This window comes from Herminiimonas sp. GW821-FHT09C12, assembly GCF_059416385.1.
On record NZ_JBWKPC010000002.1, the window covers coordinates 364,155 to 472,919 of the forward strand.

The following is a 108,765-nucleotide window of genomic DNA, read 5'->3' on the forward strand; positions in this document are numbered from 1 at the left end:
TGATTACTGTTTCGGATGAGATATCCGGCAATGCATTCAATCCGCAAGGCAAGGAAGTCAAGCAGATGCTTGATGAAGCCGAATCCAAGATTTTTGCGATTGCGGAAGAGGGTGCACGTGGTGCGCAAGGTTTCCAGGAAATCCAGCCTTTGCTGACCCAAGTCGTCGAACGTATCGATGAACTGTATAACCGCGACAGCACCAGCGATATTACTGGCGTACCAACCGGCTTTGCCGATCTGGATCGCATGACCTCTGGCTTGCAGCCAGGCGATTTGATTATTGTGGCTGGTCGTCCTTCGATGGGTAAAACCGCGTTCTCGATCAACATCGGTGAAACAGTCGCGATCGAAAGTGGTTTGCCGGTTGCTGTCTTCTCGATGGAGATGGGCGGCACACAGTTGGCAATGCGTATGCTGGGTTCGGTTGGTCGTCTGGATCAACATCGCTTGCGTACAGGTCGTCTGGCTGATGAAGATTGGCCACGTCTGACGCATGCGATTCAAAAGATGAACGATGCGCAGTTGTACATCGATGAAACGCCGGCGCTGAATTCGATCGAACTGCGTGCACGCTCGCGTCGCCTGTCGCGTCAATGCGGCAAGCTGGGTTTGATCATCATCGATTACTTGCAACTGATGTCGGCGAATACTTCAGGCGAAAACCGCGCGACGGAAATTTCCGAAATCTCGCGTAGCTTGAAAGGTTTGGCCAAGGAATTGAATTGCCCGGTGATTGCGCTCTCGCAGTTGAACCGTTCGCTGGAGCAACGTCCGAACAAACGTCCCGTCATGTCCGATTTGCGCGAATCCGGCGCTATCGAGCAGGATGCCGACGTGATTTTGTTTATTTATCGCGATGAGGTGTATAACCCTGATTCGCCAGATAAAGGTACCGCGGAAATTATTATCGGTAAGCAGCGTAACGGCCCGATTGGCAGCGTACGCCTGACCTTCCTCGGTCAATACACCAAATTTGAGAACTACACCGGCTCGGCCGCCCTGTATCAAGGGGATTGATGTAGTGATTGTTTGCGTATTTTAGAGTTCTCTTCAAAGACCACAGGTCTTTGTAGCTAATCACAGTATTTCAACATTTTCATATTCAAAGAGAGTAATTATGTTTGGACGACTTCTACCGAAAGAAGGCAAGTTTTTCGATCTCTTCAACGAGCATGCCGAGTTTTGCGTCAAAGGCGCGAAGGAAATGGTTGCCTTGATGACCAATTTCGATGACCTGGAAATTCGTGTACATGCGATCGAAGGTATCGAGAAGCAGGCAGACAAGGTAACGCATGCGACGCTGGACGCTTTGCATAAAACCTTTATTACTCCGCTCGATCGTGATGACATCCATCAACTGATCACGCGCATGGACGATATCCTCGATTTGCTCGAGGATGCAGCGCAAACAATCTCTCTGTACGACATCAAGGCGATTACACCTGAAGCCAAGCGTTTGGCTGAGTTGTGCCTGGCTTGTACCGAAAAGGTCAAAGCCGCAGTCGCTCTGTTACACAACATGGACAACTCGCGCGAGATTTTGGCTATTTGTCAGGAAATCGATCGTTTGGAATCAGATGCAGATCACGTGATGCGTGCTGCGATGTCCAAGCTGTTCCGTGAAGAACCAGATGTACGCAATCTGATCAAGCTCAAGGCAATTTACGAATTGCTGGAAACTGTTACGGATCGTTGTGAAGACGTCGCCAATATCATCGAAGGCATCATCGTCGAGAACGCTTGATTCATTGAGCATAACGTTGGTGTGCCTTGCCGTTGTTTTTAATGACGCGCAAGGCTGTCTTGTAAGTTTCGCGGTTGCTGATGTAGTTGTCGGCGACATACGCAGATTGAACTAAGAATAAATATCCATGCAAACTCTCCACATGAGCCTTTATGTCCTGGCCTTTTTGATCATATTGGCTTTGATATTCGATTTCATGAATGGCTTTCATGACGCGGCAAATGCAATTGCGACGGTGGTATCAACCGGCGTATTGAAGCCGCAAACCGCCGTGATGATGGCGGCGTTTTTCAACTTCATCGCAATCGGCGTTTTCCACCTTAAAGTGGCGATGACGATCGGTACAGGCACGATTGATCCCATTGTGATTGATCACTACGTTGTATTCGGTGCCTTGGTAGGTGCGATAGTCTGGAATGTAGTGACTTGGTATTTCGGCTTGCCGTCGTCCTCGTCACATGCATTGATCGGTGGTCTGGTTGGTGCGGCAGTGGCCAAAGCTGGTACCGATGCATTGATTTCCTCCGGTTTGATTAAAATCATCGCTTTCATCGTGTTGTCACCTTTGCTCGGTTTCCTGTTCGGTTCCTTGATGATGGTGTTGGTATCGTGGTTGTTCGTCAGATCAACGCCGCGTAATGTGGATCGTTGGTTTAGAAGGCTGCAATTGTTTTCTGCTGCAATGTACAGCTTGGGTCACGGCGGTAACGATGCACAGAAGACCATGGGGATAATCTGGATGTTGTTGATCGCTGCAGGCGTATCGACAGCAGCCGATCCGTTGCCATGGTGGGTCATCATCAGCTGCTACACCGCGATCAGTCTGGGTACTTTGTTCGGCGGCTGGCGTATCGTCAAAACGATGGGACAAAAGATTACCAAGCTGAAGCCTGTTGGTGGTTTCTGTGCTGAAACCGGTGGTGCGATTACCTTGTTCCTGGCAACTGCCTTGGGCGTGCCAGTATCGACCACGCATACCATTACTGGTGCGATTGTTGGTGTTGGTGCATCGCGCAAGATGTCGGCCGTGCGTTGGGGTGTTGCCGGCAATATCGTCTGGGCGTGGATATTCACCATTCCTGCTGCAGCCTTTATGGCAGCGATTGCATGGTGGGTTGGGACGATGATTTTGTAATGCTGTAATGCTGTAATGCATCGCAATAAAAAAAGCCTGCTGATTCAGCAGGCTTTTTTGTTTCTGGCGAACCAGAGTTGTTACAACACTTCGCTCGCGTGATCTGCCAGACGTGAACGTTCGCCGCGTGCCAGTGTGACGTGACCGCTGTGTCCCCAACCTTTGAAGCGATCAACCACATAGGTCAAACCGCTGGAGCCTTCAGTCAGGTAAGGCGTATCGATCTGCGCGATGTTACCGAGGCAGATGATCTTGGTGCCCGGACCTGCACGAGTGACCAAGGTTTTCATTTGCTTAGGCGTCAAGTTTTGCGCTTCATCGATGATCAGGAACTTGTTGACGAAGGTACGGCCGCGCATGAAGTTGAGCGACTTGATCTTGATGCGTGAACGAATCAGGTCTTGCGTTGCGGCACGGCCCCATTCACCGGCATCGCTGTCGGACTTGTTCAACACTTCAAGGTTATCGTCGAATGCGCCCATCCACGGCGACATCTTCTCTTCCTCGGTACCAGGCAGGAAGCCGATGTCTTCGCCGACAGGAACGGTTACGCGAGTCACGATGATTTCGCTATAGAGCTTGGTTTCCAGTACCTGCGCCAAGCCGGCAGCAAGTGCCAGCAAGGTTTTACCGGTACCGGCTTGACCGAGCAGTGTGACGAAATCGCATTCCGGGTCCATCAACAGGTTCAGTGCGAAGTTCTGCTCGCGATTGCGTGCAGTGACGCCCCATACGCTGTTTTTGTTGTGCGCATAATCACGCAGCGTTTGGAGGACGGCGGTCTTGCCGTTGATTTGTCTTACCTGACCGTAGAACGACGCTTCACCATTCTGCGGTTCCATGTAGACGAACTGATTGACCAGCATCGATGGTACGACCGGGCCGCTCAAGCGATAGAAGGTATAACCGGTGCCGTGCTTGTTTTCTTGCCACGACTCCATACCTTTCGCATGTTTGACCCAGAAGTCATCTGGCAATTGCATGATGCCGGAGTAGAGCAGATCAGTATCTTCCAATACGTGATCGTTGAAATACTCTTCCGCCGGCAAGCCCATGGCGCGTGCCTTGATGCGCATATTGATGTCTTTCGACACCAGCACAATGGAGCGACCTGGATATTGTGCTTCCAGTGCGCGAACCACGCCGAGAATCTGATTGTCAGCCTTGCCCATAGGCAGGCCTTCAGGCAGGGTGACGTTTTGCAGTTTGGTCTGGAAGAACAGGCGTCCTTTGGCGTCCTTATTGCCGAGCTTCGACAGAGGAATGCCTTCATCAATGGCATTTTCTTCAATGCCGTTGACCAGTGCATCCAGCGAACGCGAAACCTGACGGGCGCTGCGAGCAACTTCGGACATGCCTTTCTTGTGATCGTCCAGCTCTTCCAATGTCATCATTGGCAGATAAACATCGTGCTCCTCAAAGCGGAACAGCGAAGTCGGGTCGTGCATCAAGACATTAGTGTCGAGTACGAATAATTTGGTTGGTCCTGACTTGTCCACTGGGCGGCGTGCACCAGACTTGGGTGCCAGCGCAACGGTTTGTGCAGAGGACGAGCGTGGTTTCTCGGATGGCGTCTTGTCGGCGATTTTCGCGCGGACAATGGCAGGCGCCGGCTCGGGGGTCTTGCGTGCTACCGGTTCAATCAGTGTCAACGATTTGACAATCTTGTCCTTATCAGCCTTGGGATAGTCTTGCGGTGACAGCAACGCGGCAGGCTTGGTCGGTAGTTTGGGCAGTGGCATCAGGACCTCGATCTAGAAAGTTTGAGAACATTTACAACAGGTACTAACGGTGGTGCAGACGCGAAAAATCGGGGTTGGAAAGCCGAGAAAAAAGTGGATGAGAGAGAAACATACAAATTAAAAAGTAAAAAAGCCGTTTGGGAAGGCGCATGGCCTAATCCGCAAACGGCTTTCTTCGAGAAAAATTCTTTTGAATTCAATGGGTTCTGCAAACCTAAGCAAGAGCCTTCACAAACTCCAGTACTTCATCGATGTGTCCAGGCACTTTCACTCCACGCCATTCTTTCACCAATTTACCTGACTCGTCAATAATAAAAGTAGAGCGTTCTACGCCGCGTACTTTCTTGCCATACATATTTTTCATCTTCATGACATTGAACATGGTGCACAGCGTTTCGTCAGGGTCAGAAATCAGTTCGAACGGCAAGGCTAGTTTTGCCTTGAAGCCTTCATGCGAACGGATGCTGTCGCGGCTGATGCCGAAGACTTCTGCGTTGGCTTGCTGAAACTGTGGATGCAAGTCACGGAATTGAATCCCTTCAGTAGTGCAGCCTGGCGTATTGTCTTTGGGATAAAAATACAGAACGACTTTTTTGCCTTTGTAATCAGCAAGTTGAAACGTTTGATCGCCAGTCATCGCAGCGGAAAAATCCGGAACGATTTTGTTGAGTGCAGAAGGGCGTTCTTCCACGGGGATATCTTGATCCATTTATCTCACTTTCTCTGCCGATAGTGTCGCGCTGCAGGCGCAGCGCCATGATCTACGATCGATTCGTTACCAGTTCAGCGTGCGCATGTGCAATGCGGCCGAATGTGCAGATGGGGACGAGTTTTTATCCTTCAAGCAATAAATGGAAAACTTGTGTTTTTATTTCCACCATCTTGCTGCATAGCGCTCATTGTTGATTGAGCACTATTGAAAAGACAATAATTTTTAGTGTTGGTTCATCAACATGATGGAAAGCGTTGAAGAATGGGAGTTACGCTTCAAATATCAATGCCAGAGCAACTTTACGGCCTTCTGCCATCAAGATATTGTAGGTGCGGCATGCCGCTTGATTATCCATGCACTCAACGCCGATACGGCGTGCTGTCAGCGATGCCGTCAAGCGCGGATGTACAAAGCGCTGGCGTGCACCGGTACCGAGGATGACAACATCGGGTGCGATGGCGTTGATCTGTTCAAAATTTTCAGCCGTTAATGCATCGAAGGAGGCGACAGGCCACGCTGCTGGTGCAATTTCCGGTAGGACAACCAGGCTGTAGTTGAATGGGATTAAATTGATTTCAATGCCATTTTCATCATAGGCAGTAACAGTCTGGTATTGCTGGGTGGCGGTGTTATGAAGCTTCATGATGGTCGTGATCGGAGTGCGGGCGCGGATTTCCGATAAATGGAAGATAAAGAGCGCTTATTGTAACGTTTTCAGCTTTAAACCAGCCTTTATCGATTGATAAAATCGATCGCTTTCGGCAAAATGGATCTCTTTCGCGGTGCAACATTGCCACCGTCATTTGCGCTTGCCCTTCGACCACCGAAGTTTGGTCGATGCTTTCAAGGACATGCGTTCCCATTAGAACCTCAACAAGTTCTGAAAATCACAAGGAACAGTAGCTGTGCGACCGATTCAAAAATCGAAAAAACTGGATGATGTTTGCTACGATATTCGCGGCCCTGTGCTGGAAAAAGCGCGGCAAATGGAAGAAGACGGTCACAAGATCATCAAGCTGAACATAGGCAACCTCGCCGTCTTCGGCTTTGATGCACCAGATGAAATCGTGCAGGACATGATACGCAATATGTCGAATGCATCGGGTTACACCGATTCAAAAGGCATGTTCGCGCCACGCAAGGCGATCATGCACTATACGCAGCAAAAGAACATCACCGGCGTCACGATAGATGACATCTATCTCGGTAATGGCGCATCGGAATTGATCGTCATGAGCATGAACGCACTGCTCAATACCGGCGATGAAGTGTTGGTGCCATCACCTGATTACCCGTTGTGGACAGCGGCGGTCAGCTTGTCCGGCGGCACACCTGTGCATTATGTATGCGATGAGCAGGCCGGCTGGTTCCCTGATATCGAAGATATCAAGAAAAAAATCAATTCGAATACCAAGGCAATTGTTGTCATCAATCCAAACAATCCAACTGGCGCTTTGTACCCGGTTGAATTGCTGCAGCAGATCGTGGAACTTGCACGCCAGCATCAACTGATTGTTTTTGCCGACGAGATTTACGACAAGGTTTTGTACGACGGTGAGGTACATACTTCGCTCGCTTCATTGGCGGACGATTTGCTGTTCATCACGTTCAACGGTCTGTCGAAGAATTATCGTTCCTGCGGCTATCGTGCCGGCTGGATGGTGGTCTCGGGTGAGAAGCGTTATGCCAAGGATTACATTGAAGGTTTGAACATGCTGGCATCGATGCGTTTGTGCGCAAACGCGCCAGGGCAGTATGCAATTCAAACAGCGCTGGGCGGTTACCAAAGCATCAATGATTTGGTCGGTCCAGGTGGACGCTTGCTGAAACAGCGCGATCTGGCGCACAAGTTGTTGACCGAAATTCCCGGCGTGACTTGCGTCAAGCCGAAGTCGGCGTTATACATGTTCCCTAAACTTGATCCTAAGATGTACCCGATCAAGGATGATCAGGATTTTGCCTATCAGTTGCTGGCAGAAGAAAGCGTGCTGATTGTGCAAGGTACGGGCTTCAATTGCCCGACGACAGATCATTTCAGGGTAGTATTCTTGCCAAATTCTGACGATCTGACGCTTGCGATCGGACGTATTGCACACTTCCTCGAAGGTTATCGCAAGCGGCTGGGTTGATCCCGCTTCTATTTTTGTCACCGCGTTCGCCAGCATGGGAACGTTGTCTTTTATGTGACCTTATTTAATACAAAGATTATGAAATCGATCAAAGTTGGCTTGTTAGGAATCGGCACCGTCGGTGCGGGTACATTCAATGTTCTGAAGCGCAATCAGGAAGAAATTTCTCGCCGCGCTGGTCATGAAATTGAAATCGTGATGGTGGCCGATCTGAATGTCGCACGCGCCAAAGAGCTGGTCGGCGATCAGTGTGCAGTGGTGAACGATGGCAATTTGGTCGTTTCTAATCCAGAGATCGATATTGTTGTTGAGCTGATAGGCGGCTACGGTATTGCCAAAGACTTGGTGCTGAAAGCGATTGCCAATGGCAAGCACGTGGTGACAGCGAACAAGGCTTTATTGGCAATCCACGGCGATGAGATTTTCAAGGCAGCACAAGCCAAGGGCGTGATGGTCGCGTATGAAGCGGCAGTCGCCGGCGGCATTCCTATCATCAAGGCATTGCGCGAAGGTCTGACTGCCAATCGCATCGAATGGATCGCCGGCATCATCAACGGCACCACCAACTTCATCTTGTCAGAAATGCGCGACAAGGGACTGGATTTCGATACCGTTTTGAAAGAAGCACAACGCCTGGGTTATGCCGAGGCTGATCCGACTTTCGATATCGAAGGTGTGGACGCGGCACATAAAGCGACGTTGATGGCGGCGATTGCCTTCGGTATTCCGGTGCAGTTCGATAAAGCTCACGTGGAAGGTATCACCAAGTTGGAAGCTGTCGATATTCGTTATGCAGAGCAACTGGGTTACCGCATCAAATTGCTGGGTATTGCCAAGCGCACGCCGCAAGGTATCGAACTGCGTGTACATCCGACGCTGATCCCATCCAAGCGATTGATCGCGAATGTAGAAGGCGCGATGAATGCTGTGCTGGTACAGGGCGACGCCGTGGGCGCAACCTTGTATTACGGTAAAGGTGCAGGCGCGGAACCAACCGCATCGGCTGTGATTGCCGATCTGGTCGATATCGCACGTTTGGCTGATGCTGATCCTGCACATCGTGTACCGCATTTGGCGTTCCAGCCGAATGCGATGGCAGATACGCCTATCCTGTCGATTTCGGAAGTGACAACCAGTTACTACCTGCGTATGCCGGTGGCGGATGAAGTGGGTGTATTGGCCAAAGTGACAAGCATCTTGGCGGAATCGACCATTTCGATCGATGCAATGTTGCAGAAAGAGCCAGCCTTGGGCGAAACGCAGACCGACATCATCATGCTGACGCATCAGACTCAAGAGAAAAACGTGGAAGCAGCGATCAAGAAGATCGAAGCATTGTCGACGGTGCTGGGCAAAGTGACCAAGATCCGCCTCGAACATTTGAGCTAAATCTTGCTGTCACCAGCGGTGAGGCCGGTTTTGTCCGTGCTTCACCGTTTTGGCTGATTTTCATGAAATAAGCCTTCACTATCCTCACGCCGCGGTTTTGTTCGGCTCAGTCTGCCAGCGAAGCTATAATACGGCTCTATATGTAACGCGTCGCTGTGCCTGAATCATCCTGTTTCCTGAACAAGTCGGCCACCAACTAATTCAATTATTCCTATGCAATACATTTCCACCCGCGGCTTGGCGCCGGCACAATCTTTTTCTGAAATTTTGCTCGGCGGTTTGGCACCTGACGGTGGCTTGTATCTGCCTGAGAGCTATCCGCAAGTGAGTGATGCGGAACTCGATGCATGGCGCACGCTGTCGTATGCCGATCTGGCATTTGAAGTATTGAAAAAATTTGCCACTGATATCCCTGAAGCGGATTTGCATGCACTGGTACACAAGACTTACACCGCCGATGTGTATCGTAATGTACGCCGCGGTGAAGAAGCTGCGCGTATCACGCCCTTGCGTTTGGTCGAAGAAAAAGATGGCACCAAGTTGATGCTGCAAGCACTGTCGAATGGCCCGACGCTGGCATTCAAGGATATGGCGATGCAATTGCTCGGCAATCTGTTCGAGTACACGCTGGCCAAGCAACACGCTGAACTGAATATTTTTGGTGCGACTTCCGGTGATACCGGTAGCGCGGCTGAGTACGCAATGCGCGGCAAGAAGGGCATACGCGTCTTCATGCTGTCGCCGCACAAGAAGATGAGTGCCTTCCAGACTGCGCAAATGTTCAGCCTGCAAGATCCTAATATTTTCAATATCGCAGTTGAAGGCGTGTTCGATGATTGTCAGGACATGGTCAAGGCAGTTTCGAACGATCACGCATTCAAGCAACAGCAAAAAATCGGTACCGTGAATTCGATCAACTGGGCGCGTGTTGTGGCGCAAGTGATTTACTACTTCCGCGGTTACCTGAGCGCGACTACCAGCAACGAGCAAAAAGTATCGTTCACCGTACCATCCGGTAATTTCGGCAATATCTGCGCCGGCCATATCGCGCGCATGATGGGCCTGCCTATCGACAAGCTGGTTGCTGCTACCAATGAAAATGACGTGCTGGATGAGTTCTTCCGTACCGGCGTATATCGCGTGCGTAAATCGGCTGAGACTTATCACACCACCAGCCCGAGTATGGATATCAGCAAGGCCTCCAACTTCGAACGTTTCGTCTATGATTTGCTGAATCGCGATGGTGACCGTGTACGTGCCTTGTTCCAGAAAGTGGAAACACACGGCGGCTTTGATCTGTCCGGCAAGCCGGGCAGCGACGGCGACGAGTTCAAGAAGATTGCGCAGTTCGGTTTTGTCTCCGGCAAATCCACGCACGCAGACCGCGTGGCGACGATACGTGACTTGCAAGCCAAGTACGACCTGATGATAGATACGCACACTGCAGATGGCGTCAAAGTCGCGCGCGAGCATCTGACGCCAGGCGTGACCATGATCGTGCTGGAAACTGCATTGCCAGCCAAGTTCAACGAAACCATACGCGAAGCGCTGGGACGTGATGCTGATCGTCCAGCCGGTTTTGAAAATATCGAAGACTTGCCGCAACGCTTTGAAGTGATGACGGCTGATGTAGAAAAAATGAAAGCCTTCATCGCCAAGCATACCGGCTTGTAATAACAAGATGGCTGCGGCCTGGCCGTAGCTGCCGAATAGGGGCAAGCGGAGCGCGATGATGTGCTTCCGCTTACAATCGTTCCATGACCCATAATCGAGCCAAGCATGACTGAACCCAAACCGTTGTTGAGTGTTGCTGAAGCACTTACCTTCCTTCTTTTCTCCGCGAAAAAAATTACCGAGACAGAAATCCTGCCGACGCTGGAAGCGAACGGTCGCATACTTGCGGTCGCACAGGATTCACAACTGAACGTTCCGCCTGTCGACAATACGTCAATGGATGGTTACGCAGTACGTGCCGCTGATTGCGTCAGCGGTGAAGCTGTATTGCGTGTCAGCCAGCGGATTCCAGCCGGTCATGTAGGCAAGCCTTTGGAAGCTGGTTGTGCTGCTCGCATCTTTACCGGCGCCATGATTCCGCAAGGCGCTGATGCGGTCGTGATGCAGGAAGTCTGCGTCGCGGCTAAGGATGCGGATGGTGATGTGGTGACGGTCAAACACAAACCGGCATCCGGTGAATGGATACGTCGTGCGGGCGAAGATATTCGCTCTGGCAGCACAATACTGACAGTCGGTCAGCGTCTGCGTGCGCAAGAGTTGGGCTTGGCGGCTTCAGTCGGTTTGGCGCAATTGCCAGTGGTTCGTAAATTGCGTGTCGCAGTATTCTTTACCGGTGACGAACTCGCGATGCCGGGTGATGTATTGAAGCCGGGCGCGATCTATAACTCGAATAAATTCACCTTGCGTGGCTTGCTGGAAAATCTCGGTTGCGAGATCAGCGATTACGGCATCGTGCCCGACACGCTAGCCGCGACGCGCGATACCTTGCGCCGTGCCGCTGCCGAGAATGATTTGATCATTACTTCGGGTGGCGTGTCTGTCGGCGAAGAGGACCACATCAAGCCTGCGGTCGAAGCCGAAGGGCATTTGAATATGTGGCAGATCGCGGTCAAGCCGGGCAAGCCACTGGCATTCGGTGAAGTGAATCGCGTTGAGAAATCCGGCACAGCATTTTTCCTCGGTTTGCCTGGTAATCCCGTTTCCAGCTTTGTGACATTCCTGCTGTTTGTGCGTCCGTTTATCTTGCGTCTGCAAGGCGTGGAAAATGTAGCGCCCAAAGCCTACGCGATGCGCGCCGATTTCAATTTGAACAAGGCAGACAAGCGCAATGAATTCCTGCGTGCCAAAATCAATGCAGAAGGTGGCCTCGACTTATTCGCTAACCAGAGCTCCGGCGTATTGACGTCTACCGTTTGGGGCGACGGTTTGATCGATCATCCTCCAGGCAAAACAATAGCCGCAGGTGATACCGTGCGCTTTATTTCATTCAGCGATTTGATGTACTGATTACTTAGATGAATATTCAACTTCGATTTTTTGCCAGCGTGCGTGAAGCGCTGAAGGTGACACAAGAGTCCGTCACAGTGCCTGTACATGTAAAAACGGTTGGCGATGTGCGTGCTTTCCTGCGCGAGCGTGGTGGCGTGTGGGCAGAAGTGCTGGCGGACGGACGTTCGCTGCGTATGGCCTACAATCAGGAAATGACGGAAGCAGATACGCCTATCGAAGAGGGTTCTGAAGTTGCCTTTTTCCCTCCGGTAACCGGCGGCTGATCAGGACGGAGCAGAGCAGATGCCAATTCGTGTTCAAGCCGAAGATTTTGATGTCAGCAAGGAAGTGGCTGATTTGCGTGCGAACAGCCCACAGGTCGGCGCAGTCGTGACCTTTATCGGTACCGTACGCGATATGAACGACGGCTCCAGCGTGGCTGAGATGGAGCTGGAACATTATCCCGGCATGACCGAAAAAGCCCTGCAGAATATTGTCGAGCAAGCCAAGGCGCGCTGGCCTATTTTTGATGCGCTGGTGATTCATCGCATCGGACCTTTGTTGCCGCTGGAACAAATCGTTTTAGTCGCTGTCACATCTGCACATCGCGGTGAGGCATTTTCCGCCTGCGAATTCATCATCGATTACCTGAAAACCGATGCGCCGTTCTGGAAGAAAGAACAGACGCCGCAAGGTGCGCGCTGGGTAGACGCCCGTACGACCGACGATACTGCGCTGGCGAAATGGAAGCTGCCGACAGATAACGCAGGTAAGACAAAATGAGCTGGCTGGCCGTCGGTTTAGGGGCGGCACTTGGCGCATGGTTGCGCTGGGGTTTGGGTATCTGGTTCAACATGATGAATACCCATGTGCCTATCGGAACCTTGGCCGCCAATCTGGTCGGTGGCTATTTGGTTGGTCTCGCGGTTGCATTCTTCACCGGCCATCCCAGCCTGCCACCAGAATGGCGTCTATTCGCCATTACAGGCTTTCTCGGCGGCTTGACTACGTTTTCCACCTTCTCGGCTGAAGCGGTGCTGTTACTGCAACGTGGCGACTATATGTGGGCCTTGGCGCACACAGCACTTCATTTAATAGGTTCCATCGCATTCTGCATTGCCGGATTTGCCACCTATCGCGCACTCGCCGCATAGACTACTATTGACCCAGACGGCGACGATTTCTGCTCGCCGAACTGATGACGAGATTTGCCTGATTTGCACTAGCTGTTATAGGGCTTATGTAGTTAACCCAAAATCCCTCCTTGAAAAGTGGTTACTTGGCCCAATTTTCTTTCCATGAATGAATTTCTTTGGGAGAGTATGCAATGCGTCTCGATAAACTAACAACCAAACTGCAGGAAGCGCTCGCTGATGCGCAAAGCCATGCAGTAGGCAACGACAATCAATATATAGAACCCGTACACGTGTTGGTCGCCCTGTTAAGCCAGGACGACAGCAGCACGCGTTCGCTGCTGCAACGTGCCGGTGCGAATATCAACGGCATGGTGACCTCTCTGAAGAGCGCACTGGATCGTTTGCCCAAGGTATCTGGCAACGGTGGTGAGGTGCAGGTTGGGCGTGAGCTGACCTCATTGTTGAATCTGGCGGACAAGGAAGCCCAGATGCACGGCGATCAGTTCATCGCCACTGAAATGCTATTGCTGGCGCTGACCGAAGACAAATCGGAAGCAGGCAAGATCGCACGCGAAAACGGCTTGACGCGCAAGGCTCTGGAAGCCGCAATCAAAACCATACGCGGCGGCGCGAAAGTCGATTCGGCTGAAGGCGAAGGCCAACGCGAAGCTTTGAAAAAATACACGCTCGATCTGACCGAGCGCGCACGTATCGGCAAGCTCGATCCAGTGATCGGCCGTGACGATGAAATTCGTCGCGCCATCCAGATCTTGCAACGTCGTTCTAAAAACAATCCTGTATTGATAGGCGAACCAGGCGTGGGTAAAACCGCCATCGTCGAAGGTTTGGCGCAACGTATCGTCAACGGCGAAGTACCGGAAAGCCTGAAAGGAAAACGCGTACTGTCGCTCGATATGGCATCGCTACTGGCCGGTGCCAAGTATCGCGGTGAATTCGAAGAGCGCCTGAAAGCTGTGCTGAATGAACTGGCGCAGGATGAAGGTCAAACCATCGTTTTCATCGACGAGATGCATACGCTGGTCGGTGCAGGCAAGGCTGAAGGTGCAATGGATGCGGGCAATATGCTCAAGCCTGCTTTGGCACGTGGCGAGCTGCACTGCGTAGGCGCAACCACGCTGGACGAATACCGGAAATATATCGAGAAAGATGCTGCGCTGGAGCGTCGCTTCCAGAAAATCATCGTTGCTGAACCGACTGTGGAAGCAACGATCGCGATCCTGCGCGGTCTGCAAGAAAAATACGAAGTGCATCACGGTGTAGATATTACCGACCCTGCGATAGTCGCAGCAGCGGAGCTGTCGCATCGCTACATTACTGATCGCTTCTTGCCGGATAAAGCCATCGATCTGATCGATGAAGCCGCATCCAAGATCAAGATAGAACTCGACTCCAAACCGGAAGTGATGGACAAGCTAGATCGTCGCGTCATTCAGTTGAAGATCGAGCGCGAAGCCATCAAGAAAGAGAAAGACGAAGCTTCGCAAAAACGTCTGGCCTTGATTGAGGAAGAGATTGAACGCCTGGGTCGCGAATATGCCGATCTGGAAGAAGTCTGGAAGGCCGAGAAGTCTGCTGCGCAAGGTGGTCAGCACATCAGAGAAGAAATTGAAAAAGTGCGTCTGCAGATGGAAGATGCAACGCGCAAGAGCGATTGGCAACGCGTCTCCGAGCTGCAGTACGGCACTTTGCCGCAGTTGGAAGCACAACTGAAAAATGCAGTGAAAGGCGAAGCTTCTGCAGGCAAACCGAAGCTGGTGAGAACTCAAGTCGGCGCGGAAGAAATTGCTGAAGTCGTCTCGCGTGCAACCGGTATTCCGGTCTCGCGCATGATGACGGGCGAGCGCGAAAAACTGCTGCAGATGGAAGATGCTTTGCACAAGCGCGTGGTTGGTCAGCATGAAGCAATTGTTGCAGTCTCCGATGCGATCCGTCGTTCACGTGCAGGTCTGGGTGACCCTGATAGGCCATATGGTTCCTTCATGTTCCTCGGCCCAACCGGGGTTGGTAAAACCGAGTTATGCAAGGCGCTGGCGTCCTTCATGTTTGACACCGAAGATTCACTGATTCGTATCGACATGAGCGAATTCATGGAGAAGCATTCGGTCGCACGTTTGATTGGTGCGCCTCCAGGTTATGTCGGTTACGAAGAGGGTGGTTATCTGACCGAAGCTGTACGTCGCAAGCCGTACTGCGTGATCCTGCTCGATGAGATCGAGAAGGCGCATCCAGACGTCTTCAATGTATTGCTGCAAGTGTTGGACGATGGTCGCATGACGGATGGACAGGGACGCACTGTCGATTTCAAGAATACGGTGATCGTGATGACATCGAATCTTGGCTCGCACAGGATACAGTCGATGGAAGGTAGCGATCCTGCATTGATCAAGATGGCGGTGATGGCCGAAGTGCAAGGTCATTTCCGTCCAGAGTTCATCAACCGTATCGATGAGATCGTTGTGTTCCATGCGCTGGATGAGAAAAACATCGGCTCGATTGCGAAGATCCAGTTGGCAACACTGGAACAACGTTTGGCACGTATGGATATGTCCATGGATGTATCGGAAGATGCGTTGCAGAAAATCGCAGAAGCCGGTTTCGATCCTGTGTATGGCGCACGTCCTTTGAAACGTGCGATTCAGCAACGGATTGAAAATCCTTTGTCCAAGGCAATTTTGGAAGGAAGGTTTGGGCCTAAGGATGTGATATCAGTTGACGTGAGAGACAGTGAATTGATATTCACCAAAAAGCAGTAAAGTTGTAAGTAGGCCTATAAGTAAAGCCCGCCATGTGATGAACATGGCGGGCTTTTTTATTGGCAGGATTCAGGTACTGATCGTCATTAGGCTGGCATTGCCACCAGCAGCCGTAGTGTTGATGCAGAGTGCACGTTCGGTAACGAGACGCCACAGTGGGATGGCCTGCGGGAAGTTTGTTGTCACGACAGGCACGATGGCACCTTCTCGTGCAGCCAGTGTTGTGCGTAAATCGGTGTGATGTTGCACACGTTCCAGCAGGGTGAGTCTTAACTCTTTGCATTCGTGCTGATATTCGATAATCGTCATGCTGGCGTGTAAACTCGCAGGGAAATCTGTAGGTACGAGCAGTGCAGTGTTTTGCAATAACACGACTTGATTGCCGCTCGCGTAAGCAGCGGCTAATTGATTCAGCAAGGCAGGTGTTGTTTCTGCGACGCATAAGACGAGACCACGCGCACTGAAGTGTAAGGTATTCAGTTCGCCGGTGACGCCATGTAATTGTATGGTCTTTCCAAACAGGCTGGTGCGCGCATAGTCAGCGATCAACTCACTGAGTTCTTGTTGCTTATGCGCTAGGCTCCATGACAGGAATTCTGCTAACGCGGTCTGGATTTGCTGCGTTTCAATCAAATCTTCTTTTGCCGTTTTTTCTATATCCGCAACGTTGGCGCTTTCTTGTTGCAGGCGTTTCAGATATAGCGGTCCACCGGCTTTCGGACCTGTGCCAGACAGGCCTTCGCCGCCGAAAGGCTGTACGCCGACTACAGCGCCGACGATATTTCGGTTCACATAGATATTGCCGACATGCGCATGGCTCACCACGTAGTCTATGGTCTCATCGATGCGTGTATGTATGCCCAGCGTGAGTCCAAAGCCAGTCGCATTGATATCCTTGATCAGTTGTGGCAAGTCGTCGCGGCGATAGCGTAATACATGCAGTACCGGTCCAAAAACTTCACGCTGCAGTTCGATGATGCTGGAAATTTCAATAATGCACGGCGCGACGAAAGTACCGGATGCAGTTGTTGCCTGTAATGGCAGTTGTCTGATCAGCTTGGCTGCGTGTTCTGCTTGCTTGATATAAGCCTGCAGATGCTCTTGTGCATCTGCATCGATCACAGGGCCAATATCCGTAGCTAGGCGATCCGGACTACCTATCTGCAATTCTTCAATTGCACCATTCAGCATGTGCAGCGTTTGTTCGGCGATATCGGTTTGCAGGCATAGCACGCGTAGGGCAGAGCAGCGCTGGCCAGCGCTGTCGAAAGCAGAACTGATGACGTCGCGCACTACTTGTTCACACAATGCTGACGAGTCAACAATCATCGCATTTTGCCCGCCGGTTTCTGCGATCAATGGAATGTCTCTATCCTCATTGATGCTGCGCTGTACCAGTTTGCGATTGATGCTTTGTGCGACTTGTGTCGAGCCGGTAAAGACGACTGCGGCTACGCGCGCATCTGCAACCAGTTGGGCACCTATGGTTTCGCCACGGCCGGGCAGAAACAGTAGCGCGTTTTCCGGCACACCGGCCTGATGCAAGAGCTGCACGGCGCGGAAGGCAATTAATGGCGTTTGCTCTGCCGGTTTCGCGAGTACTACATTACCGGCCGCCAGCGCGGCGCTGAGCTGGCCTGTGAATATCGATAAAGGGAAATTCCACGGACTGATGCACACTACCAGCCCGAGTGGCAGCGCTGTTTCAGATACGATGGCCTGCATACTGTAATAGCGCAAAAAATCAATTGCTTCACGCAACTCGCCTATGGCGTTCGGTAAGGTCTTGCCGGCTTCGCGTATAGCCAGCGCAATCAGTTCGGTCGAATGGTTTTGGAATAAATCTGCGGCGTGTATCAATATAGCAGCGCGTTCTTGCGCTGGCTTTGCTTGCCACGCGCTCGCACCAGATGCCGCATAGTTCAACGCCTGTTCTACATCGCTGGCACTTGCTTGCACTACGGTACCAATTACATCCGTATGATCTGCGGGATTGCGTACATTGCTACGCGATGTGGATACAGCGTGGCCGATCAGCGGCAGCGCATGCCATTTTTTCTTGCCGTATGTGCTTAAAGCCTTACTGAGATCGCGCAATGCATGTTCATCGTTTAAATCTATACCGCTGGAATTGCATCTCTCCGTGCCGTATAAATCGCGTGGCAAAGTGATGGCAGGATGGGGCTGCCCGCCGAACTTTGTCGCGAGCGTGACCGGGTCTTGCAGCAAATCGGCCGTGCTTATCTTCTCGTCGACGATTTGATTAACGAAGGACGAGTTCGCACCATTTTCCAGCAGACGTCGTACCAGATAGGCGAGTAGCGTTTCATGCGAACCGACAGGTGCATAAATGCGGCAAGGTACATTTACATTGTCGTTACCTACGATCTGGTCGTACAGAGTTTCTCCCATGCCATGCAGACATTGGAACTCATAATCTGTCACCTGCATCGCTTGTGCCTGTTGATAAATCGCGGCGAGTGTCAGCGCATTGTGAGTGGCGAATTGCGGATAAATGACATCGTTGGCTGCCAGCAGTTTTTGCGTACAGACAAGGTAGGAAAGATCGGTATAGACCTTGTGTGTATAGACGGGATAACCGGATAAGCCATCAACTTGCGCGCGCTTGATTTCTGTATCCCAGTACGCGCCCTTGACCAGACGCACCATGAATTTTCGATGGCTGCGATGTGCGAGGTCAATCAGATAATCAATGACGTAAGGGCAGCGTTTTTGATATGCCTGCACGACGAAGCCTATGCCGTCGAAATCAGCTAACTCTGGATCGAAGGCGAGTACTTCCATCAAGTCCAGCGACAGTTCGAGTCGATCAGCTTCTTCTGCATCGATGTTGAGACCGATATCGTATTGCTTTGCCAGCAGCGCCAGTTCTTTCAAGCGCGGTATTAATTCCTGTATCACGCGTGTGCGCTGTGCACGTGTATAGCGCGGATGCAAGGCTGATAATTTGACTGAAATACCAGGGCCATTTCTGATGCCGCGTCCATCGCTGGCCTGGCCTATCGCGTGTATGGCTGAGACATAGGACAGATAGTAAGTTTCGGCATCCGCTGCCGTCATCGCCGCTTCGCCCAACATATCGTAGGAGTAGCGATAACCACGTTCTTCATGCTCGCGGCCGTTGTCTAGCGCTTCTTCTATATTGCGCCCGGCGACGAATTGATTACCCAGCATGCGCATGGCGAGATCTACGCCTTTGCGTATCAATGGTTCGCCACCTTTATTGATCAAGCGTGTGAGTGCAGCGCTCAGTCCGTGTTCGCTGGTATGGCTGACCAATTTACCTGTGATGAGCAAGCCCCAGGTTGCCGCATTGACGAATAGCGATGGTGACTCACCCAGATGGCGCTGCCAGTCGCCTTTGCTGATTTTGTCTGCGATTAAACGATCTGCAGTTTGATGATCGGGAATGCGCAACAGCGCTTCAGCCAGACACATTAGCGCAACACCTTCTTCCGACGACAACGAAAATTCATGCATCAATGCATCTACGCCTGAGGAGCGGCTACGTTTGGCACGCACGGTTTCTACCAAACGCTGTGCCAGCGTTTGCGTTGCTATTTGTAATGCGGGATCGACTTTGATCTGCGAGAGCAAGTCCTGCACTGCGTCGACTTCATTGCGGCGGTAGGCGCTGGTGATGGCGTTGCGTAATGGTGATGCCGTGCCGATGATTTCTTCGGCAAAGGCGAGGAATGGCGTGGAGACGTTGAGTGAGGACATTGATGCACCGTGTTTGAGTGAATCATCCGACTCCATCTTACATGCAAGTCATGCAAATGTTGCGACGGCGTTTTCTGCGATTTTGCGTCGTCAAGTTTTACCTCACTCTATCCCCTTATTCTTGTGATGATTGGATTTGTTTCTTTGGAGATTGGGCTGATAAAACGTTAGCCCATGCTGCCGTGATCACTAACTTGGGATCTCAGGTTCGACGAGTGTAGCAAGTTGAAGCAGTGATTCCTGCCAGCCGAGATAGCACATCTCTACTGGGATTACTTCAGGGATTCCTGCTTGTACGATCTTGATTTCGGTTCCGCATAAGACTTTGGTTAAAACCACAGTCACTTGTATTTCACCGGGTAAGTTCGGATCATCGAATTTATCCGTGTAGCGAATTTTTTCGTGTGGAACAAGTTCGAGATACTCACCACCGAAAGAATGTCCGTTACCCGTGTTGAAATTAGAGAATGACATTTTGAATGTTCCACCGACTTTGGATTCCATGTGGTGAACCTTGCATGTAAAACCGTAAGGCGGCAGCCATTTTTCTATTGCGTCGGCATTCAAAAATGCACGATATACACGTTCTGGTGGTGCACGGAGAACACGATGTAGTTGTACGGTACCTGTAGACATAATCAATTCTCTTTTAAGTGAAATATTGATTTAACCTGGATTAGATATTAGCGAAATAAAGCTCTTAACATAATTTTTTAAAAGTTAATCTGCTGTGGACGGCGCTACAGTTTTTCGCACTATGCAAGCTTATGTCGCACTAAGTTCGCAAGTCTCGAAAGCGAACTACTGCATCATCAACGAGCGGTATCAACGCAATAATAAACAAAACTAGCGCGAGTGGCAGCACGGTGCTGTAGCCAATATATTTGAAGCCTACTGCACCCAGAATCCCACCGATAAAAAACATCGCAAGAAGGGCGCTATAAAAGAACATTTTTTCATGTCGTGCGCGTACATAGCCTTCTGCATTTCTGGCATGTCTGTGATTCCAGTAAAGCATTTTTCCGAGTTCGATACCGAGATCGGTGACTACGCCGGTCAGGTGTGTGGCGCGTATGCTGGCATCTGACATCTTGGTCATGACGGCGTTTTGCAGGCCCATAATGAAGCAGAGCAGGATCACAGTGAGCGGCACCGTAATGTCAAGATAGGCGTCGAGGTTGGCACCAAGCAGGCCAAACAGCAGCAGAAGCATGGCTTCTGCAATGAGGACGATGGCATAGGTGCTGTGCAAATTTCGGTGCCGTGCCCAGTTGACCATGATCGCAGTCGCTGCTGCGCCGCTGACAAAAGAGATCATTGATCCTATGCCTGCGATGACCAATATTGCATTCCCTACGATCAGATTATCGGACACTGCGGACATGAAGCCTGTCATGTGCGATGTGTATTGATGTACCGCCAGAAAGCCGCCTGCATTGACAGCTCCTGCAACAAACGCGAGTGCTACGCCAAGTTGTTGATTGGCGCGATGCATTCTATTTTTTCCTGATAATTCTCTGAGAAAGTTCAGCGGTTGCATGTAGTCCTTGACTCCCATCACACTGTCGTTCAGATGTCGGATTGGCGCTGCTCAATGGATCGTGAGCACATTGCATGTCAGTTACTTGATGATCATAGCAACTCCACGCTATCCAGATTCAAATAACAACTCTCTCGCGTTGTTGCTACGAAATCCGCCAGATAAGGTTTTGCCGATGTCTCGGGCAGACATGCTGCATACAGACGGCCGGTCAATCCTTCCGCCGTAATCCGTTTTGCCAGCACGTAATTCCGATTCAGATAATTCTGCGCAGCCCATACCGGCAGCGTTGCAATGCCACGTCGGCTAGCGACCAGTTGCAACATCGCGACCGTTAGCTCGGTGGTGCGGCGTTCAACTTTTACGCCGGCAGGTTTCAATACCTGTCGCACAACGTCCAGCATATCGTCAGGCACAGGGTAGGTAATCAGCGTATCGCCGATGAAATCCTCCGCTGTCAGAAATTCCTTGCCTGCCAGCGGATGGTCGTGCGCGACCAAGGCGACGATTTCAAAACGGAAGAGCGCGTGGTAATCGACTTTTTCGTCAGGGTCGATTTCGGCCACGATGGCGACGTCGGCTTTATGTTCATACAGCAGACCGACCGGATCGGCTTGGAAGCCGGAGACGATGTCGAGCTCGACTTCCGGCCAGCGCCCGCGGAATACATCCATCGCCGGCATCAGCCAGTCGAAGCAGGTATGACACTCGACCGCAATGCGTAACTGACCGGCGACGCCTTGAGCCAGGCGCACCAAGTCGCGTTCGGTTTCGGCAACTTGCGGCAAGACGGTATCTGCCAGTTTTAATAAACGCTCGCCAGCCGGGGTGAAACGCACCGGCGTCGACTTGCGTTCGAATAGCTGAGTACCGTGATGATCTTCCAACTGCTTGATTTGATGGGATAAAGCAGATTGTGTGACATTGAGCAGAGCCGCCGCGCGCAGCAGATTGCCTGCCTCGCGTAGGGCCAGCAAAGTTTTCAGGTGCCGTAGTTCAAGGATGGATTGCATTATGAATTTTGCTCATGATGAATCTGAATATTTATCGTTTGAATCATAGTTCATCTGCGCGCAACATGGCAAGCTTCAAAAATCTACATTGGAGTTGGGCATGGCAAAGGCGCATATCTTGGGTTTTCCCCGCATCGGGGCGCAGCGCGAACTGAAGTTCGCCGTTGAATCATTCTGGCGTGGCGATACCGCACTGGCTGCATTGCAGGAAACCGGCAAGACCTTGCGTCAGCGTCACTGGGCGATCCAGGCGGAAGCCGGGCTGGACTATGTTTCGGTAGGCGATTTTGCCTGGTATGACCAGGTGTTGAACACGCTAGCCTTGCTCGGTGCAGTGCCGACCCGCTTCAAATTCGATCCGAAAAAACTCACGCTGGCCGATTACTTCACGCTGGCACGCGGCAATCCCGAGCATTTTGCGATGGAGATGACCAAGTGGTTTGATACCAACTACCACTATCTGGTACCGGAGTTTACAGCTGATGTCAGCTTCGACGGTGGTGTCGATTGGCTGTTTGAAGAAAATGCAGAAGCTGTTGCGCTCGGTCATAAAACCAAGGTCACGTTGGTCGGTCCATTGAGCCTGCTCTATCTCGGCAAGATCAAGTCTGGTATCGCAAACAAGCTGGATCTGTTGCCTAAAGTCGTTGCCGGTTACCAAAAGGTATTGAAGCGCTTGCAGGATGCAGGTGTCGAGTGGGTGCAGATTGATGAACCAATTTTGGCACTGGAACTGGATGCCGCATGGCGCGATGCATTTGAGCCGACCTACAAAACACTGTCACCTGCAGCGCCTAAATTGTTATTGGCAACTTACTTCGATCAAGTGCGCGAACACAGCGCCTTGTTGCGCAGCTTGCCGGTTGCTGGCGTACATCTGGATCTGGTGCGTGGCGCCGGTCAATTGTCTGAATTCTTGAAAGACTGGCCGCAATACCGCGTGCTGTCGGCTGGTATCGTCGATGGTCGTAATATCTGGCGCGCCGATCTGGATACTGCATTGGCGTTGTTGAAGCCTTTGCAGGCAACGCTGGGTGATCGTTTGTGGGTCAGCGCAAGTTGTTCGCTGTTGCACGTGCCGGTCGATTTGGCGAATGAAAATAAACTGGATGAAGAGCTTAAAGGTTGGCTCGCATTTGCGACGCAAAAAGTGTCGGAGATTACTGTGCTCAAACGTGCATTGAATGGCGAAGAGAAAGAAGTTGAGGCGCAATTCAAATCCGCTGCGTTGGCCGTTGCTGCGCGCAAGATTTCGCCGCGCATTCACAATCCTTTGGTGCAAAAGCGCTTGAGCCAGATCGATACGATTTCTGCCGACCGCAATAACGTCTTTGCCGATCGCATCGTCAAGCAGCAAGCGCGTTTCAACTTGCCTGCTTTCCCGACGACTAACATCGGTTCTTTCCCGCAAACAGCAGATATCCGTCAGGCGCGTGCGCAATACAAACGTGGCGAGATCGGTCATCTGGATTACCTGAATCGCATGCGCGATGAAGTGCGCATGGTCGTGCAGAAGCAGGAAGAAATTGGTCTGGACGTGTTGGTACACGGCGAGCCGGAACGTAACGACATGGTCGAGTACTTCGGTGAACAATTGTGGGGCTATGCCTTTACCGCGAATGGCTGGGTACAAAGCTACGGCTCACGTTGCGTCAAACCGCCATTCATCTACGGCGACGTCTATCGTCCGGAAGCAATGACAGTCGGTTGGAGCGAGTTTGCGCAAAGCCTGACTTCGAAACCGATGAAGGGCATGCTGACTGGTCCGGTCACGATGTTGCAATGGTCTTTCGTACGTGACGATCAACCGCGTGATCAGACTGCCTTGCAAATCGCATTGGCTTTGCGTGATGAAGTCGTGGATCTGGAAAAAGCCGGCATCGGCATGATACAGATCGATGAACCTGCATTCCGCGAAGGCTTGCCCTTGAAAGCTGCTGATTGGGCGCATTACCTGGATTGGGCGGTGAAGGCATTCCGCATCAGCGCATCCGGCGTGCAGGACGATACGCAGATTCATACTCACATGTGCTATTCGGAGTTCAATGACATTCTGCCGTGGATCGCTGCGATGGATGCCGATGTGATCACGATTGAAACTTCGCGCTCGGATATGGAATTGCTCGATGGTTTCGGTAAGTTTGCTTATCCAAATGATATCGGTCCTGGCGTCTACGACATCCATTCGCCGCGTGTCCCGCAAGTTGCTGAAATGCAGCGTCTGCTACGCAAGGCGCGTGGCGTGATTCCTGATCAACGCCTGTGGGTCAATCCGGATTGCGGCCTGAAGACCCGTGGCTGGCCGGAAACCACTGCTGCATTGGAAAATATGGTGCTGGCAGCACGCACTCTGCGTGAGGAAGTGGCGACACAGCAGCAAGCAGCTTAAGCAAAGTTGTTTTACTCATCAGAAACGGGCACAGAGAACAGTCTCTGTGCCCGTTTTGTATTGTTCGGCGTGCTTTTCCTGGACAGGCCGCGCTGGCCGTATACGCGGTAATCGTATGTATTCAAGCCGGTAATTGTTAGAATGGCGCATTATTGAGTCGCGCTGACTTCGCCGCGCGATTTTCCTTCCCTCATTCTTGCCAAGATAGACATCCCTTATGTTGAGTTACCGTCATGCCTTCCACGCAGGCAATCACGCCGATGTACTCAAGCATCTGGTTCAGATTCAGTTGCTTAAATACATGAATCAAAAAGACACGTCGTATATGTACATCGACACCCACGCGGGTGCTGGCGTGTACGCGCTCGATAGTGCTTATGCTGCGAAAAATGCCGAATTCGCAACAGGTATCGCCAAGCTGTGGGATCGCAAGGACTTGCCTGCGCCGCTGGCTGAGTATGTGCAAATCGTCAGAGACTTGAACCCGAGCGGCAAGATGCGCTATTACCCTGGTTCGCCGTATTGTGCGGATAGCGTCATGCGCGAACAAGATCGTTTGCGTCTGTTTGAACTGCATCCAGCCGATAGCAAGCTGCTTGCAGACAATTTCCGCAAACTGGAAGCACATGCCGCAGAGCAGGGCAGACGCCCAACAGTGCGCGGCAAGCGCATCATGATAGATCGTGCCAACGGCTTCCTCGGACTGAAAGCCTTGTTGCCACCGCCATCGCGCCGGGCTTTGGTGCTGATCGATCCGCCGTATGAAGACAAGAGCGATTACCGTAGCGTCGTGCAGACGGTATCTGATGCCTTGACGCGTTTTGCAACCGGTACCTACGCTGTTTGGTACCCAGTGCTTAATCGCCTGGAATCGCGCCAGATGCCAGACAAATTAAAACGTCTGACCGCCAATGGCTGGCTCAATGTCACCTTGTCTGTCACCACACCATCGCCAGATGGATTCGGTCTGCACAGCAGCGGAATGTTTGTACATAACCCGCCATGGACGCTGGAGCCGATGTTGCGCGAGTTGATGCCGTATCTGGTCTCGACTTTGGGTGGCGATTCGGGAGCTGGCTTTACTTTGGAGTCCGGCACAACAGTCGCGCCCTACACCGGAACCCGACGCGTGTAAACAATAGACGCTCGTCTTGTAAATTTTGCACTGAAAAACCACAGCTAAGCAGGCGGAAATCGCATGACGAGCAGAATACTTGCGCGTCAGAAATATTAACGGAATAATGGGCCAAAATTGGTTTGCATCAGTTCCGCTTGGATTAGCTGTGTTTTTATTTCAAGAGGCAAGTTCTGCGGTACCTTGCAAATCCATATTGCACGATCAGGCTAGAGAATAAAAATAAAGATGCCGGTATAGATGCATCGCATGTTGGATCGAACGTGAACATCGCGGTGCTCAGCGCAGCGGTTGTTTTTTCAAGGTGTAACAAAGACGCGTTGGGGTTGATCCATGCGTTCTGTTCAATAAGCAGAGACAACAATCTTGATGATCACCAATCTCAATCAGCACCTGCCTGATGATCAACCTCGTGTGAAGGAGTTCTTCCTCGCGAGACAGCCCATATTGAACAACGATCAGAATCTGGTCGCTTACGAACTTCTGTTTCGTCGCGCCTCATCTGGGCCTGCCAATGTGGTGGATGATCTGGCCGCAACTGCTTCGGTGATCGCGCATGCTTCCGAGCTAGGCATAGATAACGTGATCGGCAACTCCTTAGGTTTCTTCAACGTTGATGCCGCAGTACTCATGTGCGACTTTGTTAATTTCCTTCCGTGTGAAAAAGTAGTGCTGGAAATTCTTGAGACGGTAGAGATTACGCATGATCTGGTCGAGCGTGTATCCGAGTTGGTGGATCAAGGCTTTACGTTTGCGCTGGACGATGTAATTTCCCACTCAGACGCGCTGCAGAAATTACTGCCCTTGGTCAAAATCATCAAGATCGATATCACCGGCATGAGCAAGGGCGAGCTGGCTAAGTTGGCTGAACATTTCCGTCTGGATGGCAAGGTGCTGTTGGCGGAAAAAGTCGAGACAATCGAACAATTCCAGGATTGCATGGAACTTGGTTTTCATTATTTCCAAGGCTATTACTTTGCGCGTCCCGTCATTCTTTCCGGTAAAAAACTCGCGCCGTCTCAACTGGCGATCTTGCAGTTGATGACTTTGGTTGTTGCCGATGCAGATACGTCTGAAATTGAGTGCAACATCAAGAAGGATGCATCGCTAGTGCTGACGCTGCTGCGCTTGGCCAATACGCCAGGTGTAGGTGTCACGCAGCGTATCGATTCCTTGGGGCAGGCATTAACAGTACTTGGCCGTCGCCAATTACAGCGCTGGTTGCAAATCATTCTTTACGCGGAACATAACAAGGGTAGTCACTTCACTTCGCCTCTTTTGCAATTGGCTACCACCCGCGGCAAACTGCTGGAACTGATTACCGAAAAACTCCGTCCTGATCATCGCGCCATGGCAGATACCGCGTTCACGGTCGGCATCATGTCCTTGATGGATACCTTGTTTGGCCAATCGATGGCAGACATTCTGGAGCAGGTGGCGGTAGTAGAAGAAGTCAGTGATGCCTTGCTGTATCGCAAAGGTTTCTATGGCGATTTGCTCAAGCTTGCCGAATATATTGAACAGATAGAAAAGACCGGTGCTTTGCTGATTCCGACATTGCAAAAATTGGGATTGTCGATCGAAGATCTGTATGCGCTACAGTTGTCGGCATTCGAGTGGAGCAATAACGTATCAAGCCGCGTGTGAAGTAACTATCAGGCTTAAGGTCAGGCCTGATTCAATGTAATTCCCTTATTGCAAGATGGAGCACCGCATAGGCGTGACTCATCTTGCATTCTTGTTTGCATATCCCTACAAAATTTTTACATACTCAACTCGAGTGGCCTCAAATAAACAGGATCACCTTAATGTCATGGCTGCATGACGTTAAAATAGGCTTATGACGAATCAAGCAAATACCACTGAAAATGATGACGATGATGGCGAGAATAGCGCGCCAGCCATTCCTGCGGGCACAAAGAATTACATGACGCCGCAAGGTCATCTACGGATGAAAACCGAGCTGCTGAAGTTGATCGATGTCGACAGGCCTGAAGTGGTGCAAATCGTTTCCTGGGCGGCATCGAATGGTGATCGTTCCGAGAATGGTGATTATATTTACGGCAAGCGGCGTTTGCGGCAGATCGATGGGCGGATACGCTTCTTGACCAAGCGTCTGGATCTGGCCGAGATTGTGGATCCAAGTATTCATCACGGCAGCGATCAGATCTTCTTTGGCGCGACGGTGAAGTACGAAACGCAAGCGGGTGAGGAACATACCGTCACGATATTGGGTATCGATGAACTGGATCCGCTCAATGGAAAAATCAGCTGGATATCGCCAGTTGCACGCGCGCTGACCAAGGCACGCGAAGGCGATACCATTACCTTGAAAACACCAGGCGGTGTGGAAGAGTTGCTTATTCTGGAAGTGACTTACCCGGCACCTGCTTAAGGTGCCGGCGAGGCAGGATCAGCCCTTGTCTCGTAGCAAGCGAGTAACGCCAGGAATGGCGCGCAGATTGCGCATGAGGCGAGCGAGATGTACACGGTCTTCAACTTGCACCGTGAAATGCAGATACGTAATCATGTGATCTTTATCTTCATCCATACCGACATGCGTGATGTTGGAATCAGATTCGCTGATCTCGGCCGCGACGCGTGCCAGGATACCTTTTTCATTGCGTGCCAGCAGTGTGATGCTGCAATCGAAGCGGCGATCAATGTCAGAGCCCCAGGTCACGTCTATCCAGCGATCAGGTTCTTTTGAACGCTGTCTTCTTGCTACGTCACAATCGTGCGTGTGTATCGTCAAGCCTTGATCGCGTTTCATCTGGCCGATGATGGCGTCGCCCGGAATAGGCTGACAACATGATGCCAATTGGACAGAAATACCTTCGCTGCCATAAATAACAACAGGATCAATTTTATTCGGCAAGACTTCGCCGTTGGCATCAACTTGCGGCCGTGGCACTAATTGATCGTTCTCGACCATGCCGAGAATATGGCGTGCAACCAATGCAGCCATACGTTTGCCGACACCGATATCTGCATAGAGATCATCCAGCGATTTGGCGCTCGACTCATTTAGCAAACGTTCGGTCACAGGTGTTGGTAATTCGGGATTCAGATTCAGTGTGACTAATGCTTGTGACAACAAGCGGCGACCAAGTTCGATCGATTCAGTTGCATTGATGGTGCGCAGATGATGTCGGATCGCCGAACGTGCCTTGCCGGTACGCACAAAGCCCAACCAATTAGGATTAGGGCGCGAAGTAGGCGAGGTGATGATTTCGACGATATCGCCGTTACGCAGTTCTGTGCGTAGTGGTACTTGTTCCAGGTTGATTTTGACCGCAATCGTCTGATCGCCGATATCGGTATGAATCGTATAAGCGAAATCGAGCGCAGTCGCGCCGCGCGGCAAAGCGATGATCTTCGATTTCGGCGTGAATACATAAACCGAATCGGGAAACAGATCGACCTTGACGTGTTCCAGAAACTCGGCGGAGTCGCCAGTCTGTTTCTGAATGTCGAGCAAGGATTGCAGCCATGCGTGCGTGCGCTGTTGCAGATCGGACAAGCTGCCTTCATCATCCTTGTACAGCCAGTGCGCTGCCACGCCGGATTCGGCCACGCGATGCATGTCTTGTGTACGGATCTGGAATTCGATAGGCGTGCCGTAAGGACCGATCAACGTGGTGTGCAACGATTGATAGCCGTTCAGTTTCGGGATCGCAATGTAATCCTTGAACTTGCCTGGCATTGGTTTGAACAAGGCGTGCAAAGTGCCAAGCGCGACATAACAATTTGCAAAACTGTCGACCACGACGCGGAAGCCGTAGATATCCAGCACTTGCGAGAACGACAGACGCTTGTGCAGCATCTTCGTATAAATGCCGTATAGCGTTTTTTCACGGCCGTAGACTTGCGCAGTGATACCGGTGGCATCCAGCGTATTGTTGACCGATTCCAGAATCTTGCTGACCACTTCGCGACGATTGCCGCGCGCAGCCTTGACTGCTTTGCCCAGCGTTTTGTAACGCATCGGATACAGATGCGAGAAGGCGAGATCCTGCAGTTCACGATAGATATTGTTCAGGCCAAGTCGGTGTGCAATCGGCACATAGACTTCCATCGTTTCGCGGGCGATACGGCGCTTCTTGACCGGTGCCATCGAGCCGAGTGTGCGCATATTGTGCAGGCGGTCGGCCAGCTTGATGAGGATGACGCGCACATCGCGTGCCATCGCCAGCAGCATCTTGCGGAAATTTTCAGCTTGCGCCTCGACCTGGCTCTGGAATTCCAGTTTCTCCAGCTTGGAAAGGCCGTCGACAATATTGGCGACCGGTGCGCCGAAGCGTTCGATCAGCTCATCTTTTCTGACGTCTTGGTCTTCCATCACATCATGCAACAACGCTGCCATGATGGCTTGCGCGTCCAGCTTCCAATCTGCGCAGATTTCAGCGACAGCGATAGGGTGCGAGATATACGGCTCGCCCGACATACGCATTTGACCGAGATGCGCCTCATCCGAGAAGCGATAGGCTTCCTTGACCTTCTTCAATTCAGAAGGTGTCAGGTATTCAGCGAGTTTGGTGGTGAGTTGCGTAACAGATGCCACACCTGGAACAGGTGCGGGCGTTGTCGTTGATGCTGTTTTTTTCTGCTGAGTTTTGGCCGAGCGATCGGAAACCGCTCGGTTATTTGAAGCGATGGATGCTGTTGAATCTGTAGGTGTCAGGTTCATACTGATAGCTTATCAGCCGCATCGCGGTTAGCAGAAGGAGTTAATTAGCTTGGGACTTTTTTCAACATTTCAATGCCGATATGGCCTGCTGCGATTTCACGCAGAGCGATAACGGTTGGTTTGTCTTTAGCATCAACCTTAGGTGTGTGACCTTGCAGCAACTGACGTGCGCGATATGTCGCGGACAATGTCAATTGAAAGCGATTAGGGATGTGTTTGAGGCAATCTTCAATGGTAATGCGGGCCATACGTGCTCCTAAAAATACGATATCAGCTTAAATTGGCATGAATGCCCAATTGGGCGAACAGGGATGCGTTCCGAGTTGATTGTTGTGCAAAACGACAACGTGTGGCTTTTACGATCGCGCTTAACTCGGCTAAAGCAACTGTAAACTCTTGATTGATAATAACATATTCGAACTCCGAAGCGTGGGCGATTTCGCCGCCGGCAGCGAGAATTCGGCGCGTAATTACGTGGTCTTCGTCTTGTCCGCGCTTTTTCAGACGCTCTTCCAATGCAGCAATGGACGGTGGCAGGATAAAAATGCCTACAGCATGCGGGAATTGCTTCTTCACCTGCTGCGCGCCTTGCCAGTCGATTTCCAGCAAAACATCGGTGCCAGCGGCCATTTGGTCAGCAATTTGTATGCGGGAAGTGCCGTAATAGTTGCCAAATACTTCGGCAGACTCGAGGAATTCATCGGTATGGCGGCGTGCCAAAAAGTCTTCCGGGCTGGTAAAGAAGTATTCGCGACCATGCTGCTCGCCCGGGCGTGGTGGGCGGGTAGTGTAGGAAATCGACAGTTTGATGCTCGGTTCCTGTTGCAGCAGGGCGTTGACCAGGCTGGATTTGCCGGCGCCAGACGGCGCAACGACTAAAAACAGGCTGCCGGAAGAAGTGGGTTGCTCAGACATCGTTGTCCTTGATGAATGGATAATAGTTAAAGTGGCAAGTTACGCAAAAGATTGTAGCGCTGCTTGATGTTGCCCTATGCCGGATTTATTCCAGATTCTGAACTTGCTCGCGCATTTGCTCGATCAGTAACTTCATTGCCATCGATGCATCGGATAATTCCTTGACCGCGGCTTTGGAGCCGACGGTATTGGCTTCGCGATTGAGCTCCTGCATCATGAAATCCAGGCGTTTGCCGACTTGGCCACCTTTTTTCAGGATGGTGCGGGTTTCGCTCAAATGTGCTGCCAAACGTGTCAGTTCTTCTGCGACATCGACGCGTATGCCGTACAGCGTGACTTCCTGGCGGATGCGATCCAGTGCTTCTTCGCGCGTGATGGTCGGTTGAGCATTGCTTTCACCATTCTTGACGGCGAGGCCGAGTGCTTCCTGCATGCGCTCCGTCGCTTTTTGCTGAAACTGCGCGACGACTTGCGGGATTAGCGGCGTGATGCGTTGTACGATTGCTTCCAGATCGCTGACGCGCGACAGCAGCATGGTTTGTAGCGCATTACCTTCGCGTTCGCGGCTTTCTACGAAAGCGTTCATGGTTGTTTGTATCGCTGCAGTGACATCGGCTTGCAACGTATCCTGGCTCATTTCAGCTTCTTCGATGACACCAGGCCAGCGCAGTAATTCATTGACCGATAAAGGTGCTGCATCGGCAAAATGTTGGCGAATATCGGCCTGCAGGGTTGCCAGTGCGCCGAGCGCTGTGGCATTCAATGCCTGCGTTGCACCAACTGCGACCTTGCGGCCAAAGCTTAAACGGCATTCAACTTTGCCGCGGGTGGCACGTGCCATGATGGCTTCACGCAACACTGGTTCCAGTGCGCGCAAGTCGTCATTGATGCGAAATTGCAAATCAAGGAAGCGCGAGTTGACGCTTTTGACCTCTATGGTCAAGGTGCCACTGCTGGTCTCATGGGTAGTGACGGCATAGCCGGTCATGCTGCAAATTGTCAAAATGAGTTCCTCGTTTTTCTTTACAAAGCAGCGATTTGTCCACACAATCCACAACGAACATGGTTGCCGAATTCAGGTAGCCGGAAAAAGGCTAAGCAATATGCCGCGTCACTTTTTGCCGTGCTGTATTCCCCAAGTTTCTTGACATTATTTATAGGACGACATGGCTGCGCAAAACAATGCTCCGTTGCCGGATGGCTTGGAAATCGCTGGATATCGCATTGTAAAGAAGATTGCGTCTGGCGGGTTCAGTATTGTCTATCTGGCCTATGACGAAGATGGCAATGCTGTCGCTATCAAGGAATACCTTCCCAGCTCACTGGCATTGCGCCAACCAGGTGAATTGGTACCGGCTATTTCCCCGGAAAATCTGCCAGTCTTCCGCATCGGTTTGAAATGCTTCTTTGAAGAAGGACGCGCATTGGCGCGTATCGCACATCCAAATGTGGTGAGCGTGACCAACTTCTTCCGCGCCAATGAAACTGTTTACATGGTGATGGGCTACGAGTCTGGCCGTTCACTGCAGGATCACATCCTGCGCCGCCGTGACAAGGGCGAGAAGCCACTGGTATCCGAACGCTTTATCCGCAAGATGTTCAGCCATGTGATGAACGGCTTGCGCGAAGTCCACACGAATAAATTGCTGCATCTGGATTTGAAGCCGGCAAATATTTATTTGCGCGTGGATGGCACACCTATCTTGCTGGACTTCGGCGCTGCGCGACAAACACTGCAATCGGATTTGCCTAAACTGTATCCGATGTACACGCCGGGTTTTGCTGCGCCTGAACTGTACGTCAAGAACGGTAGTCTTGGTCCGTGGACCGATATCTACAGCATAGGCGCATCCATGTTTGCTTGTATGGTCGGTGCGCCACCGCAACCGGCTGATCAACGCAAGCTCAACGACAAGATGGATGGTCACTTCAACAAGCTTGAAGGCGTTTATTCTTCTGACTTGATCAAAGTGATACGTTGGAGTTTGATGATCGATCCACTGGAGCGCCCGCAAAGTGTATTTGCCTTGCAAAAAGCTTTGCGTGAGCCGATACAGGATAAGCAGGGCGATGCCAAATTGCAGCAAGTCGCGCGCAAACTCAAAAGCATATTCGGCAATATGAGCAAAAAGTCGGCGCACGCATCGACAACGATACAAGAGCACACGCGCTAAGCTCACTCCTACCATTTTTATCTAAGAAGCCATGCGATTCTCTGTCTATCAAGAAAGCCATATTGGTGGTCGCAAGAACAACCAGGACCGCATGGGCTACAGCTTCACGCGGGATGCCTTGCTGCTGCTGGTAGCCGATGGCATGGGCGGGCACATCATGGGTGAGATGGCAGCGCAGATCGCGATGCAAACCATTGCTTCTTTGTTCCAGGAAAACGCCACGCCGTATGTGAAAAAACCAGAGCGTTTTCTCGAAGACAGTTTCTTCGCTGCACACCGCGAGATACATCGTTATCGCGCCATTAACAACTTGCCAGAAACGCCACGCACTACCATCGTCGCTTGTTTGATTCAGCACAATAGTGCGATGTGGGCACACTGTGGCGATTCGCGTTTGTACTGGATGCGTAGCGGTCAGATTCTGGCGCGTACACGCGATCACTCTCGCATCGAAACTTTGATTGCTCAAGGCAAGGTCGATCCATCGGAGCGCGATACGCATCCGGATCGCAATAAGCTATTTAACTGCCTTGGTGCACCGAATATGCCGATTGTGGAAATCTCTCGGCGCGCCAGCCTGCAAGCGGGCGATATCATGCTGCTGTGTTCAGACGGCTTGTGGTCGGTACTGCCGGATCATGAGCTGGCGGAACGTCTGCATAACAATACTATCGTGCGTGCGGTACCGGAATTGCTGACGACTGCTACTGGTATTGCCGGTAAAACAGGCGATAATGTCACCGCTTTGGCAATGATGTGGGAGAGCAGCGAAAATCTGCAGGGCAATAGCACCATCACCACACATACTTTGCCTATAGGCAGTGTCACCACCACGATCCAGGCGCCACGGCACCAGGATCTGGAAAATGCAGACACCTATAACGATTCAGAAATCGAAAAAGCGATTGAGGAAATCCGCAACGCTATCGATAAATCATCACGTATCACTTCCAGGAATTAAAGCCACATGTCGTATGAAAATCGTCCCAGCGGACGCGCCGCTGACGCCTTGCGCGCCATCAAACTGACCCGTAACTACACCAAGCATGCCGAAGGTTCTGTCCTGATCGAGTGCGGCGATACCAAAGTCATCTGCACCGCCAGTATCGAAGATCGCGTACCCGGCTTCCTCAAGGGCAAAGGCCAGGGCTGGTTGACAGCTGAATACGGCATGCTGCCGCGCTCGACACACACACGCATGGATCGTGAAGCCGCACGCGGCAAGCAATCCGGCCGTACGCAAGAAATCCAACGCCTGATCGGTCGCTCGCTGCGCGCCGCTTTTGACTTGCAGGCTTTCGGTGAGCGTACCCTGCACTTGGATTGCGACGTTATCCAGGCTGACGGTGGCACACGTACCGCAGCGATTACTGGCACCATGGTTGCCGCCTATGATGCTTTCAGCAAGCTGGTGGCGCAAAACGTTATTCCTGCGATCCCGCTCAAGCATTTTGTCGCTGCGATCTCGGTCGGCGTGTATAAAGGCCAGCCGGTGCTGGATCTCGATTACGACGAAGACTCCGATTGCGATACCGATATGAATATCGTCATGACCGATGCTGGTCACTTCATTGAAGTGCAGGGCACCGCTGAAGGTGCTGCTTTTGACCGCGCTACCATGGATAAACTGTTGGACTTGGCGCAAGACGGCATCAGCGATCTGATCGTGATGCAAAAACAGGCTTTGGCAATAGCTGCGTAAAATAGAGCCTGCTCTGAACGTCGTTGCTTTAATGTAAATGTCCATGCAGCCTGGCTGCTGTGCATTACATCGAATAACCCGGCTGTTTTTGAGGCCGGGTTTTTTATCGTTTTTATTTTCGGATCATCATGTCGCGTACCCTTATCCTCGCCTCCAACAATGCCGGTAAATTGAAAGAATTCAGTGCCTTGCTGTCGTCCATCAATTTCGATGTACATGCACAGGGCGAATTCAACGTACCTGAAGCGGAAGAGCCGCACGTTACCTTTTTTGAAAACGCGATCGCCAAAGCGCGCCACGCTGCACGCCTGACTGGCAAGCCGGCACTGGCCGACGATTCAGGTGTATGCGTCAACGCCTTGGGCGGTGCACCCGGTGTGTACTCGGCACGTTATGCTGGTGAACCGAAGTCCGATCAACGCAATAATGAAAAACTGATCGCCGACTTGGCGGCGCATGCGGATAAATCCGCTTACTACTATTGCGTGCTGGTCTTCGTACGTCATGCCGATGATCCGCAGCCGGTAATTGCCGAAGGTCGCTGGAACGGTGAAATGCTGGCAGAGCCGCGTGGGCAGGGTGGATTTGGCTACGACCCTTACTTCTGGTTGCCGGAACAAGGCAAAACCGCGGCTGAACTGACTGCCGAAGAGAAGAACCGTCTGTCGCATCGCGGCCAGGCCTTGCGTGCGCTGATAGAAAAATTGCGATGATCCCGATTAAACCGATCAGCAATGACATCGCTGCTGCACTCAATCATTCAGATCCGGCGCGTGTCGCCACGGCTTATCTGAAGCCGGGAGCATTGAGTCTGACCGCATTGCCGCCGCTGTCGCTGTATGTGCATTTCCCATGGTGCGTGAAGAAGTGTCCTTACTGTGATTTCAACTCACATGAAGCGACGGGTGGTTTCCCGGAAGAGGAATACTTGTCTGCCTTGCGTGCCGACCTGGAAATGGCTTTGCCGCTGATCTGGGGCCGCAAGATTTATACGATCTTTATCGGTGGCGGTACGCCCAGTCTGCTGTCTGCTGCAGGCTTGGATCGTTTGCTGTCCGACATTCGTACCTTGCTGCCGCTGGATGGCGCAGTCGAGATTACGATGGAAGCCAACCCGGGTACTTTCGAAGCAGAGAAATTCAAGTCTTATCGTGCGAGTGGTATTAATCGCCTGTCGATAGGCATACAGAGTTTCAATTCCCGTCATCTGGATGCGTTGGGGCGTATACATAACGGTGACGAAGCACAGCGCGCAGTAGATATCGCCGCCAGCAACTTTGATAACTTCAATCTCGATTTGATGTACGCGCTGCCATCGCAAACGCTGGAAGAAGCACGACAGGATGTGCAGACGGCAATTGCCTACGCACCGCCACATTTGTCACTGTATCACCTGACGATGGAACCGAACACTGTCTTCGCGAAATATCCGCCTGTCGTGCCGGACGACGATGCCAGTGCTGATATGCAGGATATGATAGAACAGGAAACTGGTGCCGCCGGTTATCAGCATTACGAAGTATCTGCCTACGCTCAGCCAAAGCGACAGGCGCGCCACAATCTTAATTACTGGGAGTTTGGTGATTACCTCGGCATAGGTGCCGGCGCGCACACCAAATTATCTTTTCCGCATCGTGTGATTCGACAGGCGCGCTACAAACAGCCTAAGAGTTATATGGAGCACATGAGATTAGGCAATCCGATTCAGGAAGAGAATGAAATCACGCGCAATGAGATGGGGTTTGAGTTCATGCTCAACGCGATGCGTTTGGTTGATGGTGTAGACGTCAATCGGTTTGCTGAGCGCACAGGCATGCCATTGAATGCTGTCGAGCAGGCGCTGAATGAAGCAGAAGCCAAGGGTTTGTTATACCGCGACCATAAAACGATCAAGCCGACCGTGCTGGGTCAGCGCTTCTTGAATGATTTGCAGCAATTATTTTTAATCGACTAAGAATTTATTGTCAGGTATTCGGCAATTTAGTCTGAGTTAGGTATAATGCGACCTCTTGGAAGTTGATGGGCTCCATCGCCGATAGATTGCACGCTCGTGCAATCAGCTAGTAAATCGGATAAATGGTGTTCATTCGTCAATATCCGAAATGGAAGTGTGGCCGAGTGGTTGAAGGCACCAGTCTTGAAAACTGGCGACGGTTTATCCCGTTCGTGAGTTCGAATCTCACCGCTTCCGCCAATTGCCTTCAAAGCTAAGGCTGGCGCGGAAATGTGCCGTTAAGCATAAAGTGGCCAAGTGGACAGCTTATGCTTAATTCCACGATAGGCCACATTTTGCTTTATTCAAAAAACGTGCTACCTGCGCGCGACATTTTGCTCAATCAAAAGCTGTAAGCGTAAAAAAACCGACCACAAGGATTGGGTCGGTTATGTTCGCGTAGAGAATAGTTAGACTATTAATTCGCTCTTCGTGATGGGCTCTGATTGTTGGAGATGTTCTTGAACCTCCTTCAGAACATTCAACAGATTAGGCACTGGAGATAAAACTTCTTCAGGTACCCGTTTCACGATTTCTCGTCGAGTAACGGTTTTTCCTTCTGCCCAGATATCAAGACAAGCCTGTTCAAGATAGGGCCACACCTCAACCACTTTCGCTTCCTGCTTTCTTTTTAAGTAGTCTTTCCAACGCTCGCCCACTTGGCGCGTAGTTTTGTTTGCGCGTAAGTACAGCTGTCTCGCCTCCACGTCCAACCGTCGCGCAGCCTCCAGCACGCTGATTGGTGTTGGCAGTAACAAGAATGCTGCAAGTTTTTCTTCCATACTGGCCCAGTCAATCGTACGTGGTGCATCACGTGGCTTTGGGTTTGCTTGAGCAAGTTCAAATGCCAACTGTTCACGCAGTGTGGGTGGCTGCCATTGTGAGAGCTCACCTGTGAGCAAATTCTTTAGGCTTACGCCATAATGCGCGGCTATTTTTAAACTAATTCCTAGGCTAGGGGTGCCACTCTCTTTGAGCCAGTGGTGAACAGTGCTTTTTGCAATGCCAATACGTCGTGTAAATGGTGCACTCTGCCCACCATGCACCTCACCGACAATTCGCGTAATTGCGCCGATAGATTGATTTCGATTTGGCCGAACTACCAAGTCAGCATGCGATGCCAACAACTCGCCTATTTGGCGTGCCTTCCATAGTGAGCCAGGCTCTATTGCTTCTGAATTTTCAGATTTCGCTTTATCTCCTAAAAATCCCCCGCAGCTCGTACACCATCCTGGTACTACAGCAGCTGCAGCATGGCGGATATTATTTTTTCCACAGCTCGGGCAATGGCAGCTCAAAAGTTGGCGATGTACGGGACAACAAGTAACTTCTGTCGACTCCCATGCTAATCGGAAATATGGGTGGCGACCGCAAGCGACATCCTCAGCAAAGCAATGACTGCAAAACTGTCCACGTTTGAAGATGGACAGGCCGTTCTGAGAGATGACTTCACGCCATGGCAGGAAGGTCAAATTGTCCAAATTTTGCACGGACGTTAGTGCTGACAACGCTGCCGACCAAGTGAGAGCAGATTCCCGGATTCCTGCTATTTGCCTCTCATGCCAATCAAAATTGGCGGCAACCGTATGTCCAAAATGTTGCGCTATCGTTCGTGACAGTATCAATGTCGAGACACTGTGCGATACCGCTAATCGACAAAAGTAACTCAACAGACTTTCGACATCCGATGTGCCCACACCGTACGGGGTCAGTGCATGCAAGGTTGAGCGTGGGTTGATGAGTGGGCGATTCATGCGACGCTCCTAGCTTGACGACCAACCGGTCTGTTCTGGGGACGCGGCATCGTTCTCGTCAGTCCTGGGTTGATAGCAGATTCACCATCGATAATTTCTTCGAGAATTTGTTTGCGCTGAGCTTCTGTAAGAAGAGCACGACGCAAGGCATCGACAGTCCATCGTTTATCTTGTTGGGCTAGCATTGCCGCGCGCGTGAGTACTGCACTCAACGTCCCGACGCACCCTAATGTGTTTTCAAGAAGAGCTGGAGTATGTTGTTCCAATTGCTGACCCCATAAATCAGGCAGTGCATCTTGGAATTTTTTGACACATGCTTGAAAAGCACGCAGGTCCTCATTGTTGTCTTGGCGATACCGTTCGAAGTGCAGTACGTGCGTACGTCTGGCAAGCTGTCCTGAAAGTGACACCAGTTGATAGAGGTCATATGAACCAACCAGAATCATCTGTGTGCCACATTCATTGGCCAAGGACTTCAATGTATCTAACTGTATTTCAAGGCGGTTACGGCGAGTCTGGCGAATAATATGCGCTGCTTCATCAATGACTAGAAAGCGCGTTCCTCTCGCTCGCAATCCGCGTTCGACGGCGGTCCGCAATGCAGCCAAGCTATTGCCGGAGGCACCCCGCGGGCGCACCATGCGGCCAGTACTGGCATCTATGCCATAGTCACTCTTAGGCATGCTGAGTTCACCTTCTAACTGATACAGAATGCGTTGATAGAAAAGGCGCCAAGAGAAGTCATTTTCCCCGGATGATGGTGCTTCAACGTAGACAGCGGGTATTAATCCCGCATCACTATCCATCTGCGCCGATGTGTTTGTCAGTGTTTGCTTGACCATTTGCCGTGCAAGAGTGCTTTTGCCGACGCCTGAGGGGCCACAAACGAGCAAAATACTATCTTGGCTTTCTGGGTAAATAAGGGTTTCTAATTCCGCCATAATTTGCTTAATGCGCGTATGTTTAATACACAAGCCATGTAGCTTCTCCGGCGAATTTGGTAAAGAAGATAACGACGAAGTCGACGGGGTAATGTTGTTTGAGTTGCTCATGAATAGGTCCTAAAAAGTATCAAAATCTGGAAGTGGGCCAGACGCCGGCGTCTCAGGTTGCGTCTGTGAAAATTGGTCAATCGATGACCTCGTGTCCGCAAGTGGCGCGGCCTCTGATATTTCCTCGGTGAGACTAATTTTGCTTAACGATGCAACTGGCGTAATAGCCCCTAGCTGCAGCGTGTTGTAGAGAGCTTTGTTCTCTTGTTGACGCTCGAACGCGTCTTGCATGGCACCTTCCGGTGTAAAGACCTGCATAAACTCGCGCAGTCTTTGCGACGAACGTTCATCGTTGGCCGAGATGCCATTTTTATTTGTGTATTCGGTGGCTAGAGCACGTCGCTCCATGTCTGTTAGCTGACCTAACCCAATTAAATTACGACAGATTGCGTGCACCCAGCGGTCTTTTAATCTGACGTAGACAGAAGAGGCATCCCAAGGGTCGTAACGAACCGGGAGTCTTTGAGCAGCAACGCGTGCATCACGAAACTCGGGACACCAGTACAACATGTCATTTACCTTCACTCCGCGTTGCCTGTTCACTAGCCGTACTCCTTCACGGTCGACTGGTGGGCAAGTCGCAATCAAGAAATCTTGATTGCATAAAATATGCTTGTGGCTACGAACGCCACTTTCACGCTGGCCTCGTAAAAATGCTTCTCGTGGAGTCTCGTCAAGTGCCGGGTGGCGCTCTTGTTCGTAGTATTCGGTGGCCCAATGTTCAATGCCGTAATACATGGCTTCTAACGTCCACTCTGCGAAATTAACGGGCATGTGTTTACCCGTGGTCATACGCACGTTTTTGGTCGCTTTGGTATTTCCTGCCAGATTGTGTATGTATTCGGTATGCGCGCGACCGAAGAGACGTTCAAGCACTGCGCCATGTCTTGGTCGGCCAGCGGGACGAAAGCGCAAATGCACGCCCATGACCTGCAAGAATGCTTCGAATGCAGTTGATTGGAAGTCTTTGCCGTTATCCACCACGATGAACTCAGGTAGGCGATGAAATCGCTGCACCATATCGCGTACAACCATCATGACGGAGTGGTACGAGGGCGGGTCGTAGGTGAGATAGAACGCGACAATGCGGCGCGACCAAGCATCAATCGCGAGCGATAGCCATGGCCTCCCCATTGGTTTGCCATTGCGACTGGAAATGAGCTCGATATCAAGTTGCGTATGGTCGATATGGACATACTGGAACGGACGGCTTCCGTGGACAGGTGTATCAACGTAGAGAACATCTACGAACTCGTTGAGTTGATAAGCCATCCGTTTGCCGTGACGTATACGTACGTCATGGTTTGTTTCCTCTGCTTTTATGCGAGCTATCAGCGTTGGGTAAGAGGGCGTGCTGATGCCCGCCATCTCGCAATAAACTCTGAGTTCGCGGAAACATGATTTATAGTTTTTAGCTTCGTGACTACGCCATTTTCCGTCGATGATTTTTCGTAAAGCGTCTTCCTGTGAGTCGCTCAAACGAGCACAGCGATTACCGCGTGCTTCAAGATTCGGGACTAAGGCAATGACCTCATTCCCTCCATTAGCCAGAGCAGCGTTTTGTTTAGCTAGCCATCGACGTTGGGTTCTGTCGCTTACCTGCGCTTGTTGACTTGAAGCGGATTGCAAAATTGCCTGACGCCGCAAAGCAACCTCAAGGCTCGCCTGTGAATGGCGCGTTAAATCCAGAGTGGTGGAATGTTGCGAATTGACCGGAGTAATGCGCTCCTGTAGAAGTGCGTCTGTGAGCCAATCTCGCGTGAGATTGATTGGGGGCCCATCTTTCCTAGAACACACTACCTCTTGTGCGCCAAGCATGGAAATGGTGAGTTCCTGTGATTCGTAATGAAATACAGAGCCAACTGCAATCTCCAGGACGAATTTATCTTGCCCCGGAACTACCCCTGCGCGGACTTCACTAGCCATGAAATCACGCAGGGTCGAATCGCGATAGAGTCGAGAGCGCCGTGGACTGGTTAAGGTTTCACGGTCAAGGTCAGCCACAACCTGGCCATCGGCGATGGCTTTAAACAGCGCGTCAGCAGAAAAGTCGAAGGGTTTTGCACATAAATCATGAATGTGAAGAGCCCCATGTTGCTGCAGAGCGGCGTGTAAGCGAGCAAGTTCGCTTTCCAAACACGGTTCAGCCCCCGGGTGAAAGTAATCAGCCAGGTGGAGCAAATTCTCGATGCGCTTGCGAGGGATGTCTTCGTCACTGCAGATACGGTATCGAATCCCCATGTTGGCAAGCTGCCGTTCGATTTGCGGGGATGACCAACGACCGTCGCTTCCCTTTACATAGCGATAGGGTTGTCTTTCTGCCAGCCGGGATAGTTTGAGAGTGCTTTTCCATTCCTCGAGCGCGAAGCCATCCTTCGTAATGACCAGATAATCAGGGAAATGATGGATTTTGTGAATCTCACCTGTAGAAGGGTCTGTAAGCTCCAATTTCAGTTCGCAAGGTTGAGCGTAGTACTCGAATACGGCCGGGTCATATTCTTTGTCTACTGCCGCAGCAAATTCAATATGCCGGCTTTCGGTGCGAATCTCCCTGCCCATTTTTCTGCTTGCTAGTAGCGTGATGACATTGCCGCCACGCGATTGCACGTCGCGCACAGGTGCATGCACACGCGCTTTGGATATGAGTTTCCGCCCGGCTCGCGGTGTGGCGAGGCGGTCGAATAATTCCACGAGTTGAGATTTTTCTAACATCAGCTATACGTCCAGAAAATTGGCCTGAGTGGAGGTATAGGAAAGCGACTTAGGCTAGAATCACGATTCGGTCGTATATGACCGATATGATATTTAAAAGGGTGCTGGTGAATAAAAAAGATAAAACATTGATAATTAAATTGCCGCAGTCCGTGGTTTGGGCTGAATGGGAGAACAATGCTAGGAATTGCCTGGTTGGTCGTATGAACGAGTGCAAGCTCACTTACAAGGAACTGTCCGGCCGATTGGAGGACTTGGGCATCTACGAAAGTCCAGACCGCTTGAACCGTAAGGTCAATCGCAAGCGATTTTCTGCTGCGTTTTATCTGGTGTGCTTGGAAGTGATGAAGGACGACGTCACTGCTGTGACGGAAGGGGAATAGCGGCCGCTGAACTGTGTGTTTGCCTGCTAGGCAATACTCAATATCCCATAGCAGGGGTAGCGAACTGTTGTGGCAATAAGTGCATTTACTCATCTCTTCACCATTTAGTACCCTCTCACTAAATGGCAAAGCTGCTTGCTGGCGTTGCTAGCAAGCGTAAAACAGACTATTTTTCTTACGTTAGGCTAATGCCTAGAAAAAGATTATTCCTATTTAAGATAAGTGGCAAGGCCAGTCTTAATTGCTCGTTACTATAGCTAAGCGAACGACTGGAATTAATTTTTAACTGATATCACCCGCGGCCACATTTTGTTGGTGGCGTTGGCCAAGAGTTCCATACAGTTTCAGCAGAGCTAACGTGAATTATTTGTTTCTATTTTTTAACATTTCTTGCTTTAAAAAATATAGCGTTTATATTCGTCCCAATAAATAAGTAAAACATCATCACAGGGGGATGCATGAAAGTATTTAAGTTTTTAATTCCAGTTGCGGCGGCGGCGGCAGCGCTGAGTGGGCAAGCACAAGCAACAGCTCATAGCACACAAGAAAATGCATCAGAAAAAACTTCTTTTATGCCGACGCCTTCCGTAGGCGATGCTATTGAAAGTTTTTATGTCAAAGACGGGGAACGTCATTCCTTGATGATGAAACCGTCTGCATTGGGTCAAATGCTCGCTTATCACGGCTCGCACTCATCGCATTCTTCTCATAGCAGTCATTACAGTCATCGCTCTGGCCGCTAATCTGGTTAATGTCCACGTAAACGCCCTGGAGAACCCGGGGCGTTTCCTTTTACGCGCCTGCTATTAATCTTAGTGCGCTATACCGTTACGTATTTTGATTTTCAGGAGTTCTCTTGATTGAATCACTTACATTGGAATTTGATTCCAATGCCTTCTCGCTTTCTGCCGTACAAAAGGCCTGTTATCGATTTACGGACGTAGCGTCTTTTGAGGTGCGGCTCGAAACGCAGGGCAACAAGTCTGCCATTTTGGTGGTTGTGACTACTCTTGGGTCTAAATCTGAAGTTGGGCTTGAGCACCTTAAGAAATTAATCCGGAATGAGGCCCTTGACCAACAATTGCGCGAACAGATTAGTGCGAAAACACAAGATGTACGAAACCTCATCTTAGCTCACGCCTTTTCCAAGACAGGACTCATCGCTCCTGACGGTGCACCACCGGCTGCTTGAGGTAAGTAATGAGTAAATTTCAGCCAATTGCATTCTTTGACCGACAGCCTGTAGACAAACCTGCGCAGTACGAACTTCTTCCTTTTCGCTTCACTGCTCTGGATGACGAGCGCTATGTCGCTACTAATCTAGCCGGCGAATACATGCTTCTTGAGCGTGAGCCACTGCAACAGCTAATCAAAGGTCAACTGAGAGTTGACGGTCCTGATTACACCGAACTTCGTTCACGGCACTTTCTATCCGATGAACATTCAAAAATGGCTCCAGACCTGCTGGCTATCAAGGTTCGCACAAGGCACGAGCGACTAGCGCAATGGACGGGTTTGCATATATTTGTATTAACCCTGCGATGTGAACACGCTTGTCCATACTGTCAGGTATCCCGACAGTCCGAAGATAAAGCCTCTTTTGACATGAGTCGAGAACAAGCAGATAAGGCAGTTGCGCTTGTGATGCAATCGCCTAATCCGGCAGTAAAAATAGAATTTCAAGGGGGAGAATCCTTCTTGAATTTCGAACTGATGAAGTACGTGGTGCTGGCGGCTAAAGAAGCTAATAACAAGCTCGTTTCGCCCAAACACTTGGCCTTCATTGCGGCCACGAACTTGGCTATCGTTACTGACGAAATGTTGGATTTCTGCGCTCTGCACGAGATTGGCATCTCGACTTCACTGGATGGCCCGCGCGAACTGCACAACAAGAATCGCCCTCGTCCAGGAGGCGACTCTTATGAGCGCACACTTTCAGGAATAGAGAAAGTACGACAAAGACTAGGTCGTAACGCGGTCAGTGCGTTGATGACGACTACACAATTGAGTCTGCCGCAGGTTCGAGAAATTATCGATGAGTACCTAGCATTGGAATTAAACGGCATCTTCTTAAGGCCGTTATCTCCTTACGGATTTGCTCTTAAAACAAAGTTCTACCGGGCTTACGACGCCGAGCGTTGGCTCCAGTTCTACGATGAAGGACTGGACTACATCATTGAGTTGAACAAGCAGGGTGTAGATTTCCGGGAGTATTACGCAAGTACCATTCTTACTAAGATGCTGACATGTCGTGACCCTGGTTATGTTGACCTTATGTCGCCGGCAGGAATAGGACTTGGTGCGGTGGTCTATAACTATGATGGCGCAGTCTATGCCAGTGACGAAGCGCGGATGCTGGCGGAAATGAAGGACATGACCTTTCAGCTTGGCACAGTAGATGACAGCTTCCAGACACTGTTTACTAATGAAACTTTCTTACAGGCGCTGGACGAAAGCTTTGCCTACTCGGTACCGATGTGCCATGACTGTGCCTTTGAACCATGGTGTGGTTCCGACCCAGTATTTCATTGGGGGCAACAGAAGGACTTCGTTGGTCGCAAACCTGATAGTGAGTTTTGCCAACGGAATATGCACATCTTCCGAGGACTTATTCGTCGCATGGATGAAGACCCGTTTGTACGGCGACTTTTTACAAGGTGGGCAAACACATGCTGAAGCTCCGCGGTAAAGTAGTGGCGCGTAATACAACTATGCATCAGCCTTGCTTGGTGAATCTGACGCGCAATCAAAACCTTCCAGCGCCTTTGCGCCGTAAAACTGCACTACTAATAAAAGGCTCCGATATTCAGGCATTGACTGCTGAGTCGGTTGCACGCCTATCTTCCTCAAAACCATTCGCGGCACTCATCTTATGTAGTGCAGATGAAGAGCTAAGCCGCATTGAGGCCCTGATTGCTGATGTCAAAGATGTGTTTCTGCTTCCGGCAGACTACGATTATCTGGAAGAAGGAGATATCCTTCGCCTTAATCCTACTGGTCAGAGTATTTCAGCACTGTTTCGAAAGAATGCGGCGAACAACTCTATCCTCCTGACAGAGCGCTGCAATCATCTTTGCTTGATGTGCAGTCAGCCGCCAAAAAGTGCAGACGACTCCTGGCTAATCGATGAAGCACTCGAGTTAGTGCAAATGATGCCCGTGGGTACACCTAATATTGGCTTTACTGGTGGTGAGCCAACTATCTACGGTGACCGGTTCATAGAGCTCGTGGAAACTACCAAGCTGAGTTTGCCAGGAACCGCTCTCGATGTGCTGACGAATGGCCGCTCCTTCAAGAACGAAGCATTTGCGGCTAAGCTTGGTCGAGTCGCACATCCAGACATGCAACTTGGCATCCCGCTTTACTCAGATGACCCTGTAAGGCACGACTATATTGTGCAATCGAAAGGCGCTTTTGACGAAACGCTTCAGGGCATTCTAAATCTTAAGCGTCATGGCGTTCGTGTTGAGATTCGCGTAGTCGTGCACCAGCAAACACTTCCACGGTTGGTGCAGACATGTGAATTTATTGCTAGAAATTTGCTATTTGTTGACCATGTGGCTTTGATGGGACTTGAGATTACTGGTTATACCAGAGCAAATCTGGATATTTTATGGGCTGACCCACACGCGTATCGCGATACTTTGTCGGAAGCAGTCGAAGTATTGCGTAGCCATGGCATGCATTGCTCTGTCTATAACCATCAACTGTGTCTGGTCAATCAAGATGTCGAGGGTGTCTACCGCAAATCCATCTCTGACTGGAAAAACGAATATCTACCGCAATGCAACGGATGCGCTAAAAAATCGGAATGCGGAGGATTTTTTTCTACTCAGGTGATGTACCGACACAGCGAACACATTAAACCATTTTTGACGGGAATTTCTTGCTAACGGTCCCGGTATTTCTTAATCAATAGTCCTACGGATATAGAGGCTCAATATTCATGAATGCAGTTAACGAACAAAGACATTTATAAAATTTAAAGGATAAAAATATGAGATTGTTCGGGGGCAAGTTGCCAGTACTAGGGAGCGGGCTGAAAGATTCGTGCATCGACGCCAAAAATAAGGTGGTGGCCGTAGTAGAGAATGTGGAAGTCATACTTGCGTTGACAGAGCTAAGCTAGCTTTGCTGTCGGTGGTGAGGCTGAGCTCAGCCACCCGAGCAATAAGCCAAGATACGGTTTCAGACTCAGCCATCACGGGCAATGCCGTATGGAGCAGCTCTGCCCGCCAGCCATTCGTCTAGCCTCCTGGCATGTACTTTCTTTGTATCCAAGGAGAGCCAAAATTAAAAGATGCACGACGTGCGGACATTCTGGGGGAAATCAATAGATTTACCGCGCTGTGCGAGAAGTACTCATTGGACTTGGGCAAGGAAATTGCAAACATTAAAGCGAAAATGACGCTTGAATCAGTGCTGGTGAAACATCGTACAGAATTGACCGCCAAGGTAGGGAGTGGGCGCCATCAATTGGATTTCCGGGGCGCTAAGAGTACTGACGCGCTGGAACATACTACGACCGCTTTGCTGACTCATGACAAACCAACGTGACTTCTATTTGAGTATAAGAACAAAGAGTTGGTTGGTGTGGCTGAGTATCGCTAATAATTTTGACTACTTGAATGTACGTGGTCATCGATTTGATTGAAGGTTGAGGATGAATAAGCATCTTAAAGAAGAGTTGCAAGCATTTATGGCCGATTCCCGGCTGGGAAAACTTTGTGAATTTCAGCGAACGAGCGATGAGGTTTTTGACGTTATTCGCCTTATTGAAAATCAGCACTCCGATATTTTGGCTTGGTTGTTCGATGCAAAGGAAGGTCACGGCCAAGGCGATGAGATATTGCGAGATTTACTGACCTATGCGTCGTCCATAGCTCGTCAGGCGGACTGTGCTTTGGCGCAGAAAGGAGAGACTGCAAAGTTTTTCCGCGAATGGTCCTCGTCAAAGCTGCGGACCACCAGTTTGGGGGCTGCATTTTCGGCGCGTGAGTTAGGAGTAGAAGTTCGCGAACGAGTGGACCTTTTCGTTATCGACCCACAGAACAAGTTTGTACTTATCATCGAAAATAAATCCCGCGGGTCTCATACTGAGACGCAGCTGAGTAAGTATTGGAAGTCGTACGAAAAGTTGGTTCTTAATACCAAGGGCTTGGAAAAATACGACCGTGCCTACATTGCGTTAGATAGGGAGTTCGAGGCGGATGAAGATGCTGAATCGCCAAAAGGACGACCTCAGAATAATCGCTGGCTTCACATTAGTTACGATTGGTTGAAGGCATCGGCTGAACGAGCAAGGCGTCATGTCGAGCGTGGTAACGCCGCTGCAAATTTGGTCTTGAGCTACTGTAGTCGCCAGACAGATTGGGAGGACCAACGCAAAGAAGATTCCCTTCAACTGGCCGTCGAGCTGTATAACCATCATCCCACAGCAGTTAAATACTTGGTCGATACCTACGGCAAGCGGTCCGCCTTAGAGTGGTTCAACAGTCCGACGAAAGAAGATGAGTATTCGTTGTTCATGTTGCAGAACAAAGGCGTGGCTGAAATTCTCAAGGAGAGTTACGGGATTGTGGCGTTCAGGGCTAATGTGCTACGTAACGTGAAAGGTCTACCCGAACTCAATGTCCGAACTCGCCGAATTTCCTTGGCAATTTGTCCTCCAGGTTACGAGCGCTTCGCAAATGCGGAAGGGAAGTGGCCAGTTCTTTTCATCGTTCGGCCTACGGGTAACGAGGAGAAACCATATAAACTTATTCTTTGGTGGCGCAAACAGAATGCCACTTCCGAAGATACCGCGAATGCCTTGCGACATCATTTGACCAACGGCTATAAGAAGCTATCGCAACATCCAACAAGTTCACGGCGGAGATTGCTGCTCGCTGACGGATTAACGGAAGCCGAGTTGATGGTAGAGATTCAGAAGCAGTTGGGGGTCATCGGAAAACTTCGAGATACAACTTGAGGCATTTAGTTGCGTGCGACGTTGAACGTTTATCTAGCTATCGCCTCACTGATGCTGGTCTTGGAAGACATTCTTAATCCAGCTAATCAGGTCGTTGTAGCCTTAGTAATAGCCGTTGGTTTCATTTCGGTATATGAAGAAGGCGCGATTCCCCTCTCCGCCGGTGTGTGATTCACTCAAACATTGGATTTCCGACATGAAGGTTGCTATCGGCCAAAAACGGACATCGAATAAGCTAAAGAAAGCTTGTTGATGCGACGAACATAAGCAGAGAGACGACTAAAAAAGGAGAGTGTTTAATGCTTCAATCTTTTGCGTTCAAGAATCGACACGGACAGCATGGTGTCTTTCAAAAAGATGGAAATATTGTCCATTTATATTTGGAAAGCCATATCTATGAAATCTCTGAAAGATTAGAGTGGTCGCAGTGGGTGCAGCAGGTGGAAAACGGTTATAGCCAAGGCGACATAATTAATCCCACCGCATCCGCTATTAGTTTTTTCTTGCAGCCACATTGTGAAACCATCGACCATATTGTCACTGAACTGTCATTAGTAGAAAAGCCTGGGTATTATTTCCCACGAATTAATCGCGGCAATGTTAAGTTTAACTACGTAAATGATGCCTTTCATCTTGACCTAAGAGCATACCGAAATATACAAGTATCGTTGGATAACTTATTCGACGTCATAGAACCTGATTCGAAGAATTTTGGCAGCTACGGACACAAAATCCGTGAGCTCTTAATTCTTGCCTGTACTGAAGTAGAGTTTCTGCTTCTTAAGGCGCTAAGCGAAAATGGGTATCCCAAAAAAGATGTTTACTCAACTTCTGACTACGTGCATTGTTTTGACCTTTTTCGATTGAATCTACGTAAGGTTGAACTGATTCAGTATCCAGGAATTAAGACCTTCGCACCTTTCGCAGAATGGAATAAAAATAATCCAACAAAGAGTCTGTCTTGGTACCGTGCATATAATGCGGTTAAGCATAATCGGGGCGATAACATTGCAGAGGCAAATTTTGAACATGCCCTAGATGCCGTGGCAGCGCTACATATTCTTTTAGAAGCTCAATACGGACATAATGTATTCAAGCGAATGCATCAACGTTCAGAAGAACGAAGTTTATTCATTACAGTCGTGACTCCTTCATGGGCACCCGCTGAGATGTCTGTACCTATTTTTATGAACGGCAACGGTGATACAAGTTGGACTCCCCATGAATATTTTTCAGTGAGTCCTTTGCAGAGCTTACAACAAAATAAATAGTGATTACTGTGTTGAGTATCTACAGACCAATGGAGACTCGATTTTTCATCGAACTAAGGTGTTTAGGTCGATTGAAAGCAGTAAAAAAATATACAAATATGTGAAATTTGTAGCTGACTTGAATCATTCAAAGTAATTACGCAAGGGAAGTACACAAGTCCTCTAGTGCGATAAATAGATAATAGATTGAGGGTATGAAATGGCTTTTGTTCAGGCGCTGACATTTACAAGTTGGAACGGTGAGGAAAGAACCGTGAGTTTTATTGCGCCTGAGCAAGGAGAGCATGGCCGTGGTTATCAAACTACTGTAATTACAGGCCAGAACGGCTCTCACAAAAGTACCGTGCTAAAAGAGCTAGTTGCCGCTGTGACGTTGCCAAGTGAGGCGGGAGCAATAAAATTTTCAAATGGAAGCACACCACCGACTCACGTGATTTGTACTTCGGGTGCAGTCGCAGACAGATTCCCCATTCGAAGCAGAACTGCATTCGATGTTCCAAACTACACATATCTTGGGCAACGAGTTGGTGCAAATTTATTAAGTAAAAAACAGCCGTTGGAAACGTTGCTCGCCTTCGCACTGGATGAAGATAACGCTGAAAGATTTAACTGGGATTTTTATGAGGATGCCCATAAATATGCGGGAATTCTCCCCGAGGTTGAATATCAGCTTCAGAATAAACGGGGAAATGCTAAAGAACAATCCAGTGATATTTTGGGGCAAATTCAAGACATAGCAAGAGGGCGTGAACGCCCTCGAATCAAGCCCTATCCAAATTTATCGAAAGAGATGTGCAACTGGCTGCTTGAGAACTTTAGCTACGATGATTTCACTGACCTAGGTCTGCTCGTCACAACAAAGAAAAATAGAGTTCGAGTATTGTTAAATTCAGAGGGGGCACGCTGTGAATTGGTGAGTAATTCAGCAGTTCGCTTAGGACTGCTATCTGATTTTCTAAGTATTGCAGATGTCAAAGTAATGGCACGTAATTCGAGGGCAAAGTTCTCAGTGTTTGACCTCAGTTCTGGTGAATATCACATGTACTGCAGTCTACTTGGCTTAGGATTTGGTATGAAGGAATCCTCTATAGTTCTGATTGATGAGCCTGAAAACAGCCTTCATCCGCAATGGCAACAAGAGTTTATGGAAGCAGTTTTTAAAATAAGTGCCAAAGCCCTTAAATATGGTCATTTGATAGTCTGCACTCATTCTCCTTTAATTGTAGGAACAGCGCTGGAAGGCACGACTATTGTCGACCTAACCAACCAACATTCAACTGTAGAGTCTGCTTCATTTGGAGCCTCTAGCGATGAGGTTCTTCTTACGCAGTTTGGGGTCGGCTCCAGCCGTAATCGACTAGTTGTTGACACAGTGCAACGTGCGGTATCTCTTGTTGAGAGAGGCGATTTTGAGAGTGTAGAGTTTAAAAAAATGGAAAATGAACTCATCTCTATTAAGAATGCACTACGACCAGACGACCCATTGTCTGAAGTTATTGCTGCTCTATTGTATGAAGGGGATGCGTAATGAACATAGGATTTGAGAAAATCAATCCAACTCCCCAATACCCCGATGGATTCGGTGTTGCAAATTACTTAAGATATCAATGGGAAAGCAGAGCAAATATCGTATTGGAGTTCAAGCAATCCTTGAAGAAAGACCTGTGGACAGCGCAGGTGGGAAGATGCTGCTATTGCAGGCGTCAAATTATTGATGATATGGCGGCACATCTCGAACATTTCGTCGAAAAGTCTCGATATCGAAGGTTTACGTTCGAAATTAAAAATTTAGCTTTGTCTTGTGGACCTTGCAATACCTACAAGAATGGAAATGACTTGAAATTGGCAGGATTAATAAAGCAGAGAGCTAAAAGAACTGCAAAGAACTTTGTGCATAGATGCCCAACACTCGTTTCCGAAGTGACGGCTGGCTCAGCGCTTCCCAATGAACCAACGCATTATAGATGGGTGCATCCACACTTAGATATTTACTCGGAAAACATTCGGATTTCGAAAGGATGGATTTTCGAAGGGGCGACACGAAAAGGTATGCGTACTATTCGCGGTGTAAGGTTAAATGCGCTTGCAGCAGTTGAATATCGAGCCCTCGAGCATCGGATGCTTTCAAGGGGGGGAAGGCTCTCCCTACTTATTGGTGCGATTGCTGAATTAGAGGCCCATAAGGCAGTTGCGGTTGCGGCAGCGGTCGTCAAGGTCTTGCGACGTCGACGAGAAATATCGAAGAATACCTAGTAGGTATAAGTACGCTACGTTATCTAAAGAGAAGAAGCATCTATTTGATATAACTCTTCTGATAAAAATCCATATCTAAATCTAGCTTAATGTCTGCTTTGGGGCGAAAGCAGACGACCATTTTTAGCCAAAAGCTATTGGGTTATGTTTGTTTTTTTGATAGAAATTTTCAGGCTGGAAAAACTTTAGAATGCTCAATTAATCTGATTGCAATGAGGGTACTTAATGTTCTTTGAGGCAGAACGGCAAAGTTTCTTCCGACCGTTAAATGGTAAGCGGCGTGAGCTCGTGGTCGCCTGCCTTCAGTCACTCTACGAGCGGTTTCACGGCCCAGGAGCCGACTATGCTCAAAATCTAACTCGGGAGGCGCTTCGGGATTTGATTTCGCCCGTCATGCAAGCCAATGCAAACAGCATTGCTCTTGATGCAGATGCACAAGACGACGAGCTCTCACATCTTGATGGTTCAGACGACCAACAGCTTGCCAGCGCATTGATTCGAAGCTTACTCAAAGATGGATGGCTTGAAACCTTCGGGGACCGTGTCGGACTGGTCACGGCCTATAGATTTTCTCGCGCCGGCAAGCTCTTTGCCGAAGCACTTTGGGCGATGGACCGGCCGCGAGCCCGCGCACGCCAACGTAATATGCGTAGTTGTCGCAATGCGCTAGAAGCCACACTAAAAAATGTTGATGCATATGACTTGGTCGACGCATATGACCACGCAGAAAAGGTCATTAGCGACTTGTCTGAGGGGGTGGACTACTTCCAGGAGTTGGTTCGCCGCTTAATGGTCGAAGCCTCAAGCACTCCATGGGACGAATTCATGGAATTCTTGGACCGCTTTGAGAAAGAATTCAAGAAACAACTCACTGCCGATAACGTCGAACGACATCGACATGCCATCCGTGACACGCTCACTAGGCTACGCTGCATCGACGACCTCAAGGCACGAGCATTAGAAAATCAGCTTAACGATACAGCTAGCTGGGCCGCAAAGGAAAAGAACAGTGGCACAACCTTTGACTGGATGCTCGACCGTATTGAAGAGTTGGTGGAAGCTGCATGCTCTACGAAACAACCCGAACTACTAAAGGCAATGAACGGCTATATGCGACGTGCAGCCAGTATCGTGCAACAAGCAATGATGCTGCGCGCAGGGAGTCAGCGTCATGCTTATTCGACCGCAATCGCTATAGTTGCCAATTTAGGTCAAGGTGAACAGGATGAGTTCCTCGAGCGTCTAGGTGTTCACATCGCAGCTTCTGAAGTGCGACTGCTTGACCCTTCCAGCTTCCGATTGCGTACCGCTTCGCAACGACGCAAAGCGCTGACAATTACTGCCTTGCCGAAAGTCACCCGCGACGCGCGATTAAGAGCTGCCTTAGACCGAGCTGCTGCTGCGGCCTTTTCTGTCTCCAATGATGATGTACTTTCATCGTTGCGAGCAGAGCTGCGCCTGCGTGCAAGACCTTTGCGAATTTCGAGTTTGCCTTTCAAGGACGCAACGGATGTTCTGCACGCCATGCAATCAGTAGAAGCTATTCGCTCATCACGTGATGTCGGCATAAAGGTTACGAAACTTCCCACCAAACTTCTGACAGATTTTTACGTTGGAAATGATTATCAAATAGAGTTAAAGACCGATGCTGACAAATCAAATTCATGAGCAACTAACTGCGCAGAACCTGAAGCTTGAACGCTTTCAGGAAATTGTCACGCGCCTTTTAGCCTCAGGCATCGTCGTTCGCGAAGAAGACGGCGTCGAGCAACGGATGTACGACGACGCACGTCGTATAGAGGATTTGCTGAATGAGTGGTTCTCCCTCATGTCCTTCCGCCTGGTTCACGATATTAAAAATGAATTCTTCCGACTCTATGCACCTGGCGCACAAGTTCCGGGCATAGCCGATGCGGACGGCGAGCCTGTAGCTGCCCTGCGCGCAAGACTCTCTCCTGATTTTGTTGCTGCGGCGCTGGCGCTGCGTTTCATGTACCAACAGGGATTGGCGGATGGAGGAGGGAGAGTCACCGATGCCGGCGAGGTATTAATTAGTTTTGAAGAACTTGCAGCCACCATGCAAACTCAGGTTAAACGGAGTCTTCCCGCCACCCCCACTGAACGCAAGAATCTTCTAGCCGAGTTAAAGAAACACCGGCTCATCCAATATGGCAGCCATTTTTCAATGACCGATGAAGACGCGCTTATCGCCGTGCGTCCAACTATTTTAGGCATCATCAGTGATGATGCTCTCGCAATCGCCCTCGAAGCCGAAGGTGTGGACGAAGAAAGCATTGAACAAAAGGCGGAGGAAGCGCAATGAAGCTCGACAAACTTGTCCTCGTCAACTGGGGCTCGCTACGTCCTCAAGAATACGATATGGGTAATATGACCCTATTGACGGGCCCCACCGGCTCGGGCAAGTCGACCATGCTCGACGCGCTACAAACGGTCATGACGGCGGTGTATCAGAACATATTCAGCTACAACCCTGGTCAAGACGAAACGAACCAGTCTTCGCGCAACGGAAAAACCAAACGCACACTTTGGTCTTACATCGTAGGCGCTGAAGATAACTTCTTTGCGCGTCCCGATGGTGCGAACGGTTATATCGCGGCAGTTTTCAAACCAAGCGAAGGAGAAGAAGGACATCCTTTTACGGCTCTCGTTGCAGCAGCTGCGCGTGTTGATGGTTCAGGTGGTCGCCGTCAGGCCGTGCAAGAACGCCTAGTTCTTCTCATTATCGATGACGCGTCCTTAGGACTTGAGGATTTCATTGATGTTCAAAGCGACGAACTGTGCGTCTTCCCTGTCGACAAAATCGATTCCTTGCTGAATCTGAAATATCGCGGACATGTACACAATTACCGCGATACCAAACGCGAATATCTCTGCCAGTTGTACGGCCGGTTTCTGGGGAAAAAGAACGGCATCTCATTTGGTGATGCAGAACAAGCGGCAAAAGCCTGGACGCAAGCAATTGCACACAAGCCTATTGGAAGCATAGACGAGTTAGTAAAAACCCAAATCCTCGACCACGACCCACAACACCTCTTTCAGCGCATCACGCAAATCAGCGGAATGATGCGCCAGATTTCCGGGCTACGCGCCGACGGTGAGCGCTTGAAAGCCAACATTGGTCGCTTAGAACTCATCGCTCATTCCGCCGACCAGTCCACGCATTCCTACCAGTCAGCGCTGCAACACCAACTATTGAGCTCAAAGCGGGCAATGCGCGACGATGAGCACAAGCAGGAAGAAGCTGAAGCTGCCATCAAGGAGTTGGGGGAACGAATCGACGGGGAATCTCGCCGCACAGAATCCTTGAAAGAAGAAAACAAGGCACGCCAAAAAAGTAGAGTGCAGGTGGAGGCCCGTCTGTCCGGCATTCCAGCCGCCGAACAAAAAAATCAGGCCGAGGCAAAACTTGGTCAGGCGAATAAGTTGGCCAAGACTGCACTCGCCACACTTATATCTAGCATTGGTGATGCTGACTTGATGCAAAAAATTGCACGCCAACTTATCGGCCAAGAGTACCCCAGCAACTTGCGCTTGGTTGAAGCCGCAACGCAATTCGTGGCACAAGCCCTCTCCGACTGTGCGAGCCTTGGGTATGCTGTCAATTCTGATGTTCTAAAGCGTCTTCAAGAAGCGTCCGAACTAGACACGCGAGAAGCAATTGGCCTGTGTCGTGCCTTCGAGGGCGCAGACGCAAAATTTGAGGCACTGTACGTGGCTCTAGCAGGAATGGAAAGCGCCAGCTTCGTGTCAGCGCTGCACACGCAGATGGGTTTCGCCAATTCGGCTATCGCCAGTGCCACAAAGCGTGAAGCAGAAGTAGCCGCCCGAAAATCCAATCTTGCCCAAGGTGGCGCGGACTATCCTAATGACATCCGCTATGCACTGAAATTACTTCGTAGCGACTTGGCTGGAGCACGTCCACAAGTTCTGTGCGACCTCATTGAACCGGCGAATTCAGGATGGCAGTCAGCCATCGAAGGCTACATGGGCGGTGCACGCTTTAACTTCGTCGTCGACCAAGAGTGGGAATCTCGCACCATCAATTTTTTGCGCGAAAAAAACTTGAGGGGTAATATTATTCAAGGCTCCCTGTGTTTGAAACATGCCAAGGAAGAGCTACTGTCATCTGAATCGATTATTCATGAGCTGACTACCGAACACCCCATTGCACGAGCTTATTTAGTCGAACAATTCGGTACCGTAGTGAAAGTACCGGATGCTGAAACCTTGCGCCACACTCCGCGTGGCTTAACGAAAGATGGCAAAGGTAGTGGTGGACGCACGATGTTCACAACCGACGTACGTGAACTGGTATTTGGTAAGGAAGCTAAACGCCTTGCGCGAGAACGAGCTGAAAAAGAACACGCTGAGGCTGAGGCAGAACTTGTCACACTGAAAGGCCAATTAAGCACGCTACAAAGTCTGTTAGGAACGGTTGGTCGTGTGAAGATGCCGACCTTCACGGCTGCCGCAGAAGAGCTTGAAAGTTCTGCTCGTGAAATCGAGCTGGCCAAAGCTGACCTGTCTCGTCTAGATTTGACCGAAGTGAAGGAACTACAAGCGCAAAGCGAGTCTCTTTCACTAGAAATCAACACTATCGATATACAAATCGGAGAAATCAACAAGCGTGTTGGCGGCTACGAACAAAATATAATCCAGCACAACAACGACCTCACTAAACTGAAAGCCTTGCGTGATGCCAAGCAGGCTAAGGTTCGTGACGACACGATTCGCCTGCAGAACCTTGCAATGGTCAACGGTAGCTTGTCTTTCACTGGTCTAGAAGCGGAAGTAGATGCATTGCTGCTTGCTGCATCTCCAACTAACAGTGAAATTCAAGCCCGAATCAATAAGGGAATGCAGGACGCGCTTAGCCATCTTGGTGACATGAGGGAAGCACTGGCTGACTACAACACGCACGCGCGCAACGATGAACGTTTCGATGCCCACTTTGGTGCCGAGGTTCGCAATGAGGACTTCGGTCCTATCTATGCCCAGCTGGTAGTCTTACAAGAGAAGGTACGAGACCAGCTCGTATCGCAACGCGAAATAGGCATGGTGAAGAATGTGGAGCAGCTCCGCACATCGGAATCATCCTTCAAGGATGTCTTTACCAAACAGTTTTGCTTTGAAATTCGCAATCTTGTAGATGGCGGCATCAAGACACTGCGTATGCTCAATCAAGAGCTTTCGCAATTGGAGTTCGGTGACGACAAATTCAGGATTGACTGGTCAGAGTGGGTACCCGAATACAAGGAATACTATGACTTTTTTACAGCCGCCTATGACATGAGCGACTCTAACGAGTCCGTTGACCTGTTTGGTAAGGACGAGTTGAGTCCTGATAATTGCCGTGTACGTGACAGCTTAGTTGCGTTGCTCTTGTCAGACGACCATGAGCGCGCGCAAAAGGAATTGCAGCGCATCTCCGACTACCGAAATTTCCGTCGTTACGAAATCTGGAAAGAATCCAAGGGGGGCGCAAAGGTAGCTCTTTCCGAGTGGGGCACCGGTTCTGGTGGCCAATTGGAAACGCCTGCTTACATCATCCGTGCAGCGGTAGTGACCAATCGCTTGAAGCACTTTGATAAAGGCATGAACCTAAAAATGATGGTGAATGACGAGTCCTTCTCCAAGATGGATGAACGCCGTGCGCATGACGTCATCTCATTCATCCGCGATAGTCTTGGCATGCAATTAATTTGCGCTATGCCGACCAAGCACGCCGGCGCGCTGAAGTCGGAGTTCACCAAGGAATGGAGTTTCACTCGCACAGATGCCGAAAGTAATGGCGAAGTCGTCTTCGTGTCGGAGGCAGATGAGCGCGACCTTAATCCAGACACGCTCAGAACACTCTGGGATGCACGCCGCGAGCAGGTGCGGCTACAAGCTCAAATAGAGTTCGAGGAAGACGAACTTAAGCGCGCATGAGCATGACTTATTGGCTCAAACATCCAGGCGTACAACAACTTCTTCAGACTTTGATTGACAGGATAGATGACGCGCAAGCACAGGGGAAAATCCTCGTGCGTGGCATCCCGCTTGATACCAAGACATTCCCCGCCCTTTACAAAGCAAAACTTGAGCTGGAGAAAGAGGAGCTCTGGGGTTATGTCGATAATTTGGTCAAGACGGGCTGGCTATCCCTGCAACTCGACCGCGGCAAGGGCCATCAAGCAGGTTATGAACGGCGACCCCGGGTAAAAATCATCGATGAGACTTCGGTCAGAGTAGCCGCCGGTCGGCCAACGCGTATTAAGCCCGCTTCGGAGCTATGGAAAGAGGCAGTACACGGTTTTCTTCAAGGAACTGAAGCCACTCGGGAAACTGTTGCGAGGTACCGTCTAGAGATTCCGGGAAAGCCTGCTGTTGATATCGTAAATCGCCTGAATCTACTTGAAACTCTGAGAGATGAGCCACTATTACTGCGCGAAGTAGCCTCTCGTCTATTCTGGGGTGCATCCAAGGTGCTGGATAAGCGCGGTGCGCTTGTTGCCGCGATTCTTGAGTTGGATGAGTGCCCGTTCCCGGAGATGCCTGTTCATTTACAGGTTTATTTGCCTGAAGGCGGTTTTGAGGGCGTGCTCTTTATCGAAAATCTAACCACGTTCGAGCAAGCTGTTCGCATGAAACAGAAAAGGTTTGAACGATTAGCCCTCATCTACGCATCTGGGTTCAAGGGGAGCGCGCGCCGGCTGAGAACAGATGGTGGCTCATCTGTATTTTTTGCCGAGTGGGGTACGCTTGAGCCGATGGCTCGCCAGAAATTCCTATCCTGGCTTCGCTCGGATAATGAGATGCTGTGCTGGTTCTGGGGAGATTTAGACTATGCCGGAATGGATATTCTTCGCACTTTGCGTCAATCCTTTCCGAACGCCGAAGCTTGGCAACTAGGTTACGGCGCGATGCTTACCGAGCTCACAACCGGTGGTGGACACCAACCTGATGAGGCGGGTAAGGGGGGGCAGAAAAAAGTGCTGTTAACAGGTTGCTCCTATGCTGACCATGCGCTCCTACCAGCCATCCACAGCACTGGCCGTTTCGTCGACCAAGAAGTTGCTTAGCTGTGAATATGGCTTTGTGTTGAACCACACTGTCGTAACCAGGTAGAGAAGTTCTAACGCTGATTGCCGCTGCCATTGTGGTCCAAGTACCACGTTAATCTTTACCTTATCCAATTGATATTGGATTACTTTGATGACCGAAGATAAATTTTCTGCTTTGCTTGAACGTTCATTTCACTTTCAGCAGACTGTCCAGGAGCACGTCGTCGCAATGTCGCCTGCGCCCGAAGCACGCTACGAAGTCGCGTTTCAATCAAATCTATTATCTTTGGAACATGGATTTAGCGCGCTGATTCTTTTAGACCAAGGTTTGTATTCCTCGGCGTTTTCGTTGCTGCGGCCACAATATGAAAGCTTAGTGCGTGGCATGTGGTTGCTTTATGCTGCGTCTGCCATCGATGTGGACAAACTTACGCAGCCATTGACTGGTGTAAGCGCGCAGCAGGCAGCTAATCGGTGCTTGAGCATCTCGGAAATGTTGGACAGACTGGAAAGCTCAGCTGAAGCGTCGACGCAATTGATTCAACAACTCAAAGAATTTAAGGATGTCGCCGGCAAGGCACTGAACGACTTTACGCATGGAGGATTCCATGCGCTCTCGCGGAGTTCATTTGGCTACCCAGTTCAGCTCACATATGATGTGATTCGCAATTCAAATGCGGTTGTAGCAATTAGCGCGCAACTTGCATCGATATTGTCCGGCTACGCGGAGAACATGGTGCCCGTCAGACGTATGCATGAAGACTTTGTTGATTGCCTTCCAATCCTCAAACAAACTTAGCAAAACATATGTCCTGTAATTAGTCTGGATGTATTTCTATCAAAAAGGGATTCCCTCTCCGCCGGTGTGTGGTTCGCATATCAAACGCCGACTCTTTTTAGTGGATGAACATTCGTAGCTTCAGCCCATCGAACATTGGATTTTCGAATTAAAGGCCGCTATCGGCCAAAAGCGGACATTCAAAATCACTGCCACATATTCATGGCATATCCACATAAAGGATTCAGCATTAAGGGAAGAGACAAAAAATGCGACTTGATAGGAATTCACGGCCTTAAAGTCGAATACACCCATTGCGAACTACCCTTTCTAGTACAAAGGTCATGAGGCTGCAAAGCTACTGACTCACCCTTGATATTGACTCGTCCAAGATGCAATCTCCATTGCGCATCCGGTCTCGGAGGCTTGGTATCAAACTTAATGTAGACACGTCCGTATAGGGAGTTGCCTGATTTGTTACTTAATTGGATTTCGTCGGAGTTGATGTTGACCATTCCAGTACTAATCCACCTGCCTGGTTTCGCATGGTCACGCTGGTCCGCAAAGTAAATTCCTGGCGCAGCCTTGATTACAGTCCCATCATCGGCTTCTATAAACGCATGCTCTGTTGAGTACAACATTGGGACGGCCTCGGCCCCGTCATACCATCGCATACCGTAGCCATCGCGGTTTCGATAATAGTATTTTCGGTCTTTGTTAAACGCGACAATCCGAACCCAAAACACCTCAGCATCGATGGGCTCATCCCCATTAGTAATTTCAGGTGAAAATAAAAATTCGGTCTTCTTTCCGTCAACTTCGGATGTAAAAAATCGGTTCGGAGCCGAGCAGGTATACACATGTTCTTTCACCGTGTGTTTTGCGATGCAACCACTAAGAAGAATGGGAGTGATGAGGATGCTACAGAATTTTGTTGGATTCATACGTTGGATACTGAATTGTCGTCGTGATGAGATGAGATAGCACTGTCGAAACAAGTGGGAGAATTTAATATCGACATACAATTTTCACACTCCCATATTTATGGGATATTCGTCATTATTCTCTTCGGCAATACTACGTTCCCAATATGACAAGCATCCTATCCATTACCAATGCCGAGGACGTCGCATTAGCTTGTCTTGAGTTTTACTCTCCATTTTACTTTTCACAGCCAATGAAAGTGGTCAATGAATAACGTTAAGTTCTTGGGTCTTTTGCTTGTCTTTACACACATTAATATTTCTAACGCTGCGTCACTTTCACAAGATGAACTTCAATTGTTTGAGGACATAAATTGTACTGTTGCTGTTGCAAGTGAGTTTGGGCACCAAATCGGAGACATGCGTGCATTTTTAGGAGTCGCAAGGGGATGTATCACATTAGCGCAAGTGGAAAAATTCGGAGCTGCTGACGCTCATTCAGTGAATTGCCGTTCAATATTAGAAAGAGCTCGCAGTGCTATTAATGGAAGAGCGATTCCTGTTGACGAGCAGGCGATAACAGATATGTGTTTACATACCATCCGTTCCAAAGCACCTGAACGCTCATTACAAGCACAAGCTGCTGAGACATATATCGAGAAAGTATCTGGAAACTCCATTTCTAGAGTTCAGTTTTGTCGTTCGCAAGGATGGATACCTCCCGCATCGGGAAAGCAATGCGTCGCATTTTATAACTACCTCGCGAGCGAGTCTCCAAATAAAAAACAATAGGCAATGCACCAAAAATGACAGACCTTATCTCCGGAGTTCGCGCTGTGCTTTTAGGCGGTCTCTGCGCAATTGGAATTAGTTGCTTCTGCGGTTCAATACTTGCTGGGGTATGGCTGCGTGTGGCCATGTGGAATGGAGCAAGTCTCCAAGAAGTGTATGCAACACTCATGGCTAGTTGGGGTTCGCCATACTCGTGGCTTGGGCTGATGCCGCAGGCTGTTGCGACAGCAATTGGAGGCTACATCGCTGCACGAGGTGGCGATAAGCCTGTTCGATATGCAGTGCTTTCAAGTTTGGTATATCTGTCTTTCGTCGGCACCATGTACATCAACCCGTCTAGCCAGGTGGCACCCTTTTGGTACTTGCTCATTTCCCTTGTTATCCCAGTTTTCTCGGCCGCTCTTGGGGGTGTTTTGTATGCGCGCAAGAGCTAATTATCTACAACGCACTCAGTCCGCATATTGAAAGAATTAAACGGCTACGTGGAAACGCCGTCTCTTCCGAAATATTCAAGCTAATTTTTGAGCATTAGCGATGTCCGCTTTGGGTCGGAAGCGGGCGATGAAAGTCTATCGACTCTCTTTTTCCATCCTCTTAGTCGGTCATCGCAAATACAATGCCAGTATCATGAGTGAAATGAATAGGATTCCACCTACCACTATAAATTTGGTAAGGCAGCCCATCAACTTATGGCGGTTTTCTTGGACATCAAGGTAGGCCCAGATTTTATCGAGCATGTGTAACTCCTCAAACGAGCCATCAACGGCTATCTAAGTCCGCAGTTTTCGCGCAGCGGTGAGCTAAATGCTCCATCCAGACAGAGTCAGTAACATCTATCCATGTTTCAAGTGAATGTATATACGCCCATTGTTCCCAGACATACGATGCATCTGAGTTATGTCCCGGGTCACCATTGAGCAAATAAAGACGGCCGGATTTTGTCGTTGCTTGTAACGTTTTAAGTTCAAGATTGATGACGGGGGAGCTCACTCTTCCCTCGCAGTTTTCAATGCAGTAACCTATGAGATGACGGTCACCATCGTGTAATTCTAAGATGCGCCATTCAGTAAGGTTGATTGCACCTTGCTCAGTTATCGGACGTGTTGGCCATATAGGCATTTTCTTCTCCTTGTAAGTTCGCTATTCGAAATAGTGGCTCTCTCTTAGGTGAGGAATCACAATCACAATTAAAATTTTAGCGAGCAAACAGGGCGGTAAGTATGGTGAGACAAAGATAAAATCTAGGAGTGCAACAAAGGTGTTTTTCTTTTGGACGCGATATGTTTTATTAGTCAACGATGGGTCAATTTATACTTTATATCGCTCATGCAGAACGTTTAAAGCTCCTACGTAGAGCAGACAACTTATGCTTTATTTCGCGGACGGGAAGTGGCTAACGGCACACAAGGGTTGGTTAGGATTTCTCGGTAGTTACTACGCTCCCGCTTATAAAAGCGCTTATGCGAGCTAATCGACTTTAAATGAATAGGGAACGCGTGGTGCTTCGAAGACAGCCCCGTTTTTCATGATTAAAGAAATAGAATTTGCCACGCCGGACGCATTCGCGTGCGAGTACACCCAGACCTGTCGCTGACCTTGCGCTGTGACCGCATAAGGTTTCCCTATTTTTTCGATTACTTCCTCTTCCGTCATGCCGGGCTTAATGCTGCGTGCCTGATCCCAATTGAAGGTGGTTCCAGCGCTAGCACAGGCTGAAAAAAGGATAGGGGCCAAGGCAGCTATGGCTATAGTTTTCCAATCTGTATTTCGTGACATACAAACTTCCTCGCTCAAAACATTTGTCTTCATCGGCAAGTATACATGCGCAAATTTTAGACTTATTGAATCTGGAAAATTTGCGTAAGTTGTTTCTCGTGCATATGAAAACTTACTTCGCTGGTTGTCGTTTGGCCTCAAAGAATAAATTTCATTGCCCGAAAAAGAACCTGACTTAGGTTGGGTACATGCCAAAAAAATCCCGCCGAGATTGCTCCGGGCGGGAAATGCTTACAGCTATTTGTACGACCTAGTCAGATAATGACCCTGGCCGCTCTTGTTAATCCGAAACCGATTTGAATTGTGTTCAATCGATACCGGTTGCCGATGCGACGACAGCAAGGTGACGCGGTGCCGAGACTGCGCGTTTGATGCTCGATAGTTTGGAGGCAAGTGCTGGCCTGACGGAGGTTGAGCGCGTCACTATTTCCTGCTGCTCCACTTGTGTTGTTGCGCCGTCGATTTTGAAGACGCTGACGGTTTGCTCAAGTTTAACCGCTTGGTCCTTGAGCGAACCTGCGGCTGCGGCAGCTTCCTCTACCAATGCTGCATTCTGTTGCGTGACGTGATCCATTTGCGCGATAGCCTGATTGACTTGTTCGATGCCGGCGCTTTGTTCCTGGCTGGCGGCCATGATCTCGGCCATGATGTCTGTCACGCGTTTAACACTATCGACGACTTCTGTCATGGTGGAACCGGCTTGCACTACCAATTTGCTGCCGGTATCGACTCTTCCGACAGAATCATCAATCAATGTCTTGATTTCTTTTGCTGCTGCTGCGGAACGTTGTGCCAGGTTACGCACTTCGCTTGCAACAACTGCAAAGCCGCGACCTTGTTCACCCGCACGGGCAGCTTCTACAGCCGCATTCAATGCCAGGATATTGGTCTGGAATGCGATGCCGTCGATGACGCCGATGATGTCGGTAATCTTCTTCGCGGAGTCATTGATGCCATTCATCGTGACGACGACTTCGCTAACAACTTGACCGCCTTTGACGGCAATTTCCGACGCAGACAAGGACAGGCTGTTGGCTTGGCGTGCATTGTCTGCATTTTGTTTGACAGTCGAAGTCAGTTCTTCCATCGAAGAAGCAGTTTCTTCCAGTGAGCTGGCTTGTTCTTCAGTGCGCGAAGAAAGATCCATATTGCCGCTGGCGATTTGATTGGAGGCTGTGGCCATCGTTGCTGTGCCGCTGCGTACTTCATCGACGATGCCGATCAGACTTTGATTCATTTCTTTCAGTGCTTGCAGTAATTGACCAGTTTCGTCTTTGGATTTAACTTCTATTTTGCTGGTCAGATCGCCACTGGCAACAGTCTGTGCGACTTTGACGGCTTGATTGAGCGGACGTGTAATCGCACGGCTAATAAGAATGCCAAGGCCAATGCTCAAGAGGAGAGCGACAGCTGAGATCGCGACAATGATGGTGATGGATTGTCGGGCAGCTTGATTTGCTTCCTCACTTTTTGCATCAACGACTTGTTGCATGGATTTAACGACGGTACCGATGTCGGCGACGATTTGTCTACGCAAAGGGCTGCATTCGTTGACGAGAAATTTACCGAACTCTTCCATCTGTTCCGCTTCGCGGAATTTACGTGGACGTTTGAGTTCTTCGGCCATTGATAGCAAGCCTTTGCTGACTTTTTCGAAATCAGCATTGCCTTTGAACAGCGGTGTCATTTTGCTCAAGGCATCGAGATAAATGGCCTTTTGCTCATCCAGAATATCCAGCTCTTTCATCGCATCGGCTTTGTCCGTGAATATATATGCATTACGCGCTGCAAGCCCGGTTTGACCGAGTGCTTCGCGCGCAGTGTAGAGACGTTCTAGCTGTTGTGTGCGGATGTCGTTTTGGGTGGCTATGACGCCGTCGATCTGGTTGATTCGCAGTAAGGAGAACACGGCGATCAACAGTGTGAGCAGTGCGGTGATGCCAAATCCAAGGCTTAGTTTGGTTCCTACCTTCATGTTTGCAAACATCGTCATCTCCCAAATTACTTCGTTGAAGTGCTAGGTCGAGTTGCGGTTCCAGTGCTGAACGCGTTTGTTAAAAAAGGTGATCCAAAAGGGCAAAAATGTATGGTGCTCTGCGGAAATTTTAGTGACGCTACCATGCAAATTAAAAATAAACGCTCCCATGAATATGAGATTTTTTAACCTTTTGATGCTTATTTGCGACGATTTTGTCGATAAATAAGGCTAATTGAAACAAAGATAATAATTTTAGATGTGTGCTTGATAAAAAATTTAACAAACTTCTCACGTGCAAAGATATGAGGGGTATTGCTAGTGATATGTCAGGAACGGCTCGTGCGTTTTATGCTGATGGCAGCGCACGAGCGGTTTTTTGAGGAGGGATGTACTGTGGTTCTATCTGCCACCTGTGTTTATGCCAAATATCTGATCTTGTGCAGATATGTATAAAGTTGTTGGCGTTGCGCAGTATTGAGCCTCAGGCATTCGCCGTTGACTGCGATGGTGAGTTCGCCATCGGAAAATAAACCTGCGATTACGGGTGCTGAATACGAGGAGCTTGGCTCAGTCTCATGATGCATCTCGTTGCATGCGTGTTCGTTCTCTGTGTTGCGAAATCCGCCAGCTAATGCGTGTGTGTTGGAGGAGATCAAGATCAATGCTTTTCCCTGTGAAGGTAGGGCCGATGTCTGATCGTCTGCAAAGGCGTTGCCATTACCTACTTTTTGAAAAGCCGTGGCTTCATTACTACCCACAGCTACGAAACGTTCGTCTAAGGGCGTGCCGGGTAAGGCGAAATACAAGCGCCCGGTTTTATCTTTTATCTTGATGATGGCGGAGTGCGCTAAGGCACGCAGTAATAGCGCATTGACTGCTGTGCTCGCTCTTTGTACGACCTTGCCTAATTCATGTGCTGTCATTGGACCGTTAAGCATTGCGCTGATGGCCATTGCGACTTTGCTGCCTGGACGTGGGGAGTACGGTGGTATTTGTCTTCTCATGCTGTGCCTTCTGTCAGTGAGGTGCTGCCATTAATGCGATGAGGGTTTTCGCAATGCCGATCAGGTTTTATAAAACTTCATTTGAGTAGATAAAGTCTTTTGATTGCATGTATTGCGGTGACATTGCGGACTTAAGCTAATAACAACAATACATAAACTATATGAGAATGAATCGCACTGTCAATACGTGAATGGTTAGATATTGTGTCTTTTGCTTATGAGGCTGGAGATGTCATTTACATATTGAATATGTAGAGGTGAATATCTGAGCATTTCTATCCGCCCAGATATTTTGTGCATGGCATCTTGTGGGATGCAGCTTGACGGGATGGTAACGAGGAGTTGTTCGGAGCATTAGGCCGAATGCCAGATTTTTCCAGTGTATGGATTAATCGGATTCGTTTTTTGGTACGGGTTCGGCAATCGTGTCGATGATTTTGATGGCCTGATTCAATTTGTACTCGGGCATTTGCTGCATCAACTTGACGGCATGCGCTATGCGTTTGTCCAAGACAGGATAGATTTTGGATTGCGGTTCATGCGGCGTGATGTTCTCGATAGCGTCGAAATTTTCGCCTTCGTTAAGCCAGGAAAAGGACACCTTGCATGCTCTTGCAAGCTTTTTGATGGTTTCTGTTTCTGGTCCTTTGGCACCGACACCTTTTAGAATTCGGCTGATGGTTGCCTGTGGGACGCCGGAAATACGCGCCAGTTCGCTTTGCGATTTTATTCTTGCGGCATTCATTGCCTGATCAAGGCGGTTTCCAATAGTCATGGAAAGACTATACATACGCGCATAAACATGATCAAAGTTGAAACCATTTGTGTATCGATAATATTATCCATTCGCGTATTGTTGGTCGCGCTTGGTGTAAATAAGGCGGTTGTTATCTGGGTTTGTAGGGTGTTGTTGGCAGGTACTGATTCGATTGTGAGTTAATACTTTATTGATCTCACAATTGGTGAGGAAGTTGCATCAAACTTGATTTTCCGTAAGTGGAGTATATTATATCCATAAATGGAGGGATATATGAGTGCCGCATACGCTTATCCAAAAAGCCGATTCGAACCAGCCGGACTAGTTGACCTGAATGCGAAATCAGAACGGGAGAGATTGTCTCGTTCTGCGTTAAAGGGCTTCTTCCGGCTTGCGGAAGCGTGGAAGCTTCGCGACGAAGATGCGCGCGAACTTTTGGGTGGCTTATCCAGCAGTGCATTCTATGAATGGAAAAAGAATCCTGATCGTGTATTAGAGGTTGACCGCATTACGCGCATTTCCTATCTGATTGGTATCTATAAGGCACTCCACATTCTGTACGGCGATAAGTTGGCGGATGAATGGATCAGCTTGCCGAACAAGAATGTCATTTTCTCCGGTCAGTCACCACTGGCTTATATGCAGGCAGGTGGTTTGCTTGCCATGCAAATTGTCCGCAAATTATTGGATGCGCGGCGCGGAGGTTTGTAATGGCAGGACCGCCGCTTGTGCAATTGCGTCAGTTCGACACTTGTCGTTTAATTCCTTCCCGTTTTGTTGATAAAGAAGATTCTGTGCTTGTGCCGCTTGCTGATAATGCCAAGCACCTGGCAGATATTTTCGAACTCGACAATGCAACCAATGAGCGTTTGATTGCAGAGCATGGTCGTGCGACTGGTATCGGCGTAGATGAGTTGGTATTTGGCGTGCCACATTTCCGCATGATCAATGCGGCGTTCACGTATGCGCGTCCAGAAGGAAGCCGCTTTAATAACGATGAGCGTGGCGCGTGGTATTGCGGTTTCGATATAGAAACGTCTCTGGATGAAATCATCTTCCATAAAACGGTCGAGTATTACGAGATCGATCGCTTCGACGATAGCGTGCGTTATCAAACCTTATTGGCAGATTTCAATAGCGAATTCCATGATCTGCGCAGTGCCAGTCGCTATGCAAAATGCCTGACGCCGAATAGCTATGTTGCTTCGCAGAAGCTGGCTGCGCAATTACTGGAAGAGGGTTCGTTGGGCATCATCTATCCTAGCGTGCGACATGCAGGTGGAACGAATCTCGCCTGCTTTCGTCCCGCCTTGGTAGGTAATGTAAGGCGCGGTACAGCGTACGAACTTGTGTGGTCAGGAACGCCGCATCCGACGGTTCGCGCAATTTCTTCTTAGTGTTGTTGCGACGGCGATTGCTCATCAGCACATCTCATGAATACGTTAAATATCCTTGCCATGTCGATGTATTTTTTGATGATATCTAGTCAATGAATTGTTAATTACCTATACTGGTGCACATGTTTTAAATCTGGGTTTTAACTCTTGCTAGCGAGAAAATATTGAAGATATTTTTAGCCATGCGATACCAGTTCGCAACCAGCAATTCTCAGCGTTATTCCCGACGCGCCTTGTATATCGCATTAGGCTTGATTGGTTTGACTACAAGCAATGTCTGGGCCGATTGTGACAATACCGCACCGACGTCCGGCACCACCGTTACTTGTACGGCTTCAGTCGGTACCGCCACCAGCGTCATCGCTGCGCCTGATAGCAGCGCGGTCACCGTCAATTCTTCGGGCAATATTTCATTTACCCGCATAGGCATACAAGTCATTAGCGACAGCAATATTACGAATACCGGCACGATCAACACGGCTGCCGGTCCGGGCAGTGGCCTGAGGGCCGCGATCTCGGTATTGCGTAACAACAATACGATTACCAATAATGGCCTGATTGCAGTCACGGGGCCCAGCATTTACGGCATTTCTGTCGGTACTTCAGCCGCCGGTGGTGGAGGTGTCGGCAACATTATCGTCAACAGTACAACTGGCCAGATCACTACGCTGAACAGCGGCTCGGATGCGATCCATGTGGTGGGCGGCAATAATACGATCACGAATGATGGCACTATCACCACCAGCGGTTCTTCGTCGACGGCTGTTTACGCACAAGGCAATGCCAACAGCTTTACCAATAATGGCACCATCAATGTAGCGGGTAATGGCTCTGACGGCGTCTTCATGAATACGGTGAGCTCGACCTTCACATCAAGCATCACCAATACCGGCAGCATTACCAGCGCGAACTCGTATGCGATACGCGGCCTGAACGGCAGCGATACGGTGATCAATTCCGGTTACCTGGAAGGGCATGGCGGGACGGCCAATGACACCGCCATCATCCTCGGCAATAGCCTGAATAATTCGCTTATATTGCGCACCGGCTCACAGATTGTCGGTGCGGCTGACGGCGGACGCGGCAACAGCAATGTTTATCTGGAAGGTTCGGGCCTGGTCGATAGCGCCTTTCGCAATTTCAATACGCTGACCATGCGTGGTGTGGCGTGGAACTGGACTACGGACGCGACCTTTAATAACACCACCATCCAGACCGGTACTCTGACGCTGGATAGCGTATTGACCAGCCCGGTGTACATCGATACTGCAGGGATACTGGCGACTACCGGTGGCACTACGACGGTTGCCAGTAGCGCTGCTGGAGCCGCGCCCGGGACAGTGGTTGGCGTGTTGTCCGGCATCGGTAGCGTCGCGGGCAATCTGATGAATGGTGGGACTGTACATCCGGGCGCTGGCGATGGCACCGGGGCGCTGACGATCAACGGCGATTACACCAACCTGAGTTCAGGCACGCTGGCGATAGACCTTACACCGACCTCTGCTGGGAAATTGGTTGTCGGTGGTGCTGCCAATATTCAAGGTGGGCAGGTTACCGCAAATTTTTTGCCAGGGAACTACGATAACTTTCAGCAGCAAGAGATTATCCATTGCCAAACCAATGGTTGCGTGACGGGGGCTTTTACCGCTTATACACCATCTGCATTTGTGGATACGAGTGTATTTAATGCTGGTGCCGGTGGTAACAGCAGCGTGGTCATCGGCTATCAGCGCAACAGTGTCGACTTTGCCGATGTCGCTACGACACCTAATGACAAGGCACTAGCTGCATCGCTCGATGCCAATGCCAAGGCCGGTGGCATGACAAATACGGTTGATCAACTGGTCACGATGTCGGCAGCGCAGGCGCAAAGTGCTTTCAGTAGTTTGGGCGGTGGTGATGTGCATGCGACGCTTGCTGGCTTGAATATGCGACAAGGCGATATATTTGCGCGCGCACTGACACAGCGCTTATCCGGCCGCTTACCGCGTGATACCGAGCGTGATTCAGCCTTGTGGGCACGGCCTTATTACACCAGCGGTCGGGTCGATAGTGATGTTGTGGCCAGCGCGAGTTACAGCGTCAATGGTTTGGCTGCTGGTATGGATCGCTGGATCAACAGCGATTGGCTGTTTGGTGCTGGAGTGGATGTCTCGCAGATGCGCAGCAACTTCTCAGCCTATGACGCATATGCCAAAACGGACGCTTATCAAGTCGGTCTGTACAGCAGCTATCAACATGATCGTTTTTATCTGGATGGCATAGCCAGTATTGGTTGGCAAAAAAATACCGTCAATCGCAGTATCAATTTCAATAATGTTGTCTCACAGGCGAATGCAGATTACACGGGACGGCACATCAATCTCTATGTCGAAACCGGTTATCAACTGCCTTTATCTACAGGTTTGATATTGAAACCCTTGGCCTCGCTGAGCTACGTTCGACAACGTGAACCAGGTTTTGTGGAAAATGGCGCTGGTGAAATTGGTTTGAATGGCGAGAGTGCGACAACGCAAAGTTTGCGCTCTGGTTTAGGTGCGACATTAACGAAAGATTTTGCTCTCAGCAGCGGTGTGCTGACAGTGGAAGGCAAGGCGCGTTGGTTGCATGAATTTGAAGATCGCACGCCACAGTTCCAAGCTGCTTTTATTGGCGATGTGACCGGTCAACGTTTCACTGTTCAGGGCGCGCAAGGCTGGCGTGATGCGGCGCTCTTGGGTGTTAATCTTGTTTATGCTCAGGCTGCGAATATGCATGTCTACCTTAGCTACGATGCGACAGTGGCGAAGAGAGATACGGCACATACCATCACAGCTGGATTGCGTTATGCATGGTGATCTGTGGTGGAAGTGAAGCAGGCTAGGATTTCAAATCAAGACTGAAGGTTTGCGGTGATGAAAAGGATCTGACCGATTCCTTTTATTCACTTTCTTGCTTCATCGCTTTCGTGACATTTTTTCTGTTCAATATTTCTCCCCATGATTCGATGCGGTAAATGTCACCGAATTTGTGGATAGTCATGCCGTACTGTTCACGCAACTTGTCTACTTGCTGCTCTATCGTACTTTTATCTATGCCGGTCAGATCGTCGATTGCGGTTGGGGTGGGGCGTTCAAGCAGGTCTATTGCTGCAGCGAGGACAAACAATCTGCGCGCATCATCAATAGGATATTGCGGCACGCCGAATTTATTTTTGAGCAGAGTCATGTGATGATCCTTTGCCATCGTCCTTGCATCATGCGAAGAGAGCCGAGCGTAACGATGTCTTTAATATAGTACCGACTCACTTTTCTGGCAAAAATTCCTCTTTCATTTCGTCAATATTCCTTGTCTGAGCAGTCCACCACTCGAATAGCATTTTTACGTTAGTCTTATGCTGCTCGGAAATACTCGCTTGTCTATCTTGCTTGAGTTCGAGTTCTCGCATATTTGTGTCTTTATTATTGCCGAGTAGCTATGCCAGATAAGGCGGATGCATACGGTTTTTTCAGAAAGCGCTGGATTTCATGTTTGTGCAATCTCTTCGTATGACGCAGCGCGATTGGCGCGCGGGTGAACTTCGCTTCTTGCTGGTTTCGCTGATTATTGCCGTGGCGGCATTGTCTTCGGTCGGCTTCTTTGTCGATCGCATGCGCGCAGGTTTGAATCGCGATGCACATCAATTACTCGGTGCCGATCTGATTATTCGCGCGGACGAGCCAATTGCTGCGTCCTTGCGCGGCGAAGCAGAAAAGCGTGGCTTGCAACTGGCAGACACCACTGTTTTCCCCAGTATGGCGATTGCCGGAGAGGGTGAGCAGGCCGTATCCAAGTTGGCCTCCATCAAGGCGGTAAGCGATGGCTATCCCTTGCGTGGAAAAGTGAAAGTTGCTGATGCGCCGATTGGCGAAGGCGCGGTGACGAATGCCATTCCTGCTGCCGGTACGGTGTGGGTTGACGCGGGCATTCTGGAAAATCTGAATATTGCAGTCGGCAGTCCATTGAAGTTGGGCGACAAGGTTTTCACGATAGCCAAGGTACTCACGTTTGAACCTGATCGTGGCGCGAGTTTCATGAATTTTGCGCCACGTGTGATGCTGGCGGAAAGCGACCTTGCAGCGACTAATTTGGTGCAAAACGGATCGCGTGTCAGTTATCGCTTGCTGGTAGCCGGTAAGGCCAGCGATGTGAATGACCTTGATAAATTAGTGCAAAACCAGATCGAGACGCAGAACCTCAAAGGTATCCGCACAGAATCGCTGGAATCGGGGCGTCCGGAAATGCGCGCGACGCTGGAACGTGCCGAACAATTTTTGTCGCTGGTTGGCTTGCTGTCGGCCATGCTGGCAGCGGTTGCCGTAGCGATGGCGGCGCGTCGCTTCATGCTGCGTCATGTGGATGCTTGCGCGATGTTGCGCTGCCTGGGTATGACGCAGAACCAAGTGACTGGTTTGTATCTGCTGGAATTCCTGATAGTGGGTGTGATAGGCAGTGCCATAGGTGCGACGATTGGATTCGCGGCGCATTTTGTGTTGATCGAATGGTTGGGCAAGTTGGTTACGAATGAGTTGCCAGCAGCATCGTTCTTGCCCGCACTGCAAGGCGTGGTGACAGGATTGCTACTATTGATCGGCTTTGCAGTACCGCCAATTCTGCAATTGCGTAATGTGCCGCATAACCGTGTGATTCGACGCGAGCAGGATATGCCGCAGCCGATCACGATAGCCACTTACGCTTTGGGCTTGTTGACGTTTATCGGATTGCTGTTGTGGCAGGCTGGTAATGTGAAGCTCGGCCTGCTGACGGCAGCCGGTTTTCTCGGTGGCTTGGCTGGATTTGCAGTGATTAGCTGGTTGGCACTGAAGTCTTTGCAGTCGCTGCGTGGTGCGATCAATCATCCGAGTTGGCGCTTTGCCGTGACAGCTTTGCAGCGTCGTCCTGGTGCGACTGTTGTGCAAGTTGTGGCGCTTGCCTTGGGCTTGATGGCTTTGTTGCTGCTGACCGTGATACGCGGTGATCTGGTGTCTGCATGGCGTAACGCCACGCCACCCGATGCGCCGAATCGTTTCGTCATCAATATTCAACCGGAACAGAAGGCACAGATCGAAGCGCGTCTGAAACAAAACAATATCGTCGGTAATCATTTGTACCCAATGATTCGTGGCCGCTTACTGGCGATCAACGGCACACCTATCACGGGAGAAAGCTTCATCGAAGATCGCGCCAAGCGATTAGTCGATAGAGAATTCAATCTGTCGACGATGAAGGATATTCCTGAGCAAAATGAAATCACCGCTGGCCGCTGGTACGACAACAGCAAACCGGAAGCATCGGTGGAAGAAGGCTTGGCCAAGACATTGAACTTGAAGCTGGGCGATCATTTGAAATTCGATATCGCTGGCGAAACCGTCGATGTGCCCATCACCAGTTTGCGCAAGCTGGAGTGGGGTTCCATGCGGGTTAATTTCTTTGTCATCATCAATCCGGCAGCGATGACGGATATGCCGCAAACCTGGATCACGGCTTTCCATTTGCCGGCAACAAATACTGGTCTGGAAAATCAACTGACGCGCGATTTCCCGAATCTGACGGTAGTGGATATCGGCAGCGTCGTGAAGCAGATTCAGGATGTGGTTGATCAAGTGGTGACGGCGGTTGAATTTCTGTTCATGTTCACATTGGCATCCGGCATGCTGGTTCTGTATGCAGCGCTGGCCAGTTCGCAGGATGAGCGTACGCGTGAAGCAGGCTTATTGCGGGCATTGGGCGCAACGCGCAAGCAATTGTCGCAATCGCAATGGATAGAGTTCACGCTGGTTGGTGGTTTGGCAGGTTTGCTGGCGGCAACAGGTGCGACGGCCGTCGGTTGGGGGCTGGCGCATTTCGTTTTCGATTTCGAATGGATATTCAGCCCTGTTGTCTGGTTGGCAGGTTTTGGCATAGGCGCAGCATGTGCCTTTATCGGTGGTTGGGTTGGTTTGCGTCATGTACTCAATCAACCGCCGTTACAGACCCTGCGCGAGGCTTGATTTTGCTTGTGTAGCCTGTCGTGCTGTATAGCGATGCGGTATCATGCAGGCTATGACTACTGAACAAGAAACTCAACAAGCAAGCATCTATGAATTGATCGGCGGCGATGCCAAAGTGCGCGGGCTGGTTGATCGATTTTATGATTTGATGGATCTGGAGCCAGACTTTGCCGGCATACGCGCGATGCATCCGACTACGCTGGATGGCTCACGCGACAAGCTGTACTGGTTCCTCTCCGGCTGGACCGGCGGTCCAGATATGTTTGTCGAACGCTTTGGCCACCCGCGCTTGCGCGCGCGCCATTTGCCATATGCCATCGCAACAAGTGAGCGCGATCAATGGTTGCGCTGCATGCAAGCAGCGATGGAAGATGTCGGCATCGACGCATCATTGCAAACACGTTTGCAACAGGCGTTTTACGACACCGCAGACTGGATGCGTAATACCCGCGATTAAATTCTCCTGCTGTTGCGGTTTCCCACACATTACTCTGTTCGAACAAGGCTTCATCCATGACACAAGTGCATTTCATTATTCTGCTGCTGGTTGCCGCAGTCATCATCGTGTTGCAGGTGGTGGCTTTGTTGCGCGCACGCGGCACGGATATCGCACCGCAATTGATGCAGTTGCAGAATGACTTGCAACGTCATCAGCAGCAAGGCAGTGAACGTATAGAGCGTGAATTGCGCGAGCAGGTGCAATCGACTGCGCAAGCAACACGGCAGGAATTGGGCAGCAACTTCACGCAGTTTCAGCAGGCCTTGGCAACGCAATTGACCAGCGTTGCAACGATGCAGAACAACCAGATTGATTCCTTTGCACAGCAACTCGCAAAGCTGAATGAAGCGAACGCGCAGCAGTTGGAAGCCATGCGTCAGGCGATTACCTTGCAGGCGCAAACCGGACGTGAAGAGCAGGCGACTGCACTCAAGCATTTTGGCGATACCTTGAATCAGACGTTGACTGCGCTGACGGAGTCCAATGCACAACGCATGGCTGAAGTGCGCGCGACGCTGGAAGCGAAGATCAAGGATCTGCAAACCGATAACGGTGCGCGTCTCGAAGAAATGCGCAAGACCGTCGATGAGAAATTGCATGCGACGCTGGAGCAGCGCTTGGGTGAATCGTTCAAGCTGGTTTCTGATCGTCTGGAAAAAGTCCATCAAGGCCTGGGCGAGATGCAGCAGCTGGCTATCGGTGTCGGTGACCTCAAACGCGTGCTGACCAACGTCAAGACACGCGGCACATGGGGCGAAGTGCAACTTGAGATGCTGCTGGAACAGGTATTGACGCCAGATCAGTATGCAAAGAATGTCGAGACAGTTCCGGGTACTGGCGAACGAGTTGAGTTTGCGATCAAGCTGCCGGGCACCGACGATGGACAGACGCCGATCTGGATGCCTATCGATGCGAAATTCCCGAAAGAGCAATACGAACGTCTGGCGGAAGCAGCCGATAAAGCCGATGCCGATGGTGTGGCCTTGGCGGGGCGCGAACTGGAACGGGTAGTGCGTTTCGAAGCGAAAAAAATCGCAGAGAAATATTTGTCTCCACCACTGACGACAGATTTTGCTATCTTGTTCTTGCCGACTGAGGGCCTGTATGCGGAGGTCATGCGTCGTCCTGGTTTAGCTGACGATCTGCAACGCACGCATCGTGTCAGCATTGCCGGCCCATCGACTTTGTCGGCATTGTTGAATAGCTTGCAAATGGGCTTCCGTACCTTGGCATTGGAAAAACGTTCGTCGGAAGTCTGGCAAGTATTGGGCGCAGTGAAAACGGAGTTTGGTAAATTCGGCGATGTGCTTGCTGCAACCAAAGCGACGCTGGAGCGTGCAGCCAAGAATATCGAACAGGCCGAGACCAGAAGCCGTCAGATGACGCGCAAATTGAAATCTGTAGAGGCATTGCCTAGCGAAGCCGCGCAACAGCTCCTAGGCGTTGATTTGCCTTTAGGCGATCTGCTGGACGATAAAGAATAACAAGGAATAGCAAATTCTGCCGTCGCCAGCAGCCTTTTTTAAATCATGATAAATTCACGACTACTGATGAAATGAATTGCTGAAGTTTTTCAGTCATTCGTTTCATCAGTTTTACGTTCTCGGGGCGGGGTGAGATTCCCCACCGGCGGTAATTACGTTTAGGCGTATAGCCCGCGAGCGCTTGAAGAAGTTCTCCATCTGCTTTCTGCAGATGCCTTCGACAAGGTCAGCAGACTCGGTGTGATCCCGAGGCCGACGGTCATAGTCCGGATGATAGAGAGCGGAATGACTTTTCACGCACGGTAACGTGCGCTTTGCCATTCCTGTACGCCCTGTTTTTCAATTTGCAAACAGGAGCTTCACATGCAACATCCGATTGATATCAAAACAAAATCAGCAGTACGTCGTATCGCCTTTATCCAGGCTAGCTGGCACAAGGAAATCGTTGATCAATGCCGCATTGCATTCATCGCAGAAATGGCCGAGCGTGGCTATTCCGAAGATGTGATCGATTTCTTTGAAGTAGCTGGTGCATTCGAAATCCCACTGCATGCCAAATTACTGGCCAAGAGCGGTCGTTATGCAGCTGTAGTTGGTACTGGCTTGGTAGTTGATGGTGGTGTCTACCGTCATGAGTTCGTGTCGCAGGCGGTCATCAGCGGCTTGATGCAAGTACAACTGGAAACAGAAGTGCCGGTGATTTCTGCCGTGCTGACGCCGCATCATTTTCATTCGCACGATGAGCATCAAAACTTCTTTTATCAGCACTTCCTGGTCAAGGGTAAGGAAGCGGCACATGCTTGCGCCGATACGATCGCTCGCTTGCAAAAAATTGAAGCACTGACGCAGGAACGTATTGCTGCATAAATCGTTGCATCTCTGCGGTGCACATTTGCCGATCTAGTAACGGCATTGTGCGCAGCACGGAAAGAAAAAAGGGAGCCTAGGCTCCCTTTTTTAACGACTGTACATCCTGATTTTTCAATGCAGGATGTGCTTGCGTCTTACCGTTTTGTTTCCATTTGCACCAATGGCTCCGTCGATTGCGGTGGCAGTGGTTTGCGTTCACGCGGTACACGCGCTGGCGCTACAAACTTGGCAGCTTCTTCCTGTGCGGCACGCAGTTTTTCTGGATTGGTGGAAGCCAATACCAAACCGGCAGCTTGCAGCACTTCGTTCAAATCCTTGCTAGCAACTGGCGCTGCTGCAGGAGCAACGACTGGCGCTACGACGACAGGAACGACGACAACAGGAGCTTGCTGTGCAACAGGTTCCGGTGTGGCTACTACCACTGGCGCAGTTTCTTGAATCGACGGTGCCGCTTCAATGACTGCTGCTGGTGCAGCTTCCACAGGTGTTGCAACTGGTTCCGGTGCAACAACAGCAACCGGTGCTGGAGTAGCAACTACAGGCTCAGGCTGGCGACTAACTTCTTGTGGCACGGATGGTGCAGCGATTGCTGCAGTCAATGCGCTCACAGATGCTTCAAATGCAGTTGGCGCTTCGTTCACTTGTGCAACAACTGGTGCTGGTGCGTTGTGAACAACGGTTGATGCCACTTCAATTGCGCTGACATGCGGAGTATTTGAAGTTTGATCTGCTTCATCTTGCAGAGATTGTTCCTGCGAGGCGTCTACACCATCTTCATTGCCTTCGTTTTCAGTACCGGTTTCGGTATTGTCACGATCACGACGATTACGGTTGCGACCACCACGACGACGACGACGACGAGGTTGTTCTTCGCCTTCTACAGCTGGAACTGGAATGCCGTTTGCGTCCAATACCACAACCGCTTCGCCTGCTTCGCTAGCTGGAGCCGCATTACGGGTTGGAGCGACGCTGGCAGCGATTGCTGCGCCTTGCAACAAGACTGGATCTTCTGCAACGACTTCCTTACGCTCTTCGCGTGGAGCACGTGGTTGACGTTCACGACGGGCTTCATTGCCTTCACGTGGTTCACGCGGCTCGCGTGGTTCACGAGGTGGGCGAGGAGGACGTGCTGTTTGTTGTGCTTCAGCTGCCGGTGCTTGCGCTGGCTTGGCTGTTTCGTCGCGTTCTTCACGATCACGACCGCGACCACCGCGGCTGCGGTTGCGTTGGTTACGACCGCCAGAATTGCGTTCCCCGCGTTCGCGGTTACGTTGTTGCTTCTCTTCTGCTGTAGGTTGTGCAGCAACTTTTGGCTGTTCAGGCGTACCGCTCAGGAAGGCAAACAGTTTTTGGAAGAAGCCTTTTGCTTCAGCTGGAGCCGCTTTTGCTGCTTCAACCGGTTTGCGTTCCACGATAGGCGCTGGTTGATCTGGCGTAATGCCTTTGACCATAGCTTCCTGACGTGGCTTGCTTTCTTCTTTTTGACGCTTGCCGTAGCTGATGTCGGTATCTGCTTCTTCCGTCATTGCGTAGCTGGCTTGTGTTTCTTCCAAACGTGGATCGTCGTGCTTGATACGTTCCAGTTTGTAATGTGGTGTTTCCAGATGCTTGTTCGGGATCAGGATGACGGAAACGCGGTGACGCGTTTCGATCTTCAGGATTTCGCCGCGTTTTTCGTTCAGCAGGAAAGCTGCAACGTCGACTGGCGCTTGAACGTGGATAGAAGCTGAGTTTTCCTTCATTGCTTCTTCCTGGATGATGCGCAGGACTTGCAATGCGGAGGATTCGGTATCGCGGATGTGGCCAGTGCCGTTGCAACGTGGGCAGGTTACATGGCTGCCTTCGGACAAGGATGGACGCAGGCGCTGACGCGACAATTCCATCAGGCCAAAGCGTGAAATCTTGCCCATTTGTACGCGAGCGCGGTCAAAGTGCAACGCGTCTTTCAGACGGGTTTCAACTTCGCGCTGGTTCTTCGCATTTTCCATATCGATGAAATCGATGACGATCAGACCGCCCAAATCGCGCAAGCGCAATTGGCGAGCAACTTCTTCAGCGGCTTCACAGTTGGTATGGAATGCGGTTGTTTCGATATCGCTGCCGCGGGTAGCGCGTGCCGAGTTGACGTCGACGGAAACCAATGCTTCGGTGTGATCGATAACGATAGCGCCGCCGGATGGCAACGGTACGGTACGTGAGTACGCGGTTTCGATCTGATGTTCGATCTGGAAGCGCGAGAACAGCGGTACGTCGTCGTTATAACGTTTGACGCGATGGACCATGTCCGGCATTACGTGGCTCATGAATTGCTGAGCTTGTTCGTAGATGTCGTCGGTGTCGATCAGGATCTCGCCGATATCCGGTTGGAAGTAATCACGGATCGCGCGGATGACGAGTGAGGATTCTTGATAAATCAGGAATGCGCCGCCGCCGGATTGACCAGCGCCTTCGATCGCACGCCACAATTGCATCAGGTAATTCAAATCCCATTGCAGTTCGTCAACGTTGCGGCCGATACCAGCGGTACGGGCGATAACTGACATGCCTTGTGGCAAGTCCAGTTTGTCCATGGTTTCGCGCAGTTCTTGACGATCTTCACCTTCGACGCGACGTGAGACACCGCCGCCGCGTGGATTGTTAGGCATCAAGACCAGATAGCGACCGGCCAGCGAAATGAAGGAGGTCAGCGCAGCACCTTTATTGCCGCGTTCTTCCTTTTCGACCTGGACCATGATTTCCTGGCCTTCGCGCAACGCATCTTTAATGGAAGCGTTACGGACATCGACGCCTTCCTTGAAGTAGGTGCGGGCGACTTCCTTGAATGGCAGGAAACCGTGACGATCTTCACCGTAGCTGACAAAGCAAGCTTCGAGAGAAGGCTCGATACGGGTGATGACGCCTTTATATATGTTGGACTTGCGTTGTTCGCGTCCGGTTGTTTCGATATCGATGTCAATGAGTTTTTGCCCATTAACAATGGCAACACGCAATTCTTCTTGCTGTGTTGCGTTAAATAACATGCGTTTCATGTAAGTGCTCCGTGGCTCTAGGGCCGTTTTTTTAATGCAGTAGCGCTACATATCAACATTGATGCACAAGCGAATCGGCCGGTTGACCTGCGTGAAGCGAATAGCGGCGATAGCGTGGCTACCGGGGAAATTCGCAGCAATCTGTGGTCAACAGCGTGTTTCTATGTGACATCAATGGCGACATGCGCCATCTACAGCAACAGTACAGGGATGTACGCGGGGCAGGAACGTTTGGGGAGGGAATTGCCTTGGTGTGTGGTACTTAGCGCAAACGCGCTGTAGTCACAACGGGGCGCGGATAAAGTGATGCGGTTGCCGAATGCGCACTTGATCCGCATCGTGCGCATCGAATAGATCGAGCGCAACGAACATCGCGAGTGGTGAGCAAATTGGTTGAGCCATACAAAGCATGGGCAAAATCGGCAAACAGTTTCAACTTTATCAACCAGCAAGCTTGCTATTAAATATAGTGAGCTTGCCGGACTTATCCTAACAATCCAAACATTCTTGACCAACACCCTTGCGCGTTATCCGATTACAACAACGGTGCAACCTTGACTCGCACAGGGGCGGTGCATACACATCTTTTCCATCGAATTTGCAAATTGGCGAGGCCGATGGAGACGCCCCTGTGTAGAATGTGTTTTTTATTCTTACACCAGCAATGGTTTGGTAACCATTGCGAATTGATTATATATTCAAAATGAAGGACTTAGCGATATTTTCTGGGAAAGAGGCTCAAACCCTATCACCCTCCCGATCGTCACAGGTCTCTTCTCAAGTTCCGGCACAAGTGCAGCTTGTCACGATTACTGATGAGGAAGCCGGGCAGCGGATTGATAATTTTTTGATACGTATTTGTAAAGGCGTACCGAAAAGCCATATCTACCGTGTGCTGCGCTCCGGAGAGGTGCGCGTTAATAAAGGGCGGATTGATCAAACCTATCGTTTAGTCGAAGGCGATATCGTCCGTATTCCACCCATACGCATAGCGGAAAAAGCCCCATCGACGGCACCCGGTGCCGAATTCAAAATATTGCTTGAAGATAATCACTTGCTTGTCATCGACAAGCCGGCTGGCGTCGCTGTGCATGGTGGCTCTGGCGTCAGTTATGGCGTGATCGAACAATTGCGCGCGGCCAGACCAGATGCAAAGTTTCTGGAATTGGTGCACAGGCTGGATCGTGATACCTCCGGTGTCCTGGTTTTGGCCAAGAAGCGTTCGGCATTGACAAATTTGCATGAACAAATCCGTGGCGGTGAGCCGGACAAACGTTACCTAGTATTGGTGCATGGCGATTGGAAGAATGCGCGCCAGCATATTAGATTGCCATTGCACAAATATTCAACACCGGAAGGTGAGCGACGTGTACGCGTGCAGGCGGACGGCATGGAGTCGCATACGATTTTCAACTTGATCCAGCGTTACGGCCCGTTCGCCTTGTTGGAAGCGGAACTAAAAACCGGGCGTACCCATCAGATACGCGTGCATCTGGCATCTAGCGGTTTTGCGATTGCAGGCGATGACAAGTATGGCGATTTCGCATTGAATCGTGATTTGCAGAAAGCAGATGGCGAGCGTGTCGCATTGAAACGCATGTTCCTGCATGCGCATCAAATTACATTTATCCATCCTGAGACTGGCAAGCCAGTGACATTGAATGCGCCGCTTCCGCCGGAATGCGAGCGCTTCCTCAAGAGTTTGAAAAAGACCCCTAATTAATTTATTGCTCATTGCCCCAAGTGGAATTTGAGCAATAACCTATTTATATAGTTAAAGGAGCTGGCAGCGCGCTGTCAGGTTACATGGCAAGAAAGCAATTTGATCTCATCGTTTTCGATTGGGATGGCACTTTGATGGATAGCACTGCAGTCATCGTCAACTGTATACAAGCAGCAGCCAAAGACCTCGGCTTACCGATACCGGACGAAAAAGCCGCTTCGTATGTCATTGGCCTTAGTTTGCAAAAGGCAATGGAAGCGGCGTTGCCCGGCGTTGATCCTAAATACTATCCGCGTATGGTGGAGCGTTATCGCTACCATTATTTGAATCAGGATGGCGGTTTGACGCTGTTCAAGGGCGTGCGCGAGATGTTGGAAGATTTGTCGCAGCAAGGCTACTTCCTCGCGGTTGCTACTGGTAAAAGTCGCGTCGGCTTGAATCGCGCACTGGATGTTTCCAAGCTGCTGTCATTATTCGATGCGACGCGTTGCGCCGATGAAACCTTCTCCAAACCGCATCCGGCGATGTTGCAGGAGCTGACGCGCGAATTGGGACAGGACATGAAGCGTACTGTGATGGTGGGTGACACTACGCACGATTTGTTGCTGGCGCAGAACGCAGGTGCGGCTGGTGTCGCCGTACATTATGGCGCGCATACGCCTGCTGAATTGCAGGCTCTCAATCCTCTGTACGCAGCAACTTCTGTAGCTGAGTTGCATACCTGGTTGAATGAAAACGGATAAACACGTTGACTGATGCCATTCTGATTCCTGTCTGTGATTCTGCCGCTCTTGAAGAGAGCGGCAAGGGGATACGTTTTCCTCTGACAGCAGGCGGTGAGGATGCAAACGGTTTTGTGATTCGTTACAACGGTGTTGCTTACGGTTACCTGAATCGTTGCGCGCATATTCCGATGGAACTGGATTGGAATGAAGGCGAGTTTTTCGAGTCTGATGGACGGTATTTGATCTGTGCCACACATGGCGCGATTTATGCTCCGGAAACAGGTCGTTGCGAGGGCGGTCCATGCCGTGGTCGCCGCTTGCGTACAATTGTCATCATCGAAAAAGATAATCAGGTATTCTGGCAGGCAGATGAATACGTAAGACCCGCGCGGGCATAAGCAACGCGGAACAAAACACACGACAACATGAGCAACGACAACGACGAACTGAATCAGCCACAATCATGGCAAGCATCGGCAGCACCTGCGCCTAAAAAAGACGGCTGGGAGCGAGAAGTGCTGGAAAAACTCGCGTTTGCAACGCTCAAGGAACAACGCGCGCGTCGACGTTGGGGTATTTTCTTCAAATTCGTCACAGTGGCCTTGGTTGGATTTGCCTTGTGGATGAGTTTTGGTCCTGCCGTTGGCGACATGGAAAATGTCGGACCACATACTGCTTTGATTAAGATAGACGGCACGATCGAAGCGAAAGGTGCGGGCGATGCCGACACGGTTATTTCTGCACTGACTAAAGCGTATGCAGATCCCGGTTCAGTTGGCCTGATTTTGCAAATCAACAGCCCAGGTGGTAGCCCAGTACAAGCAGGCATGATCAACGATGAGATCACGCGTTTGCGCAAGAAGTACCCGCAAAAACCTTTGTACGTCGTGGTGACTGAAATTTGCGCGTCGGGTGGCTATTACATTGCCGCTGCTGCTGATCGCATTTATGTGAACAAGGCGAGTATCGTTGGCTCGATCGGTGTGTTGATGGATGGTTTCGGCTTTACTGGCACGATGGAAAAGTTAGGCGTTGAGCGACGCTTGTTGACTGCCGGTGTGAACAAAGGATTCATGGATCCATTCAGTCCACAAACTGAAACGCAAAAACACTACGCGCAAGACATGCTTAATGAAATTCATCAGCAATTCATCGACGTGGTACGTAAAGGCCGTGGCAAGCGCTTGAAAGAAACACCGGACACTTTCTCTGGTCTGGTTTGGACTGGCGAGAAGTCAGTGGAACTTGGCTTGGCAGATGGCATCGGTACTGTCGAGAGCGTAGCGCGTGAAGAGTTCAAGTCCACCAACATCGTTGATTACACGCAACGCGAAGGTTTGTCGGATCGTGTGTTGCGGAAATTTGGTGCGGCGGCAGGGGCTTCTGCAATCAAAGCGATGACGGAACAGCTTGCTCCAAATCTGAAATAATTTTTTTCATCTGCATCGTCAGCGATGTGAAAAAAATTCCGGAACAAGAATGTAACCGAGCTTGTAATCCCTTTGTGCTTGGCTATAGTGGTAGTGCGTTATCGGCATCTGAAGATGTGAATGCAACAACGTCTGCAACTGCTAAGGAGCATCCGCTCGCATTTTGGTGACGCGTCTACGATGGAAAACTGAAGGTCTCCGACCTCTCCAAATGCCTCGTTATGAGGCAGGCAAAACGGCGATGAAACATCGCCGTTTTGCGTTTACATTCAGCCGTCAGCCAATAGTAAAAATACAGTCGGCTTCTTGTGGAAGTCTGGCGTTTTCCCGGATGCAATATCCGCTTTCCATCTTGTGGCTGTCTGTGTTTTGATCGCTTCGGACGGCAGTGTGAGATCGGTCGCGATGCAAATAAGTGTGTTGGGATTGCAGGTCGTTGCTAATGTTTCCAGCAGTCCGGCATTGCGATAAGGCGTCTCAATAAAAAACTGCGTTTGTTTTTCCGCGCGTGAGCGGTCTTCCAATTGCTTGATACGTTTCGTGCGTGCAGCGGCATCAATAGGCAAATAACCATTGAAGGCGAAATTTTGCCCACTCAAACCACTGGCCATAACAGCGAGCAATAGTGACGACGGGCCGACCAAAGGTTTGACCTGAATGCCGTGCGCATGTGCCAGTCGCACCAGATTTGCTCCGGGATCGGCTACAGCCGGCACGCCTGCTTCTGAAATCAAGCCTGCATCTTGCCCGGACAGTAGCGGCTCCAATAATGCAGGTAATGCTTTGGCGTCGGTGTTGACGTTGAGCTCGGCGATGCGTATTTCCTGTATCGGCTTTGCCAGTGTGTTGTGTGTACCTATTAGCTTTAAAAAAGCGCGCGTCGTTTTGGCATTTTCCGCAATGAAGTAATCCAGCTTGGCGGTTGTCGTTTGTACTTCCAGCGGGATGATGTGTGCAAGCGGATCGGTGGTGCTAACTTCTGCCTGACCTAGTGTATTGGGGATGAGATAGAGAATGCCGGGCATGTTGGAGTATTGAGTAGGGTATGTGTTGCGCGCCATTAATCAAGCACGCGCTTATTTTAATTGTCTAGTTACCGAAAAAGCCGATATTGGCACGACGCAGCATGGTCGTGAGGGCGATGAGCGGTAAGCCAGTGAGCGCAGTAGGATCGTTACTTTCTATTTTTTCGATAATGGCGATGCCCAAGCCTTCATTCTTTGCACTGCCTGCGCAATCGTATGGTTGCTCTATGCGTAAGTAAGCATCGAGTTCAGCATCTGGCAAATCACGGAAGGTGACGAAGGTTTGGATATTTTCCAGCTGTATCTGTGGTGATGAAATACCGGCGCGGCCATCGAACAGGCAGAGCGCTGTATGAAACACTACTTTGCGGCCGCGCATTTTTTGCAGTTGTTTCAGTGCATTTTCATGTGTGCCCGGCTTGCCTATCTGTTCGCCGTCCAGCGTGGCGACTTGATCTGACCCGATAATCAAAGAATTCGGTGCTTGGGCGGCAATGGCAACTGTTTTTTGCTGTGCCAGCCGTAATGCGGTTGTGTCGGGTGATTCGTGAGGATGAGCAGTTTCATCAATATTCGGCACCATGACTTCGAAGGGCAGGTGTAGTCGAGATAGCAATTCTTTGCGGTAAACCGAGCTTGAGCCCAGTATTAATCGCGCTTGGATGGATGGAGAAGGCATTATTTGATGTTTATTTGAATGACCGCTCAATAAAAGTGCGCTAACACTTTGACGAATAAAGGAAAAGCCTGTTATTATCGCAGGTTTTCCGGGTTCGGCTTAGCCTATGAATGCTTTTGTAATTGATGCCTTCGAGTTCAGTCGGCTTAGAGAGCAGCGTGAAGGCGACGTTGCTATCGCTGATTTGCCGCGGCTTGCTGCAGAATCCGTAAATATGCCTGCATCGCTGCATTGGTCTTTGCAAGGTGGCTTAGATGGAATTGGTCACCCGCAATTGATTATGTCGGTATCCGGCTCAATTCATTTAATGTGCCAGCGTTGCATGACGCCACTGAAACTCGATATTGCATCGGAATCAGTGCTGATTCTTGCAAAAAATGATGAGCACGCTGATGAAATTGACGCGTTGCTGGCAGACGACACCATAGACGTGATTGTCGGATCGAAGACATTGAATGTCACCGATCTGATTGAGGATGAGGCTTTGTTGGCGATTCCTCTGGCGCCTAAGCACGATGTGTGTCCCGACAATGCAGCAGTTGAAAGTGCGATGAGTGCAAGAAAACCATCACCCTTCGACGTGCTCAAAGGTATGAAACAATAGATTCGCTGCAGCTGTGAGGCCTTAAGCGGGCATATTGAGATTTTGTAGTAAGGATTATCGGTTTTGCCGTGAGTTTGCAAAACGGATGTGTTAGAATTTTAGAACTTAAGGTTTAGGAGTTATCATGGCTGTTCAACAAAACAAAAAGACACCGTCGAAACGCGGTATGCACCGTTCGCACGACTTCCTGGTTGCTCCGCAACTGAGCGTTGAGCAAACCACCGGTGAAACACACATGCGTCACCATATCAGCCCTAACGGCTTTTATCGTGGTCGTAAAGTCCTGAAAACCAAAAACGACGAATAATCATTCGTCTTTCAGGCACAGAAAGCGGCGCGGTAAGTTCATGACTTTGCGCCGTTTTTTAATATGCTAATCCAGCACATTCCGTCATTTTGAATCAAGCTGAATCTGGCCCATAATGCGGTTAGAGTGAGGCCCTGAGTCAATCCAATGACAATTAAAATATCTATCGACTGTATGGGTGGCGATCACGGCCCCTCAGTCACCATTCCTGCTGCTATTTCGTTTGTCGAAAGCGAGCCAGATGCCGAGCTGATTTTAGTCGGGCTGGAAGATCAGCTTTTGGCCGAACTGAAAAAACACAAGGCAAGCGGTCATCCACGTCTATCGATCGTGAACGCGACCGAAGTCGTGACCATGGACGATCCCCTGGAAGTTGCATTGCGCCGCAAGAAGGATTCTTCTATGCGCGTCGCCATCAATCTGGTCAAGCAAGGACAGGCGGACGCATGCGTCTCTGCCGGTAATACGGGCGCCTTGATGGCGATCTCGCGTTACGTGCTCAAGACGATCCCAGGTGTTAATCGTCCTGCCATTTGCAGCATACTCCCCAATCAAAAAGACGGTCCTACCTATATGCTCGATCTCGGCGCCAACGTCGATTGCGAGCCGCAGCATTTGCATCAATTTGCATTGATGGGTTCTGCGCTGGTATCGGCGATGGAAGGCAAGCCAAGACCAACAGTCGGTTTGCTCAATGTCGGCGAAGAAGATATCAAGGGTAATGATGTCGTCAAGCAGACGGCTGTCTTGCTGCGTGCGGATCATGAAAAAGGGACGTTGAATTTCTACGGCAATGTCGAAGGCAACGATATCTTTAAAGGTACGACAGATATCGTCGTGTGCGACGGTTTTGTCGGTAATGTCACCTTGAAGGCATCGGAAGGCTTGGGCCGCTTTGTCAAAAGCGTGCTGACCACCGAATTCAAACGTACGCCTTTGACCATGTTGGGTGCTTTGATTGCGCGTGGTGCATTGAAAGCAATTTCACAACGAATGAATCCTTCTCGCTACAATGGCGGCAGTTTGCTGGGTCTGCGCGGCTTGGTATTCAAAAGCCATGGCGGTGCTGATGCCTACGGTTATCAGTGGGCCATCAAACGCGCATTCGATGCGGCCAAATATGATGTGCTGACGCGTATTTCGACAAAAATTGCCGATCTCATGCCGCAATCAACTTTGGCTTCGTCTTCTGAAGACTCGGTTAGTGCCACAACAGAACAATAGAATAGAAAATCGCATGACTCTCTATAGCAAAATTATCGGTACCGGCAGTTATCTGCCGCCACAACGTGTCACCAATCAGGATTTAATAGAGCGTCTTGCTCGTGATGGCATAGAAACATCCGATGAATGGATCGTTTCTCGCAGCGGGATTGCTGCACGTCATTACGCTGATGCGGATATGCAGTCGAGTGATCTGGCGGTTGAGGCGGCAAAACGTGCTCTGGATATGGCGCAATTGGCACCGAACGATATCGACCTGATTATTTTGGCGACCTCGACACCTGATTTTTTTGGCGGTTTCCCGAGTACTGCATGCGTGGTGCAACGCAAGTTGGGTATCACGAATGAATGTGCTGCTGTCGATGTGCAGGCTGTGTGCAGTGGTTTTGTCTATGCGCTGTCGACGGCTGACAAGTTCATCAAATCCGGTTCGCATAAAAAAGTACTGGTGATCGGTGCCGAGGTGTTTTCGCGCATCATCGATTTCAAAGATAGAACGACCTGCGTATTGTTCGGTGACGGTTCCGGTGCGGTTGTCTTGAGTGCATCCGAGGAGCCGGGCGTGCTGGCGACCAGTTTGCATGCAAACGGCAGCTATGGCGATATTCTCTGCGGACCTGGAAGAATCAGTAATGGCGTACTGGAAGGTAGTGCCTTCATGTATATGGATGGTCAGGCGGTATTCAAGCTGGCGATCGGATTGCTGGACAGGGTTGCCAACGAAGCCTTGCAACTGGCAAAAATGGATGCGTCCGAAGTGGACTGGATCGTGCCACACCAAGCCAATATTCGCATCATGCAGGGGACAGCTAAAAAACTCGGCCTCAGCATGGATAAGATGATCGTAACGGTTGATCAGCATGGCAATACATCTGCTGCATCGATTCCATTGGCGCTGGACGTCGGTGTCCGCGATGGTCGCATCAAGCCGGGTCAGAATGTCATGATGGAAGGTGTGGGCGGCGGCTTCACCTGGGGTGCTGTGCTGGCACGGATGTGATTCCCGAGACAGGGACGCAAATCATTTTTTAATTAAAACTAGAAAACAAGCATGAGCAAATTCGCATTCGTTTTTCCAGGGCAAGGATCGCAAGCGATCGGCATGCTCAACGGTTTTGCTGACAACGCAGTTGTGCAGCAAACGTTGGCTGAAGCATCGGACGCATTGCAGTTCGACCTCGCCAAATTGATTTTTGAAGGTCCGAAGGAAGAGCTGGACCTGACTACCAATACTCAACCTGTCATGCTGACTGCCGCTGTCGCGATGTATCGCGCATGGATAGCTGCAGGCGGCAAGATTCCTGCACTCGTTGCTGGTCATAGCCTGGGTGAATATTCGGCACTGGTTGCCGCAGGCGTGATTCCATTCAAGGATGCTGTGCCGCTGGTGCGTTTCCGCGCAAAAGCAATGCAGGAAGCAGTTCCTGTTGGTCAGGGTGGTATGGCGGCGATTCTGGGCTTGTCTGATGCAGACGTGCTCGCAGTATGCGTAGAAGCGGCACAAGGCGATATCGTCGAAGCAGTCAACTTCAATGCGCCAGCACAAGTCGTGATTGCAGGCAATAAGGCTGCGATTGAACGTGCTTGCGAAATAGCAAAAGCCAAAGGTGCCAAACGTGCCTTGATCTTGCCTGTTTCTGCGCCGTTCCATTCTTCATTGCTGAAGCCTGCATCGGATCGTTTGCGTGAGTACATGGCAACACTTGCTTTCAATGCGCCACAGATTCCATTGATCAATAACGTCGACGTCGCGATTGTCAGCGATGTGGATGGCATCAAGGATGCGCTGGTACGTCAAGCAGCTAATCCGGTGCGTTGGGTTGAGTCTGTCCAAAAAATGGCAGCAGAAGGCGTCACGGATGTCGTGGAATGTGGCCCTGGTAAAGTGCTGGCAGGTTTGACCAAGCGTATTAATGGTGAATTGACCGGTCACGCGATTGTTGATCAAGCGTCGTTGGACGCTGTTTTGGAGCTTTTGAAATAATGACTACAGTTGATTTGACAGGCCAAGTAGCTCTGGTAACCGGCGCCTCGCGCGGTATCGGTCGTGCAATTGCACAAGAACTGGCAAAGGTGGGTGCCAAGGTCATCGGCACTGCGACGTCGGAATCTGGCGCTAGCGCGATTTCCGACTATTTGGGTAGTGGCGGCAAAGGCGTGGTGCTGGACGTCAATGACGCAGCACGCTCGGTTGCGCTGATTGATGAAATCCAGAAGGAGTTTGGCGCAGTCAGCATTCTCGTCAATAATGCCGGTATCACCCAGGATCAACTGGCGATGCGCATGAAGGACGAAGAGTGGGATAGCGTCATTGCGACCAATCTGACGTCGGTTGCGCGCTTGTCCCGTGCGGTATTGCGCGGCATGATGAAGGCTAAAACCGGCCGTATTATCAACATTACATCGGTTGTCGGTTCGTCCGGCAATGCGGGTCAAATGAATTATGCTGCAGCAAAAGCTGGCGTCGCTGGCATGAGTCGTGCTCTTGCTCGTGAGATCGGTAGCCGCAACATTACTGTTAATTGTGTGGCTCCTGGTTTTATTGATACAGATATGACCAAAACCTTGAGCGAGCAGCAAATTGCTGCCTTGCTGCAACAAGTTCCGTTAGGACGTTTGGGCTTGCCGGAAGACATCGCTTCGGCGGTTAGCTTCCTTGCTTCGCCTCAAGCGAGTTACATTACTGGTACCACGTTGCATGTCAACGGCGGTATGTACATGAACTAAGTTTGTAATTAGTCACTTTTAGCCGAAGTTTCAGCTTTCTTGATGACAAAAGCTAAAAATGAATTTTCAGTGCGCAAACCTGCTAAAATGCGCGCACTTTCTGTAACCACCCATTGGAGTTAAAACATGTCGGATATCGAACAACGCGTTAAGAAAATCGTCGCTGAACAATTGGGCGTCGCCGAAGCAGACATCAAAATCGAATCGTCGTTCGTTGACGATCTGGGTGCTGATTCCCTCGACACAGTCGAATTGGTGATGGCACTCGAAGACGAATTCGAAATGGAAATCCCTGACGAACAAGCAGAAAAAATCACAACAGTGCAGCAGGCGATTGACTACGCCAAGGCACACGTAAAAGCAGCGTAAGTTGTTTTGAACGACTCTAGGAGAATTGCTTGAGCCGCTCGAGTAAACGTCGTGTCGTCGTCACTGGTCTTGGTTGTATTTCCCCCGTTGGCAACTCGGTTGCAGACGCATGGAGTGCCGTGCTTGCAGGGCAGTCCGGAATTGCGACCATCACTAAGTTTGATGCGACGCCCTTCAGCACGCATTTTGCTGGAGAAGTAAAAAACTTCAATATCGAGGATTACATTCCCGGTAAAGAAGCCCGTCACATGGATACCTTTATCCATTACGGCGTGGCAGCTGGCATGCAGGCAATGCGCGACAGTGGTTTGGTGGTGACCGAAGAAAATGCCGAGCGTATCGGTGTGATCGTCGGTTCGGGTATCGGTGGCTTGCCGCTGATCGAAGATACACACGCCGAACTGGTTAACCGCGGCCCGCGTCGTATCAGCCCATTCTTTGTACCTGCGTCGATTATCAACATGATTTCCGGCCATCTTTCGATCATTTATGGTCTGAAGGGGCCGAACCTGGCGATCGTAACGGCATGTACCACTGGTTTGCATTCGATCGGCGCTGCCGGTCGCATGATCGAATACGGTGATGCAGACGTCATGATTGCTGGTGGTGCAGAGTCGACGATTTCGCCATTGGGCTTGGGCGGTTTCGCCTCGGCACGCGCGCTGTCTTCCCGTAACGATGATCCGGCAACGGCTTCACGTCCTTGGGATAAAGACCGTGATGGCTTTGTCTTGGGTGAAGGCGCTGGCGTGATGGTGCTGGAAGAGTACGAGCATGCGAAAGCACGCGGTGCGAAAATCTATGCTGAGTTGGTCGGTTTTGGTATGAGTGGCGATGCCTACCATATCACTGCTCCAAACATGGACGGCCCACGTCGCAGTATGGCTAACGCATTGAAGAGCGCGGAAATCGCTCCTGATCAAGTGCAATATCTGAATGCACACGGCACATCGACGCCATTAGGCGATAAAAACGAAACAGAGGCAGTGAAAGCTGCATTTGGTGCGCATGCGAAGAAATTGACTGTCAACTCGACCAAATCGATGACAGGGCATTTGCTTGGAGGTGCTGGTGGACTTGAGTCGGTATTTACCGTTCTCGCCATCCATCATCAGATTTCACCGCCGACGATTAACATCATCAATCAGGATCCGGAATGCGATCTCGATTACTGTGCCAATACGGCGCGCGAGATTCCGATTCAGTACGCCATGAAAAATAACTTCGGTTTTGGCGGTACAAACGGTACCTTGATTTTTGCTAAAGTCTGATCAAAATCCGATTATTCCGTAAGGGTAATCGGATTTTTTACTTATCCCCCCAGATGTCTATTGCGGTTTCTACCGTTATCAATCAGTCCAGATTATTATCTTGGCTGATAGGTGGCATGTGTGTCGGCTTATTCTTTATTGCAGGTATTGTGCTTTTTGGTGGCGTTGGGGATATCTCTAGCGTAGCAAGAGCTATTGTCGCCTCTGTATGTGTTGTGGTTGGGGCTTATGTCTTCTTACGCACTTTGAAGAGCAGAGGCGCACATGAGATACACATATCCGGCACTGGGCAGATTAGGCTTGCTGTTTTGCAGAAGAATAATCCGGTTGGGATGGAGCAGGGCGAGTTAGTGTATTTGTTGGCAGACTCCACATTGTGGTCAAGTTTGTTACTCTTACGTCTACAAAACGAAAAGCAGCAAATTCACTCCGTGGTGATTTTGCCGGACTCAGTATCAAAAGAAAGTTTCAGAGCATTATTGGTAGCGTGTCGCTGGATAGTCATGCGTCATGCAGATGTCGATAATCGGTATATCGACGAGAATTAATTTTGAAAATTTTGAACCAAACCAAGTTTCGCTTAGTCAATAATGCGAACCGCGTGCGTGTTGCAAAATAACAAGGGAATGGATTGACGACAGAACGCGATATTGATCAGCTACTTGTCGAGCGTGTACAACGCGGTGACAAAAAAGCTTTCGAGCTGCTAGTGATCAAGTACCAACGGAAACTGATGCGACTGGTCTCGCGGCTTGTCCGCGACCAGGCTGAGGCTGAAGATGTTGTACAGGAAGCATTTATCAAAGCGTATCGTGCCTTGCCGCAGTTCCGCGGCGATTCTGCGTTTTATACCTGGCTATATCGCATCGGTATCAACACCGCAAAAAATTATTTGGTCACCCAAGGCCGTCGTGCGCCGACATCAACTGAAGCAGATGTCGAAGAAGCAGAAACTTTTGACGACGGAGACCACCTAAGAGATATCAACACACCGGAATCGTTGTTGGCAACAAAGCAAATCGCGCAGACTTTGAATGTTGCGATGGAAGAGTTGCCTGAAGAGTTACGTATGGCGATTACGTTGCGAGAGATCGAAGGATTGAGTTACGACGAGATAGCTGAGTCGATGGGTTGTCCTATCGGCACGGTGCGCAGCCGGATATTCCGGGCGCGCGAAGCCATCTCTGAAAAATTAAGGCCGTTGCTGGATACGGCACTCGATAAACGTTGGTGAAAAATAAATAAAGAAGCGCTTTTTGCTGCAAGTTATAGGGGTAGCCTTAATTTTTTCGAGGTAGTGATGAATACGACGAATATGACGCGAGAACAAATATCTGCTTTTGCCGATAACGAATTGTCTGATGGACATGCAGATATCGCTTTGGCTGCGCTGCGTCAGCAAGATGGGCGTGATACGTGGAATCTGTATCATCAAATCGGCGACGCTTTGCGTTCAGACGATTTGAATACGCAACTCAGTGCTGATTTTACTGCGCGGATGTTTGCCCGTTTGGATGCGGAAGCGACCATTATGGTGCCAGCAGACAAGCGCGTGAGTGTGGCAAAGGAAGTGTCGATTAGACGCTTCGCGATGCCCGGCATGGCGGCTGCAGTCGCAGTTGCTGCATTCCTGACCGTGCCGCAGATGATGACGCCGAATGCTCCGGCTGTCACAGCAGCGGTTGCGCCAGAAACAATTATGGTTGCAAGCAAGGATGGCGATGTATTGCGCGATCCTCGCATTGACGACTATTTGCTGGCACATCAACGTTTTTCACCTTCTGTGTACAGCAGCGCACAATATGCGCGCGCAGCTACGTTTGCTGTTGATTCGGACAAATAACTGATATGCGGCAAACATTAGGATTTCTCAGATTTGTTGTTCTTTTTTCTAGCGTCATTGCGTTTACAGCTCAGGCAGAAAACGTTGGCACAAATAGTGGACAGCACGATACGCAAGTCTGGCTGAAGAAGATTCAGTCATCTGCTCAAAAGCTGAATTACTCAGGTACCTTTGTTTATCAGCAAGGCAGCCAGGTGCGTACTTCTCGTATCACGCATATTTTCAATGGCAAAAACGAGCTGGAAAAACTTGAAATCCTCGACGGTAAACCGCGGGAATACATACGCAACAATGAAGAGATTGCTTGCTATGTGCCGGAAAACAAATCGATACGCGTAGAAAAACGCATCACCAAGGATGTGTTCCCAGCCATACTGGGCGCGAATCCGACTGACTTGGCTGAGCATTACAACCTGAAAAAAGGTGAAACAGGTCGTGTCGCTGGTTTCGACTGTCAGGCAATTATCCTGGAACCTAAAGACAATCTGCGTTACGGCTACAAGCTGTGGGCGGAGAAGTCGACCGGGCTGTTGCTGAAAGCACAAACGCTGAACGAAAAAAATGAAGTGGTTGAACAGATCGCTTTTACGCAACTGTCCATCGGTCATATCGACCCTAGTCGTGTGAAGCCTAGTTTTCCTAATACGCATGGTTGGCGTGTAGAAAATGCTGTGATGAGTGATGCAAATCTCTCCGGCTGGTCGGTTAAAGAGATACCGGCAGGCTTCAAAAAAATTCGTGAAATGAAGCGATTGATTACTGATACTGCGCCTGCTGCGGACAATGCAGCGCCAACGCAGCGTGAAGTGTCGCAAATTGTTTATTCTGATGGGCTGGCCGCGATCTCTGTATTTATTGAGTCAGGCTCGCAAAGTCGGACCGAAGGCTCGATGCAGCAAGGCGCGATGAATATCGTCGGCAAGCGTCAGGGCGATTACTGGCTGACAGTTGTTGGGGAAGTTCCTGCGACCGCGATCAAGCAAGTCTCGAATTCAATTGAGTTCAAATCTAAGTAATTAAAATATCGGTACGCTTATGAAAATGATCATGCCTGCTCAGAAAAAACTGTCGACTGTCTTGCTCTCCGTAGCGAGTGTATTTTTCATTCCGGTTGCAACAGGAATGGCACCAGCGGCGATGGCTGCGGCGACCGCCTCAGTTGCAGGCTTGCCGGATTTTGCCGACCTGGTTGAAAAAACCGGCCCGGCAGTCGTGAATATTCGTACGACCGAAAAAGCCAAAGTCAGTCAGCAAGGTAATGCTGCGACAGACGATGAAGAGATGCAGGAATTTTTCCGTCGTTTCTTCGGCGCGCCGGTTCCTCCGCGTCAGCAGCAACCAGCACCACGTGGACGCGGCAAGGCTGCTCCTGATGCCGAAGAAGAAGTGCCGCGTGGCGTTGGCTCAGGTTTCATTATTTCTCCTGACGGTTATGTGATGACGAATGCGCATGTGGTTGATGGCGCAGATGAGGTCTATGTCACCTTGACCGACAAGCGGGAATTCAAAGCGAAGATCATCGGCGCTGATAAACGTACTGATGTCGCTGTGGTCAAGATTGAAGGCAGCAATTTGCCGCGCCTGGCCATGGGTGATTCGAACAAGATACGCGTCGGTGAATGGGTGATTGCAATCGGATCGCCATTCGGACTGGAGAACTCGGTAACTGCCGGGATCGTTTCGGCCAAGGCGCGTGATACTGGCGATTACCTGCCATTGATTCAAACCGACGTTGCGGTTAATCCAGGCAATTCCGGCGGTCCACTGATCAATATGCGCGGTGAAGTTGTCGGTATCAACTCACAGATTTACAGCCGTTCCGGCGGTTACATGGGCATTTCATTTGCGGTGCCTATCGATGAAGCGATGCGTGTCTCTGACCAGTTGCGTGCGAGCGGTAAAGTAACGCGTGGTCGTATCGGTGTACAGATCGGTGAAGTCACAAAAGACGTTGCTGAATCCTTGGGTCTTGCGCGTGCACAAGGTGCATTGGTGCAACGAGTTGAGCAAGGCGGTCCTGCAGAAAAAGCCGGCGTGGAAGCAGGCGACGTGATCCTGAAGTTCAATGGAGTTGGCATTGAGCGCACCAGTGATTTGCCACGTTTGGTCGGTGGTACCAAGCCAGGTACACGTTCTACCGTGACGGTATGGCGCAAAGGCGCGATGCGTGATCTGAGCATGATGGTCACGGAGCTGGAGCCAGAGAAGGTCGTGAAAAAAGATGAGAAGAAACAAAAAGCTGAGCAAGCACCGAATGCACTAGGCTTGATTGTTAGTGATCTCACGCCAGCACAAGTCAAAGATTTAAAAATTGATGGCGGGATCTTGGTTGAATCAACAGACGGTGCGTCTGCGCGTGCTGGTTTGCGTGCCGGTGACATTATTTTGCGATTGAATAACACGGACATCAAAGATGCGCGTCAATTCAATGGCTTGGTTGCCAAGCTGGATACGAAGAAAATAGTATTGTTGTTGGTGCGACGCGGCGACTCCTCACAATTCGTGATAGTTAAACCACTGGCTCAATAAAGTCACAACGCAGAACAAGGCTGCCTGCTGAAAAGCGCGCAGCCTTTTCTTTTGTCAGCGAAGGTTATCTTGATTCAGTTCACTCTTTATTCGCGTACTTATTGCCATTTGTGCGATGACATGCTGACTGCATTGCAGGCGCTGATGATCTCTGATGAGTTTGCTATCACGGTGCTTGATGTGGATGCTGACGAGGCTTTGGTAGCGAAATATGATGAGCTGGTGCCGGTGCTGCTTGCCAGCAAGGATGGCGAGGCTGCGCAGCAACTTTGCCACTATTTTCTGGACGAGGCGGCTGTACGGGCATTTATTGCTGGCGCCTAAACGCTGGCCCATTGCGCAGGCTGGGAAATGCTATTTCACTTGATATTTAGGCTACAAATGCAGGCTAGGGGAATTTCCGGGATTTCCCCTCTGAAATCCGGTAAAATGCCGGTGCCGTCATCCCTCTGTAACAAGGCGCTCGCCTAGGGAAAACATCCCAGCGTTGAGCGCTTTTTTTGTAATTGTCACTTGGTTAATGAACAACATTCGCAATTTCTCCATCATCGCCCATATCGATCACGGTAAGTCGACGCTCGCCGATCGCATCATTCAATTGTGCGGCGGCTTGTCCGATCGCGAAATGGAGGCGCAAGTTCTTGATTCTATGGATCTAGAACGCGAGCGCGGCATCACGATCAAAGCCCAGACCGCAGCGCTGTCGTACAAGGCACGCGACGGCAAGGTGTACAACCTGAACCTGATCGATACGCCGGGCCACGTCGATTTCAGCTATGAAGTCAGCCGTTCGCTGTCCGCTTGCGAAGGTGCGCTGCTGGTGGTCGATGCGTCGCAAGGTGTAGAGGCGCAGACAGTGGCTAACTGCTATATGGCGCTGGACTTGGGTGTTGAGGTTGTTCCTGTACTCAACAAGATCGACTTGCCGAATGCTGATCCGCCGGCCGCTATTGCCGAGATCGAAGACGTCATCGGAATTGATGCGGGTGATGCTGTGCATTGCTCGGCAAAAACCGGTTTTGGTGTGGCCGATGTGCTTGAGTCACTGATCGCCAAAGTGCCGCCGCCAAAAGGCGATCCTGATGCGCCGCTGCAAGCGCTGATCGTGGACTCATGGTTCGATAACTACGTCGGTGTGGTGATGTTGGTGCGTGTGATCAACGGCACCTTGAAACCAAAAGAAAAAATTCTGCTGATGGCGAGCGGTTCGGTCAATCTGGTCGAAAACATCGGCGTCTTTGCGCCACGCTCGGTATCGTTGCCTACACTGTCTGCCGGACAAGTGGGCTTCATCATCGCCGGTATCAAGGAGTTGAAGGCTGCCAAGGTTGGCGATACCGTCACATTGGCCAGCCGTCCGGCTGCCGCAGCTTTGCCTGGCTTCAAGGAAGTGCAGCCGCAAGTGTTTGCTGGTCTGTTCCCGGTTGAAGCTAACCAGTACGACGCCTTGCGCGATTCGCTGGAAAAATTGAAGCTCAATGATGCTGCACTGATGTACGAGCCTGAAGTCTCGCAAGCGCTGGGCTTCGGCTTCCGCTGTGGCTTCCTTGGCTTGCTGCACATGGAAATCGTGCAGGAACGTCTTGAGCGCGAATTCGATATGGACCTGATCACGACGGCACCGACCGTCGTGTACGAAGTCATCATGCGCGATGGTGAGCTGATCAAGGTGGATAACCCATCGAAGATGCCAGACCCATCGAAGATTGAAGAAATCCGCGAGCCTATCGTTACCGTCAATCTGTACATGCCGCAGGAATATGTCGGCTCGGTCATCACGCTGTGTATTGCCAAGCGCGGTGTGCAGATGGATATGAGCTATCACGGCCGTCAGGTAAAACTGGTGTACGAAATGCCGATGGCTGAAATCGTGCTCGACTTCTTTGATAAGTTGAAATCGACCTCGCGCGGTTACGCATCGATGGATTACGAGTTCAAGGAATATCGTGCCTCTGATGTGGTCAAAGTCGACATGCTGATCAATAGCGAAAAAGTCGATGCGCTCGCCATCATCGTGCATCGCTCGAACAGCCAGTATCGCGGCCGTCAGGTGGCGTCCAAGATGCGTGAATTGATTCCGCGTCAGATGTTTGACGTCGCTATCCAAGCCACTATTGGTGCCAACATTATCTCGCGTGAAAACGTCAAGGCACTGCGCAAGAACGTGCTGGCGAAATGTTATGGCGGCGATATCAGCCGTAAGAAAAAACTGCTGGAAAAACAAAAGGCCGGTAAAAAACGCATGAAACAAGTGGGCTCGGTTGAGATTCCACAGGAAGCGTTCCTGGCAATTCTACAAGTGGACGATAAATGACACTGCAAGACATCTTAGGTAATTTTTCGCTGATTCTTTTCATTTTGACGATAGGAACCGGCGTGGTCTGGTTCCTCGACGTGTTTTATTTGAAAAAGCAGCGTCGCGCCAAAGCGAATGCGGTTTTGGCTGAATTTGATGCACGCAATGCCAAATTGGCTGGCGATGGCATCAAGCCGGACAACACTGGCCGCGCCGAGCTGGAAGCCAGCATGTTGCGTCAACCGGCCTGGATTGAATATTCGGGCAGCTTTTTCCCGGTGATCTTGCTGGTATTCGTGTTGCGTTCCTTCCTGTACGAGCCGTTCAAGATTCCATCGACATCGATGGTGCCAACGCTGCAAGTCGGGGATTTGATCTTGGTAAATAAATACCAATATGGTGTTCGTTTGCCAATTATTAACAAAAAGATCATTGAAGTTGGCAATCCGCAACGTGGCGATGTCATGGTTTTCAAATATCCGGAAAACATGGCACTGGACTACATCAAGCGTGTGGTGGGTGTTCCAGGCGATACGGTGACTTACAAGAACAAGCGTTTGATTATTAATGGCAAGGAAGTTTCTTACAAACCATTGCCTGATTATCTGGATGAGGAGACACTAAGTTACTCCAAGCATCTGAGTGAAGATCTGAATGGTGTAGCGCACCAAATCTTGAACAATCCGCGTGCGCCGTCCTATGTATCGAATCCGCACGATTTCCCGAATCGCGATTTGTGTACTTACGACGTAGAGGGATTTACTTGTAAAGTCCCGGCTGGACAATATTTCATGATGGGCGATAATCGAGATAACAGTCTGGATAGTCGTTACTGGGGTTTTGTGCCGGATAAAAACATTGTCGGAAAAGCATTCTTTATTTGGCTGAACTTGAACAATTTCCCGAGTAACCTTGGTCGTATCGGTAATTTTCAATAATTCTCGTCGGGAGCGAATACATGGCATATCGGTTGCATAGTAGTCGTCATCAACAGGGCATCACATTAGTGAGCCTGATTCTGGTTTTGGCTGTGATTGGTGCGATTGCCGTACTGGCGCTCAAGGTGACGCCGACTGTTACCGAGTATTTTTCGATCAAGAAGGCCATAGCCAGCGTGAAGGCAAGCGGCGGCTCGATCCCGGAGATGCGTGCGGCGTTTAATCGGCAAGCCGAAGTTGGCTATATCGATGCGATCAGCGGTACGGATTTGGACATCACCAAAAATGGTGATGATGCGGAAATCAGCTTTGCATATCAAAAGACGATTCCGCTGGTTGGACCGGTTAGTTTGTTGATCGATTACGCCGGCTCGACCAGTAACCGTGTACAAAAAAAAGCAGCACCATAAGGTGATAAAGCGATAGAAAAATGGATGTAACGTTATTGCAAAATCGGCTGGGCCACACTTTCAAGGATGCTGTCTTGTTGCAGCAGGCCTTGACACATCGTAGCCACGGCAGCGTGCATAACGAACGTCTGGAGTTTCTTGGCGACTCGATTTTGAATTGCGTAGTCGCCTCGCTGCTGTTCGATCGTTACAGCAAGATTGATGAAGGCGATTTGTCGCGTCTGCGCGCTAATCTGGTCAAGCAACAATCCTTGTATGAAATTGCACAACGCCTAGAACTGTCGCACTTTTTGCGCCTGGGTGAGGGCGAGTTGAAGTCGGGCGGTTTCCGTCGCCCTTCGATACTGGCTGATACGCTGGAAGCCTTGTTTGGCGCCATCTTCCTCGATGCCGGTTTTAATGCAGCACGTGATGTGATTCGCGCGCTTTATATTCCGATTCTGGATAGCGTCGATCCGAAGACGCTGGGCAAGGATGCAAAAACTTTGTTGCAGGAATATCTGCAAGGCAAAAAGATTGCTCTGCCGCAGTACAACGTGGTGGCTACACATGGCGCTGCCCATAATCAAGAATTTGAAATTGAATGTCTGGTACCTAAACTGGATATTCAAGTATTTGGTACCGGCGGTAGCCGTCGCGCAGGTGAGCAAGCCGCAGCCAAGCTGGCATTGGAAGCTGCACTGGCTGCTTTCGTGAAAACGCCAGGCGCCAGCCGCAAAGCCAAGCCGCGTACTGCACAATTGAAACTGGCAGGTATCGCAACGGTGCAATTGGATGAAGCGGATAAACCCGCTGCCAAAGCACCTACCAAAGCGGAATTAAAAACTGCCAAGTTAGACGCGCAAGCGTCGACTGACGCGGTCACTGAACAAAACGAAATACACGATGGACAAAAGAGTCTGATCGCCGAGCATGATGCGGCGAAAACTGCTGATGTCGCATCGGATGATGTTGCAACAAAACCTTCTACCACTTCCCATTCCAAAATTGCATGACTGAATCTACCGCACTGTCTCACTTTCGATGCGGTTATATCGCGATCGTCGGTCGCCCTAACGTCGGAAAATCGACGTTGATGAATGAATTGATCGGCGCGAAGGTCAGCATTACATCACGCAAGGCGCAAACTACGCGCCATCGCATCACCGGTATTCAAACTGTTGAAGACGCACAGTTTGTGTACGTCGATACGCCTGGTTTTCAGATGCGTCATTCGAATGCATTGAATAAAACGTTAAACCGTACCGTGACGAATACGCTCACGGCGGCAGACGTGATTCTGTACGTGATCGAGGCAGGTACTTTCGGTCAGGCAGATCAGCAAGTACTGGATTTGATTCCGAAAAATGTGCCTTGCATACTGGTGATCAACAAGTCGGATCGCGTCAAGGATAAGGCAGTGTTACTGCCATTCGCCCAGCAAATCGCTGCCAAGCATGACTTCGCTGCGGTTGTGCCGGTATCGGCTAAATTGCGTTTTCAGCTCGACGGCCTGCAAGGCGAGATCAAAAAATATCTGCCGGAAAATCCACCGGTCTTTGGTGAAGACGACATTACAGATCGCAGCGAAAAGTTTCTTGCCGCAGAAATCGTGCGCGAAAAATTATTCCGTTTCGTCGGTGATGAATTGCCATACACCAGCACCGTGCTGATCGAAAAATTTGAAATTGAAGGCAATCTGCGCCGTGTCTTTGCCGCGATCCTGGTTGAGCGTGATACGCACAAATCCATGGTCATTGGTAACAAGGGCGAGCGTCTGAAAGATATTTCCACGCAAGCACGACTCGATATGGAACGCCTGTTTGGTGGTCCGGTGTATCTGGAAGTCTGGGTCAAGGTCAAATCAGGCTGGGCCGATAACGAAGCAGGCCTGCGCGCATACGGATACGAATAATATCGATCAAAGATGGCCGTACTCATCGCCGACATCAATACACAAACAACTTCTTCCTCCGAGGAAAAAACGGCGGTGCGTGGAGAAGATGTCGGTTCCGCATCACTGGCTGTCAAGCCTGTAACAACAGCCAAAGCGGCGCCGCGCCGCGCACGCTCTCCCGAAAAAGACACACGCATCGCCGATCAACCCGGCTTTGTGCTGCACAGCTATCCTTACAAAGAAACCAGCCTGATCGTCGACGTATTCTCGCGCGATCATGGCCGCATTGCCTTGGTTGCCAAAGGTGCCAAGCGTCCTCATTCCAAACTGCGTGGTGTCTTGCAGACTTTTCAGCCTTTGTCTGTGGGTTGGAGTGGCAAGGCGGAAGTGCGCACGCTGATTGCGGCGGAGTGGGTCGGTGGTTTGTTGCCTTTGGAAAAATCGGCCTTGTTGTGCGGTTTCTACCTGAATGAATTACTGGTTAAATTGCTGGCACGTGATGATCCTCATCCTGCCTTGTTTGATCATTACGTCAGCGCGCTGAATCAACTGGCGCATGATGAGCCAGCACCTATCGTGTTGCGTAAATTCGAGCGTGCCTTGCTGAAGGAAACTGGTGTTGCCAGTGATTGGCGTACTTGTACCATGACTCGCAATGCCATCATCCTCGAACAAATCTATGTAGTCGATCCTGAGCGTGGCCCGCGTCCGGTGCGTCCTGCAGATGTATGGCCGCGCGTGTCCGGCAAGACTTTGCTGGATATGGAGAATGAAGATTACACAGATGCGCTGACGCAAACGCAAAGTAAATTCCTGATGCGCTTTTTGCTGGCGCATCATCTCAGTGGAGCACCACTGAATACCCGCCAAATATTGATCGATTTGCTGCAGCTTTAACGGAAAACATTCATGAGCTTTCTTCAGCCTGGTTCAACCATCATCGACCTCGGTATCAACATCGATCACGTCGCTACCTTGCGCAATGCGCGCGGCACCGTGTATCCAGATCCGCTGCAAGCTGCCTTGCTGGCGGAAGAGGCAGGTGCTGATGCAATTACTTTGCATTTGCGCGAAGACCGCCGCCACATCAAAGATGCCGACGTTGAGTTGATACGTCCGAAGTTGTTGACGCGCATGAATCTGGAGTCAGCAGTGACGAACGAGATGGTTGACTTCGCATGCCGCATCAAGCCGCAAGACGTTTGTCTGGTGCCTGAGCGTCGTGAAGAAGTGACGACCGAAGGTGGACTGGATGTCGTCAAGTATTTTGACGTTGTCTCTGCGGCCGTCAAGCAATTACAGGCTGAAGGTATACGCGTAAGTTTGTTCATCGATGCCGATGCCGCGCAAATTCAAGCTGCGGCTGAAGCCGGAGCGCCAGTGATTGAATTGCATACCGGCCGTTATGCTGATGCGCACGATGCAGCGCAACAACAGGTTGAATTGCAACGCGTGCAGCGCGGTGTGGCAGAAGGTATGGTGCGTGGTTTGAAAGTCAACGCTGGTCACGGTTTGCATTACACCAATGTGCAGGCGATTGCCGCGATCCCGGATATTGCTGAACTCAACATCGGTCACGCAATCGTCGCACATGCTGTATTTGTCGGTTGGCAAAATGCCGTGCGCGAGATGAAAGCAATCATGATTGCTGCGCGTCTGGCTGGAATGAAGAAATGATATACGGCGTAGGTACCGATATCATCAAGATAGATCGCATAGCTGCGGCGCTGGGCCGGCATGGCGATCGTTTTGCCGAACGTATATTGGGCAAGGAAGAGCTGGAAAAATACCATAGGCGTAAAGCCAAGGTAGAGGCGCGCGGCTTACGTTTCCTGGCAACACGCTTTGCAGCGAAGGAAGCATTTTCCAAAGCAATCGGTTTGGGCATACACATGCCGATGACATGGCGTGCTGCGCAGATATTGAATGCGCCTAGCGGCAAACCTATCATTGTCACCAGCGGCAAGCTGGAAGAATTCATGCAGGAAAACGGACTGACCGCACAGGTTTCGATTACGGATGAAGTCGAATATGCGGTCGCTTTTGTAATTGTGGAGAAAAAATGACTACGGCAGTTTTAAATTCGGCAACTTCAAATTCAGTAGAAAAATTTGGTCCAGTCATGCTGGATGTAGTGGGCACAACTTTGAGTGCAGACGACATTCGTCGCATCCAACATCCACTGACCGGTGGCGTGATTCTGTTCGCGCGCAATTACACAGACCGCGCGCAATTGACAACTTTGACGGCAGCGATTCATGCAGCGCGCCCAGGTATCGTGATCGCGGTTGATCATGAAGGCGGACGCGTACAACGTTTCAAGACAGATGGTTTTACGCATCTGCCAGCAATGCGCAAATTAGGTGCCTTGTGGGATAAAGATGTGTTGGCTGCGACCAAGGCAGCGACTGATGTTGGTTACGTGCTTGCAGCAGAATTGCGTGCCTGTGGCGTTGATTTGTCGTTCACGCCTGTACTCGATCTTGATTACGGTGAATCGGGTGTGATCGGCGACCGCGCTTTTCATCGCGATGCGCGCGTCGTGACTATGCTGGCCAAGAGTTTGAATCACGGCTTGATGCTGGCTGGTATGTTGAATTGCGGCAAGCACTTTCCAGGACATGGTTTTGTCAAAGCGGATTCGCATCTGGAGATTCCAGTCGATGAGCGCGAATTGAAGCAAATTTTGGCAGAAGATGCCGCGCCGTATGACTGGCTCGGCTTAAGCCTAGCCGGTGTGATGCCTGCGCATGTGATTTATCCTAAAGTGGATAAGCATCCTGCAGGTTTCTCGCGCAAGTGGCTGACTATGCTGCGCAAGGATTTTGGTTTTGAAGGTTTGATCTTCAGTGACGATCTGAGTATGGAAGGTGCCAGTGTTGCCGGTACGGTGATTGATGGTGCGCATGCTGCATTGAATGCAGGTTGCGACATGGTGCTGATTTGTAATTCGCCAGACAAGGCTGATCAGTTGCTGAATGGATTGACCGTCAAAGATAACAAAGCGATGCAGGAATCTGCTGCGCGCATCGCCGCATTGACGCCGCAATCTCCTGCGTTGGCATGGGATGCCTTGCAGCAGGATGCACGTTATATCGCTGCGAAGAAAGCTGCGCAAGCTCTCGCTGCTGCTTGAGCCTGACATTTAGATGAGCGTGTAATGTCCGAAATAGAGCCTCCAGATCCGCGTGCAATCGTGCTGGAAACGGTTGCGAAGTTGCCGCATTTGCCTGGCGTGTATCGCTATTTCGATGCTGATGACAAGCTCCTGTATGTCGGCAAGGCACGTGATCTGAAGAAGCGTGTCTCCAGTTATTTTCTGAAGAATCTGGCCAGCCCGCGCACTGCGATGATGGTAGAGCGCATTGCGCGCCTGGAGACTACGGTCACGCGTAGCGAAGCAGAGGCGCTGCTACTTGAAAATAACCTCATCAAGACTTTGCAACCGCGATACAACATTTTGTTTCGCGATGACAAGTCGTATCCCTACCTGAAAATCACAGGGCAGGAATTCCCACGTATGGCTTACTACCGCGGTGCGGTAGATAAAAAGAATCAGTACTTCGGTCCTTTTCCTAGCGGTTGGGCAGTGAAGGAATCGATGCAGATTTTGCAGAAGGTCTTCCTGCTGCGTACCTGTGAAGATTCTGTTTTTGCCAATCGGACTCGACCTTGCTTGTTGCATCAGATCCATCGTTGCAGTGGGCCTTGTGTCAATTACATCAGCAAGGAAGACTACGCGCTGGATGTGGAGAATGCAGCCAAATTTTTACGCGGTCGCCAGAGCGAAGTGCTGGAAGTATTGCAGGCGAAAATGCTGGCGTATGCGGAAGAGCTGAAATTCGAGCAAGCCGCAGTTGTCCGCAATCAGATCAATGCCTTGTCGCGTGTACTGCATCAGCAAAGCATGGAAACCGGCGGTGATGCCGATATCGATATCATCGCGGTGATCGTGCAGGGCGGTCGCGCCTGCGTCAACCTGGCTATGGTGCGTGGCGGCCGGCATCTGGGTGACCGTGCCTACTTCCCAACACATGTCGATAATGCACTGACGAATGCAGAAGAGTCGATCGCGGCAGAAGTGATGAAGGCTTTCCTCGCGCAGCATTACATCGATAAATTCATTCCGAGCACGCTGATCCTGAATACTGAGTTTGATGAGCCTGAATTGATGCTGGCTTTGATGGAGCAGTGTGGCCATCGCATCAATCTGGTTTTCCAGCCGCAAGGGCAGCGTCGTCAGTGGCTGGAGATGGCGCACAAGGGCGCAGAAATTTCGCTTGCTCGTTTGTTGTCGGAACAAGGTTCGCAACAAACGCGTACTCGTATGCTGGTTGATGCTTTGGGTATAGACGTAGCCGATATCGAAGCATTCCGCGTGGAGTGTTTCGACATCAGTCATACGCACGGTGAAGCAACGCAAGCGTCGTGCGTCGTGTTCCATCACCATGCCATGCAGAATGGCGAATACCGTCGTTACAATATCAACGACATCACGCCAGGCGATGATTACGCCGCGATGCGCCAGGTCTTGTTGCGTCGTTATGAGAAGGTTGCCAACGGTGATGGCGTAATGCCGGATGTGGTCTTGATCGATGGCGGCAAAGGGCAGGTTGAAGTAGCGCGTCAGGTCTTTGTCGAGCTGGGGTTGGATATCAGCCTGATCGTCGGCGTCTCCAAAGGTGAGGGCCGTAAAGTTGGTCTGGAAACATTGGTTTTCGTCGATGGTCGTGCTGCGCAAGAATTGGGCAAAGAATCGGGTGCCTTGATGCTGATTGCACAAATTCGCGATGAAGCGCATCGTTTCGCCATTACCGGCATGCGTGCCAAGCGTGCCAAGGCACGCCAGACCTCGCGTTTGGAAGAAATCGAAGGCATAGGCGCCAAGCGTAGACAGAAGTTATTGGCGCGTTTTGGCGGCTTGCGTGGCGTGGTGGATGCCAGTATCGAGGATTTATCGTCGGTGGAAGGCATTTCTCGGCAATTGGCAGAAGACATTTACAAGCAATTGCATTAGATTACGGGTGCGCAGGCAATGCTTGTCCTGCGCCCTTCATGGAAACGTAAAGTTTGATATGCCCTTCAATATTCCTATTCTTCTTACATGGCTACGAGTCGCGCTGATTCCATTGATGGTCGGCGTGTTGTATATCCCCGATGCATGGCTGGGTTCGTTCAATAAAACGCAGGGTCTTGCCGCCACGTTGATTTTCATCGTTGCAGCGCTGACAGACTGGATAGACGGTTTTCTCGCGCGTCGCTGGAATCAGACTTCTGCCTTCGGTGCCTTCCTTGATCCGGTCGCCGACAAACTGATGGTTGCCGGTGCCTTGCTGGTATTGATCGAGCTTGAACGAGTGAATGCAGTGATCGCCTTTATCATTATCGGTCGCGAGATCACGATTTCCGCTTTGCGCGAGTGGATGGCGCAGATCGGTGCATCGAAATCGGTGGCTGTTAGTTCACTGGGCAAGATCAAGACGATTGCGCAAATGGTGGCAATTCCGATGCTGCTTTATTACGACACTATTTGGGGCATCAACCTCAAATTCTGGGGTGATATTCTGTTGTGGGTCGCAGCAGTACTGACGGTGTGGTCAATGTTTTATTATTTACGCAAGGCATGGCCACTGATCAAAGAAAGCGCAGGGCATTTATTGTAAGTTTTGCTGTGTGGAGTGCTTGACAAGCAAAGTCATTCCTCTATAATGTGCACCTGTCGATGCGGGAGTAGCTCAGTTGGTAGAGCGCAACCTTGCCAAGGTTGAGGTCGAGAGTTCGAGACTCTTCTCCCGCTCCAAATATTTTAAAGGGGAGCTGAACAAGCTTCCTTTTTTATTGAATGATGTGCGACATGATCATTCAAAACGGTTTGATGTAGTAAGAAGTACATGCGGGAGTAGCTCAGTTGGTAGAGCGCAACCTTGCCAAGGTTGAGGTCGAGAGTTCGAGACTCTTCTCCCGCTCCAG

General features: G+C 50.3%; 99 protein-coding genes, 3 tRNA genes and 1 riboswitch (1 of these 103 cut by a window edge). Of the genes, 76 read left to right on the forward strand and 26 right to left on the reverse strand.

The genetic code is table 11. The features are described 5' to 3' along the window. Together AC07N2_RS11625 and AC07N2_RS11630 are read left to right on the forward strand one after the other, a co-directional pair. A protein-coding gene (locus AC07N2_RS11625) for a replicative DNA helicase (RefSeq protein WP_076591747.1) crosses the window boundary here: on the forward strand, nt 1-1,019 show its 3' portion. It extends 367 nt beyond the left edge of the window; 1,019 of the gene's 1,386 nt are visible here — the last part of the coding sequence; the start codon falls outside the window, past its left edge; the stop codon is at nt 1,017-1,019. A 100-nt stretch (nt 1,020-1,119) separates the two neighbouring features. Next, complete coding sequence (locus tag AC07N2_RS11630; RefSeq protein ID WP_076591746.1) at nt 1,120-1,746, forward strand: DUF47 domain-containing protein; 627 nt, start codon at nt 1,120-1,122, stop codon at nt 1,744-1,746. A 1-nt stretch (nt 1,747) separates the two neighbouring features. On the opposite strand, the gene AC07N2_RS11635 is transcribed toward AC07N2_RS11630, so the two are convergent. Beyond that, on the reverse strand, nt 1,748-1,957 hold the full coding sequence (locus AC07N2_RS11635) for a hypothetical protein (protein ID WP_494779270.1): 210 nt from the start codon (nt 1,955-1,957) through the stop codon (nt 1,748-1,750). Here AC07N2_RS11635 and AC07N2_RS11640 point away from each other — a divergent pair. Further along, the gene (locus AC07N2_RS11640; RefSeq protein ID WP_076591745.1) at nt 1,874-2,881 is read left to right on the forward strand and encodes an inorganic phosphate transporter; all 1,008 of its coding nucleotides are present in this window, start codon (nt 1,874-1,876) and stop codon (nt 2,879-2,881) included. The genes AC07N2_RS11635 and AC07N2_RS11640 overlap by 84 nt on opposite strands. Before the next feature lie 80 nt (nt 2,882-2,961). Here the strand turns inward: AC07N2_RS11640 and AC07N2_RS11645 are convergent, their stop codons facing one another. From AC07N2_RS11645 to AC07N2_RS11660, 4 genes are all read right to left on the reverse strand, one after another. Beyond that, nucleotides 2,962-4,623: a PhoH family protein gene (locus tag AC07N2_RS11645; protein ID WP_494778412.1), complete on the reverse strand. Its 1,662-nt coding sequence runs from the start codon at nt 4,621-4,623 to the stop codon at nt 2,962-2,964. A gap of 214 nt (nt 4,624-4,837) precedes the next feature. After that, a complete protein-coding gene (locus tag AC07N2_RS11650) occupies nt 4,838-5,332 on the reverse strand; it encodes a peroxiredoxin (RefSeq protein WP_494778413.1) in 495 nt (164 codons plus the stop codon). 271 nt (nt 5,333-5,603) lie between these two features. Then, nucleotides 5,604-5,978: an Mth938-like domain-containing protein gene (locus AC07N2_RS11655; RefSeq protein WP_494778414.1), complete on the reverse strand. Its 375-nt coding sequence runs from the start codon at nt 5,976-5,978 to the stop codon at nt 5,604-5,606. Next, nucleotides 5,965-6,198 (reverse strand): hypothetical protein, encoded by a 234-nt coding sequence (locus tag AC07N2_RS11660; RefSeq protein WP_494778415.1) that lies wholly within the window; start codon nt 6,196-6,198, stop codon nt 5,965-5,967. Before AC07N2_RS11660 ends, AC07N2_RS11655 begins: the two co-directional genes overlap by 14 nt. Before the next feature lie 42 nt (nt 6,199-6,240). On the opposite strand from AC07N2_RS11660, the gene AC07N2_RS11665 reads away from it, so the two are divergent. The 8 genes from AC07N2_RS11665 to clpB all read left to right on the forward strand — a co-directional run bounded on the left by AC07N2_RS11665 (nt 6,241) and on the right by clpB (nt 15,766). Continuing rightward, entirely contained in the window at nt 6,241-7,464 is a 1,224-nt protein-coding gene (locus tag AC07N2_RS11665) for a pyridoxal phosphate-dependent aminotransferase (protein ID WP_494778416.1), read from the forward strand. Between the two features lie 78 nt (nt 7,465-7,542). Then, nucleotides 7,543-8,853: a homoserine dehydrogenase gene (locus AC07N2_RS11670; RefSeq protein WP_494778417.1), complete on the forward strand. Its 1,311-nt coding sequence runs from the start codon at nt 7,543-7,545 to the stop codon at nt 8,851-8,853. 213 nt (nt 8,854-9,066) lie between these two features. Further along, nucleotides 9,067-10,527 carry a threonine synthase gene (gene thrC, locus AC07N2_RS11675; protein WP_494778418.1) on the forward strand — a complete coding sequence of 487 codons (1,461 nt, stop codon included), beginning with the start codon at nt 9,067-9,069 and terminating at the stop codon, nt 10,525-10,527. A 105-nt stretch (nt 10,528-10,632) separates the two neighbouring features. Beyond that, nucleotides 10,633-11,874, forward strand: coding sequence for a molybdopterin molybdotransferase MoeA (locus AC07N2_RS11680; protein WP_494778419.1), 1,242 nt, complete (start codon nt 10,633-10,635; stop codon nt 11,872-11,874). 8 nt (nt 11,875-11,882) lie between these two features. Beyond that, nucleotides 11,883-12,140, forward strand: coding sequence for a molybdopterin converting factor subunit 1 (gene moaD, locus AC07N2_RS11685; protein WP_494778420.1), 258 nt, complete (start codon nt 11,883-11,885; stop codon nt 12,138-12,140). 19 nt (nt 12,141-12,159) lie between these two features. After that, a complete protein-coding gene (gene moaE / locus AC07N2_RS11690) occupies nt 12,160-12,639 on the forward strand; it encodes a molybdopterin synthase catalytic subunit MoaE (protein WP_494778421.1) in 480 nt (159 codons plus the stop codon). Further along, complete coding sequence (gene crcB, locus AC07N2_RS11695) at nt 12,636-13,010, forward strand: fluoride efflux transporter CrcB (RefSeq protein WP_494778422.1); 375 nt, start codon at nt 12,636-12,638, stop codon at nt 13,008-13,010. The genes moaE and crcB overlap by 4 nt, the downstream gene beginning before the upstream one ends. A 173-nt stretch (nt 13,011-13,183) precedes the next feature. Beyond that, nucleotides 13,184-15,766, forward strand: coding sequence for an ATP-dependent chaperone ClpB (gene clpB / locus AC07N2_RS11700; protein ID WP_494778423.1), 2,583 nt, complete (start codon nt 13,184-13,186; stop codon nt 15,764-15,766). Nucleotides 15,767-15,835: 69 nt separating this feature from the next. Here clpB and putA read toward each other — a convergent pair whose 3' ends face one another. The 4 genes from putA to AC07N2_RS11720 all read right to left on the reverse strand — a co-directional run bounded on the left by putA (nt 15,836) and on the right by AC07N2_RS11720 (nt 22,063). After that, a complete protein-coding gene (putA, locus tag AC07N2_RS11705; RefSeq protein ID WP_494778424.1) occupies nt 15,836-19,510 on the reverse strand; it encodes a trifunctional transcriptional regulator/proline dehydrogenase/L-glutamate gamma-semialdehyde dehydrogenase in 3,675 nt (1,224 codons plus the stop codon). A gap of 189 nt (nt 19,511-19,699) precedes the next feature. After that, a complete protein-coding gene (locus AC07N2_RS11710) occupies nt 19,700-20,146 on the reverse strand; it encodes an SRPBCC family protein (protein WP_494778425.1) in 447 nt (148 codons plus the stop codon). A gap of 139 nt (nt 20,147-20,285) precedes the next feature. Beyond that, nucleotides 20,286-21,005: a YoaK family protein gene (locus AC07N2_RS11715; RefSeq protein ID WP_494778426.1), complete on the reverse strand. Its 720-nt coding sequence runs from the start codon at nt 21,003-21,005 to the stop codon at nt 20,286-20,288. A gap of 137 nt (nt 21,006-21,142) precedes the next feature. After that, on the reverse strand, nt 21,143-22,063 hold the full coding sequence (locus AC07N2_RS11720; RefSeq protein ID WP_494778427.1) for a LysR family transcriptional regulator: 921 nt from the start codon (nt 22,061-22,063) through the stop codon (nt 21,143-21,145). Nucleotides 22,064-22,163: 100 nt separating this feature from the next. Here AC07N2_RS11720 and metE point away from each other — a divergent pair, with 100 nt between their 5' ends. From metE to greB, 4 genes are all read left to right on the forward strand, one after another. Further along, nucleotides 22,164-24,452 carry a 5-methyltetrahydropteroyltriglutamate--homocysteine S-methyltransferase gene (gene metE, locus AC07N2_RS11725; protein ID WP_494778428.1) on the forward strand — a complete coding sequence of 763 codons (2,289 nt, stop codon included), beginning with the start codon at nt 22,164-22,166 and terminating at the stop codon, nt 24,450-24,452. 217 nt (nt 24,453-24,669) lie between these two features. Further along, nucleotides 24,670-25,587, forward strand: a complete 918-nt coding sequence (locus tag AC07N2_RS11730) for a 23S rRNA (adenine(2030)-N(6))-methyltransferase RlmJ (protein ID WP_494778429.1) — start codon at nt 24,670-24,672, stop codon at nt 25,585-25,587. Between the two features lie 369 nt (nt 25,588-25,956). Next, on the forward strand, nt 25,957-27,234 hold the full coding sequence (locus AC07N2_RS11735) for an EAL and HDOD domain-containing protein (RefSeq protein ID WP_494779245.1): 1,278 nt from the start codon (nt 25,957-25,959) through the stop codon (nt 27,232-27,234). A 193-nt stretch (nt 27,235-27,427) separates the two neighbouring features. Then, entirely contained in the window at nt 27,428-27,982 is a 555-nt protein-coding gene (greB, locus tag AC07N2_RS11740) for a transcription elongation factor GreB (RefSeq protein ID WP_494778430.1), read from the forward strand. 18 nt (nt 27,983-28,000) lie between these two features. On the opposite strand, the gene AC07N2_RS11745 is transcribed toward greB, so the two are convergent. From AC07N2_RS11745 to AC07N2_RS11760, 4 genes are all read right to left on the reverse strand, one after another. Further along, nucleotides 28,001-30,277, reverse strand: a complete 2,277-nt coding sequence (locus AC07N2_RS11745; protein WP_494778431.1) for a RelA/SpoT family protein — start codon at nt 30,275-30,277, stop codon at nt 28,001-28,003. A 44-nt stretch (nt 30,278-30,321) separates the two neighbouring features. Then, nucleotides 30,322-30,525 carry a DNA-directed RNA polymerase subunit omega gene (rpoZ, locus tag AC07N2_RS11750; protein WP_076591726.1) on the reverse strand — a complete coding sequence of 68 codons (204 nt, stop codon included), beginning with the start codon at nt 30,523-30,525 and terminating at the stop codon, nt 30,322-30,324. A 22-nt stretch (nt 30,526-30,547) separates the two neighbouring features. Further along, on the reverse strand, nt 30,548-31,192 hold the full coding sequence (gmk, locus tag AC07N2_RS11755; protein WP_076591725.1) for a guanylate kinase: 645 nt from the start codon (nt 31,190-31,192) through the stop codon (nt 30,548-30,550). Nucleotides 31,193-31,277: 85 nt separating this feature from the next. Beyond that, complete coding sequence (locus tag AC07N2_RS11760) at nt 31,278-32,180, reverse strand: YicC/YloC family endoribonuclease (RefSeq protein ID WP_494779246.1); 903 nt, start codon at nt 32,178-32,180, stop codon at nt 31,278-31,280. Between the two features lie 178 nt (nt 32,181-32,358). On the opposite strand from AC07N2_RS11760, the gene AC07N2_RS11765 reads away from it, so the two are divergent. The 6 genes from AC07N2_RS11765 to AC07N2_RS11790 all read left to right on the forward strand — a co-directional run bounded on the left by AC07N2_RS11765 (nt 32,359) and on the right by AC07N2_RS11790 (nt 37,262). After that, nucleotides 32,359-33,366: a serine/threonine protein kinase gene (locus AC07N2_RS11765; RefSeq protein WP_494778432.1), complete on the forward strand. Its 1,008-nt coding sequence runs from the start codon at nt 32,359-32,361 to the stop codon at nt 33,364-33,366. 31 nt (nt 33,367-33,397) lie between these two features. Beyond that, nucleotides 33,398-34,327, forward strand: coding sequence for a PP2C family protein-serine/threonine phosphatase (locus tag AC07N2_RS11770; protein ID WP_494778433.1), 930 nt, complete (start codon nt 33,398-33,400; stop codon nt 34,325-34,327). Between the two features lie 6 nt (nt 34,328-34,333). Next, the gene (rph, locus tag AC07N2_RS11775; protein ID WP_076591721.1) at nt 34,334-35,068 is read left to right on the forward strand and encodes a ribonuclease PH; all 735 of its coding nucleotides are present in this window, start codon (nt 34,334-34,336) and stop codon (nt 35,066-35,068) included. Nucleotides 35,069-35,196: 128 nt separating this feature from the next. Continuing rightward, nucleotides 35,197-35,781, forward strand: a complete 585-nt coding sequence (gene rdgB / locus AC07N2_RS11780; protein WP_494778434.1) for an RdgB/HAM1 family non-canonical purine NTP pyrophosphatase — start codon at nt 35,197-35,199, stop codon at nt 35,779-35,781. Further along, the gene (gene hemW, locus AC07N2_RS11785) at nt 35,778-37,022 is read left to right on the forward strand and encodes a radical SAM family heme chaperone HemW (RefSeq protein ID WP_494778435.1); all 1,245 of its coding nucleotides are present in this window, start codon (nt 35,778-35,780) and stop codon (nt 37,020-37,022) included. The genes rdgB and hemW overlap by 4 nt, the downstream gene beginning before the upstream one ends. 150 nt (nt 37,023-37,172) lie before the next feature. After that, nucleotides 37,173-37,262 (forward strand) — tRNA-Ser (locus tag AC07N2_RS11790). Nucleotides 37,263-37,471: 209 nt separating this feature from the next. On the opposite strand, the gene AC07N2_RS11795 is transcribed toward AC07N2_RS11790, so the two are convergent. From AC07N2_RS11795 to AC07N2_RS11805, 3 genes are read right to left on the reverse strand one after another with little or no spacing between them, the layout of a single operon-like run. Continuing rightward, entirely contained in the window at nt 37,472-38,815 is a 1,344-nt protein-coding gene (locus AC07N2_RS11795) for a TniQ family protein (RefSeq protein WP_494778436.1), read from the reverse strand. Further along, nucleotides 38,812-39,867, reverse strand: coding sequence for a TniB family NTP-binding protein (locus AC07N2_RS11800; protein WP_494778437.1), 1,056 nt, complete (start codon nt 39,865-39,867; stop codon nt 38,812-38,814). Before AC07N2_RS11800 ends, AC07N2_RS11795 begins: the two co-directional genes overlap by 4 nt. A 9-nt stretch (nt 39,868-39,876) precedes the next feature. Next, on the reverse strand, nt 39,877-42,579 hold the full coding sequence (locus AC07N2_RS11805) for a TnsB C-terminal domain-containing protein (protein WP_494778438.1): 2,703 nt from the start codon (nt 42,577-42,579) through the stop codon (nt 39,877-39,879). Nucleotides 42,580-42,656: 77 nt separating this feature from the next. Here AC07N2_RS11805 and AC07N2_RS11810 point away from each other — a divergent pair, with 77 nt between their 5' ends. From AC07N2_RS11810 to AC07N2_RS11885, 16 genes are all read left to right on the forward strand, one after another. Next, the gene (locus AC07N2_RS11810; protein WP_494778439.1) at nt 42,657-42,962 is read left to right on the forward strand and encodes a DUF6471 domain-containing protein; all 306 of its coding nucleotides are present in this window, start codon (nt 42,657-42,659) and stop codon (nt 42,960-42,962) included. Nucleotides 42,963-43,420: 458 nt separating this feature from the next. Then, nucleotides 43,421-43,705: a His-Xaa-Ser repeat protein HxsA2 gene (hxsA2, locus tag AC07N2_RS11815; protein ID WP_494778440.1), complete on the forward strand. Its 285-nt coding sequence runs from the start codon at nt 43,421-43,423 to the stop codon at nt 43,703-43,705. A gap of 113 nt (nt 43,706-43,818) precedes the next feature. Continuing rightward, nucleotides 43,819-44,154: a His-Xaa-Ser system protein HxsD gene (gene hxsD / locus AC07N2_RS11820; protein WP_494778441.1), complete on the forward strand. Its 336-nt coding sequence runs from the start codon at nt 43,819-43,821 to the stop codon at nt 44,152-44,154. 8 nt (nt 44,155-44,162) lie between these two features. Then, nucleotides 44,163-45,638 (forward strand): His-Xaa-Ser system radical SAM maturase HxsB, encoded by a 1,476-nt coding sequence (gene hxsB, locus AC07N2_RS11825; protein WP_494778442.1) that lies wholly within the window; start codon nt 44,163-44,165, stop codon nt 45,636-45,638. Continuing rightward, complete coding sequence (gene hxsC / locus AC07N2_RS11830; protein ID WP_494778443.1) at nt 45,632-46,855, forward strand: His-Xaa-Ser system radical SAM maturase HxsC; 1,224 nt, start codon at nt 45,632-45,634, stop codon at nt 46,853-46,855. Before hxsB ends, hxsC begins: the two co-directional genes overlap by 7 nt. A gap of 367 nt (nt 46,856-47,222) precedes the next feature. After that, nucleotides 47,223-47,519, forward strand: coding sequence for a hypothetical protein (locus tag AC07N2_RS11835; protein WP_494778444.1), 297 nt, complete (start codon nt 47,223-47,225; stop codon nt 47,517-47,519). 106 nt (nt 47,520-47,625) lie between these two features. Then, a complete protein-coding gene (locus tag AC07N2_RS11840; protein ID WP_494778445.1) occupies nt 47,626-48,933 on the forward strand; it encodes a PDDEXK-like family protein in 1,308 nt (435 codons plus the stop codon). A 21-nt stretch (nt 48,934-48,954) separates the two neighbouring features. Further along, nucleotides 48,955-49,104, forward strand: coding sequence for a hypothetical protein (locus tag AC07N2_RS11845; protein WP_494778446.1), 150 nt, complete (start codon nt 48,955-48,957; stop codon nt 49,102-49,104). 128 nt (nt 49,105-49,232) lie between these two features. Beyond that, complete coding sequence (locus AC07N2_RS11850) at nt 49,233-50,204, forward strand: hypothetical protein (protein ID WP_494778447.1); 972 nt, start codon at nt 49,233-49,235, stop codon at nt 50,202-50,204. 199 nt (nt 50,205-50,403) lie between these two features. Continuing rightward, entirely contained in the window at nt 50,404-51,732 is a 1,329-nt protein-coding gene (locus AC07N2_RS11855) for an AAA family ATPase (protein WP_494778448.1), read from the forward strand. Continuing rightward, a complete protein-coding gene (locus tag AC07N2_RS11860; protein WP_494778449.1) occupies nt 51,732-52,457 on the forward strand; it encodes an HNH endonuclease in 726 nt (241 codons plus the stop codon). The genes AC07N2_RS11855 and AC07N2_RS11860 overlap by 1 nt, the downstream gene beginning before the upstream one ends. 225 nt (nt 52,458-52,682) lie before the next feature. Then, nucleotides 52,683-54,125 carry a Wadjet anti-phage system protein JetA family protein gene (locus AC07N2_RS11865; protein WP_494778450.1) on the forward strand — a complete coding sequence of 481 codons (1,443 nt, stop codon included), beginning with the start codon at nt 52,683-52,685 and terminating at the stop codon, nt 54,123-54,125. Beyond that, nucleotides 54,103-54,780 carry a DUF4194 domain-containing protein gene (locus tag AC07N2_RS11870; RefSeq protein WP_494778451.1) on the forward strand — a complete coding sequence of 226 codons (678 nt, stop codon included), beginning with the start codon at nt 54,103-54,105 and terminating at the stop codon, nt 54,778-54,780. Before AC07N2_RS11865 ends, AC07N2_RS11870 begins: the two co-directional genes overlap by 23 nt. Further along, entirely contained in the window at nt 54,777-58,409 is a 3,633-nt protein-coding gene (locus AC07N2_RS11875) for an SbcC/MukB-like Walker B domain-containing protein (RefSeq protein ID WP_494778452.1), read from the forward strand. Before AC07N2_RS11870 ends, AC07N2_RS11875 begins: the two co-directional genes overlap by 4 nt. After that, nucleotides 58,406-59,542 (forward strand): Wadjet anti-phage system protein JetD domain-containing protein, encoded by a 1,137-nt coding sequence (locus tag AC07N2_RS11880; protein ID WP_494778453.1) that lies wholly within the window; start codon nt 58,406-58,408, stop codon nt 59,540-59,542. Before AC07N2_RS11875 ends, AC07N2_RS11880 begins: the two co-directional genes overlap by 4 nt. Nucleotides 59,543-59,675: 133 nt before the next feature. Further along, nucleotides 59,676-60,323, forward strand: a complete 648-nt coding sequence (locus AC07N2_RS11885; RefSeq protein ID WP_494778454.1) for a DUF6988 family protein — start codon at nt 59,676-59,678, stop codon at nt 60,321-60,323. A gap of 266 nt (nt 60,324-60,589) precedes the next feature. On the opposite strand, the gene AC07N2_RS11890 is transcribed toward AC07N2_RS11885, so the two are convergent. Then, entirely contained in the window at nt 60,590-61,246 is a 657-nt protein-coding gene (locus AC07N2_RS11890; protein ID WP_494778455.1) for a hypothetical protein, read from the reverse strand. A 246-nt stretch (nt 61,247-61,492) separates the two neighbouring features. On the opposite strand from AC07N2_RS11890, the gene AC07N2_RS11895 reads away from it, so the two are divergent. Beyond that, nucleotides 61,493-62,017: a hypothetical protein gene (locus tag AC07N2_RS11895; protein ID WP_494778456.1), complete on the forward strand. Its 525-nt coding sequence runs from the start codon at nt 61,493-61,495 to the stop codon at nt 62,015-62,017. 759 nt (nt 62,018-62,776) lie between these two features. On the opposite strand, the gene AC07N2_RS11900 is transcribed toward AC07N2_RS11895, so the two are convergent. The 5 genes from AC07N2_RS11900 to AC07N2_RS11920 all read right to left on the reverse strand — a co-directional run bounded on the left by AC07N2_RS11900 (nt 62,777) and on the right by AC07N2_RS11920 (nt 67,565). Continuing rightward, complete coding sequence (locus AC07N2_RS11900) at nt 62,777-63,136, reverse strand: hypothetical protein (RefSeq protein WP_494778457.1); 360 nt, start codon at nt 63,134-63,136, stop codon at nt 62,777-62,779. Between the two features lie 348 nt (nt 63,137-63,484). Further along, nucleotides 63,485-63,793: a hypothetical protein gene (locus AC07N2_RS11905; RefSeq protein WP_494778458.1), complete on the reverse strand. Its 309-nt coding sequence runs from the start codon at nt 63,791-63,793 to the stop codon at nt 63,485-63,487. Nucleotides 63,794-64,100: 307 nt separating this feature from the next. Beyond that, nucleotides 64,101-65,786, reverse strand: coding sequence for a methyl-accepting chemotaxis protein (locus AC07N2_RS11910; protein ID WP_494778459.1), 1,686 nt, complete (start codon nt 65,784-65,786; stop codon nt 64,101-64,103). A gap of 401 nt (nt 65,787-66,187) precedes the next feature. Continuing rightward, nucleotides 66,188-66,724, reverse strand: a complete 537-nt coding sequence (locus tag AC07N2_RS11915; protein WP_494778460.1) for a hypothetical protein — start codon at nt 66,722-66,724, stop codon at nt 66,188-66,190. Nucleotides 66,725-67,163: 439 nt separating this feature from the next. Further along, the gene (locus AC07N2_RS11920; protein WP_083664396.1) at nt 67,164-67,565 is read right to left on the reverse strand and encodes a helix-turn-helix domain-containing protein; all 402 of its coding nucleotides are present in this window, start codon (nt 67,563-67,565) and stop codon (nt 67,164-67,166) included. A gap of 240 nt (nt 67,566-67,805) precedes the next feature. On the opposite strand from AC07N2_RS11920, the gene AC07N2_RS11925 reads away from it, so the two are divergent. The 3 genes from AC07N2_RS11925 to AC07N2_RS11935 all read left to right on the forward strand — a co-directional run bounded on the left by AC07N2_RS11925 (nt 67,806) and on the right by AC07N2_RS11935 (nt 71,766). Beyond that, nucleotides 67,806-68,243, forward strand: a complete 438-nt coding sequence (locus tag AC07N2_RS11925; RefSeq protein WP_494778461.1) for an antitoxin Xre-like helix-turn-helix domain-containing protein — start codon at nt 67,806-67,808, stop codon at nt 68,241-68,243. Next, nucleotides 68,243-68,929 (forward strand): RES family NAD+ phosphorylase, encoded by a 687-nt coding sequence (locus tag AC07N2_RS11930; protein WP_494778462.1) that lies wholly within the window; start codon nt 68,243-68,245, stop codon nt 68,927-68,929. Before AC07N2_RS11925 ends, AC07N2_RS11930 begins: the two co-directional genes overlap by 1 nt. A gap of 182 nt (nt 68,930-69,111) precedes the next feature. Further along, nucleotides 69,112-71,766, forward strand: coding sequence for an autotransporter outer membrane beta-barrel domain-containing protein (locus AC07N2_RS11935; protein ID WP_494778463.1), 2,655 nt, complete (start codon nt 69,112-69,114; stop codon nt 71,764-71,766). 82 nt (nt 71,767-71,848) lie between these two features. On the opposite strand, the gene AC07N2_RS11940 is transcribed toward AC07N2_RS11935, so the two are convergent. Beyond that, entirely contained in the window at nt 71,849-72,136 is a 288-nt protein-coding gene (locus AC07N2_RS11940; protein ID WP_494778464.1) for a hypothetical protein, read from the reverse strand. 299 nt (nt 72,137-72,435) lie between these two features. Between AC07N2_RS11940 and AC07N2_RS11945 the strand changes: the two genes are divergently transcribed. The 4 genes from AC07N2_RS11945 (at nt 72,436) to AC07N2_RS11960 (ending at nt 77,787) form a co-directional block, all read left to right on the forward strand. After that, nucleotides 72,436-74,937 carry an ABC transporter permease gene (locus AC07N2_RS11945; protein ID WP_494778465.1) on the forward strand — a complete coding sequence of 834 codons (2,502 nt, stop codon included), beginning with the start codon at nt 72,436-72,438 and terminating at the stop codon, nt 74,935-74,937. Between the two features lie 52 nt (nt 74,938-74,989). After that, entirely contained in the window at nt 74,990-75,394 is a 405-nt protein-coding gene (locus AC07N2_RS11950; RefSeq protein WP_494778466.1) for a group II truncated hemoglobin, read from the forward strand. A 56-nt stretch (nt 75,395-75,450) separates the two neighbouring features. Then, complete coding sequence (locus AC07N2_RS11955; RefSeq protein ID WP_494778467.1) at nt 75,451-76,920, forward strand: DNA recombination protein RmuC; 1,470 nt, start codon at nt 75,451-75,453, stop codon at nt 76,918-76,920. Nucleotides 76,921-77,031: 111 nt separating this feature from the next. Further along, nucleotides 77,032-77,206, forward strand: a riboswitch (FMN riboswitch). A gap of 77 nt (nt 77,207-77,283) precedes the next feature. Continuing rightward, nucleotides 77,284-77,787 (forward strand): 6,7-dimethyl-8-ribityllumazine synthase, encoded by a 504-nt coding sequence (locus tag AC07N2_RS11960; protein ID WP_076591706.1) that lies wholly within the window; start codon nt 77,284-77,286, stop codon nt 77,785-77,787. Between the two features lie 137 nt (nt 77,788-77,924). Here the strand turns inward: AC07N2_RS11960 and AC07N2_RS11965 are convergent, their stop codons facing one another. After that, entirely contained in the window at nt 77,925-80,819 is a 2,895-nt protein-coding gene (locus AC07N2_RS11965; protein WP_494778468.1) for an Rne/Rng family ribonuclease, read from the reverse strand. A gap of 703 nt (nt 80,820-81,522) precedes the next feature. Here AC07N2_RS11965 and AC07N2_RS11970 point away from each other — a divergent pair. From AC07N2_RS11970 to AC07N2_RS11985, 4 genes are all read left to right on the forward strand, one after another. Beyond that, nucleotides 81,523-82,542 (forward strand): RluA family pseudouridine synthase, encoded by a 1,020-nt coding sequence (locus AC07N2_RS11970; protein WP_076591704.1) that lies wholly within the window; start codon nt 81,523-81,525, stop codon nt 82,540-82,542. An 83-nt stretch (nt 82,543-82,625) separates the two neighbouring features. Continuing rightward, on the forward strand, nt 82,626-83,285 hold the full coding sequence (locus tag AC07N2_RS11975) for an HAD-IIIA family hydrolase (protein WP_076591703.1): 660 nt from the start codon (nt 82,626-82,628) through the stop codon (nt 83,283-83,285). Nucleotides 83,286-83,290: 5 nt separating this feature from the next. Next, on the forward strand, nt 83,291-83,665 hold the full coding sequence (locus AC07N2_RS11980; protein WP_076591702.1) for a Rieske (2Fe-2S) protein: 375 nt from the start codon (nt 83,291-83,293) through the stop codon (nt 83,663-83,665). Nucleotides 83,666-83,692: 27 nt separating this feature from the next. After that, nucleotides 83,693-84,697: a S49 family peptidase gene (locus AC07N2_RS11985; protein ID WP_494778469.1), complete on the forward strand. Its 1,005-nt coding sequence runs from the start codon at nt 83,693-83,695 to the stop codon at nt 84,695-84,697. 269 nt (nt 84,698-84,966) lie between these two features. Here the strand turns inward: AC07N2_RS11985 and AC07N2_RS11990 are convergent, their stop codons facing one another. Together AC07N2_RS11990 and AC07N2_RS11995 are read right to left on the reverse strand one after the other, a co-directional pair. Further along, on the reverse strand, nt 84,967-85,722 hold the full coding sequence (locus AC07N2_RS11990) for an SAM-dependent methyltransferase (protein WP_494778470.1): 756 nt from the start codon (nt 85,720-85,722) through the stop codon (nt 84,967-84,969). 64 nt (nt 85,723-85,786) lie between these two features. After that, complete coding sequence (locus AC07N2_RS11995) at nt 85,787-86,401, reverse strand: Maf-like protein (RefSeq protein WP_494778471.1); 615 nt, start codon at nt 86,399-86,401, stop codon at nt 85,787-85,789. 106 nt (nt 86,402-86,507) lie between these two features. On the opposite strand from AC07N2_RS11995, the gene AC07N2_RS12000 reads away from it, so the two are divergent. From AC07N2_RS12000 to AC07N2_RS12130, 27 genes are all read left to right on the forward strand, one after another. Continuing rightward, nucleotides 86,508-87,005, forward strand: coding sequence for a YceD family protein (locus AC07N2_RS12000; RefSeq protein WP_494778472.1), 498 nt, complete (start codon nt 86,508-86,510; stop codon nt 87,003-87,005). Between the two features lie 124 nt (nt 87,006-87,129). After that, complete coding sequence (gene rpmF, locus AC07N2_RS12005) at nt 87,130-87,312, forward strand: 50S ribosomal protein L32 (protein ID WP_011871497.1); 183 nt, start codon at nt 87,130-87,132, stop codon at nt 87,310-87,312. Between the two features lie 147 nt (nt 87,313-87,459). Next, nucleotides 87,460-88,536, forward strand: a complete 1,077-nt coding sequence (gene plsX, locus AC07N2_RS12010) for a phosphate acyltransferase PlsX (RefSeq protein WP_494778473.1) — start codon at nt 87,460-87,462, stop codon at nt 88,534-88,536. Nucleotides 88,537-88,549: 13 nt separating this feature from the next. Beyond that, nucleotides 88,550-89,536, forward strand: coding sequence for a beta-ketoacyl-ACP synthase III (locus AC07N2_RS12015; protein ID WP_076591696.1), 987 nt, complete (start codon nt 88,550-88,552; stop codon nt 89,534-89,536). A 51-nt stretch (nt 89,537-89,587) separates the two neighbouring features. Beyond that, on the forward strand, nt 89,588-90,520 hold the full coding sequence (gene fabD / locus AC07N2_RS12020; protein ID WP_494778474.1) for an ACP S-malonyltransferase: 933 nt from the start codon (nt 89,588-89,590) through the stop codon (nt 90,518-90,520). Further along, entirely contained in the window at nt 90,520-91,263 is a 744-nt protein-coding gene (gene fabG, locus AC07N2_RS12025) for a 3-oxoacyl-ACP reductase FabG (RefSeq protein WP_494778475.1), read from the forward strand. The genes fabD and fabG overlap by 1 nt, the downstream gene beginning before the upstream one ends. Before the next feature lie 126 nt (nt 91,264-91,389). After that, complete coding sequence (gene acpP, locus AC07N2_RS12030) at nt 91,390-91,632, forward strand: acyl carrier protein (RefSeq protein ID WP_011871492.1); 243 nt, start codon at nt 91,390-91,392, stop codon at nt 91,630-91,632. Nucleotides 91,633-91,661: 29 nt separating this feature from the next. Continuing rightward, nucleotides 91,662-92,903, forward strand: coding sequence for a beta-ketoacyl-ACP synthase II (gene fabF, locus AC07N2_RS12035; protein WP_076591693.1), 1,242 nt, complete (start codon nt 91,662-91,664; stop codon nt 92,901-92,903). Between the two features lie 53 nt (nt 92,904-92,956). Beyond that, the gene (locus AC07N2_RS12040; protein WP_494778476.1) at nt 92,957-93,451 is read left to right on the forward strand and encodes a protein YgfX; all 495 of its coding nucleotides are present in this window, start codon (nt 92,957-92,959) and stop codon (nt 93,449-93,451) included. 83 nt (nt 93,452-93,534) lie between these two features. After that, nucleotides 93,535-94,137, forward strand: coding sequence for an RNA polymerase sigma factor RpoE (gene rpoE / locus AC07N2_RS12045; RefSeq protein WP_076591691.1), 603 nt, complete (start codon nt 93,535-93,537; stop codon nt 94,135-94,137). Between the two features lie 66 nt (nt 94,138-94,203). After that, a complete protein-coding gene (locus AC07N2_RS12050) occupies nt 94,204-94,746 on the forward strand; it encodes a sigma-E factor negative regulatory protein (protein ID WP_494778477.1) in 543 nt (180 codons plus the stop codon). 5 nt (nt 94,747-94,751) lie between these two features. Beyond that, complete coding sequence (locus tag AC07N2_RS12055; RefSeq protein WP_494778478.1) at nt 94,752-95,762, forward strand: MucB/RseB C-terminal domain-containing protein; 1,011 nt, start codon at nt 94,752-94,754, stop codon at nt 95,760-95,762. 25 nt (nt 95,763-95,787) lie between these two features. Continuing rightward, on the forward strand, nt 95,788-97,275 hold the full coding sequence (locus AC07N2_RS12060) for a DegQ family serine endoprotease (protein WP_494779247.1): 1,488 nt from the start codon (nt 95,788-95,790) through the stop codon (nt 97,273-97,275). A 69-nt stretch (nt 97,276-97,344) separates the two neighbouring features. Further along, nucleotides 97,345-97,599 carry a glutaredoxin family protein gene (locus tag AC07N2_RS12065; RefSeq protein ID WP_494778479.1) on the forward strand — a complete coding sequence of 85 codons (255 nt, stop codon included), beginning with the start codon at nt 97,345-97,347 and terminating at the stop codon, nt 97,597-97,599. A 196-nt stretch (nt 97,600-97,795) separates the two neighbouring features. Then, nucleotides 97,796-99,589, forward strand: a complete 1,794-nt coding sequence (lepA, locus tag AC07N2_RS12070; RefSeq protein ID WP_494778480.1) for a translation elongation factor 4 — start codon at nt 97,796-97,798, stop codon at nt 99,587-99,589. Further along, nucleotides 99,586-100,509 carry a signal peptidase I gene (gene lepB / locus AC07N2_RS12075; protein ID WP_494778481.1) on the forward strand — a complete coding sequence of 308 codons (924 nt, stop codon included), beginning with the start codon at nt 99,586-99,588 and terminating at the stop codon, nt 100,507-100,509. The genes lepA and lepB overlap by 4 nt, the downstream gene beginning before the upstream one ends. Before the next feature lie 20 nt (nt 100,510-100,529). Beyond that, nucleotides 100,530-100,919 (forward strand): DUF4845 domain-containing protein, encoded by a 390-nt coding sequence (locus AC07N2_RS12080; RefSeq protein ID WP_494778482.1) that lies wholly within the window; start codon nt 100,530-100,532, stop codon nt 100,917-100,919. Nucleotides 100,920-100,939: 20 nt separating this feature from the next. Next, nucleotides 100,940-101,914 carry a ribonuclease III gene (gene rnc, locus AC07N2_RS12085; RefSeq protein WP_494778483.1) on the forward strand — a complete coding sequence of 325 codons (975 nt, stop codon included), beginning with the start codon at nt 100,940-100,942 and terminating at the stop codon, nt 101,912-101,914. Further along, nucleotides 101,911-102,813 (forward strand): GTPase Era, encoded by a 903-nt coding sequence (era, locus tag AC07N2_RS12090; protein WP_494778484.1) that lies wholly within the window; start codon nt 101,911-101,913, stop codon nt 102,811-102,813. The genes rnc and era overlap by 4 nt, the downstream gene beginning before the upstream one ends. Before the next feature lie 12 nt (nt 102,814-102,825). Continuing rightward, nucleotides 102,826-103,692: a DNA repair protein RecO gene (gene recO / locus AC07N2_RS12095; protein ID WP_494778485.1), complete on the forward strand. Its 867-nt coding sequence runs from the start codon at nt 102,826-102,828 to the stop codon at nt 103,690-103,692. Nucleotides 103,693-103,704: 12 nt separating this feature from the next. Next, nucleotides 103,705-104,472 (forward strand): pyridoxine 5'-phosphate synthase, encoded by a 768-nt coding sequence (gene pdxJ / locus AC07N2_RS12100; RefSeq protein WP_494778486.1) that lies wholly within the window; start codon nt 103,705-103,707, stop codon nt 104,470-104,472. Further along, nucleotides 104,469-104,861, forward strand: a complete 393-nt coding sequence (acpS, locus tag AC07N2_RS12105; RefSeq protein ID WP_494778487.1) for a holo-ACP synthase — start codon at nt 104,469-104,471, stop codon at nt 104,859-104,861. Before pdxJ ends, acpS begins: the two co-directional genes overlap by 4 nt. Beyond that, nucleotides 104,858-105,931: a beta-N-acetylhexosaminidase gene (nagZ, locus tag AC07N2_RS12110; RefSeq protein WP_494778488.1), complete on the forward strand. Its 1,074-nt coding sequence runs from the start codon at nt 104,858-104,860 to the stop codon at nt 105,929-105,931. The genes acpS and nagZ overlap by 4 nt, the downstream gene beginning before the upstream one ends. A 24-nt stretch (nt 105,932-105,955) precedes the next feature. After that, complete coding sequence (uvrC, locus tag AC07N2_RS12115; protein ID WP_494778489.1) at nt 105,956-107,812, forward strand: excinuclease ABC subunit UvrC; 1,857 nt, start codon at nt 105,956-105,958, stop codon at nt 107,810-107,812. Between the two features lie 58 nt (nt 107,813-107,870). Further along, nucleotides 107,871-108,458, forward strand: a complete 588-nt coding sequence (gene pgsA / locus AC07N2_RS12120) for a CDP-diacylglycerol--glycerol-3-phosphate 3-phosphatidyltransferase (protein WP_076591678.1) — start codon at nt 107,871-107,873, stop codon at nt 108,456-108,458. A 61-nt stretch (nt 108,459-108,519) separates the two neighbouring features. Beyond that, a tRNA-Gly gene (locus AC07N2_RS12125) sits at nt 108,520-108,595 on the forward strand. Between the two features lie 93 nt (nt 108,596-108,688). Beyond that, nucleotides 108,689-108,764 (forward strand) — tRNA-Gly (locus AC07N2_RS12130). Nucleotide 108,765 lies beyond the last annotated feature (1 nt).

Excerpts from the sequence above, each read along its gene's own strand:
- rpoZ (WP_076591726.1), bottom strand. The coding sequence starts at position 30,525 with ATGGCCCGCATTACCATTGAAGATTGCCTCAAACACATCCCTAATCGC.
- AC07N2_RS11710 (WP_494778425.1), bottom strand. The coding sequence starts at position 20,146 with ATGTCTACAGGTACCGTACAACTACATCGTGTTCTCCGTGCACCACCA.
- AC07N2_RS11880 (WP_494778453.1), top strand. The coding sequence starts at position 58,406 with ATGAGCATGACTTATTGGCTCAAACATCCAGGCGTACAACAACTTCTT.
- acpS (WP_494778487.1), top strand. The coding sequence starts at position 104,469 with ATGATATACGGCGTAGGTACCGATATCATCAAGATAGATCGCATAGCT.
- AC07N2_RS11995 (WP_494778471.1), bottom strand. The coding sequence starts at position 86,401 with ATGCCTTCTCCATCCATCCAAGCGCGATTAATACTGGGCTCAAGCTCG.
- crcB (WP_494778422.1), top strand. The coding sequence starts at position 12,636 with ATGAGCTGGCTGGCCGTCGGTTTAGGGGCGGCACTTGGCGCATGGTTG.
- AC07N2_RS11715 (WP_494778426.1), bottom strand. The coding sequence starts at position 21,005 with ATGCATCGCGCCAATCAACAACTTGGCGTAGCACTCGCGTTTGTTGCA.
- AC07N2_RS11650 (WP_494778413.1), bottom strand. The coding sequence starts at position 5,332 with ATGGATCAAGATATCCCCGTGGAAGAACGCCCTTCTGCACTCAACAAA.
- AC07N2_RS11850 (WP_494778447.1), top strand. The coding sequence starts at position 49,233 with ATGCTTCAATCTTTTGCGTTCAAGAATCGACACGGACAGCATGGTGTC.
- AC07N2_RS11765 (WP_494778432.1), top strand. The coding sequence starts at position 32,359 with ATGGCTGCGCAAAACAATGCTCCGTTGCCGGATGGCTTGGAAATCGCT.
- uvrC (WP_494778489.1), top strand. The coding sequence starts at position 105,956 with ATGTCCGAAATAGAGCCTCCAGATCCGCGTGCAATCGTGCTGGAAACG.
- AC07N2_RS12000 (WP_494778472.1), top strand. The coding sequence starts at position 86,508 with ATGAATGCTTTTGTAATTGATGCCTTCGAGTTCAGTCGGCTTAGAGAG.
- AC07N2_RS11990 (WP_494778470.1), bottom strand. The coding sequence starts at position 85,722 with ATGCCCGGCATTCTCTATCTCATCCCCAATACACTAGGTCAGGCAGAA.
- AC07N2_RS11680 (WP_494778419.1), top strand. The coding sequence starts at position 10,633 with ATGACTGAACCCAAACCGTTGTTGAGTGTTGCTGAAGCACTTACCTTC.
- metE (WP_494778428.1), top strand. The coding sequence starts at position 22,164 with ATGGCAAAGGCGCATATCTTGGGTTTTCCCCGCATCGGGGCGCAGCGC.
- AC07N2_RS11965 (WP_494778468.1), bottom strand. The coding sequence starts at position 80,819 with ATGAAACGCATGTTATTTAACGCAACACAGCAAGAAGAATTGCGTGTT.
- AC07N2_RS11955 (WP_494778467.1), top strand. The coding sequence starts at position 75,451 with ATGACACAAGTGCATTTCATTATTCTGCTGCTGGTTGCCGCAGTCATC.
- AC07N2_RS11890 (WP_494778455.1), bottom strand. The coding sequence starts at position 61,246 with ATGAATCCAACAAAATTCTGTAGCATCCTCATCACTCCCATTCTTCTT.
- AC07N2_RS11860 (WP_494778449.1), top strand. The coding sequence starts at position 51,732 with ATGAACATAGGATTTGAGAAAATCAATCCAACTCCCCAATACCCCGAT.
- AC07N2_RS11865 (WP_494778450.1), top strand. The coding sequence starts at position 52,683 with ATGTTCTTTGAGGCAGAACGGCAAAGTTTCTTCCGACCGTTAAATGGT.
- pgsA (WP_076591678.1), top strand. The coding sequence starts at position 107,871 with ATGCCCTTCAATATTCCTATTCTTCTTACATGGCTACGAGTCGCGCTG.
- AC07N2_RS11940 (WP_494778464.1), bottom strand. The coding sequence starts at position 72,136 with ATGACTCTGCTCAAAAATAAATTCGGCGTGCCGCAATATCCTATTGAT.
- AC07N2_RS11945 (WP_494778465.1), top strand. The coding sequence starts at position 72,436 with ATGTTTGTGCAATCTCTTCGTATGACGCAGCGCGATTGGCGCGCGGGT.
- AC07N2_RS11645 (WP_494778412.1), bottom strand. The coding sequence starts at position 4,623 with ATGCCACTGCCCAAACTACCGACCAAGCCTGCCGCGTTGCTGTCACCG.
- thrC (WP_494778418.1), top strand. The coding sequence starts at position 9,067 with ATGCAATACATTTCCACCCGCGGCTTGGCGCCGGCACAATCTTTTTCT.
- lepA (WP_494778480.1), top strand. The coding sequence starts at position 97,796 with ATGAACAACATTCGCAATTTCTCCATCATCGCCCATATCGATCACGGT.
- AC07N2_RS11935 (WP_494778463.1), top strand. The coding sequence starts at position 69,112 with ATGCGATACCAGTTCGCAACCAGCAATTCTCAGCGTTATTCCCGACGC.
- AC07N2_RS11670 (WP_494778417.1), top strand. The coding sequence starts at position 7,543 with ATGAAATCGATCAAAGTTGGCTTGTTAGGAATCGGCACCGTCGGTGCG.
- AC07N2_RS11870 (WP_494778451.1), top strand. The coding sequence starts at position 54,103 with ATGCTGACAAATCAAATTCATGAGCAACTAACTGCGCAGAACCTGAAG.
- fabG (WP_494778475.1), top strand. The coding sequence starts at position 90,520 with ATGACTACAGTTGATTTGACAGGCCAAGTAGCTCTGGTAACCGGCGCC.
- AC07N2_RS11930 (WP_494778462.1), top strand. The coding sequence starts at position 68,243 with ATGGCAGGACCGCCGCTTGTGCAATTGCGTCAGTTCGACACTTGTCGT.
- AC07N2_RS11985 (WP_494778469.1), top strand. The coding sequence starts at position 83,693 with ATGAGCAACGACAACGACGAACTGAATCAGCCACAATCATGGCAAGCA.
- AC07N2_RS11840 (WP_494778445.1), top strand. The coding sequence starts at position 47,626 with ATGAATAAGCATCTTAAAGAAGAGTTGCAAGCATTTATGGCCGATTCC.
- AC07N2_RS11920 (WP_083664396.1), bottom strand. The coding sequence starts at position 67,565 with ATGTATAGTCTTTCCATGACTATTGGAAACCGCCTTGATCAGGCAATG.
- clpB (WP_494778423.1), top strand. The coding sequence starts at position 13,184 with ATGCGTCTCGATAAACTAACAACCAAACTGCAGGAAGCGCTCGCTGAT.
- AC07N2_RS11660 (WP_494778415.1), bottom strand. The coding sequence starts at position 6,198 with ATGGGAACGCATGTCCTTGAAAGCATCGACCAAACTTCGGTGGTCGAA.
- AC07N2_RS11900 (WP_494778457.1), bottom strand. The coding sequence starts at position 63,136 with ATGCCTATATGGCCAACACGTCCGATAACTGAGCAAGGTGCAATCAAC.
- AC07N2_RS11730 (WP_494778429.1), top strand. The coding sequence starts at position 24,670 with ATGTTGAGTTACCGTCATGCCTTCCACGCAGGCAATCACGCCGATGTA.
- acpP (WP_011871492.1), top strand. The coding sequence starts at position 91,390 with ATGTCGGATATCGAACAACGCGTTAAGAAAATCGTCGCTGAACAATTG.
- AC07N2_RS12080 (WP_494778482.1), top strand. The coding sequence starts at position 100,530 with ATGGCATATCGGTTGCATAGTAGTCGTCATCAACAGGGCATCACATTA.
- AC07N2_RS11895 (WP_494778456.1), top strand. The coding sequence starts at position 61,493 with ATGAATAACGTTAAGTTCTTGGGTCTTTTGCTTGTCTTTACACACATT.
- AC07N2_RS11640 (WP_076591745.1), top strand. The coding sequence starts at position 1,874 with ATGCAAACTCTCCACATGAGCCTTTATGTCCTGGCCTTTTTGATCATA.
- hxsB (WP_494778442.1), top strand. The coding sequence starts at position 44,163 with ATGAGTAAATTTCAGCCAATTGCATTCTTTGACCGACAGCCTGTAGAC.
- AC07N2_RS11630 (WP_076591746.1), top strand. The coding sequence starts at position 1,120 with ATGTTTGGACGACTTCTACCGAAAGAAGGCAAGTTTTTCGATCTCTTC.
- putA (WP_494778424.1), bottom strand. The coding sequence starts at position 19,510 with ATGTCCTCACTCAACGTCTCCACGCCATTCCTCGCCTTTGCCGAAGAA.
- hxsA2 (WP_494778440.1), top strand. The coding sequence starts at position 43,421 with ATGAAAGTATTTAAGTTTTTAATTCCAGTTGCGGCGGCGGCGGCAGCG.
- moaE (WP_494778421.1), top strand. The coding sequence starts at position 12,160 with ATGCCAATTCGTGTTCAAGCCGAAGATTTTGATGTCAGCAAGGAAGTG.
- rpmF (WP_011871497.1), top strand. The coding sequence starts at position 87,130 with ATGGCTGTTCAACAAAACAAAAAGACACCGTCGAAACGCGGTATGCAC.
- AC07N2_RS11875 (WP_494778452.1), top strand. The coding sequence starts at position 54,777 with ATGAAGCTCGACAAACTTGTCCTCGTCAACTGGGGCTCGCTACGTCCT.
- gmk (WP_076591725.1), bottom strand. The coding sequence starts at position 31,192 with ATGTCTGAGCAACCCACTTCTTCCGGCAGCCTGTTTTTAGTCGTTGCG.
- AC07N2_RS11800 (WP_494778437.1), bottom strand. The coding sequence starts at position 39,867 with ATGAGCAACTCAAACAACATTACCCCGTCGACTTCGTCGTTATCTTCT.
- era (WP_494778484.1), top strand. The coding sequence starts at position 101,911 with ATGACTGAATCTACCGCACTGTCTCACTTTCGATGCGGTTATATCGCG.
- AC07N2_RS11735 (WP_494779245.1), top strand. The coding sequence starts at position 25,957 with ATGATCACCAATCTCAATCAGCACCTGCCTGATGATCAACCTCGTGTG.
- lepB (WP_494778481.1), top strand. The coding sequence starts at position 99,586 with ATGACACTGCAAGACATCTTAGGTAATTTTTCGCTGATTCTTTTCATT.
- AC07N2_RS12055 (WP_494778478.1), top strand. The coding sequence starts at position 94,752 with ATGCGGCAAACATTAGGATTTCTCAGATTTGTTGTTCTTTTTTCTAGC.
- AC07N2_RS11835 (WP_494778444.1), top strand. The coding sequence starts at position 47,223 with ATGTACTTTCTTTGTATCCAAGGAGAGCCAAAATTAAAAGATGCACGA.
- AC07N2_RS11960 (WP_076591706.1), top strand. The coding sequence starts at position 77,284 with ATGCAACATCCGATTGATATCAAAACAAAATCAGCAGTACGTCGTATC.
- AC07N2_RS11745 (WP_494778431.1), bottom strand. The coding sequence starts at position 30,277 with ATGAACCTGACACCTACAGATTCAACAGCATCCATCGCTTCAAATAAC.
- AC07N2_RS11950 (WP_494778466.1), top strand. The coding sequence starts at position 74,990 with ATGACTACTGAACAAGAAACTCAACAAGCAAGCATCTATGAATTGATC.
- AC07N2_RS11635 (WP_494779270.1), bottom strand. The coding sequence starts at position 1,957 with ATGAAAGCCATTCATGAAATCGAATATCAAAGCCAATATGATCAAAAA.
- AC07N2_RS11760 (WP_494779246.1), bottom strand. The coding sequence starts at position 32,180 with ATGACCGGCTATGCCGTCACTACCCATGAGACCAGCAGTGGCACCTTG.
- recO (WP_494778485.1), top strand. The coding sequence starts at position 102,826 with ATGGCCGTACTCATCGCCGACATCAATACACAAACAACTTCTTCCTCC.
- AC07N2_RS11810 (WP_494778439.1), top strand. The coding sequence starts at position 42,657 with ATGACCGATATGATATTTAAAAGGGTGCTGGTGAATAAAAAAGATAAA.
- hxsC (WP_494778443.1), top strand. The coding sequence starts at position 45,632 with ATGCTGAAGCTCCGCGGTAAAGTAGTGGCGCGTAATACAACTATGCAT.
- AC07N2_RS11925 (WP_494778461.1), top strand. The coding sequence starts at position 67,806 with ATGAGTGCCGCATACGCTTATCCAAAAAGCCGATTCGAACCAGCCGGA.
- AC07N2_RS11795 (WP_494778436.1), bottom strand. The coding sequence starts at position 38,815 with ATGAATCGCCCACTCATCAACCCACGCTCAACCTTGCATGCACTGACC.
- AC07N2_RS11915 (WP_494778460.1), bottom strand. The coding sequence starts at position 66,724 with ATGGCCATCAGCGCAATGCTTAACGGTCCAATGACAGCACATGAATTA.
- AC07N2_RS11805 (WP_494778438.1), bottom strand. The coding sequence starts at position 42,579 with ATGTTAGAAAAATCTCAACTCGTGGAATTATTCGACCGCCTCGCCACA.
- AC07N2_RS12050 (WP_494778477.1), top strand. The coding sequence starts at position 94,204 with ATGAATACGACGAATATGACGCGAGAACAAATATCTGCTTTTGCCGAT.
- fabD (WP_494778474.1), top strand. The coding sequence starts at position 89,588 with ATGAGCAAATTCGCATTCGTTTTTCCAGGGCAAGGATCGCAAGCGATC.
- AC07N2_RS11970 (WP_076591704.1), top strand. The coding sequence starts at position 81,523 with ATGAAGGACTTAGCGATATTTTCTGGGAAAGAGGCTCAAACCCTATCA.
- AC07N2_RS12015 (WP_076591696.1), top strand. The coding sequence starts at position 88,550 with ATGACTCTCTATAGCAAAATTATCGGTACCGGCAGTTATCTGCCGCCA.
- AC07N2_RS12040 (WP_494778476.1), top strand. The coding sequence starts at position 92,957 with ATGTCTATTGCGGTTTCTACCGTTATCAATCAGTCCAGATTATTATCT.
- AC07N2_RS11720 (WP_494778427.1), bottom strand. The coding sequence starts at position 22,063 with ATGCAATCCATCCTTGAACTACGGCACCTGAAAACTTTGCTGGCCCTA.
- AC07N2_RS11770 (WP_494778433.1), top strand. The coding sequence starts at position 33,398 with ATGCGATTCTCTGTCTATCAAGAAAGCCATATTGGTGGTCGCAAGAAC.
- AC07N2_RS11975 (WP_076591703.1), top strand. The coding sequence starts at position 82,626 with ATGGCAAGAAAGCAATTTGATCTCATCGTTTTCGATTGGGATGGCACT.
- hemW (WP_494778435.1), top strand. The coding sequence starts at position 35,778 with ATGATCCCGATTAAACCGATCAGCAATGACATCGCTGCTGCACTCAAT.
- AC07N2_RS11910 (WP_494778459.1), bottom strand. The coding sequence starts at position 65,786 with ATGACGATGTTTGCAAACATGAAGGTAGGAACCAAACTAAGCCTTGGA.
- plsX (WP_494778473.1), top strand. The coding sequence starts at position 87,460 with ATGACAATTAAAATATCTATCGACTGTATGGGTGGCGATCACGGCCCC.
- nagZ (WP_494778488.1), top strand. The coding sequence starts at position 104,858 with ATGACTACGGCAGTTTTAAATTCGGCAACTTCAAATTCAGTAGAAAAA.
- moaD (WP_494778420.1), top strand. The coding sequence starts at position 11,883 with ATGAATATTCAACTTCGATTTTTTGCCAGCGTGCGTGAAGCGCTGAAG.
- AC07N2_RS11655 (WP_494778414.1), bottom strand. The coding sequence starts at position 5,978 with ATGAAGCTTCATAACACCGCCACCCAGCAATACCAGACTGTTACTGCC.
- AC07N2_RS12060 (WP_494779247.1), top strand. The coding sequence starts at position 95,788 with ATGATCATGCCTGCTCAGAAAAAACTGTCGACTGTCTTGCTCTCCGTA.
- AC07N2_RS11905 (WP_494778458.1), bottom strand. The coding sequence starts at position 63,793 with ATGTCACGAAATACAGATTGGAAAACTATAGCCATAGCTGCCTTGGCC.
- rdgB (WP_494778434.1), top strand. The coding sequence starts at position 35,197 with ATGTCGCGTACCCTTATCCTCGCCTCCAACAATGCCGGTAAATTGAAA.
- rnc (WP_494778483.1), top strand. The coding sequence starts at position 100,940 with ATGGATGTAACGTTATTGCAAAATCGGCTGGGCCACACTTTCAAGGAT.
- greB (WP_494778430.1), top strand. The coding sequence starts at position 27,428 with ATGACGAATCAAGCAAATACCACTGAAAATGATGACGATGATGGCGAG.
- AC07N2_RS11855 (WP_494778448.1), top strand. The coding sequence starts at position 50,404 with ATGGCTTTTGTTCAGGCGCTGACATTTACAAGTTGGAACGGTGAGGAA.
- pdxJ (WP_494778486.1), top strand. The coding sequence starts at position 103,705 with ATGAGCTTTCTTCAGCCTGGTTCAACCATCATCGACCTCGGTATCAAC.
- AC07N2_RS11885 (WP_494778454.1), top strand. The coding sequence starts at position 59,676 with ATGACCGAAGATAAATTTTCTGCTTTGCTTGAACGTTCATTTCACTTT.
- rph (WP_076591721.1), top strand. The coding sequence starts at position 34,334 with ATGTCGTATGAAAATCGTCCCAGCGGACGCGCCGCTGACGCCTTGCGC.